61 protein-coding genes, 3 pseudogenes and 3 CRISPR repeat arrays are annotated in these 88,141 nt (G+C 48.6%); of the genes and pseudogenes, 51 read left to right on the top strand and 13 right to left on the bottom strand.

The genetic code is table 11. The features are described from left to right. Positions 1 to 34: 34 nt before the first annotated feature. Together L6H65_RS07655 and L6H65_RS07650 are read left to right on the top strand one after the other, a co-directional pair. Complete coding sequence (locus L6H65_RS07655; protein ID WP_236339902.1) at positions 35 to 13,102, top strand: non-ribosomal peptide synthetase; 13,068 nt, start codon at positions 35 to 37, stop codon at positions 13,100 to 13,102. Positions 13,103 to 13,170: 68 nt separating this feature from the next. Further along, entirely contained in the window at positions 13,171 to 17,493 is a 4,323-nt protein-coding gene (locus tag L6H65_RS07650) for a non-ribosomal peptide synthetase (RefSeq protein WP_236339901.1), read from the top strand. Between the two features lie 414 nt (positions 17,494 to 17,907). On the opposite strand, the gene L6H65_RS07645 is transcribed toward L6H65_RS07650, so the two are convergent. Further along, a complete protein-coding gene (locus L6H65_RS07645) occupies positions 17,908 to 18,315 on the bottom strand; it encodes a helix-turn-helix domain-containing protein (RefSeq protein WP_236339900.1) in 408 nt (135 codons plus the stop codon). Positions 18,316 to 18,569: 254 nt separating this feature from the next. On the opposite strand from L6H65_RS07645, the gene L6H65_RS07640 reads away from it, so the two are divergent. Next, the gene (locus tag L6H65_RS07640; RefSeq protein ID WP_236339899.1) at positions 18,570 to 19,799 is read left to right on the top strand and encodes an ArnT family glycosyltransferase; all 1,230 of its coding nucleotides are present in this window, start codon (positions 18,570 to 18,572) and stop codon (positions 19,797 to 19,799) included. Further along, positions 19,796 to 20,266 (top strand): hypothetical protein, encoded by a 471-nt coding sequence (locus tag L6H65_RS07635; RefSeq protein ID WP_236339898.1) that lies wholly within the window; start codon positions 19,796 to 19,798, stop codon positions 20,264 to 20,266. The genes L6H65_RS07640 and L6H65_RS07635 overlap by 4 nt, the downstream gene beginning before the upstream one ends. Before the next feature lie 102 nt (positions 20,267 to 20,368). On the opposite strand, the pseudogene L6H65_RS07630 reads toward L6H65_RS07635, so the two are convergent. Beyond that, positions 20,369 to 20,941: pseudogene (locus L6H65_RS07630) on the bottom strand (Rpn family recombination-promoting nuclease/putative transposase). 231 nt (positions 20,942 to 21,172) lie between these two features. Between L6H65_RS07630 and L6H65_RS07625 the strand changes: the two are divergent. From L6H65_RS07625 to L6H65_RS07590, 8 genes are all read left to right on the top strand, one after another. Then, a complete protein-coding gene (locus L6H65_RS07625; RefSeq protein ID WP_236339897.1) occupies positions 21,173 to 22,960 on the top strand; it encodes a sensor histidine kinase in 1,788 nt (595 codons plus the stop codon). 29 nt (positions 22,961 to 22,989) lie between these two features. Next, positions 22,990 to 23,733: a response regulator gene (locus L6H65_RS07620; RefSeq protein WP_236339896.1), complete on the top strand. Its 744-nt coding sequence runs from the start codon at positions 22,990 to 22,992 to the stop codon at positions 23,731 to 23,733. Between the two features lie 152 nt (positions 23,734 to 23,885). After that, positions 23,886 to 25,223 (top strand): ABC transporter substrate-binding protein, encoded by a 1,338-nt coding sequence (locus L6H65_RS07615; protein ID WP_236339895.1) that lies wholly within the window; start codon positions 23,886 to 23,888, stop codon positions 25,221 to 25,223. An 87-nt stretch (positions 25,224 to 25,310) separates the two neighbouring features. Continuing rightward, the gene (locus L6H65_RS07610) at positions 25,311 to 26,345 is read left to right on the top strand and encodes a GDSL-type esterase/lipase family protein (protein WP_236339894.1); all 1,035 of its coding nucleotides are present in this window, start codon (positions 25,311 to 25,313) and stop codon (positions 26,343 to 26,345) included. 150 nt (positions 26,346 to 26,495) lie between these two features. Beyond that, a complete protein-coding gene (locus L6H65_RS07605) occupies positions 26,496 to 27,377 on the top strand; it encodes a carbohydrate ABC transporter permease (RefSeq protein WP_236339893.1) in 882 nt (293 codons plus the stop codon). 84 nt (positions 27,378 to 27,461) lie between these two features. Further along, entirely contained in the window at positions 27,462 to 28,247 is a 786-nt protein-coding gene (locus L6H65_RS07600) for a carbohydrate ABC transporter permease (protein ID WP_371877675.1), read from the top strand. Positions 28,248 to 28,252: 5 nt separating this feature from the next. Then, on the top strand, positions 28,253 to 30,505 hold the full coding sequence (locus L6H65_RS07595) for an FAD-dependent oxidoreductase (RefSeq protein WP_236339891.1): 2,253 nt from the start codon (positions 28,253 to 28,255) through the stop codon (positions 30,503 to 30,505). A 175-nt stretch (positions 30,506 to 30,680) separates the two neighbouring features. Next, entirely contained in the window at positions 30,681 to 35,504 is a 4,824-nt protein-coding gene (locus L6H65_RS07590; RefSeq protein ID WP_236339890.1) for a polysaccharide lyase family 8 super-sandwich domain-containing protein, read from the top strand. Between the two features lie 227 nt (positions 35,505 to 35,731). Here the strand turns inward: L6H65_RS07590 and L6H65_RS07585 are convergent, their stop codons facing one another. Further along, positions 35,732 to 36,163 (bottom strand): SRPBCC family protein, encoded by a 432-nt coding sequence (locus L6H65_RS07585; protein WP_236339889.1) that lies wholly within the window; start codon positions 36,161 to 36,163, stop codon positions 35,732 to 35,734. Positions 36,164 to 36,483: 320 nt separating this feature from the next. Between L6H65_RS07585 and L6H65_RS07580 the strand changes: the two genes are divergently transcribed. After that, positions 36,484 to 36,852 (top strand): hypothetical protein, encoded by a 369-nt coding sequence (locus L6H65_RS07580; RefSeq protein WP_236339888.1) that lies wholly within the window; start codon positions 36,484 to 36,486, stop codon positions 36,850 to 36,852. Positions 36,853 to 36,991: 139 nt separating this feature from the next. After that, a complete protein-coding gene (locus L6H65_RS07575; protein ID WP_236339887.1) occupies positions 36,992 to 39,064 on the top strand; it encodes a LuxR C-terminal-related transcriptional regulator in 2,073 nt (690 codons plus the stop codon). Positions 39,065 to 39,195: 131 nt separating this feature from the next. On the opposite strand, the gene L6H65_RS07570 is transcribed toward L6H65_RS07575, so the two are convergent. After that, the gene (locus L6H65_RS07570) at positions 39,196 to 39,741 is read right to left on the bottom strand and encodes a hypothetical protein (RefSeq protein WP_236339886.1); all 546 of its coding nucleotides are present in this window, start codon (positions 39,739 to 39,741) and stop codon (positions 39,196 to 39,198) included. Between the two features lie 311 nt (positions 39,742 to 40,052). On the opposite strand from L6H65_RS07570, the gene L6H65_RS07565 reads away from it, so the two are divergent. The 17 genes from L6H65_RS07565 to L6H65_RS07485 all read left to right on the top strand — a co-directional run bounded on the left by L6H65_RS07565 (position 40,053) and on the right by L6H65_RS07485 (position 60,761). Further along, on the top strand, positions 40,053 to 40,634 hold the full coding sequence (locus L6H65_RS07565; protein WP_236339885.1) for a TetR/AcrR family transcriptional regulator: 582 nt from the start codon (positions 40,053 to 40,055) through the stop codon (positions 40,632 to 40,634). Positions 40,635 to 40,699: 65 nt separating this feature from the next. Continuing rightward, the gene (locus L6H65_RS07560; protein WP_236339884.1) at positions 40,700 to 41,410 is read left to right on the top strand and encodes an SDR family oxidoreductase; all 711 of its coding nucleotides are present in this window, start codon (positions 40,700 to 40,702) and stop codon (positions 41,408 to 41,410) included. 138 nt (positions 41,411 to 41,548) lie between these two features. After that, positions 41,549 to 42,163 carry an SRPBCC family protein gene (locus L6H65_RS07555; protein ID WP_236339883.1) on the top strand — a complete coding sequence of 205 codons (615 nt, stop codon included), beginning with the start codon at positions 41,549 to 41,551 and terminating at the stop codon, positions 42,161 to 42,163. Between the two features lie 138 nt (positions 42,164 to 42,301). After that, positions 42,302 to 43,324 (top strand): ATP-binding cassette domain-containing protein, encoded by a 1,023-nt coding sequence (locus tag L6H65_RS07550; protein ID WP_236339882.1) that lies wholly within the window; start codon positions 42,302 to 42,304, stop codon positions 43,322 to 43,324. A 2-nt stretch (positions 43,325 to 43,326) separates the two neighbouring features. Next, positions 43,327 to 44,142, top strand: a complete 816-nt coding sequence (locus tag L6H65_RS07545; RefSeq protein WP_236339881.1) for an ABC transporter permease — start codon at positions 43,327 to 43,329, stop codon at positions 44,140 to 44,142. A gap of 128 nt (positions 44,143 to 44,270) precedes the next feature. Then, complete coding sequence (locus L6H65_RS07540; protein WP_236339880.1) at positions 44,271 to 44,945, top strand: response regulator transcription factor; 675 nt, start codon at positions 44,271 to 44,273, stop codon at positions 44,943 to 44,945. Continuing rightward, positions 44,942 to 46,036: a sensor histidine kinase gene (locus tag L6H65_RS07535; protein WP_236339879.1), complete on the top strand. Its 1,095-nt coding sequence runs from the start codon at positions 44,942 to 44,944 to the stop codon at positions 46,034 to 46,036. Before L6H65_RS07540 ends, L6H65_RS07535 begins: the two co-directional genes overlap by 4 nt. Before the next feature lie 337 nt (positions 46,037 to 46,373). Next, positions 46,374 to 47,372, top strand: a complete 999-nt coding sequence (locus tag L6H65_RS07530) for an NAD(P)-dependent alcohol dehydrogenase (RefSeq protein ID WP_236339878.1) — start codon at positions 46,374 to 46,376, stop codon at positions 47,370 to 47,372. 170 nt (positions 47,373 to 47,542) lie between these two features. After that, entirely contained in the window at positions 47,543 to 48,490 is a 948-nt protein-coding gene (locus L6H65_RS07525) for a hypothetical protein (protein ID WP_236339877.1), read from the top strand. Positions 48,491 to 48,847: 357 nt separating this feature from the next. Further along, a CRISPR array of direct repeats spans positions 48,848 to 50,074; the repeat unit is 32 nt; unit sequence GTCACTCCCTACGCGGGAGTGTGGATTGAAAT. A 385-nt stretch (positions 50,075 to 50,459) separates the two neighbouring features. Then, positions 50,460 to 51,236, top strand: a complete 777-nt coding sequence (locus L6H65_RS07520) for a CPBP family intramembrane glutamic endopeptidase (protein ID WP_236339876.1) — start codon at positions 50,460 to 50,462, stop codon at positions 51,234 to 51,236. Positions 51,237 to 51,273: 37 nt separating this feature from the next. Continuing rightward, positions 51,274 to 52,440, top strand: a complete 1,167-nt coding sequence (locus tag L6H65_RS07515) for a sensor histidine kinase (protein ID WP_236339875.1) — start codon at positions 51,274 to 51,276, stop codon at positions 52,438 to 52,440. Next, positions 52,433 to 53,092, top strand: a complete 660-nt coding sequence (locus tag L6H65_RS07510) for a response regulator transcription factor (protein WP_236339874.1) — start codon at positions 52,433 to 52,435, stop codon at positions 53,090 to 53,092. The genes L6H65_RS07515 and L6H65_RS07510 overlap by 8 nt, the downstream gene beginning before the upstream one ends. A gap of 169 nt (positions 53,093 to 53,261) precedes the next feature. Beyond that, positions 53,262 to 54,377 carry an NADH:flavin oxidoreductase gene (locus L6H65_RS07505; protein WP_236339873.1) on the top strand — a complete coding sequence of 372 codons (1,116 nt, stop codon included), beginning with the start codon at positions 53,262 to 53,264 and terminating at the stop codon, positions 54,375 to 54,377. Between the two features lie 607 nt (positions 54,378 to 54,984). Continuing rightward, positions 54,985 to 55,476: a CRISPR direct-repeat array (repeat unit 32 nt; unit sequence GTCGCTCCCCACGCGGGAGCGTGGATTGAAAT). Between the two features lie 633 nt (positions 55,477 to 56,109). Further along, entirely contained in the window at positions 56,110 to 57,045 is a 936-nt protein-coding gene (locus tag L6H65_RS07500; RefSeq protein WP_236339872.1) for an AraC family transcriptional regulator, read from the top strand. A 26-nt stretch (positions 57,046 to 57,071) separates the two neighbouring features. Next, complete coding sequence (locus L6H65_RS07495; protein ID WP_236339871.1) at positions 57,072 to 59,483, top strand: excinuclease ABC subunit UvrA; 2,412 nt, start codon at positions 57,072 to 57,074, stop codon at positions 59,481 to 59,483. After that, the gene (locus L6H65_RS07490) at positions 59,483 to 60,520 is read left to right on the top strand and encodes a serine hydrolase domain-containing protein (RefSeq protein WP_236339913.1); all 1,038 of its coding nucleotides are present in this window, start codon (positions 59,483 to 59,485) and stop codon (positions 60,518 to 60,520) included. Before L6H65_RS07495 ends, L6H65_RS07490 begins: the two co-directional genes overlap by 1 nt. Positions 60,521 to 60,584: 64 nt before the next feature. Next, complete coding sequence (locus L6H65_RS07485) at positions 60,585 to 60,761, top strand: hypothetical protein (protein ID WP_236339870.1); 177 nt, start codon at positions 60,585 to 60,587, stop codon at positions 60,759 to 60,761. 295 nt (positions 60,762 to 61,056) lie between these two features. On the opposite strand, the pseudogene L6H65_RS07480 reads toward L6H65_RS07485, so the two are convergent. Beyond that, positions 61,057 to 61,560: pseudogene (locus tag L6H65_RS07480) on the bottom strand (Rpn family recombination-promoting nuclease/putative transposase); the annotation flags it as partial. 500 nt (positions 61,561 to 62,060) lie between these two features. Here L6H65_RS07480 and L6H65_RS07475 point away from each other — a divergent pair. From L6H65_RS07475 to L6H65_RS26895, 12 genes are all read left to right on the top strand, one after another. Continuing rightward, positions 62,061 to 62,357: a hypothetical protein gene (locus tag L6H65_RS07475; protein WP_236339869.1), complete on the top strand. Its 297-nt coding sequence runs from the start codon at positions 62,061 to 62,063 to the stop codon at positions 62,355 to 62,357. Between the two features lies 1 nt (position 62,358). Then, positions 62,359 to 62,580, top strand: coding sequence for a helix-turn-helix transcriptional regulator (locus L6H65_RS07470; RefSeq protein ID WP_236339868.1), 222 nt, complete (start codon positions 62,359 to 62,361; stop codon positions 62,578 to 62,580). A 58-nt stretch (positions 62,581 to 62,638) separates the two neighbouring features. Then, on the top strand, positions 62,639 to 63,292 hold the full coding sequence (locus tag L6H65_RS07465; RefSeq protein WP_236339867.1) for a DUF4386 family protein: 654 nt from the start codon (positions 62,639 to 62,641) through the stop codon (positions 63,290 to 63,292). A gap of 18 nt (positions 63,293 to 63,310) precedes the next feature. Next, on the top strand, positions 63,311 to 64,324 hold the full coding sequence (locus tag L6H65_RS07460) for an NAD(P)-dependent alcohol dehydrogenase (protein WP_236339866.1): 1,014 nt from the start codon (positions 63,311 to 63,313) through the stop codon (positions 64,322 to 64,324). Between the two features lie 865 nt (positions 64,325 to 65,189). Further along, the gene (locus L6H65_RS07455) at positions 65,190 to 67,682 is read left to right on the top strand and encodes a winged helix-turn-helix domain-containing protein (RefSeq protein WP_307728312.1); all 2,493 of its coding nucleotides are present in this window, start codon (positions 65,190 to 65,192) and stop codon (positions 67,680 to 67,682) included. A gap of 710 nt (positions 67,683 to 68,392) precedes the next feature. After that, on the top strand, positions 68,393 to 68,920 hold the full coding sequence (locus L6H65_RS07450) for a hypothetical protein (protein ID WP_236339864.1): 528 nt from the start codon (positions 68,393 to 68,395) through the stop codon (positions 68,918 to 68,920). Between the two features lie 51 nt (positions 68,921 to 68,971). Then, positions 68,972 to 69,613, top strand: coding sequence for an HAD family hydrolase (locus L6H65_RS07445; protein ID WP_236339863.1), 642 nt, complete (start codon positions 68,972 to 68,974; stop codon positions 69,611 to 69,613). Between the two features lie 687 nt (positions 69,614 to 70,300). Next, on the top strand, positions 70,301 to 70,960 hold the full coding sequence (locus L6H65_RS07440; protein WP_236339862.1) for a TetR/AcrR family transcriptional regulator: 660 nt from the start codon (positions 70,301 to 70,303) through the stop codon (positions 70,958 to 70,960). A 91-nt stretch (positions 70,961 to 71,051) separates the two neighbouring features. Next, entirely contained in the window at positions 71,052 to 71,795 is a 744-nt protein-coding gene (locus tag L6H65_RS07435) for an SDR family NAD(P)-dependent oxidoreductase (RefSeq protein ID WP_236339861.1), read from the top strand. 151 nt (positions 71,796 to 71,946) lie between these two features. Beyond that, positions 71,947 to 72,354 carry a hypothetical protein gene (locus L6H65_RS07430; RefSeq protein ID WP_236339860.1) on the top strand — a complete coding sequence of 136 codons (408 nt, stop codon included), beginning with the start codon at positions 71,947 to 71,949 and terminating at the stop codon, positions 72,352 to 72,354. Positions 72,355 to 72,626: 272 nt separating this feature from the next. After that, positions 72,627 to 72,857 carry a tubby C-terminal domain-like protein gene (locus tag L6H65_RS07425; protein ID WP_236339859.1) on the top strand — a complete coding sequence of 77 codons (231 nt, stop codon included), beginning with the start codon at positions 72,627 to 72,629 and terminating at the stop codon, positions 72,855 to 72,857. Then, entirely contained in the window at positions 72,793 to 72,978 is a 186-nt protein-coding gene (locus tag L6H65_RS26895) for a tubby C-terminal domain-like protein (RefSeq protein ID WP_443093982.1), read from the top strand. The genes L6H65_RS07425 and L6H65_RS26895 overlap by 65 nt, the downstream gene beginning before the upstream one ends. A gap of 46 nt (positions 72,979 to 73,024) precedes the next feature. On the opposite strand, the pseudogene L6H65_RS07420 reads toward L6H65_RS26895, so the two are convergent. Next, a pseudogene (locus L6H65_RS07420) lies at positions 73,025 to 73,198 on the bottom strand (PD-(D/E)XK nuclease family transposase); the annotation flags it as partial. A gap of 176 nt (positions 73,199 to 73,374) precedes the next feature. Here L6H65_RS07420 and L6H65_RS07415 point away from each other — a divergent pair. From L6H65_RS07415 to L6H65_RS07405, 3 genes are read left to right on the top strand one after another with little or no spacing between them, the layout of a single operon-like run. Next, a complete protein-coding gene (locus L6H65_RS07415; RefSeq protein ID WP_236339858.1) occupies positions 73,375 to 74,328 on the top strand; it encodes a helix-turn-helix transcriptional regulator in 954 nt (317 codons plus the stop codon). A gap of 59 nt (positions 74,329 to 74,387) precedes the next feature. After that, positions 74,388 to 74,894, top strand: coding sequence for a GyrI-like domain-containing protein (locus tag L6H65_RS07410; protein WP_236339857.1), 507 nt, complete (start codon positions 74,388 to 74,390; stop codon positions 74,892 to 74,894). 43 nt (positions 74,895 to 74,937) lie between these two features. Then, positions 74,938 to 75,357: a DUF1801 domain-containing protein gene (locus tag L6H65_RS07405; RefSeq protein WP_236339856.1), complete on the top strand. Its 420-nt coding sequence runs from the start codon at positions 74,938 to 74,940 to the stop codon at positions 75,355 to 75,357. Positions 75,358 to 75,684: 327 nt separating this feature from the next. On the opposite strand, the gene L6H65_RS07400 is transcribed toward L6H65_RS07405, so the two are convergent. Next, positions 75,685 to 76,242 carry a hypothetical protein gene (locus L6H65_RS07400; RefSeq protein WP_236339855.1) on the bottom strand — a complete coding sequence of 186 codons (558 nt, stop codon included), beginning with the start codon at positions 76,240 to 76,242 and terminating at the stop codon, positions 75,685 to 75,687. A 507-nt stretch (positions 76,243 to 76,749) separates the two neighbouring features. On the opposite strand from L6H65_RS07400, the gene L6H65_RS07395 reads away from it, so the two are divergent. From L6H65_RS07395 to L6H65_RS07385, 3 genes are all read left to right on the top strand, one after another. Then, complete coding sequence (locus L6H65_RS07395) at positions 76,750 to 76,932, top strand: YvrJ family protein (RefSeq protein WP_236339854.1); 183 nt, start codon at positions 76,750 to 76,752, stop codon at positions 76,930 to 76,932. A gap of 432 nt (positions 76,933 to 77,364) precedes the next feature. Beyond that, complete coding sequence (locus tag L6H65_RS07390; protein ID WP_236339853.1) at positions 77,365 to 78,225, top strand: HNH endonuclease signature motif containing protein; 861 nt, start codon at positions 77,365 to 77,367, stop codon at positions 78,223 to 78,225. 10 nt (positions 78,226 to 78,235) lie between these two features. Beyond that, a complete protein-coding gene (locus L6H65_RS07385; protein WP_236339852.1) occupies positions 78,236 to 78,745 on the top strand; it encodes an SMI1/KNR4 family protein in 510 nt (169 codons plus the stop codon). A gap of 277 nt (positions 78,746 to 79,022) precedes the next feature. Here the strand turns inward: L6H65_RS07385 and L6H65_RS07380 are convergent, their stop codons facing one another. The 4 genes from L6H65_RS07380 to L6H65_RS07365 are packed head-to-tail and all read right to left on the bottom strand — an operon-like array spanning position 79,023 to position 80,436. Further along, positions 79,023 to 79,397: a hypothetical protein gene (locus L6H65_RS07380; RefSeq protein WP_236339851.1), complete on the bottom strand. Its 375-nt coding sequence runs from the start codon at positions 79,395 to 79,397 to the stop codon at positions 79,023 to 79,025. Positions 79,398 to 79,406: 9 nt separating this feature from the next. Beyond that, positions 79,407 to 79,535 (bottom strand): cyclic lactone autoinducer peptide, encoded by a 129-nt coding sequence (locus L6H65_RS07375; RefSeq protein ID WP_236339850.1) that lies wholly within the window; start codon positions 79,533 to 79,535, stop codon positions 79,407 to 79,409. Between the two features lie 8 nt (positions 79,536 to 79,543). Continuing rightward, positions 79,544 to 80,068 carry an accessory gene regulator B family protein gene (locus tag L6H65_RS07370; RefSeq protein ID WP_236339849.1) on the bottom strand — a complete coding sequence of 175 codons (525 nt, stop codon included), beginning with the start codon at positions 80,066 to 80,068 and terminating at the stop codon, positions 79,544 to 79,546. Next, on the bottom strand, positions 80,068 to 80,436 hold the full coding sequence (locus L6H65_RS07365) for a hypothetical protein (protein ID WP_236339848.1): 369 nt from the start codon (positions 80,434 to 80,436) through the stop codon (positions 80,068 to 80,070). Before L6H65_RS07365 ends, L6H65_RS07370 begins: the two co-directional genes overlap by 1 nt. Positions 80,437 to 81,452: 1,016 nt before the next feature. On the opposite strand from L6H65_RS07365, the gene L6H65_RS07360 reads away from it, so the two are divergent. Beyond that, a complete protein-coding gene (locus L6H65_RS07360) occupies positions 81,453 to 81,974 on the top strand; it encodes an ankyrin repeat domain-containing protein (protein ID WP_236339847.1) in 522 nt (173 codons plus the stop codon). A gap of 48 nt (positions 81,975 to 82,022) precedes the next feature. Continuing rightward, a complete protein-coding gene (locus L6H65_RS07355) occupies positions 82,023 to 85,163 on the top strand; it encodes a hybrid sensor histidine kinase/response regulator (protein WP_236339846.1) in 3,141 nt (1,046 codons plus the stop codon). Between the two features lie 102 nt (positions 85,164 to 85,265). Here L6H65_RS07355 and L6H65_RS07350 read toward each other — a convergent pair whose 3' ends face one another. Together L6H65_RS07350 and L6H65_RS07345 are read right to left on the bottom strand one after the other, a co-directional pair. Next, complete coding sequence (locus L6H65_RS07350) at positions 85,266 to 86,222, bottom strand: ABC transporter permease (RefSeq protein WP_236339845.1); 957 nt, start codon at positions 86,220 to 86,222, stop codon at positions 85,266 to 85,268. Next, on the bottom strand, positions 86,215 to 87,138 hold the full coding sequence (locus L6H65_RS07345; RefSeq protein ID WP_236339844.1) for an ABC transporter ATP-binding protein: 924 nt from the start codon (positions 87,136 to 87,138) through the stop codon (positions 86,215 to 86,217). The genes L6H65_RS07350 and L6H65_RS07345 overlap by 8 nt, the downstream gene beginning before the upstream one ends. 363 nt (positions 87,139 to 87,501) lie before the next feature. Continuing rightward, positions 87,502 to 88,126: a CRISPR direct-repeat array (repeat unit 32 nt; unit sequence GTCGCTCCCCGTGCGGGAGCGTGGATTGAAAT). Between the last annotated feature and the right edge of the window lie 15 nt (positions 88,127 to 88,141).

Genomic DNA, 88,141 nt, shown 5'->3' with positions numbered 1-88,141 from the left:
GTTCGCACACCAGGATTATCCGTTTGAGGAGCTGGTGGAGAAGCTGGATGTGGCGCGGGATATGAGCCGAAACCCGCTGTTCGATACGATGTTTGTGCTGCAAAATCTGGAGCGCCGAGAGTCGGAGCTGGAAGGCTTGCGGCTGAGTCCGTACGCTGCGGGGAACGGGGTTGCGAAATTCGACCTTACGCTGACGGCGGCAGAGGGAACGGCAGGACTGTCTTTCACGTTGGAATACAGCACAGCGCTGTATGAGCAGGAGACGATGGAGCGGCTGGCGGGTCATTTCAGCCGTCTGTTGGAGCAATTGGCGACGAACCCGGACATGAAGCTGGCGGACATTGAACTGCTGGATGAAGCGGAGAAAACCCAGCTGCTGGAGCGCTTCAACGATACGGGAGCGTCATATCCGTCGGATCGAACGATCCACAGCCTGTTCGAGGAGCAGGTGCGGAGGACGCCGGACCATGTCGCCGTGGTGCATGAAGAGGATCGCCTGACATATGCGGAGCTGAATGCGCGGGCGAACCGATTGGCGCATACGCTTCGGGAGCAAGGCGTGGGACCGGATGAGATCGTTGGCCTGATGATGGAGCGATCAGTGGATATGATCGTGGGCATCCTGGGAATCTTGAAAGCTGGGGGAGCCTACCTGCCGATTGATCCGGACTATCCGGCGGAGCGTATTTCATTCATGCTCGAAAACAGCGGGACGAAGTGGTTGGTCCTACACCCCGCGATTTCGGAACAACCGGTGTTTTGGGGCACCTACATCCGGCTGGATGAGGTGGAACTGGCAGGACGAGACGGCTCAAATTCGGAGCTGCCAGGCTCGAATCCGGAGTTGGCAGGACGAGATTATTTGAATCCAGAGTGGGTAAACGGTCCAAGTGATCTGGCGTATGTGATTTATACATCGGGAACGACGGGGACGCCGAAGGGAACGCTGATCGAGCATCGGAACGTGGTGAGACTGCTGTTGAATGATCGGCAACCGTTTGCGTTTGGCGAAGGGGATGTGTGGACGCTGTTCCATTCCTACTGCTTCGATTTCTCGGTATGGGAAATGTATGGCGCTTTGTTACACGGAGGCCGGCTCATCGTGGTGCCGAAGGAAACGGTGCGGGACCCAGCGGCCTTCGCGAAGCTGCTGGTGGAGACGGGAACGACGGTGCTGAACCAAACGCCGGCGGCGTTCTATGCGCTGGCAGAGAGAGAAGCGGAGAATGGAAAGGAACTGGCGCTGAGGTACGTCATCTTTGGCGGTGAAGCGCTGAAGCCGGTGATGCTGAAGGGTTTCCATGAAAGGTATCCAGAGACGAAGCTGGTGAATATGTACGGCATTACGGAAACGACGGTGCATGTGACGTACAAGGAAATCACGGAGGTCGAAATCGAAAGAAACGCCAGCAGCATCGGCAAACCGATCCCGACCCTCACGGCCTATATTCTGGATAGTCAGCGGAGACTGGTGCCAGTAGGGGTAACCGGAGAGCTGTATGTGGGAGGGGAAGGGGTATGCCGAGGCTACCTGAACCGACCGGAATTAACAGCGGAGCGTTTCATGGAGAACCCGTATGTACCAGGAGAGCGGCTGTACAAAACCGGGGATTGGGCTAGATGGCTGCCAAACGGTGAAATGGAGTACTACGGACGAATCGACGAGCAGGTGAAGATTCGGGGGTACCGGATCGAGCTTGGAGAGATCGAAGCGGCGATCCTGCAGGAGCCTTCCGTCCGCGAAGCAGCGGTGATGGCGAAAGAGGATCGGGATGGCAGCCTGTACCTGTGCGCGTACATCGTGGCGGCAACAGACAAGGAAGGAGAAGTGGCGGCAGCGGGCAAGGAAGCCGAAGCGACCGCCGAGGTGAAGGCGTCGCTGCAGCGGAAGCTGCCAGCGTATATGGTGCCGTCCTCCTTCGTCGTGCTGGAGAAACTGCCCCTAACGCCAAACGGCAAGCTCGACCGCAAGGCGTTGCCGGAGCCGGTGCAAGGATCCACAGGTTTGCCTTACGAGGCGCCGATCACGGCGATGGAAGCCCAATTAGCCCAGCTATGGGAAGACATCCTTGGCGTGGAACGGATAGGCGCGGCGGACAATTTCTTCGAGCGCGGCGGCCATTCGCTGCGCGCGATGACGTTGCTCTCGCGGATGCACAAGGAATGGAACGTGCAGGTGCCGCTGAAGACGATCTTCGAATCGCCGACGGTGCGCGGGTTGGCGCAGGCGATCCAGGCGATCGAAGGGCTAGCGGCAAATCCGTACGCGGCCATCGAACCGGTGGAGGGCCGGTCGTCGTATTATCCGGTCTCGCCGGCTCAAAGGCGAATGTTGATTTTGCAGCAGCTGGAAGGCGCAGAGGTAAGCTACAACATGCCGGGCGTGCTGATGATGGAAGGTCCATTGGATCGTTCCTGTTTGGAGACGGCGTTTGCCCGTCTGGTGGCGCGTCATGAATCGTTGCGGACATCGTTTGAATGGGTGGACGGCGAGCCGGTGCAGCGCGTGCATGAAGCAGTGCCGTTCACGATTTTCTGGGAGAGCTGCAGCGAGGGAGAGGTAGCATCTCGGGTAGAGGCTTTCATCCGTCCGTTCGACCTGGAGACTGCGCCGCTGCTGCGGGTTGGTCTGCTGCATCTGTCGGAGAATCGCCATGTGCTGCTGTACGACATGCATCATATCATCTCTGATGGTGTATCCATGGGTGTGCTGGAGCAGGAGTTTGCTGCGCTGTATCGGGGAGATGAGCTGCGTCCGCTGCGGATTCAGTACAAGGATTACGCGGTGTGGCAAGCTGAGCGGTTAGGTGCAGAAGAGCTGGCGAAACAGGAAGGTTACTGGCAGGATGTCTTCTCGGGTGAGCTTCCGGTGCTCGCAATGCCAACGGATCATGCGCGGCCTGCGGTGCGCAGCTTCGAGGGAGATCACATCGGGTTCACGGTGGAAGCGGAACTGGTGGAGCGACTGCGCCAAGTGGGTACAGATCAGGGAGCGACGCTGTACATGGTGCTATTGTCCGCGTATACGGCGCTGCTGTCCAAATATACCGGTCAAGAGGATATCGTTGTGGGTACGCCTGTTGCAGGAAGACTGCATGCGGATCTGGAGCAAATGATCGGGATGTTCGTGGGTACGCTGGCTTTGCGGAACCACCCGTCAGGAGAGAAACGGTTCGCAGCGTTCGTGGAGGAAGTGAAGCAGCGAGTGCTGCAGGCGTTCGCACACCAGGATTATCCGTTTGAGGAGCTGGTGGAGAAGCTGGATGTGGCGCGGGATATGAGCCGAAACCCGCTGTTCGATACGATGTTTGTGCTGCAAAATCTGGAGCGCCGAGAGGCGGAGCTGGAAGGCTTGCGGCTGAGTCCGTACGCTACGGGGAACGGGGTTGCGAAATTCGACCTTACGCTGACGGCGGAAGAGGGAGAAGCAGGGCTGTACTTCACGTTGGGCTACAGCACAGCACTGTATGAGCCTCAGACGATGGAGCGGCTGGCGGGCCATTTCATCCGGTTGTTGGAGCAGTTGGCAGCGAACCCGGACATGAAGCTGGCGGACATTGAACTGCTGGATGAAGCGGAGAAAACCCAGCTGCTGGAGCGCTTCAACGATACGAGAGCGTCGTATCCGTCGGATCGAACGATCCACAGCCTGTTCGAGGAACAGGTGCGGAAGACGCCGGACCATGTCGCTGTGGTACATGAAGAGGATCGCCTGACATATGCGGAGCTGAATGCGCGAGCGAATCGGTTGGCGCATACGCTTCGAGAGCAAGGCGTGGGACCGGATGAGATCGTTGGCGTGATGATGGAGCGTTCGGTGGATATGATCGTGGGCATCCTGGGGATCTTGAAAGCGGGAGGAGCCTACCTGCCGATTGACCCGGATTATCCGGCGGAGCGCATTCAATATATGTTTGAGGATAGTGGGATACGTGTGCTGCTGGTAGAGGAAGGGACCTCGAAGTTAGCGGCTGGATTCGAAGGAACGGTCCTTCTATTGGATGTTATGCACCTGGAGGGCTACCCGGACACGAATCCAGAAATCCGCAGTGATGCGGATGCGGAGCAACTGGCGTATGTGATTTATACCTCGGGTTCAACGGGGCAGCCCAAAGGGGTAATGGTAGAGCATCGTGGTGTAGCCAATGCGCTGCAGTGGAGAAGCGAAGCGTACAAGCTAGGCGAAGACGATTGTATTTTGCAGTTGTTCTCGTTCGCCTTTGACGGTTTTGTAACGAGCTTCTTTTCGGGAATTGTAAGCGGAGCTAGCGTGGTGTTGCTAGGGGCCAATGAAGCGAAGCATCCTATGGCGATTAAACAGGCGATTGCCAAAAACGGGGTTACGCACTTCATATGCGTTCCATCCCTATACGGCGCGATTTTGGATGAATTGACGGCGGAGGAAGCGCGAACGCTGCGGGTAGTGACCCTGGCGGGAGAGCGTGTGCCTTCGAACATTGTGGAGAAAAGTCTGGCAGTAAGCGGTGCCCTTGAACTGGTGAATGAATACGGCCCAACGGAGAACAGTGTCGTGACGACCTTCTATCGCCATATGGAACGTGCGGAGCGACCGTTGATCGGAAAGCCTGTGGCAAACCAACACGTGTATATCGTAGATCGCGTTGGAAAGCTGCAACCGCTCGGAGTACCGGGGGAGCTGTGTATCGGAGGCGTTGGTTTAGCACGTGGCTACTTGAACCAGCCGGAGTTAACGACGGAGCGATTCGTAGCGAATCCGTTCGCGCCGGGAGAGCGGCTGTATAAAACGGGAGATTGGGCAAGATGGTTGCCGGACGGCAATATCGAGTATTTGGGACGAATCGACGAGCAGGTGAAGATTCGAGGGTATCGGATCGAGCTTGGGGAGATCGAAGCAGCGATCCTGCAGGAGCCTTCCGTCCGTGAAGCAGCGGTGATAGCTAAAGAGGATCGGGATAGCATCCTGTACCTGTGCGCATACATCGTGGCCGCTGCGGAAGCAACTGCCGAGGTGAAGGCGTCGCTGCAGCGGAAGCTGCCGGCGTACATGGTGCCGTCCGCCTTCGTCGCGCTGGAGAAACTGCCGCTCTCGGCCAATGGCAAGCTCGACCGTAAAGTGTTGCCCGAGCCGGAACAAGGGGCCGCGGGCGTGCCATACGAGGTGCCGATCACGGCGATGGAAGCTGGGCTGGCCAAGCTGTGGGAGGACATCCTTGGCGTGGAACGGATTGGCGCGGCGGATAACTTCTTCGACCGTGGAGGCCATTCGCTGCGGGCGATGACGCTGCTCTCGCGGATGCACAAGGAATGGAACGTGCAGATGCCGCTGAAGACGATCTTCGAATCGCCGACTTTGCGCGAGTTGGCGCAGGCGATTGAAGGGCTGGCGGAAAATCCGTACGCAGCTATCGAACCAGTAGAGGACCGGGCGTATTATCCGGTCTCCCCAGCCCAAAGGCGGATGTTGATTTTGCAGCAGCTGGAAGGAGCAGAGGTAAGCTACAACATGCCGGGCGTGCTGACGATGGAAGGTACATTGGACCGCTCTCGGTTGGAGACAGCATTTGCCCACCTGGTGGAGCGTCATGAATCGTTGCGTACATCGTTTGAATGGGTGGATGGAGAGCCGGTGCAGCGCGTGCATGGAGAGGTGCCGTTCACCATTTCATGGGAGAGCTGCAGCGAGGGAGAGGTAGCATCTCGGGTAGAGGCTTTCATCCGTCCGTTCGACCTGGAGTCTGCGCCGCTGCTGCGGGTCGGTCTGCTGCATCTGTCAGAGGAGCGTCATGTGCTGCTGTACGATATGCATCATATTATCTCTGATGGAGTATCGATGGGTGTGCTGGAGCAGGAGTTTGCCGCGCTGTATCGGGGAGATGACCTGCATCCGCTGCGGATTCAGTACAAGGATTATGCGGTGTGGCAGAACGAGCGATTAGGTGCAGAAGAACTGGCGAAGCAGGAGGACTACTGGAAGGATGTCTTCTCTGGGGAGCTTCCAGTACTCGCAATGCCTGCGGATCATCCGCGGCCTGCGATACGCCGCTTCGAGGGAGATCACATCGGATTCACGGTGGAAGCGGAGCTGGTGGAGCGACTGCGCCAAGTGGGTGCAGATCAGGGAGCGACGCTGTACATGGTGCTGCTGGCGGCGTATACGGCGCTGCTGTCCAAATATACGGGTCAAGCGGATATCGTTGTGGGTACGCCAGTGGCGGGAAGACCGCATGCGGATCTGGAGCAGATGATCGGGATGTTCGTAGGTACGCTGGCTTTGCGGAACTACCCGTCAGGAGAGAAACGGTTCGCAGTGTTCGTGGAGGAAGTGAAGCAGCGAGTGCTGCAGGCGTTCGCACATCAGGATTATCCGTTTGAGGAGCTGGTGGAGAAGCTGGATGTGGCGCGGGATATGAGTCGAAACCCGCTGTTCGATACGATGTTCGTGCTGCAAAATCTGGAGCGCCGAGAGGCGGAGCTGGAAGGCTTGCGGCTGAGCCCGTACGCTGCGGGGAACAGGGTTGCGAAATTCGACCTTACGCTGACGGCGGCAGAGGGAACGGCAGGACTGTCTTTTACGCTGGAATACAGCACAGCGCTGTATGAGCAGGAGACGATGGAGCGGCTGGCGGGTCATTTCAGCCGTCTGTTGGAGCAATTGGCGGCGAACCCGGACATGAAGCTGGCGGACATTGAACTGCTGGATGAACCGGAGAAAACCCAGCTGCTGGAGCGCTTCAACGATACGAGAGCGTCGTATCCGTCGGATCGAACGATCCACAGCCTGTTCGAGGAACAGGTGCGGAAGACGCCGGACCATGTCGCTGTGGTACATGAAGAGGATCGCCTGACCTATGCGGAGCTGAATGCGCGGGCGAACCGATTGGCGCATACGCTGCGAGAGCAAGGAGTGGGGCCGGATGAGATCGTTGGCCTGATGATGGAGCGTTCGGTGGAGATGATCGTGGGTATCCTGGGGATCTTGAAAGCGGGGGGAGCCTACCTGCCGATTGATCCGGACTATCCGGCGGAGCGTATTTCATTCATGCTCGAAAACAGCGGGACGAAGTGGTTGGTCCTACACCCCGCGATTTCGGAACAACCGGTGTTTGGGGGCACCCTCATCCGGCTGGATGAGGCGGAGCTGGCAGGACGAGACTCTTCGAATCCGGAGTTGGTTAACGGTGCGCGTGATCTGGCGTACATGATCTACACGTCGGGAACGACGGGGACGCCGAAAGGAACGTTGATTGAGCACCGCAACGTGGTGAGGCTGCTGGTGAATGATCGGCAACCGTTTGCGTTTGACGAAGGGGATGTGTGGACGCTGTTCCATTCCTACTGCTTCGATTTCTCGGTATGGGAAATGTACGGCGCTTTGTTACACGGAGGCCGACTCATCGTGGTGCCGAAGGAAACGGTACGGGACCCAGCGGCCTTCGCGAAGCTGCTGGTGGAGACGGGAACGACGGTGCTGAACCAAACGCCAGCGGCGTTTTATGCGCTGGCAGAGCGAGAAGCGGAGTATGGAAAGGAACTGGCGCTGAGGTACGTCATCTTCGGCGGTGAAGCGCTGAAGCCGGTGATGCTGAAGGATTTCCATGAAAGGTATCCAGAGACGAAGCTGGTGAATATGTACGGCATTACGGAAACGACGGTGCATGTGACGTACAAGGAAATCACGGCGGACGAAATCGAAAGGAACGCCAGCAGCATCGGCAAGCCGATCCCGACCCTCACGGCCTATATTCTGGATAGTCAGCGGAGACTAGTGCCAGTAGGGGTAACCGGAGAGCTTTATGTAGGAGGCGAAGGGGTATGCCGAGGCTACTTGAACCGACCGGAATTAACGGCGGAGCGATTCGTGGAGAACCCGTATGTACCGGGAGAGCGGCTGTACAAAACCGGGGATTGGGCAAGATGGCTGCCGGACGGTGAAATGGAGTACTACGGACGAATCGACGAGCAGGTGAAGATTCGAGGGTATCGGATCGAGATTGGAGAGATCGAAGCAGCGATCCTGCAGGAGCCTTCCATCCGCGAAGCAGCGGTGATGGCGAAAGAGGATCGGGATGGCATCCTGTACCTGTGCGCGTACATCGTGGCGGCAACAGGCAAGGAAGGAGAAGTCGCAGCAAGGGGCAAGGAAGCCGAAGCGACCGCCGAGGTGAAGGCATCGCTGCAGCGGAAGCTGCCAGCGTATATGGTGCCATCCTTCTTCGTCGCGCTGGAGGAACTGCCGCTGACGACCAATGGCAAGCTCGACCGCAAAGCGTTGCCGGAGCCGGAGCAAGGGTCCGCAGTGCCTTTCGAAGAGCCAGCCACGGCGATGGAAGCCGAGCTGGCCAAGCTGTGGGAGGACATCCTCGGCGTGGAACGGATTGGCGCGGCGGATAACTTCTTCGAGCGTGGAGGCCATTCGCTGCGGGCGATGACGCTGCTCTCGCGGATGCACAAGGAATGGAACGTGCAGATGCCACTGAAGACGATCTTCGAATCGCCAACGGTGCGCGGTTTGGCGCAGGTGATCGAAGGGCTGGCGGAGAATCCATATGCGGCCATCGAACCGGTAGAGGGCCGGGCGTATTATCCGGTCTCGTCGGCCCAGAGGCGGATGTTGATTTTGCAGCAGCTGGAAGGCGCCGAGGTGAGCTACAACATACCGGGCGTGCTGACGATGGAAGGTCCATTGGATCGCTCTCGGTTGGAGACAGCGTTTGCCCGTCTGGTGGAGCGTCATGAATCATTGCGAACATCGTTTGAATGGGTGGATGGCGAGCCGGTGCAGCGGATACATGAAGCAGTGCCGTTCACCATTTCTCTGGAGAGCTGCAGCGAGGAGGAGGTGGCGTCCCAGGTGGAGGCCTTCATCCGTCCGTTCGATCTGGATCGCGCACCATTGCTGCGGGTCGGTCTGCTGCGTCTGTCGGAGGAGCGTCATGTACTGCTGTACGACATGCATCATATTATCTCTGACGGGGTATCGATGGGTGTGCTGGAGCAGGAGTTTGCTGCGCTGTATCGGGGAGATGAGCTGCGTTCGCTGCGGATTCAATACAAGGATTACGCGGTGTGGCAGAACGAGCGTCTAGGTGCAGAAGAGCTGGCGAAGCAGGAAGAGTACTGGCAGGATGTCTTCTCAGGTGAGCTTCCAGTGCTCGCGATGCCAACGGATCATCCACGGCCTGCGGTGCGCAGCTTCGAGGGAGGCCACATCGGATTCACGGTGGAAGCGGAGCTGGTGGAACGGCTGCGTCAGGTGGGTGCAGATCAGGGAGCGACGCTGTACATGGTGCTATTGTCCGCGTATACGGCGCTGCTGTCCAAATATACCGGTCAAGCGGATATCGTTGTGGGTACGCCAGTGGCGGGAAGACCGCATGCGGATCTGGAGCAGATGATCGGGATGTTCGTAGGTACGCTGGCTTTGCGGAATTACCCGTCAGGAGAGAAGCGGTTCGCGGCGTTCGTGGAGGAAGTGAAGCAGCGGGTGCTGCAGGCGTTCGCCCACCAGGATTATCCGTTTGAGGAGCTGGTGGAGAAGCTGGATCTGGCGCGCGATAGGAGCCGAAACCCGCTGTTCGATACGATGTTTGTGCTGCAAAACCTGGAGCGCCGGGAGGCGGAGCTGGAAGGATTGCTGCTGAGCCCGTATGCTGCGGGGAATGGGGTCGCGAAATTCGACCTTACGCTGACGGCGGCAGAGGGAGCGGCAGGGCTGTACTTCACGCTGGACTACAGCACAGCGCTGTATGAGCAGGAGACGATGGAGCGGCTGGCGGGTCATTTCAGCCGTCTGTTGGAGCAATTGGCTGCGAACCCGAACATGAAGCTGGCGGACATCGAGCTGCTGGATGAAGCGGAGAAAGCCCAGCTGCTGGAGCGCTTCAACGATACGGGAGCGTCATATCCGTCGGATCGAACGATCCATAGCCTGTTCGAGGAGCAGGTGTGGAAGACGCCGGACCATGTGGCTGTGGTGCATGAAGAGGATCGCCTGACATATGCGGAGCTGAATGCGCGGGCGAACCGATTGGCGCATACGCTGCGAGAGCAAGGAGTGGGGCCGAATGAGATCGTTGGCCTGATGATGGAGCGTTCGGTGGAGATGATCGTGGGTATCCTGGGGATCTTGAAAGCCGGGGGAGCCTACCTGCCGATTGATCCGGATTATCCGGCGGAACGCATCTCATTCATGCTTGAGAACAGCGGGACGAAGTGGTTGGTCATAGACCGGGCGATTTCGGAACAACCGGTGTTTGCGGGAACCCTCATCCGGCTGGATGAGGCGGAGCTGGCAGGGCGAGACGGCTCGAATTCGGAGCTGCCAGGCTCGAATCCGGAGTTGGCAGGACGAGATTCTTTGAATCCAGAGTGGGTAAACGGTCCAAGTGATCTGGCGTATGTGATTTATACATCGGGAACGACGGGTACGCCGAAAGGAACGTTGATTGAGCACCGCAACGTGGTGAGACTGCTGTTGAATGATCGGCAACCGTTTGCGTTTGGCGAAGGGGATGTGTGGACGCTGTTCCATTCCTATTGCTTCGATTTCTCGGTATGGGAAATGTACGGAGCCTTGTTACACGGAGGCCGACTCATCGTGGTGCCGAAGGAAACGGTACGAGATCCAGCAGCCTTCGCGAAGCTGCTGGTGGAGACGGGGACGACGGTGCTGAACCAAACGCCAGCGGCGTTCTATGCGCTGGCAGAGCGAGAAGCGGAGAATGGAAAGGAACTGGCGCTGAGGTACGTCATCTTCGGCGGTGAAGCGCTGAAGCCGGTGATGCTGAAAGGCTTCCATGAAAGGTATCCGGAGACGAAGCTGGTGAATATGTACGGCATTACGGAAACGACGGTGCATGTGACGTACAAGGAAATCACGGCGGACGAAATCGAAAGGAACGCCAGCAGCATCGGCAAGCCAATCCCGACCCTCACGGCCTATATTCTGGATGGAGAGCGGAGACTGGTGCCAATCGGGGTAACCGGAGAGCTGTATGTAGGAGGCGAAGGGGTATGCCGAGGCTACTTGAACCGACCGGAATTAACGGCGGAGCGATTCGTGGAGAACCCATATGTACCGGGAGAGCGGCTGTACAAAACGGGAGATTGGGCAAGATGGCTGCAAAACGGTGAAATGGAATACTACGGGCGAATGGACGAGCAGGTAAAGATTCGGGGGTACCGGATCGAGCTTGGGGAGATCGAAGCGGCGATCCTGCAGGAGCCTTCCGTTCGTGAAGCAGCGGTGATGGCGAAAGAGGATCGGGATGGCAGCCTGTACCTGTGCGCGTACATCGTGGCGGCAACAGACAAGGAAGGAGAAGCGGCGGCAGCGGGCAAGGAAGCCGAAGCGACCGCCGAGGTGAAGGCGTCGCTGCAGCAGAAGCTGCCGGCGTATATGGTGCCGTCCTACTTCGTCTCGTTGGAGAAACTGCCGCTCACGGTCAATGGCAAGCTCGACCGCAAGGCGTTGCCGGAGCCGGTGCAAGGATCCACAGGTGTGCCATACGAGGCGCCGAGCACGGCGATGGAAGCCGAGCTGGCCAAGCTGTGGGAGGACATCCTGGGCGTAGAACGGATTGGCGCGGCGGACAACTTCTTCGACCGTGGCGGCCACTCACTAAAAGCAATGAAGCTTATTTCACGAATCCAGAAGGAACTGTTCGTGCAATTGCCTATAAAAACGATCTTCAAGTTCCCAACACTGATCGAATTGTCGAGGGAAATAGAGGAAATGGAGAAACAGGAGTATCGCTCGATTATTCCCGCTGAAGATCGAGAATATTACCCCGTTACTCCCGCGCAGAAACGTCTTTATATTCTGCATCAGTTTAATCCTATGGATGTAAGTTATAATATGCCTGCAGCTGTGGAAATTAATGGGAAGTTGGACGGAAATCGATTTGCAGCGTGCATTGAGCAATTGTCCAGGCGGCATGAAGTGTTGCGAACTTCTTTCGATTGGGTTCATGGAGAGCCGGTACAACGAATCCACGAGCACGTTCCCTTAGAAATAGACATCATTGATATGGAGGAAGCAGAGGCTAAGGAGGCCGTGAAAAATTTCTCTCGTCCATTCGATTTAGAAAAAGCACCGTTGATTCGGGCCAGTTTGTTTAGAATTGCGAATGATAAACATTACTTTGTATATGATATGCATCATATTATTTCTGATGGTGTTTCAATGGAACTTCTTATAAAAGAGTTTTCCGATTTATATAACGGGAAAGATCTTCATCCATTGTCCATCCAGTATAAGGATTATACGGTATGGCTAGGTGAGCAGTATGCGATGGGGATGTCCGACAAACAGGAAGCCTATTGGCTGGATGAATTTTCTGGAGAACTCCCTAAACTGGATATTGCTGCAGATTTCCCTAGACCTGCTATAAGAAGCAGTGAAGGAGATGGACTTTCTTTTGTCATCGATGAGTCGATTGTCTCCGAGCTGCGCCGTTTGACTCAAGAGACAGAGACAACGATGTTTATGATTTTGCTGGCCGCATACAACGTTCTTCTGTCCAAATATTCTCATCAAGAAGATATCGTCATCGGTACACCCGTTTCAGGAAGAAATCATGCGGATTTGGATCATGTGATCGGAATGTTCGTCAATACATTGCCGATTCGCAATTACCCTGCAGCTGGTAAAAGATTTATCGACTTTTTGGAAGAGGTAAAGGGGAGTGCGCTTGGGGCATATGAGCATCACCAGTATCCTTTAGAATCATTGGTTGAGAAGCTGCAGCTCCCTATGGACCAGAGCCGTAATCCATTGTTTGATGCTATGTTCGTCTTGCACAACCATATCGATTCCAATGACAATGAGGAGTACCCGGAACATGAGTTGCAATTTAAACCTATTGAACCGGACAGCAGTACAGCCAAATTCGATTTGAATCTACAGGCGCTTGAATACGAATCTCAAATTGCAGGTCGATTGGAGTATAGTACAAGTTTATTTAACAAAGCGTCAGCGGAGAGAATGGCAGATGATTATATCCGAATTCTCCAACTAATAGCAGGAGATATCCATATCGAATTATCGAAGATACAACTTGCTGCGAGTAAAAGAGAATTGGAGACAGTCAGTTTCACTGATGTAGAATTTAATTTTTAATGACGTAGCGGCGTCAAAGTGCAACATCTTTGGCGCCCATTCATTCTAACGAAATGGAGCTGACACAGATGAACATGAAAGCCGAATCGATGATGAAGCATCATGAAAAGGAGAAGGAAAAACAATATTGGCTCCACAAATTCCAAAATTTTGATACGCCATCTGAAATCCCCAAAGACTATCCACTTGGGAAATTTGCGCAACGTTCTATGGATCAATCTAGCTTGGAGCTTTCAGAAGAGGTTTCGTCCTCTATTATAAAAATCAGCGGTGGTTCCGAATATGCATTGTTTATGATCGCTTCAACAGGTGTGAAATATATTCTCCACAGGTATTCGGGAAATCAATCCGTTACTATTGGAATGCCAGTATTTAAACAAAATACAGATAAAGACTTGCTCATAAACCATATGCTCCCTCTAAAAACGGAGGTGGAGAATAGTGACACTTTTGTGGATTGGATTCAACGAGTCAAGAAAGAGCTGGAGGGCGCAGTAGAGCATCAAAATTATCCGATTCATCATTTCGTTCAATCTTTGGGACTAGAACATGATCCTTACGAATTCCCCTTGTTTAAGGTAGCTGTCATGTTGAAAGGACTGCATGACGAGACCTATATCGAGGAGGAGCCTTTACCTATCATCGTTGTGTTTGAACAAGCTGGGAATACGATTCGAATAAGTGTGAAGTTTAACGAGCATGTTTATGAAGCGAACACGATACAAAGATTTTTAACGCATCTGGAAAACTATTTTACTGAGATTGCAAGAAATCGAAACGTACTTTTATCCGAAATAGACATTCTGAGTGATGATGAGAGGAACGCCGTTATTTATCAATTTAATGATACGGGAAAACCGTATTTCAAGGAGCAGACCCTGCACGGACTGTTTGAACAGCAAGCTGCTGCTAGACCTAACAACATTGCACTCATTGAAGGGGATCGATCGATAACCTATCAGGAATTAAATGAACGGTCCAATCAGGCTGCGCGAATGCTTAGAGATCACGGTGTACGACGGGGTGTTCATGTAGCGTTGCTTATGGACCGCTCTATTGAAATGATCATTGGCCTATTCGGCATATTAAAAGCTGGGGCGGCTTATGTTCCGATAGAACCTGATTTGCCCAATACACGCATCCAACAAATATTCAATCAAATTCAAGTCGAGCATGTAGTTACGAACGTTCATCATTATACGGTAGTTAAGCGGTGGAAGGCTGCTATCCCCTCCCTTCAGCATTTTTTTTGCATGGATGGGGCCGACTACTCTGAGAATGGGCTTGATCATAAGGATGATTTTGTATGGACGCAAAAAGATAGGGATCGTTATTCGAAAGAAACGTTATTGGACATGCATCATTCCAGTGATACGGCATATGTAATCTTTACATCCGGATCAACAGGCATCCCGAAAGGAGTAACAGTTTCTCATCAATCCGTTGTCAACTTGATTCAGTGGGTAAATGAAACGTATGAAATATCAGAATCTGATCGGATATTGTTTATAGCTTCTATCAGCTTTGATCTTTCTGTATATGATATCTTCGGGATTTTAGGTGCTGGTGGTTCTGTAAGAATTGCCAGGTTAGAAGAATTGCTTAATCCCGAATCTATTTTGCATATTTTAAGAACAGAATCGATCACATTCTGGGATTCTGCACCGGCAGCAATGCAGCAGTTAGTTCCACTTATGAATCTGCTCGGGGAAGAGTGTTCCGATAGCAAATTGAGACTCGTTTTTTTTAGTGGAGATTGGATTCCTCTGACACTGCCGGATAACATTAGACGCCTGTTTCCGAACGCTCGGATCATTGGGTTAGGGGGAGCGACAGAAGCGAGTATATGGTCTAATTACTTTGAAATCGAACAGATTGATGCGAATTGGATAAGCATACCCTATGGGAAACCGATTCAGAATGCAATGTACTATGTGTTGGATCAGAGGCTTCGTCCTTGCCCGATTGGCGTGCCAGGAGAGCTTTATATTGCCGGAGATTGCGTTTCAAAAGGATATTTCGGGGATGTGAAGCTTACAGAAAGCAAATTTTTGCATAATCCATTCATGACGCAAGCTAATAACCTAATGTACCGTACAGGCGACCTTGCACGTTGGAAAGCAGATGGCATGATGGAGTTTATGGGGCGTCTGGATCATCAAGTGAAAATTAGGGGATACCGAATAGAGTTAGGAGAGATTCAAGCGCAATTATTATTGCACGAAGAAATAAACGAAGTGTTAGTGACAGATGGAGAGGATGCACAAGGGGATAAGTATCTATGTGCGTATGTAGTATCTAATCAACAACTAGATTTAAAGGAGGTTGGTTCTTTTTTATCAGATAGACTGCCACCGTATATGATTCCAAGCTATTTCATGCAATTGGATCATCTCCCATTAACAATGAACGGAAAAGTAGATCGCAAAAATCTGCCGGACCCTTTGAAAGAGCAACAAAGTAACAAAGACACAAGTGAGTATGTAGAACCGAGAGATAGCTTGGAGCTTGAAATGGTAAGTATATGGAAAAGAGTACTCGAAATGGATACGGTAGGTGTTTATGATAACTTCTTCGAATCTGGCGGGAATTCATTAAAGGCTGTTAGTTTAATCGCTGAATTCAAGGCGTCACAAATCCCTGGTAAAATATCGGAGCTTATGCAATATCCAACGATTAGTGAGTTTGCTGAGTATATAAGCAAGGAGTATGGATTCGAAAGAACTCCACTTATTAAACCATCTGAGTCTAGTAAATCCGTTGTCCTTGGTAATCTAAAGGTATTAAGTGAAGTTAGAGAGAATAAAAATGATCCCTATACATGGGATCAATTGGACTGTTTTTATCGTCCTGTAGCGATTATAGCGGATTCTTTTTACAGGGGCGGTTTCGATTCGATCCTCTTCCAACTGTCGCTTTATACTTCCTTTAACCCGGGGAAATGGCGTAAAGATATTTTCGTATTGGAAGCGACCCCAAGAGCTGATTTCTTTGAGTTATATGACAATCATTTGAAAGATCACTATAACATGGGGATCCATACAATTACTTATACAGATGAGTCGGATATGCATCAAAAAATTATGGAGGAAATCAAGAAAGGAAGACCTGTATTAATACCAGGAAACCATTATGGATGTTACTACAACGAAGGGTATCGAAAAACGCATCAACCTCATTTTTGGATTATTAAAGGTTATGATACGGAAAGGGATCTTTATTTTATTCTGGATAATGTTCATATTGATCTGGCTTCCAGTACGATTTATAAAGATTACTTTGCAAAGTCCTCGGATATATTTGAAATGTGCGAGTTGTTCTATGATTATCTTCAGCCCAATTCCACTAGCAGGCATTTCTGGTCTTTCGAGAAATCCAAACGTCCAATCGTACTAACACCAGATAAAGCATTAATCAATTTATATGATATTTTCCGCCAAGTTGATGCAGGAGAAGTAGGGTTGGAATATCTGGAATATGAGGTTATCAAAGAGATTTTGGAATATGGCGATCCTTCCAGATGTGAGGAGATCGTTCCCAAAATAAACTTTAGGGAAGTCTTCTATGATTTGCTTTTCAAATTTTTAGACGCTGTAGATATTGAACATGAAAGTGTTGCACGACTTAGAAAACAATGGGAACGAGCCAATGTGCTGTGGAGTGAAATTCGGATGAGGATTTACGATCATATTGGCGAGGAAAACTACAATTTTGAAGCTGTCATGCCACTGGTACATGAAAATCTGAATAATGAACGGATTTGTAGAGAAGCATTCGTAGAATTGATGGGAACATTCATAGAAAACATGGAACAATCGGAAGAAACTGATTTGCAAGGCGGGCATAGTTACATTGAGGAGAACCCGAATGATGCCGTCATAAGCGTAAAAGACAATGAAATTGAATTCGTACTTTCATCCGATCGAAAGTATGATACATGGATTGCTACAGATAATTGCCCTAAATTGCTAATTTATCCTGAAGAGGGTACCGATTTTGTTGTAGAAACGACAGTTAATATAGGGAAAAAGCTTAGTGGAGAGTTCCAAAGCGGAATCATTGTAAAGTTGGCAAACGGCCATAAGTTATTGTTCGGAATGATGCCACGTGCTATTGCTTTGTTCAGTCCAGAACTTGCGGATGGGGCTCGAATTCATAGTGAATATTACACAGAAGGTATGGTCTCCCTTCAAGTTAAGCAACAAGATGGTTTGATTTATTTTGCAATGAAACATCCAGAAGAGGAGAAATGGGCAGAGCTAGTTGGACTAGAGATGACGGAAGTTGTTTCTTGCTTCGGAATTTTTGCTAGAACATACAAACATGAAGAACTTAGGGTTCTTTTTACAGATACTCATTATTCTTTGGATGAAAATGAAAGATCGCTCTGATCATAGTAAAACAAAATGGTGACAATTAGATTGTTAATTAACGGTTGTTAATTTACATTCCAATTAGAACATTTAAATGGTATAATAAATCATAATATGAGATAAAATGGATTCCTCCTAAAACTTCACATATCGATTGTCAGAACCTCAGAGAGGTATCCGACATGGTTCTGTGAATCTTTGGGGGGATTCTTTCAATCTAATCTAATACATAGAGGAGGCACTTCATGCGAGCGGTGTATGAATCCGAAACAGATATTAAACCGAAGATTGACTTGCGAGTGCTCATACATAAGTTATCGGAGGAACAATATCTTCATTGCTCTAGTCAAGCTATATACCAATTACTTCACAGCCTTGTGGAAGGTGAACAGAGGGATGAATCTAAGAGTTAATGCATATTTTTGAAACAAACTAGCTGCCTTTTTTTGTTATTCGATTCAACATTTCAAGAGTAATGTTTCGTTCTTCTTTATCCATGCTTGCAATACTAAGCAGGATTTGAATAATTTTATTTTTCTCCTCTTCAGTGTACGTATATTGATAATCGTAATGTATGGTAGATGATTTAATGAGTGCAACAATTTGATCTTCAAAGTTTACTGAATCTGTTTCGCTATCTTTATGACCAAGAAGGTAATCGATGGATACTCCGAAAAAATTCGATATTTTTTTCAATCTAGGTTCTCTTGGAAGAGATCTGGATCCTGATTCATAGCCAGCAATAGTAGCGCGGGGTATGGATAATTTAATGGATAGTTCTTCTTGGGACATCTTTTTTCTTGTTCTTAATTCTTTTAAGCGCCTTGAGAACATCTGCATTAAAAAGTCGACACCTTTCTAGGCTATTAATATTAATGTATGGATGTATCAACACATTATAAAATGAATTTAATCGAGATACAATGGTCAAAAATCCACTGTGGAAATAAGGAATCAACCTTGAAATTAATGCATGATGATTAATATATATGCTATACCGATTGCATTCCGGAAGAGTATCGCATTGATATCGGGTTACTCGTCTTGTTGAATAGTTCTTTTCTAACGAATGGGCTTACAGCTATAATAATCTTATGAACGAACAAATAACAAAACAAGAGCATGATAAGTATGCCGTATTTTCGATAAAATGGATTTATATCGTGCTGGCTGTAGCGCTGGGATTACGTGTCTACTATATTGTCACCACTGCATTTCCGCCGCTGGAAGGAGATGCTTTTGGCTATGACAAGATGGCCAGGCAGTTTCTGGAGACCGGTGTGCTCGGATATTTGAAGACGACGCCGAATGCTTTTGTCATGCCGGGTTTTCCATTGCTGTTATCCTTGGTGTACTTTGTATTCGGAACGAACCTGATCTGGTTTCAACTCTTGCAGGTCGTATTTAGTGTCGTCACGATATTAGTTGTATATAAAATTTCTCAAAAATTTATGAAGGAAAGCTATTGTTTATTGTGTGCGGCAATTATGGCGATTTATCCAAGCTTCATCTATGCCAATGGACTTCTACTAACTGAGGTCAGCTTTACGCTTCTGACAGCCTTGTTTTTCTGGACATTATTACTGGGTATTGAGAGCGGCCGCAGGTTTCATTTTGTATTAAGCGGTGTTTGTTTAGGATTGAGTGTCATGTTCAGGCCAACACTGGCAACGCTTATCATTCCGATCATCGTGTATTTTATGATGCAAATTCCATCCAGGAAGCGAATATATCAAGCGATTCTCTATGTGGGTTTGAGTTCATTCGTTATTGTATTGCCATGGTGGATCAGAAATTTTTTATTGTATGGCGAATTTGTTCTATTTACGACATCTGGGGGCAATCCGCTTCTTTATGGCGTACATCCCTATCTTATCGGTGTACGGGATACATTTGATGCGGTCTATAAGTTGAACGCGGACGAGCTTACGCGCAATCAGCTCTGGTCGGACAAGGCGAAGGAGATGTTTGCCGCGCAAATAGACAACGTGCTATTTATCAAATGGATCGTTTTTGGCAAGATGAATGTATTCTGGAAGCTGCCTTGGGTTGAGAATGGCGAGATTGCCCATTTATTGGAGAAGCTCAGGAATCCGTTGCATCTCGTTCTCGTTATCGGCGGCTGGATTGGCATTTGGCTTAGCGTCATTCGCAGGAGCCCCTTGCAATGGATCGCGGTTATGGTCATTTCCTATACGATTCTGCATCAGGTTATGCTGTCCATTCCCAGATATGCATTTCCGGTCATGCCTTTTGTCATTGTTATGTTTGTTTATATGGTATCCTCTATTGATGATCTGCTCAGGAAGAGGTTCGCTCGATGATGCGTAAGATTGGTTTGGTCCTTGCAACGATAAGTCTGTTGATGGTAATGGGAGGTCTTCTGTTAAACCGGGACAAGGAGGAGCTGCGCTGGAGGCAGAGCGGGGTTGCAGAGCTGACACATGTCGTGTACACCGATATGAATGAGTGGGAGGCATCCGGCATTGAGAAGGATGGCGAATGGAAATCAACAAGCAATGATCCGATTCTGCTTAGTCCCCTCCTTGCGGTAGCCGATGCGAAGCAAACCTACCTTCATATTGAGATGGTTACCGGCAGCGACCGGGTTCAAGTGTTCTGGAGAGGGCAGAATGAGGGTTTTGCAGAAGAACGAAGTAAAGTATTTAACAGCCACTCTGCACTGGAAATAATGATTGATGGTGATGTTGAACAAATTCGTATCGATCCGGCTGAACAGCCAGGCGTTATCTTGACCGTTCATCAAGTCGATGTGAAGAAATACAAGTAGGAAGCATAGCTGTCATTTTGAGCCGCCAAACACAATGGCTTTGATTGTTTGGCGGCTTTTTCTTATGACTGAAAGATGCTGTTGTTAAGGCGCGGCTGAAAGTTATTGGAATGTCTTGAGTGACACAACTTCGGATTCGGATAGTCCACTTGCTTTGGCGATAACAGAAACTTCAATTCCCATCGAGAGCATGTTTTTGGCGATTGCAATTGCTTTTGCATGTTCTCCTTCTGCTCGACCTTCAGCCCGACCTTTCTTCAGCCCTTTTTCCGTAGCCCATTCAATCATAGAAGCTTCGTCATGCAAATACTTTTGCCGTTCCTCGTATAAGCGACGGGCTTCTCGATCCTGGCTGAGAAACTCCAATGTATCCATCGCCTTCTTCAAAGTCGGTTCATTCATCTTCAGCACCTCCCAATTCGATTTGTCAGCACCCTTCAGGAACAGCAGCCAATTGATCAAACCACCTTCTAACGGAACAGACTGATCATCCAGCTTGGAGAGTTCGATAAAATGAATCGATATCGTATTTGTTGAAAAGCTGCATCTCGATATTGATCAATTTGCCCTCGGATGTCTTCGCCCAAATGTCGAAGATGGATTGTTTATCGAGAGGGGGCTGCCAAAGATTCGTTTGAATACGAAATCATTCCGAGGGTCGAGCAATTCCGGCATCTGACAATCAACTCCATTTCTTCTTATTATACCATGCATGAGGTGCTTTGTTGTAGGTCAGCACCCTTAGCCGAGAAGCATAGTCCTATATGGTTTCCCTTAAGCGCCAATAGAACATTTTGATGCGCCGCTTCCGCATAACCTCACAAAATGATGCATTTTGCTCCCGATTCCGTTCCCCGTTTGAAATGATGATATAATGAGAACACCATAAGCAAGGGGGGAATACTGATGCGGGGCTGGCCAGGTTTCTTCGTCCCCCATAAACTCAAATACCGGCTGTTTGCTGTGTTTGTCCTCGTCATTTTGCTGCCTTTCAGCATATTGAACATTTACAACTATCAGAGGATCGAGACGCTTGTGCAAAATAAAATTAGCGAGCAAAGCCATGAGCAGCTCGACAATTTGCATCGGACGCTGGAGGACCAGCTTAGCATCGCGTTTAAAACACTTATTTTTCTGGAGCAGGACGCTGACGTGCGCGATATTCTCCGAAATCCGGACAAGCGATCCGTGCTGGACAACAAGGAAGCGATGGAAAACAAGTTCAAAGGGCTGAACAACAGCTTCTTCCTATATAACCCATCAGTATATTTTACGCTGCTCGACGATCAAGGGCATGTCTATACCTCTTATCAACCCAAGTACACACTCGATTATGATCAAATATCATCTACTCCGTCGTTTGCCGAGATGAGAGAAAGCGGAGCTTCTTATTTCTGGGTGACCGATGATGAAAACTATGTGTCGAGCGATATTTCCAAAAGTCCAACGCTGCTGTCCCTCTATTCGGCGCTCAAAGATAACCGGGCTCGGACCTATGGCAGGGCGAGAATCAGCATCGACTTTTCTTTCTGGTTCCAATCCGTCCTGCAAAAGCCAGCCAGCGACCAGACCTATTTTATTCTGTCGAGAAAAGGAGAGGTCATTGCCAAATCCGCTCTGGAAGCGAATTTGTCGCAGGAGGTCATCGGGCAGGTGAAGGCTTCTCCTGCTAACGGCTACTGGACCGATACCGGCAATAACACGCTGGTCAACTACAGCTATTTGCCGTCATTGGACTGGTACATCGTGAATCAAATTCCGCTGGATGTTCTGTTTAAGGAAATCGAAAGCTTGAAGCAGCAATATTTTGTAACGTTTTACGGCATTACGGCGGCCTTTATTGCTGTTGCTTTTATGATCGCATATACGTTCACCAGACCGCTCTCCCATATGCAGGCCAAGATGAAGGAGGCGGTACGCAAGGATCTCAGAATCCGTCTGCCGGAGAAAAATTACAAGGGAGAAGTTCTGGAGCTGACGAGAACCTTTAACGCGATGATGGTTGATATGAACGGACTCGTTCACCGGCTCAAAGCCGAAGAAAGACAGCGGGACGCGGTTCATTTCCAGATGCTGCTCGCCCAGGTCAACCCGCATTTTCTGCTGAACACGCTGAACACGATGAAGTGGATTGGATTGCGCAGCAAAAACGAGGATATTGTGGAAATATGTCTATCGCTCGGCAAGCTGCTGGAGACAAGCCTCAATTCCGACGTCGATCTCATTCATCTGAAGGATGAAATCGAGCTGACCAAAGCGTTTATTTATATCCAGCAGGTCAGATACAGCAACAGCTTCGAGGTGGAGTTCAGCTACGAGGAAGACATTCAGTACGCGCTCGTGCCGAAGCTGAGCCTGCAGCCGCTTGTGGACAACGCTATCCGCCACGGCATCTCGCATCTGGACAGCGGGGGGCGGATCTATATCCGAATGGGGCTTGCCGACAACAACCCCTCGCAGCTTGTGCTGGAGGTTGAAGATAACGGCATCGGCCTGGAGCAGTCAAGGCTGCATCAGGAGGCGGGCCGCAAGCGTCCGGGCATCGGGCTTGCCAATGTGCGCGAAAGGCTTCACCTGTTGTTTAAGGATAACGCAGCTCTGGAAACGATACCGCTTGAGCAGGGCACGCTGTGCCGCATGATTTTGCCATTTCTGTTGTCCGAGCCGTACGCCAACGCCAATATCGACCGATAACATCCGGTTACGGAAGAGGGGGACATTTCATGTGGAAGGTCATGCTTGTCGAAGATGAAACTTTTGTCCGCGAATCGGTGAAGGAAATTATTCAATGGGAGGATATGGGCTTCACGCTGACCGGCGAAGCGAGCAACGGGGAAGAGGCGCTGGAGATGATCCGCAATCAGCCGCCTGATCTCGTCTTATGCGATATCGTCATGCCGAAGATGGACGGGCTTGAGCTTCTGAAGGAAACGAGGCGGGCGGGGATCGCCTCCAAGTTTGTTATGCTGACCTGCATGGGCGACTTCGAATCGATGAGGCAGGCGATGGAGTTTGGCGCATCCAACTATATTCTGAAGCTGTCGATGAGCGTCAAGGACCTGCGGGAGACACTGGCCAAGATTAGCGCGGAGCTGTCCGCCTCCAAGCCTGCCGCCATGTCAGCGGGCGGAGAGACCGCGGAGCGAATCACGCATCCTGAGGTGAAGAAGATCATCCAATATATCGATGAGCATTACGATGAGGAAATTACGCTTGCATCTCTATCGCGGCATGTCATGATGGGTGAAAATTACGTCAGCGCTTTGTTCAAGAAGAAAACCGGAGAGACGCTGATCCATTATTTGCACCGCATTCGCATCGAAAAGGCAATTGCACTGTTGCTGACGACCGATTTGCCCGTCAATCAGGTCGGACAGAACGTCGGGTTTATGAACGACAACTATTTTATTAAAATATTCAAGCGGATAACAGGAACGACGCCAAGCCAATACCGCAACGCCAAATAGAACGATTTGGTCGGCGTCAAACGAGAAAACGCTTGCAAATTGCATATTTATGTTCCATGCGAAACGTGATTTTGTTACTTCTAACGCCCGCCGCTGTCTTGTTATCCTTGAGGAGCAGCACGAATTCAAGACATTCAAGGAGGTCGTCGATTGTGAGAAGAAAAAGATTATTCACCAGCATGGTATCGCTTGTTCTTATTATGGGATTATTGGCAGGGTGTTCGGGCAACGGAAATAATGGCAGCAGCGGCAATGCGCCGAAGCCGGGAGAGCCGTCTCCGTCTACTAGCACAGGGGAACCGGTCAAGCTGAAAATGTGGGGAGGCGTGCCGCCTGAATCGGGGCCGCAGGAAGTGATTAATGCCTGGAACAAGGAGCATCCCGACATTCAAGTGGAATATGTGCGTTTCGTCAATGACGATGAAGGCAACCTGAAGCTGGATACGGCAATGATGACGGGACAGAATGTCGACCTCTTCATCAACTATACGATTTCACAAGCGGGGAAGCGGATGGAATCCGGTCTCGCGGCAGATTTGAGCCAATTCACCGACTACAACATCGATGAGAAAATGGGCCAAGACGCCAAGAGCTGGCAGATTGACGGCAAATATTACGGGATTCCAACGACCAAAAGCCCGTTTTTCGTAGCGCTTAACAAGGATGCGCTTGACGCAGCAGGGTTGAAGGTGCCGAAGGACTGGACCTGGGACGAGCTGCGCGAATATGCGAAAAAGCTGAAATCCGGCGATGGCTACAGCTTCATCCAGCATACCGAGCCGTTTGTTGATCCGATTGATTCGATATTGTCGCAGGAAGGCTATACAAAGCCGGACGGCAGCTCTAACCTGGATCATTCGCAAGTGAAGAACTGGCTGGAAATGTTGAACGTTATGATGAAGGAAGACCAGACGACGCCTCCGCTCGGCGAGCAGCTGACGTCGAAAATGCCGGTCGAGCAAGAGTTTTTGAGCGGGAAAGTACCGATGCTTAATATTGGCGCATGGCTGCTTCGCAGCTCGAATAATTTTACAGACTTCCCGCGCGATTTCAAAATTGCATTTGCGCCGGTGCCAAGACTGACGGGCAGTGCTGACGAGTATGTGACGCGCGGCGGTCTCGGCGACTATATCTCGATTAACGCCAAGTCCAAAAATCAGGCGGCGGCATGGGAGTTTCTGAAATGGTACGCAGATGGTGGCATGGCCCCGATGGCTGCAGGAGGAAGGCTCCCAGCTTCCAAGGACGCCGATCAGGATGCGGCGCTGAAAAGCTTGCTTGGCGATAAGAGCAGCACGTACGATCTCGATTCTTTAATGTACGTCATGTTTGACAGCAAGACGCCGACCTACGTCAGAAGCTTGGCGCAGGAGGTAATGGACATCCGCGCTCAGGAATATGAGAAATATTTCCTCGGCACATCATCTGTAGATGATACGATTGCCGCCATGGTGACGAGACATAACGAGTATTTGAAGCAGAACAAATAGCAGAACAAATAGGGCGATGGCCCGCAAAGGAGGGGATTGCCGTCAACAGCGGCGGTTCCCTTTTTTTATGAACAGGAGGAATGCTGCATGATATACGGTCAAGCGGAGCTGCATAATGTCGAGGAATTGGTGGAGGTGGAGGGGCGGCCAGGCAAGCTGATGCAGCGTGTGCCCGAATCAGTCCGCTCGGGTCTGCTTAAGCTCGGGAGCGAGCAAATTCGCAGGGCGGCCTCTATCGAGATTCGGTTCGCGGCGGAATCGGGGGATGCAGCTGTCACGATCGCCAGTTATGGCGGGAGCAGCAAGGTGCAGCTGTATTACGGTGATTATTGGATAGAGGACAGCGAGGTGGGAGCGGAGCCGAAGACGATTGCGATTAAACAGCCGGCGCCGGGCTTTCAGTTCGACCCGCCGTTGCAGGGGCAAGTTCCGAGGCCGTCGTTCGGCCCGATCTGGCGGCTTGTCGTGCACGGCTTCGAGGTCCATCTGCTGGATATTGCAGGCTCCGGCATGCGGCCTCCTGAAGTGCATGAGAAGCCTGCACTCACATATTTGGCTTATGGCACGTCGATTACCTTCGGCATCTCGGCTGCAACGCCAGATCTGTCCTATGTCGGGCAAGCAGCCTGGAGGCTGGGGCTCGATACAGTCAATCTCGGGATGCCGGGCTCCGCTTATTGCGAGCCGGCAATAACAGCGCATATTGCGGGCAGGAACGATTGGGATATCGCGTCCCTGTGCGTGTCTGTCAATATGCTGAATGGAGGCGTAAGCGTGGAGGAGTTCGCGGAGAAGGCGGGAACGATGGTTCGCCGGATCGCCTCCGCCCATCCGGCGAAGCCGCTTGTATGCATCGGCTTGCTCCCAAGCTTTGCGGACTTCGGGTGGACGTGGCCGGGGCGCAATGTCCAGGCTTCAAGCTCGGAGTACAGGGATGCACTGAAGGAAATAGCGGAGGGAGTCGGTCTTGGTAATGTCAGCTATGTGGACGGACGGGAGCTGCTGGACGATTGGCGCGGGTTGTCCCATGATTTGCTGCATCCCGGCAACAGCGGCATGATCCGCATCGGGGAGCGGCTTGCCGAGCGGCTGCGCCCTCTGCTGCCAGACGCGCGGGGATAGAACGATTTTATGCGAGTGTTGTAGGAAACCGCCCAATCGGGCGGTTTTTTGCGTGAAATCGTGAGATGAATCCGGTAGATTTGTTCATTACCGATCGCGGGGACGGTTGATAAACTGGATGTATTCCATGATGAAACGAGGATCAGACGCATGAACAACAACTGGATGAGAAGACAACAGCTGCTCGGCTATATTTTTATCGGACCCAGCATGCTTGGCGTACTGCTATTTTTCCTGATTCCGGCCGCGTATTCGTTCGGATTGATGTTCACGAATTACAAGTTCATGAATCCGAAAGTCGAATTTGTCGGTCTGGACAACATCGTCCGGCTGCTGCAAGACCCGATGTTCTACCTCTCGCTGAAAAACACGCTCCTTTTTCTGCTTGCGGTTCCCGTTTCAATCGGACTCGGTTTTGTAGTCGCGGTCGTGCTGAACCAGAAGATTTACTTGAAGAAGCTGCTTCGCGGGCTATATTTTATGCCTTATATTACGAGCGGCGTTGCCGTGGCGTTCGTCTGGATGCTGCTGTTCCATCCGAAGCAGGGGCCGATCAACGGCCTGCTCCGCAGCATCGGATTCGATAATCCGCCCGGCTGGCTTTCGACCACCACATCCTCCATGTTTGCCATCGATATCATCTGGATCTGGTTTCTGCTTGGCTACAACATGATCATCTATATGGCTGCGCTGCAGGAAGTATCGCCCGAGCTGCTGGAAGCGGCCAAGATGGACGGGGCGAAGCGGGGGCAGATCCTGCGGAGGATCATTTGGCCGCTCGTCAGCCCGACGACCTTCCTGCTGCTCATTACCGGTCTGATCATGACGATCAAAACGTTCGGCATCATTCAGGCCATTACGCAAGGCGGACCGGGCAACAGCACGACGATTCTGTCGCTTTTCGTCTATCAGAACGCCTTCCGTTATTATGACATGGGCTATGCATCGACGATTTCCTGGGCGCTGTTTATCGTCATATTGCTCATCACTTTGGTGCAATGGATCGGTCAAAAACGATGGGTTCACTACTAGGACGAAGAGAGGATGATATAAACGATGGATACGAAACGAACCCGATCGGCTGACGTGCTGAAGAAGCTGGTCATTACAGTCGTCATGCTGGTGCTTGCGATCGTGATGGTTATCCCCTTTCTGTGGATGATAAGCACGTCTCTGAAAACGCCGTCGCAAGTGTTCGAATACCCGATACGCTGGATTCCGGCGAATGCGACCTGGGAGCATCATTTGAAAATATGGACAGGCCCGAATAACTTCGGCACCTATTATTGGAACTCGTTAAAAATTTCGATCATCGGGATGGTGGGAGCAACGTTCCTGTCGGCCTTTGCCGCTTATGGCTTTGCTCGCATCGAGTTTAAGGGCCGGAACGCTTTGTTTATGCTTTACCTGTCAATGATGATGGTTCCGCCACAGGTGCTGTTTGTTCCCAAGTTTCTGATGTTCGATTGGGCCGGCATTTACAACACGCATTGGGCGCTTATACTGCCGGGACTGTTTACGATATTCGGGGTGTTTATGCTCCGCCAGTTTTTCCTGTCCATTCCGAAGGACATTACCGAATCGGCGTTTATCGACGGTGCGGGGCATTTCCGGATTTTCTTCCAGCTGATCCTGCCGCTTGCCAAGCCCGCTCTTGCTACGCTTGCCATTATCGACTTTTCCTGGCAGTGGAATGATTACGAGAACGCGCTGGTGTTTCTGATCGACGAGCATTTGTACACCGTTCCGCTTGGGCTGCAAAATTTTATTCTCGAAAACACGGTTGACTATAACGGAATGATGGCGGCAGCGTCCGCCGGGATCTTGCCGATGATTGCCGTCTTTGCGGTCGGTCAGCGCTACATTATTCAAGGCTTAACCAATTCTGCGGTCAAAGGGTGATAACTATGCGTAAAGAAACGATTCAGTCGGACGTCACAATTGTCGGGGGAGGGTTGGCTGGCGTTTGCGCCGCAGTAGCGGCTGCGAGGCTGGGGAGAACGGTCTCACTTGTCCATAATCGGCCTGTACTTGGGGGAAACTCCAGCAGCGAGGTGAGAGTGTGGGTATGCGGGGCGACCGCTCACGGGACGAACCGATATGCCCGGGAGACGGGCATTATGGGCGAGCTGTTTGTGGAAAATCAATTCCGCAATCCGGAGGGTAATCCGTACCTGTGGGATTTGGTTATTCTGGAGACGGTGCGGGCGGAGCCGAATATTCGGCTGTTCCTGAATACTGATGTGCACGAGGTCGAAGCCGATGGGGATGAGGAACAACGGACGATTCGCTCGGTTACAGGCTGGATGATGGGCTCGGAGCGGCAAATTCGCTATGAAAGCCTGTATTTCCTCGATTGCACGGGCGACGGATTGATCGGCTTCCTCGCGGGAGCGCGGTACCGGCTTGGACGGGAAGCGAAGGATGAATACGGCGAGGCATGGGCACCTGAGACGGCTGACGATATTACACTCGGCAGCACACTACTCTTTTATACGAAGGACGCAGGCCATCCGGTCAAATTTGTGCCTCCGAGCTTTGCCAAAGATATTGCGCAAACGCCGATTCCGATGAAGCGGGTCATCCGCAGCGGTGACTCCGGCTGCCATTATTGGTGGATCGAGTGGGGAGGAGAGCTCGATACGGTGCATGACAATGAGCGCATCCGCGACGAGCTGTGGTCGGTCATCTACGGCATCTGGGATTATATTAAAAATTCCGGGCAGTTCGACGCAGCCAACATGACGCTGGAATGGGTCGGGTCCATTCCAGGCAAGCGGGAATACCGGCGCTTCGTCGGCGACTATGTGCTGAACCAGAACGACATCATCGGCCAGCGCCAGTTCGAGGACCGGATCGCCTTCGGCGGCTGGTCGATTGATCTTCATCCGCCGCAGGGAATGTACGCCGCCGAAAGCGGCTCCAAGCATATGCATGCGGACGGCATTTACTATATCCCGTACCGCTCGCTCTATTCTGCGAACGTCAGCAATATGCTGTTCGCCGGGCGCAACGTCAGCGCGTCCCATGTCGCTTTCGGGACGACGCGGGTCATGGCGACCTGCGCTGTAATGGGCGAAGCGGCAGGCACAGCGGCCGCTTTGTGCCTGGAACTGGGCGTTTCGCCGCGAGGTATGTATGAAAAGGAGCTGGAAGCGCTGCAGCAAACGATGCTGAAGCAGGACGCTTCCGTGATCGGCCTCGCGAATCGGGATGCCGCCGATCTGGCGCGCGGGGCGAAGGTCCGCGCATCGTCAGCGAGGAGCAGAATTGCTGTAGAAACGGGCGAGGGGCGTTATATGCTCCTGCATGACGCGGGCATCCTGCTCCCGGTTGAGCCGAAGCTGCACGGACTGGAGCTGCTTGCGGATGCGACTGAGGATACGACGCTGACCGTGGAGCTGTGGGACACGGGTCTTCCCGAAAACTATGTGCCGCATCGGCTTATTGCGACAGCATCGACTGCTGTCGCCAAAGGGCAGAGCCAGTGGATTCCGTTTCCTCTGGAGTGGGAGCCGGACCGCCCGCAGAACGCTTTTGTCATCATTCGAAGCAACGGAAAGATTGCTCTGCATCAATCCAACGAACCGTTCACTGGCGTGCTGGCGTTCGAGCGCGGAGCGGCTCCCCATGCGGCAGCGGAGCTGGAGGATCATGATCCGACCCAGCCGATCGTGGACTGGAGCATGAAGAAGCTGGTACGCCGTCCGTTCTGCTTCCGGGCGTTATCCGCTACGGAAGCCTACTCGCCGCAGAAGGCCGTCAACGGCTATAAGCGTCCTTACGGCGGCCCGAATGTTTGGGTTTCGGAAGAGCTTAATGCGGGGGACGAGCAATGGCTGGAGCTGAGCTGGGAGCATGCTGTTACAGCGGAAGAGATCCTCATCACCTGGAATGACGATGTCAATGAGGATTTAATCAATCTCCATCATCACCGCACAGCATTCGAGATCATTCCCGAGCTGGCGAAGCATTACCGGCTGGAAGCACGAATCAGCGGGGAGTGGGAGACGGTTTATGCGATCCGCGACAATCGGCGCCGGACGAACCGGATCAGGCTGGAGCAGCCTGTCGCAACTGACGCGCTGCGTATCACGATCGAAGATACCAACGGCTCAGCCTGCGCGGAGCTTGTGGAAGTGAGAGTTTACGGGAAGTAGTCTGTGGAAGGGATAATAGTGAACACAGGATGCGTGAAAGCTGAAGAGCCGCCTTCGTGCGGCTCTCATCTCATCTCATCCGCCGCTATGTCTGGGATGAAGATGGACAAAACTCGCCAGAATTAATTTGTAAGCGCTTTATTTGAATAAAATCAGATGGATGGAGGTTTTACAGATGAAACGATTCAAAGGGCTGCGAACCTTACTGCTTGTATTGCTGTGCGCGGCGTGCGTCATGCCGGCGCTTCCCGCAGCGCCCGTGAAAGCGGCAGACTCTGCCGATGAATACGATGCTTTAAGGCTGCGGTGGTACGAGATGCTTACTGGAGGCGATTACGATCCGGCAGATGTGGATATTGCCGGCGTCATTGGGACGATAACGGACAAAGCGCAGACCAACTGGGATTCGATGAACAAGTTGCAGACAGGACGAACGTATCTGTGGAGTGACTTGGCAAACGGCGCGACGAACCCGACGCACATCAGGCTGTCGTATGTGAAGCTGTACGAAATGGCGCTTGCATACAGGAGTGCAGGTTCGCCCTTGCATGGAAACAGCGGTCTTAAGGATAGTGTGCTTGATGGCCTTAAGTATTTGAACGACATGTATTATAACGATACTGTTACGCCGTACGGCAACTGGTGGGAGTGGCAAATCGGGGCGCCGCTTGCGCTGAATGATACAGTTGTGCTGCTGTATGACGAATTGACAGCCTCCACTGTCGCAACGTACACGGGCGCGATCGAGCATTTTGTTGCGGGACCGCGAGATACTGGGGCCAACCGGATATGGTCCTGCGCGGTTGCGTTGGGCAGAGGCATATTGACCAAAGACGGCGCAACGATCGAAAGGGCCGTCAACGGCTTAAGCCCGGTATTCGACTATGTCGCTGCAGGCGATGGATTTTATGAAGATGGGTCGTTTATCCAGCATGTCAAATTTGCTTACAACGGCTCTTACGGCTTAAGCCTGATCGAAAATCTTAGCACCGTGCTGTATTTCATAACGGGCTCCTCGTGGGATGTAACCGACCCTGATTCTGCAATCGCTTACCGTTGGGTCGACGACTCCTTCATCCCCTTTGTATACAAAGGGGCATTGATGGATATGGTGCGTGGGCGCGATATTTCCGTATTCAGCCGGGAGGATCATGATACCGGACATCAGATGGCGAAGGCTATTCTGCGGATGGCGCAATCCGCGCCTGCCGAGGATTCGGCGCGTTATAAAAGGATGATCAAGCATTGGATTCAAAGCGATGCCAGCCATAGCTTTTATGAGGGAATGCCGATTGATTTTATCCGTAATGCCAAAGCGATCGTAAACGATCCCGCGATTGCCGCGGCCTCCGAGCCAATCACCTCTAAAGTGTATCCGGCGATGGACCGCGCACTTCACTTGCGCCCGGGCTTCGGCATAGGCATCAGCATGTTCTCCAAGCGGATTGCCAATTACGAAACGACGAACGGTCAGAACTTGAAGGGCTGGTATACAGGAGCAGGCATGACTTATCTCTACACCGGGGATAGCGGGCAATATGGCGGCAATTACTGGCCGACCGTCAATTCGTATCGGCTTCCGGGAACTACGGCTGTCGCCGGGAAAGGTATGGCAGCAGAAATGCTGAATAACCAAACCTGGGTCGGCGGAACAACGCTTGGTAATGAATACGGCGTTGTCGGCATGGCTCTGGAGCATGTGGATGCGGATGTTACGTCCGATATGAATGCCAAAAAGTCCTGGTTTCTGTTCGATGACGAGGTAGTGGCGCTCGGAACCGGCATCACGTCCACCTATATGAGCAGCGATGTGGAGACAATAGTGGAGAACCGGAAGCTGAACGGAGCGGGCGACAATGCGCTTACTGTCAACGGCGCAGCGAAGCCGGCCGCAATCGGCTGGTCGGAGACGATGACAGGCGTGAGGTGGGCGCACCTGGCAGGCAGCGCTCCGGGCTCGGATATCGGTTATTATTTTCCTGGTGTCGCCACACTGGATGGCTTGCGTGAGGAGCGAAGCGGCAAGTGGTTCGACATTTCGAAGTATACGGGCGTGCTTGAGCCTGGAGATCCGACGCATACGAACCGATTTCTGAATCTGTACTTCAATCACGGCACGGCGCCGACTGATGCCTCATACGCTTACGCGCTGCTGCCGGCAAAGTCGGCTTCAGAGGTCGGCAGCTACGCCGGCAATCCGGACTTCATCGTACTGGCCAACAATTCCGGCGCGCAAGCCGTCAAGGAGAAGCGGCTGAATGTGATCGGAGCCAACTTCTGGACGAGCGCCGAGCAATCTGTCGATATAATCAAAAGCTCGGGCATGGCCTCGGTGATGGTCAAGGAAAACGAAGGCAGCGATTTGAAGCTGTCGGTGTCCGATCCGAATCGGCCGGCTACTGGTGCGGTGACCATTACGCTGGCCAAGAGCGCCAAAAGCGTTTTGTCCGCCGATACGCGCATAACGGTGAACCGTCTCAGCCCATATGTTCAAGTTACGATTGACGTTGGAGGGTCGCAAGGGCGGGCGATCGAAGCAGCCTTTGAGCTGGAGACGTCTCTGGCGACTCATGTAGAAGCGGAAAACTACAGCAGCATGAACAAGGTGACGAGAACGTTGACAACTGACACAGGCGGCGGCTATCATATTTCCGGCTCCGATGGAACCTGGATGGCCTATAGCGGGCTCGATTTCGGAACGAGGACGGACAGCATCGCAATGCGCATGGCAACAGCGAATTCGGGAGGCACGATCGAGCTGCGGCTGGACAGCGCGACGGGATCGCTGATCGGATCGCATCCGGTGACGAGCACGGGAGGCTGGTCTACCTGGGTAACGACTAACGTGCCTCTTACGGGCGCCAGCGGTGTGCATGATTTGTATATCGTGTACAAAAAATCGAATACGACTGGTGTCGCAGCCATCAACTGGTTCAGCTTCCGCAATGCGAATGATACAGCCGACAGGGAGCCTCCGATAATAATGCTGCATCCCGATACCGCCGATCCGACGGATCAGGATGTATCGGTTACGGCCGACATTCAAGACGGGAGCGGGATCAGCATAAAGAAATGGGCTTACGGCAATCAGCCGGCAGCTTATTTCGAGGCAGGGGGGATAACATTTGCCGATCGCTTTCTGGTGACGATGAACGGAACCTATACCGTATACGCACAGGATTTGGCGGGAAATAAGTCCGTTAAGACCATCGATATCTGGAATATAACGAGGGGAGAGCCGACCATTCTGCTGATTCCGAACACTGCCGTTCCAACAAACGGCAACGTAGCGATAGCTGCAGCGGTTAGCGTGACGCACGGACTTGCGCTTCTAAAGCATGACTTCGGACAATTCGAAGACAGCCATTTTGCCTCTGGCCGGGTTGTGCATGCCGATGCTTCGGAGCCGATCATAATGACGGATAACGGCTGGTTAACCGTCTATGTGAAGGATGGGGCCGGCAACGAAAGGACGAAGCAAATTCAGATTGGAAACATCGACCGCGACAAGCCGGTTGTTACATTAAATGGCGAAGCCACTATCGAGCTTCCATACAATGGCGTCTACCACGATGCTGGTGCGGCGGCGGCGGATGCGCTGGACGGCGATATAACCGAATCTATCGTGGTTTCCGGCGATAAGGTTGATACAAGCCATCCCGGATCGTATGCGGTGCATTATGATGTTACGGACAGGGCGGGCAACACGGCGGACCAGGTAAGCCGGATTGTGATCGTAGCGGAAGGCTTTGATGCTGTGCCTCCGGCATGGCCAGCGGGAAGCGGAGCGAATGTGACGAATATCGCCCCGACAAGCGTGAAGCTGAGCTGGCCGTATGCATCGGACGATGCAGGTGTGGCTGGATACCGCGTATATAACGATGGCACGGAGCTGACCTCTGTTGCCGAAGAGGTGACGGAGTACACTGCAAACGGCCTGAAGCCAAATACCAAATACATGTTCAGAATAACCGCTTTCGATAAGGAAGGAAATGAGAATGAGGGCTTGACTCTGGCAGTCTATACGCTGACAGTTTCCGGAAGTGAAGGAAGCGGCGGAGGCAGTGGAGGCGGGGCAAGCTATGTGCCGATATTGTCCAGCAATGCCGGACTGCGCCAGGTTGAACTGCGCGTTGGCGGCAAAACGATGACGTTCACGTTGATCGACCGCAATGGCAAGCAAGTGTACTGGATCGAAACGGATGCGGAATGGACGGAAATCGCGGCCAACCCAGCCGATTCCTCCGCAACGTATCGGCTTCTATCTGCTGCGATAGACGCTGTGGGACGTGTACAATTGCTCCATGGAGACAACGAGCTTATGCTGGAGGTCAAAGCCGCCGATGGAACGGTGAAGACCTATCCGATTGTCATTCATCGCACCATGCCGGCAGAGCCGGAGACGCCGGAAGGCCCAGAAGCGCCGGAGACACCGGAAGAACCTGCCGCGACATTCGTCGACGTTGCCGGTCACTGGGCAGAGCAGGCTATTCAAGAGGCGGTGTTCAAAGGTATCGCGAAAGGATATCCCGATGGTTCGTTTAAGCCTGACGCTTCGATCACGCGCGCCCAATTTGCGGTTATGCTGGTTCAGGCGCTGGCATTGGAAGACGACGGCTCGGAGCTGTCCTTTACAGATCGCGACGCCATCGGAAGCTGGGCGAGAGATGCCGTCTCGGCAGCGATGAGTGCGGGCATTGTTGCAGGGTACGCGGATGGCAGCTTCCTGCCGAACGCGCGCGTGACCCGTGCGGAAATGGCGGTTATGATCGGCAGGGCGCTTAAGCTTAGGCCTGCTGCAAGCTCTGCCGAGGCGTCTGGAACCAGCTTCGCGGATGATTTCAGTATCCCTAGCTGGGCGAAAGGCTCCGTAGCCGCCGTTCAAGGACTCGGCATCGTAAACGGCCGCTCCGGCAACATGTTTGCCCCGAACGAGACGGCAATAAGAGCGGAGGCCGTGGTGATGCTGCTGCGCATGCTGGAGCAGCCGCAACGATAGCGAACCATTTTATAGTTTTTCTCGATAAAAAATAATCGCCTTGCCCTTATTCAACAGGGCAGGGCGATTATTTTTGCTCAAATTCAACATGTACAATGAATCGTCATGCAGGTATGCTTGATCTATCCCTCAGACAAGTCGCGCTCTTTAGCTTCTGCTTCCGCCTTTGCCTTAGCTTCAATTGCTAATGCGCGTGCGTGAAATCGTTCCAGACTCGACATACGGGCTCAAAACTTGCGTTTTTGGTAGGGCAGCCCTGTTCCATCTTCACAATAGCTTTTCAGACTATAGAGAAACATGGCCCAGTTGTAATTGCAGAAGCGGTAAAATGGAGTAACGCTCTTCCAATTCATATGGCGCAGGGTGACATAGGATTTGCCTTTCTTTTCCTCTATATCGAAGGATATAGCAGTGCCGACCCATTCCGGGTCCGACTCGGTACAGCGCCATTCTACTCTTGTGTCGGGTATAAGCTCGATGACTTGCATTTTGGTTATATCGTCGGGACCGAAATGAAAATTATTCACGGCATTGACCTCATTGTCACGGACGGACAACTCGTTAGTCCATACGTTGGAAAGCCCCTTGGCGGTGGTCAGTGCTTCATATACTTCCGCTGCCGGTTTATTGATGATTTGCAGATGTTCAATATTAGCCATTCTCAACCTCTTCCTTTCGACGATTGGTGTAATGGGATGCCTTAATGATACTTTTACAATAGCACATTTTCCGGCAGAACATTTCTTATCGATTGCTGAACAATGATTAATGTAACTATTGCGGAAGCGCAGAAATCGTCATACTTGATCTAGTCTTGCGGCTTTTTTCGAAGATAGCATTAGAAAAGTTGAGCAGCTGTAAACTCTAAAAAACAGAAGATTAATGAACATGATCGCCAAAAGATTATTATGCATGCTATAATCTGAGAGGAAAAAATAGGTCTTTATATCTAAATGTTAATCAGCATGGGGGAGCATCTATGAAAATGTTAGGGTTGGCCGCAGCTATATTGACACTGTTTCTACTTGTTGGCTGTGGTGCAGACGCAGCAGACAATAGCGAGGGCGGAGCGGAGGAGAAAGTAACGCAGCTCGTTAAGGAGAGTATAGGCAATCAGTATGGACCCGAAGCAGCGGAGACGGTTAAAGTGCATTTCATTTCCGTCCAGGAAGGGGCAACAGCCGGCAGAATGTTTCTCGATGGAAATACTGATTTCACAGTGGAGGACGAGGGGATGAAGAAATCCTGGGACTACACGAAGAGCTTTCAATTTGAACTGCAGCATAACGGCACAGATTGGACGGTTCGCAACAAGATGTTCTTCGATGAAGAACGGGAAGAACGATAATAGATCACAGAGTTTTTAAGTGCAGAAGCCTGGAGTGGGGGCTTCTTCTTTTATATACGATGATTTAGACGACATCGATGAAGGATTCCATTTTATGTAGTATGATTGGGATGACAGCCAATTTCAAGGAGTTGAATTTATGAAGGAAAGCGAGAGATTGGAGCAGTTGGAGAGCCTGATGCTTGTTGGGCGGGGCCATGAGCTGCAATCCTTTGCCGCTATACTGGGTGATGAAACCTTCTCCCATAAAATCATTAATGTATACGGTACGGCCGGAATCGGCAAAAGCTTTCTGCTCGATGAGTTTGGGCGGCAGGCGCGAATGGCCGGTGCGTGCCCCATAACAATCGATTGCGAGCATTTGGTCAAAACACCCGAAGCATTTTGCCGGGCGATTCTGCAAGTGCTTGATCGTTCCGCCGCGAATGCAAGTTCCACCACTTCTGCTGATATCGCGGAGCAGTGCATTCGAACGCTCAATGGGAGTTCGCCGGGGCGCATCGTCCTTTTTATCGATGTGTATGAACAGCTGGCAGCTATGGATCACTGGCTTCGCGATTATTTTCTGAAGCAGCTCAATAGAAGCATTCTTATTGTTATCGCGGGCAGGCATACGCTGTCTGAGGCATGGTTCGTATCTCCCGTCTGGAGACAGTTTATTCATCGGATGCCTTTAACCGAGCTTGACTTTCAATCTGTGGAACGGTATGCAGGGTGCAGCTCTATTAGCGACAACGAACGGATACAGCAAATATGGCGGCACTCTAAAGGCCATCCTCTGACAATGTCGCTGGTAACCTACATTAGCCAACAGTTGGATATGAACGAAACGAATACGCCGCTTGAGGACTATGGAAGTTTACCGTACATCGTCAATCAATGGCTGCGCGAGGTTCCTGACGACAGTCAACGTACGCTGGTTGAGACGGCGGCTCTTCTCCGATTTTTTAATCAGGAAAGTCTCTCCTTCGTTATGGATCGCGATATTGCCTTGTCCGAGTTTCATCAGCTGATCCGTTGTTCATTCGTACGGAAGGTGGACAATGGGTGGACCGTTCATGCCCTGATGCGGGAGTTGATTAACCGGGAGCTAATGTCGAGATCCCCCGGTCTGTTCGAGGACAGACGAACTCGCGTGCTGTTGTACTACTATGACAAGCTTCTTCATGCTTCAAATCCGCTTGCGGTAGAACAAGAAGCGACCGAGCTGCTGTATGTTATCGGAGATGCTGCTCTTCGCGCGTTCATCCATTGGTTTGATATGTCTCCCAGCCGTTTCAATCATGTTGGAAAAGCCGATAAGGGCGAGATGGAGGCATACATGCAAAGACGGCACAGCGAGGCAAAAGATATTCGGATTGAGCTGAACGATCCGCATACGAACCGATGCTTCGACATTAGCATAACGGCGGAGGAAAGCGGCTATACGCTGCGGGATTTGAAGCTGGACGCCTTAATAGCGCTCGATTGCGATGTCTTCTGGACGATGAAGGATGCGTCAGGCGCTATGATCGGTCTGGCGGTCATTATCCCAATTAATCGGAGAACGCTGCCTTATTTGCAGCAAAGCATGCGCTCTGCGCCTTTTTTCAACAGTCTTACACCTGAACAAACGAAAGCGATGGCAGTGCCGGAGACCTCGCGTTCAGGCTGGTTTATCGAAACGATTGATACGCTCGACTTCGGAGATCCGATGCAGCAAGCGGCAACCGGCCATTTGCTATATGCCATGATGCTGACGGGCGAACTCATTGTGGAGTCGCCGGCCCCGTTCCCATATTTCATTATGGCGCATGAAAGCTTGGGCTTCGAACGGGTCCAGCACGCCACCCATGACGGCTATGACGGCGTCACTCCAACTCCGACGTTCGTTTTCAATTGGAAGGGCGAGCAATTTATTCATCATATTCATCAAATCCTTAACCAAACAGAGCTCGGACGCAAGCTTCTGTCGACTAAAGTAGCAGAGGAAGAGCCTGCCCGTCATGCTGTCTTGCCGATGGTCGATCCCATTCTTGCGCATCCCGATCTGACTCCGAGGGAGAAGGATGTGGCCAAGCTTCTGGAACAAGGGCTCACGAATGCCGAGATTGCTTCTGAATTGTACGTGAGCGAGATTACAGTGAAAAAGCATATGACCTCCATGCTGGGCAAGCTGAATGCGAGCAATCGGACTCAGCTGCTCAAGAAGCTGCTGGAGCCATCGCTATAAAGCTAAGCCTCCAAATCCACCACGTTCACAGTGGGTTTGGAGGCTTTTTGAATGCTTTCTGGGGGACTGACTTCTTCAGCATAATTACTTTGAGTCAGCATCAACAAGCGGAGAGTATCGAAACGATATGGTTAACCTGGGCAGCCGTATGGTGGTTTAGGCAAGTTTAACCGATCCAGGTTGCCGCACACCACGCCTTGCCAGTAAGCCAATTGATCGCTGAAATCTTTCGCTGCATGCTGCTGAATGATTTGCACCGATGCCGTAGCTGCTGCAATTTGCGGGTCGAAGGACCAGTTCCAGTAGTCCGTGCGGTCATAACGGCCGATCCACTTGCCGTCGACTCCGAACTTCTGCATGTTGGTTACGCCGATTACGGCGCCATCCGCATTACGCAGCAGGATGAATACACCACCTGTAAAACCCGTCATGAGTACATTGTTTTTCGTGCGGGTCATGACATCCAATTGTCCGGCAAGCGGTCCAGAGCGCTGCAGCGTAACATCTGTATACATGTTTCGTCCGCCGTCGGAGCTTTGCCACGAGGATTGTTGCGTGAGCGGTCCTGCACCTGTATATGCGTTAGTAGTAGAGACCGGGAATAAAACGAGCAGTGCCATGCAGGTTAAGGTTACCATTGCCATTAAAGACTTGAATTTTTTTGTAATCATCATCATTATCCTCCTAGATATGTTTTCTTCATTTCATTGACCTTGCAGTGTTGCAAACCAGCGCGTATCGGCATCACGACATTACGTTACTTCATGTGAAATGACCTCCTGATTTCTTAATGTTGCTGAACACATTAGTAAATATATAACAGGATACGGGGAATGAATATTATACGAAGGTATACATAAGGGATAGTATCGGGTATATGAAGCATCGTTAATAAACCGCATCCCTCCACAGAAACGACTTGACGGATTTATGAGGAGTGCTATAAAATGGTTACATACTGATTGGTACAGAAAGTGAGATCATAGCTATGGCAAGACCGCGGGAATTTGATGAACAACAGGCATTGGCTGCAGCCATGCAGGTATTCTGGGAGAAGGGGTATGAAGCCAGCTCCATTAGCGACCTCACCTCACGAATGGGCATTCAACGCCCGAGTCTATATGCGGCATTCGGAGGGAAGAAGGAGCTGTTTGAAGCAGTGCTGGGCTCTTATGCGCAGATGAGCCTTGCCTTCATTGAGAAAAGAATTCGCAGCGCGGCTTCGGTTAAGGAAGCGATGCGCGTTTATTTTCAAGGGATCATTGAAGGGGCGGGCGGGAGCAATCCTGATCTGGGCTGTTTGTGTGTGAATACGATGGTTGAACTGGCGCCTCATGATGTGATCTTTGCCCAATTCACCAGAGACTACCAGCTGAAGCTGACCGAATTGTTTCACGGGACAATTGAGGGCGGTATTCGTACAGGAGAGCTTTCAAGTACGTTGAATCCGGCAGCTGTCGCGCGTGCATTAATTATCTCAGCTATAGGACTGTCGGTAACGATGAAGACTAGACCCGAGCGTTCATTGGTTGAGAATGCGGTGGAGGAAATTCTGACTTTGCTCGAATGAGCTTTTTTTTAACCATTTTGTACTGATAGGTATGTAATAAAATAATTTGAGGGGGAATCATCGATATGGAGAAGACAATCGCATTGATCACAGGAGCAAACAAGGGAATTGGCTTGGAGATTGGACGGCAGCTGGGGCGGCAGGGGATTACCGTGCTTCTTGGAGCGCGAAGCTTGGCGAAGGCAGAGGCTGCAGCCTCCCAGCTGCAGGCAGAGCATATTCAAGCATATCCGATTGAGCTGGACGTGACCGATAGCGGGCATATCCGGTCGGCAGCAGCAAAGATCGAAGCGGACTATGGGAAGCTGGATATTCTCGTTAATAATGCGGGGACCTATCTGGACCATGAGGGAAATAACACGGATGTGATGCGGAGAACCTTTGAAGTTAATTTGTTCGGCGCGCACGCGTTAACAGCAGCAGTCCTCCATCTATTGAGCGCGAGTCCGGCAGGGCGCATTGTGAATCAATCGAGCATACTGGGCTCTGTAGCGACGATACTAGAGGATGAAATGTACGCAAGTGCTGCCGTTCCGGCATACACGGCATCGAAGGCGGCGCTTAATGCGTGGACGGCACAGCTGTCCATTCAGCTCAAGGGGACGAACGTGAAGGTGAATGCTTGCCACCCTGGCTGGGTCAAAACGGATATGGGCGGAGACAATGCCGTCATGGAAATTGATGAAGGGGCCGCGACAGCTGTTTCGTTAGCGACACTCCCTGACGATGGACCTACGGGTGGGTTTTTTCATAAATCTGCGAATCTGCCCTGGTAATCCATCATTGGAGCTGGAATTGCGGGATTGACCGCTTTCATGATATCGACGCGGAAACGTTGTTGCATAAACATTGACCTTCTTTGTCAGTGAATGTGCTATATTAGGAAACAATGAGACGCGTCAGGAGGAGAGCGAGTGGCAGGCACAATTTTTAAGCAGGCAGTGAATGAAGCGACCGGATGCGCATGGGAAGAATGGATCACGAAGCTTGGGCAGGAAGTGGATCAGCTATGGACTCATGAGCAAATCAAGCAGCATATCGGCGAGCAGCATGGAGTGTCCGAGGAGTGGAGCGAATGGATCGCTCTGATGTACGAGCAAATGATGGGCCGAGTGCCTGTTGGAACAACCAAAGATGCTGGTGTGCAGATTGGTGTCAGAAAGACAATGCCCCTGGCTAAGGAGCGTGTCTGGGATTTCCTTACTTCGGCAAAAGGGCTGCCATTATGGATCGGGGAATTGCCCTCTTTAACGTTACAGGTGGGACATGAATATGAGTCCAAGGAAGGCGTGTCCGGCAAAATTACAGTCGTCGAGCCTTACCATAAGCTGCGGATGACCTGGAAACGCCGGGAGTGGGACAACCCATCCCGGCTCCAAATTTATTTGTTGTCAACGAATACTGGAAAAACAACGATCGCGATTCATCAGGAAATGCTGGACGACGTCTATATGAGAGAAATAATGAGACGCTACTGGGAAGAGATGCTGCATACGCTCAAAAATCATGAGGAGCTGAAGGCTCCATAAAAGAAGATGCTGATCCGGGCTGCCGGGTCAGTTTTTTTTCTTTCGTTGCAGATTATTCAATCGCCGGTTCTTCCATTCATATTCAGTTCATAAACTTGCGTTATCATCCCCCTATAACAGTGATATGGAGGAATTGCGATGGATGATAAACAGAGAAGGATAGCGGGGATAGACAGCGGCGAATGGGCGGTAGAAGCGCATGGGCTCGTCAAGATGTTCGGCGGCAAGTCTGCGGTTGATGGTGTAGATATGAAGGTGCGGGCCGGCACGATCTATGGCGTGCTCGGGCCGAATGGAGCGGGCAAGACGACTACAATTCGAATGCTCGCAACGCTATTGCGGCCGGATGGAGGTTCAGCTCGCATCTTTGGGCATGATGTGGTGAAAGAGCCGCATATCGTGCGTCAATTGATCGGGGTGACTGGGCAGTATGCATCTGTTGACGAGTCACTTAGCGCTGTTGAGAATCTGGTCATCTTCTCCCGGCTGCTCGGGCTGGGACATGAAGAGTCGCGGCGCAAGGCAGCAGAGTTGCTGGAGGAATTCGGTTTGACAGAGGCCGCAAGGCGTCCGCTGAAGCAATTCTCCGGCGGTATGCGCCGCAGGCTGGATTTGGCGGCAAGCCTCATTGCACAGCCGCCGCTCATCTTCCTGGACGAACCGACTACTGGTCTGGATCCGCGCACGCGCGCCCAGATGTGGGATACGATCCGCCGGTTGGTGAAGACAGGCTCAACCGTGCTGTTAACAACACAATATCTTGATGAAGCGGATCAGCTGGCTGACCGAATCGCGGTGATCGATCATGGCCGGGTTGTAGCTGAAGGCACGGTTGATGAGCTAAAAGCATCTGTTGGCACTTCGTCGCTGCAGTTGAAGATCCAAGATCTGCAAGCTATCGAGCGCGCCCGTCAGATCGTTGAACAGGTGCTTGCGGCTCAGTCGAATATATCAGCGGAAGCCGCCAGAATTACTGCGCCGCTGGCGAATACGGACAAGGTCACTGATGTGCTTGTCGCTCTCCGTGCGGCTGGGGTTCATCTGGCCGAGATTAGTGTGCAGAAGCCGACTCTCGATGAGGTGTTTCTGGCCACAACGGGTCAAGGTGTACAGGATAATACGTCTCTCGCGTCCGCAGATTCGAATATAGGGAGGAAGTAAGTATGCAAAGTACATCCATTAAGCCGGGCGCTGACCGCCAATTGAAAAAATATACAAGCTTCGGTCAAACGGTGCGCAACTCCTTGACCATGGCCTATAGAGGTCTGCTGAAGATTAGGCGCACGCCTGAGCAATTATTCGACGTTACGCTCCAGCCCATTATCTTTACTCTTATGTTTACTTATATCTTTGGCGGGGCTATCTCAGGAGATGTAGCCAATTATTTGCCAGTTATCATTCCCGGTATTCTCGTGCAGACCGTGATCACAACCTCGATTGCCACAGGTGTCCAACTGCGTGAAGATATGGATAAGGGTGTGTTCGACCGATTCAAGTCACTGCCAATCGCGCGTATTGCACCCCTGGCAGGAGCACTGCTGGCAGATACGATCCGGTATACTATTGCGACAGTACTCACCTTCACGATGGGATATATAATGGGCTATCAACCAGATGGAGGTCTGGGCAATGTCGCCATCGCCGCGCTGCTTGTCATTGTTTGTTCCTGGGCAATCAGCTGGATCTTCGCCTTTTTCGGCGTGATAGCTCGCACGGTTTCAAGCGTTCAGGGGATCTCGATGATTGTGCTGTTTCCGCTGACCTTTCTCTCTAACGCTTTCGTTCCGGTTAATACGATGCCAGGCTGGCTCCAATGGTTCGTGAACATCAACCCGATCTCGCATCTTGTCACTGCTGTCCGGGATCTTGCCAACGCTGGAACGTTTGGCCAGGATCTTGCCGTCTCCCTCATTGGCGCCGCAGTTATTGTAGCGATCTTCGCGCCGCTCACAGTGCGTGCGTATATGCGCCGGACATAGAGGGAATGTGTCAAAGAAGAGGGAACGGATTGACATGATCCAAAGAAACCTATCGTTCCCGCGAAGAGGACGCGGTTTCTTGACAAGGGTGAGATGGTTAGGGCAAGCTTGCAAAAGAGGTGACGGTAATGACTCGGATTCTAGTTGTTGATGACGACCCGCATATTCGTGAATTGGTGGGGCATTTCATGCGTCAGGAAGGGTTGGACGTACTTGAGGCGGCGGATGGCCTGGACGCGCTGCGTGTCCTTGCCGACATGAAGGTTGATTTGGTCATCCTTGATATAATGATGCCCGGTATGGACGGGTGGGAGCTGTGCCGCGAGCTGCGCGGTCAGACTGACCTGCCCCTGCTTATGCTCACGGCCAAGGGCGAAACATCGCAGATCGTCAAAGGCTTCGCGCTTGGAACGGACGACTATCTCGTGAAGCCTTTCGACCCTATGGTGCTTGTTGCACGCGTGAAGGCTTTATTGAAGCGCTATCGAATTATGACGTCGCAATCGGTGCAGATCGGAGATGTTGCGCTGCGCCGTGATACGTTCGAGTGCCGGGCGGGCGAAGCAGAGATTACACTGCCGCTCAAGGAGTTCGAGCTGCTGTTCAAGCTCGCCAGTTATCCGGGCAAGACGTTCACGCGCGACCAGTTGATCGAGCAGATCTGGGGTTACGATTACGAGGGCGACGAAAGAACGGTCGATGTGCATATTAAGCGCCTTCGGGAACGATTCCCAGAGGAGCGCCACGCTTTCCGAATCAGCACCATACGGGGATTAGGCTACCGGCTGGAGGTGCAGCAATGAAGCGGGAACCGGGATACATCCATTTCGTTACGAGCGTGGGAATGGTATTATTGGCGCTGTTTCTCAGCTGGACAGCAGCATTCTATATAACGGGGGCCGTCTACTCGCGAATTGGATGGGAGCCCCATGGTTTGTTCGCCCTGCTCATTAACGCTACGCTCGGTTTCGTTCTCTTCGGTACAGCAATCGCGATTGTGGGGCCTTTCCTCCGGCCAAGAGAGCATCACTTTTTTACTGAGATGAATGAAGCGTTGAAGCGCATATCACGAGGCGACTTTCGCGTTAATATTGAGATGGGGATCGATCATAGAAAAGCAAGAAAGCGGCAGCAGCATCCCTATGTGCAACTGGTGAACAGCATCAACGATATGGCAGCGAATTTAAAGGCGATGGAGGAGCTGCGGCAGGAGTTCATTTCGAACGTATCGCATGAGATTGGAACACCGCTCACATCAATCAGCGGATTCGCCAAGGCGCTCAAGGATGAGAGGCTGGACCTAGAGCAGCGGCATCAGTATTTAACGATAATCGAGACGGAATGCGTTCGTTTATCCAAGCTCAGCGATAATCTAATGAAGCTGGCGGTTCTTGATTCGGCTCAGCAGACGTTCCATCCAGCACCTTATCGATTGGATAAGCAGCTGGTATCGCTGCTGCTTGCCTGCGAGCCGCAGTGGGAAGCCAAGAAGATCGACATGAGCGTGGAGGCGGAGGAGGTTGAAATCATCGTAGATGAGGATCAGATGAGCCAGGTCTGGCTCAATCTCATTCATAACGCGATTAAGTTTACACCACATGGCGGGTCAATAAGCATCTTCCTTGCACGCGATGGAGATCAGGCGGCTGTCCGTATAGCCGACACAGGACAGGGGATCGCTGAGCAGGATCAGCCGCGCATCTTCGAACGATTCTATAAAGCAGACAAATCACGCACCCGTACCGCAGGAGGCAGTGGCCTCGGACTTTCCATCGCACATAAGATTACCGAGCTGCATGGCGGCTCGATCTCCGTGTGCAGCAAGCCGGGGGAAGGAACTGAATTTACGGTTCTGCTGCCATGGACACAATCAAGTTTTGCAACGAATGAGTGAATGGGAGCCTGTGCAGCCTGCCCCTTGCGCTATGATCGAGATCTATAAGTCTGCATACTGCAATCTCCACTTAAACCACTCCAATCTGGTGATCTGATAGCCTCATATTAACAAACTCCTTGTGCAAGGCAATCGATTCTCAGGCTGTTATCCTCTCGGTCTGTCGATGGACTGATATCATCTTCCAAAACCGTACTTAAGTATCTATATGCCATTGACCTGTAGCAGATATACTACTTGTAAACAGGATCAAGGGCCATCTGGCACTGCTCTCGGTCATTGACATTGGACCCGGTCGTTAAATACATTCGTGCCGTACCCGAGGAAGGAGCTTCATATGAAAGCTATCATCTGTACACAATACGGATCGCCGGATGTTCTTCAGCTCAGAGAGGTAGAAAAGCCAGTTCCCAAGAACAATGAAATACTGATCCAAATCGTTGCGGCCACCGTAACTGCAGGAGATGCGAGGCTTCGGAATGGCAGCAGAAAGTCATTGCCCCTTTGGCCGTTCTCCAAATTAGCGATTGGTCTCAGAAAACCAAGAAAAGCGATACTGGGCGTGGAACTGGCTGGGGAAGTTGAAGCTGTAGGCCGGGATGTCACACGATTCAAACGGGGGGACCAAGTATTTGCGTCAAGCGGCTTTGGTTTTGGCGCTTATGCGGAGTATTTGGCAATGCCTGAGAACGGGGCAGTGGCATTGAAGCCGGTCAATATGAGCCATGAGGAGGCTGCCGCTGTTGCGGTCGGGGCAGCAACTGCGCTGTATTTTCTGAGGAAGGGAAATATTCAGAGTGGACAAAAGGTTCTAATCTATGGCGCTTCCGGAGCGGTGGGAACCTATGCGATACAGCTTGCCAAATATTTTGGGGCTGAGGTAACGGGAGTATGCAGCACCGCGAATGTGGAATGGGTGAAGTCGCTGGGCGCTGATGAGGTCATCGATTACACGAAAGAGGATTTTACGGAGAGAAATGTGGCCTACGATATTATTTTTGACACGGTGGGTAAGACATCGTTCTCACGCTGTAAAGGCTCGCTAAAGCAGAAAGGGTCCTATGTTCAGGCTGTCATGAATTATGTGCAGGTTGCCCAGCTATTATGGACTTCTGTAGTAGGAGGCAAGAAAGTCATATCTGGGGTAGCGAGCGATAAGGCGGAACATTTAAACTACCTCAAAGAGCTTGTCGAGGCGGGAAAGCTGCAGTCGGTCATCGACAGACGTTATTCGTTGGAGCAGGCTGCCGAGGCGCATGAATATGTCGATAAGGGACATAAGAAGGGGAATGTGATCCTCACGGTGTGGCGCGATTTTGATGGAGATAAATCATGAGCGCCATGATTTAGACATAGTATGGATCACCGGGAGGTGCTATTCGCTTACGGGGCAAAGCAAGCCTGTCCCAAGGATAACGAAATGCTCGGATATGGCAGGACTAAGCAACTTTTTCCTGGGGTGGACGTCTAATGGGTAAGAACACTTTGGGGTGAAGAGCTGTGTTAATGAAAGCAATGACTATATGGCGGTATGTGTTGATAATAGGCTGTGTAAGCATGGGAATGGTAATGGCTTCGTGTGGAGTTAACGATTCAGGCAAGTCTGATGTGAAGGGGACTGATGCCGCCACTGGAAACATTGATGCTGATTATTCGAATAATCCCTCTATAGCAAGTGGCGCTCCAGATGGAGCAGCCGATTCAAAGCAGGGAGATCGCCAGCAGGAGTTTAAGTTCCCGAAGTCTGTCAAACTCCAATTTCAGCGGGTAGAGCTTATCGAACTTTCTAAGGAACAGGCCGGTGGGACATGGGAGCATACCCAGACAATCTCCTTCGGTGAGATCGATGGTGAGCCCGTATTGCTGGAAGTGTACAAAACTCACGATCAAAAAGCACTTTGTGGGTTGAGCTATGAGCGAGTTGTATTGATCGAATACAAAAAAGAAAAGTATCGCTACCAGGATTGTTTTTCGGCAAGTCTTGAGGATGAGAATCCTGAACAGCATGCTGCGCTGTTCTTATTAGGCTATAAGCATGAGGAGAGTCGGGATTCGACTCTTATCGTTCATGGTGCAGCGGAACTGAGTGCCAATGGTCCGGGCAGGATGGCTTATTTTTATTTCGATGTCGCGCAAGGCCGATGGTATGGTTTTGAAGATTGGGGCTTACCCCGAGTGGTTGATCTGGATGGAGATGGTATCGCAGAACTGGTGAATCAATTCCAGGGATTACATATGCAGTGGCCTGATATTACTGTTTATCGATGGACGAATCGCATTCTGGAAAAAAGTCCTTCCCTTAAAAGCCTGATAGGACTACCAAATGAATCATATAGTGCGGCAATTTTGGATGATCAGGCTCGAATAAACGTTACTGCCGTTATGAACGTCGAAAATGAGCATAAAGTCACGGCCAGCTACAAATATACTAATGGTGAGATATATGTTGAGTGACCCAGCCTTTGTGTGAGAGTGGGACTCCGGCTGCATGAGAAAGGAATGCGCTGGATAAGTGGATGTGGAGCGTTGACAAAATAGGTGGAGAGGAATATTCTGAATGGGTAATGGGTTTACATTTATCCCCATTTCATTGGGATTGAACCTCCAGGTTTAGGATTGATCGTTTGAATGGTCCATTCTGCAGGTGCGAATGTGAAGCTCACATGAAATCCCTGGGGGATTCGCACCTCGCTGCTGGCGCGGGTTTCGGGGATTTTTCAGACATATTTTTCCATTTTTAAGAGTTCGAAAATGGGTTTCGCACTAAAGCGCTTTCAAAACCTTGCCAGACAAGGGCTCAAAACGCCCGCTGTCACTCCCTACGCGGGAGTGTGGATTGAAATATTACAACTCCCCTCTCTAATAACATATACTTGGTCACTCCCTACGCGGGAGTGTGGATTGAAATGAACGCAATCGTGCCGAGCTTCTTCGAATATTTCGCGTCACTCCCTACGCGGGAGTGTGGATTGAAATCCATGCGGGAGGTCACGCTCCTTCACCGTATTTGTCACTCCCTACGCGGGAGTGTGGATTGAAATCTCTGAAGACGAGCCACGCAGACATTAACGCGGCGTCACTCCCTACGCGGGAGTGTGGATTGAAATATAGCATGCACATCTGAACTATAGTTCATGAGAGAGGTCACTCCCTACGCGGGAGTGTGGATTGAAATACTGAAACGGACGAAGGAACCGGCATTTACGGAGTCACTCCCTACGCGGGAGTGTGGATTGAAATGGTAATCTCGAAACTGGCGAAGATGGCTTCGTAGACGTCACTCCCTACGCGGGAGTGTGGATTGAAATTTAACTAAGTGCTTTAGTATACCATGAGTTTTTCCGTCACTCCCTACGCGGGAGTGTGGATTGAAATCGGTCGCTCAATTCGTGGTCACTTTGACCAAACATGTCACTCCCTACGCGGGAGTGTGGATTGAAATTATTTGTTCTTTTGTTAATTGATTCAGTTCACTGTCACTCCCTACGCGGGAGTGTGGATTGAAATAACGGATGAGGAGATGATTTTCAATGTTTGATCAAGGTCACTCCCTACGCGGGAGTGTGGATTGAAATTTTAAATCACGATCGAGATCTCTCAATGTGTAAGGGTCACTCCCTACGCGGGAGTGTGGATTGAAATTCCAGTTCAAGAGCTTCCATGATCTTATTTAAGGTCACTCCCTACGCGGGAGTGTGGATTGAAATAACCGCAATGGTATGCTCCCTCCTTCCGCTCCTGGTCACTCCCTACGCGGGAGTGTGGATTGAAATAAACCGAAAAGAAACTAATAGGTGTAATATGCCTGTCACTCCCTACGCGGGAGTGTGGATTGAAATCATGAAAATTAAGTGTGCGGGCAACATTTTTCGTCGTCACTCCCTACGCGGGAGTGTGGATTGAAATAAAAATGGAAAAGTTACGGAATGGAGAGATTTTGTCACTCCCTACGCGGGAGTGTGGATTGAAATGACGAGGTACACCTTGCGTTTTTGGAGCCTGACAAGTCACTCCCTATGCGGGAGTGTGGATTGAAATTCTTTCTTTCTTTTCCTTCGCCCTGCGCTCGTTTATGTCACTCCCTACGCAGGAGCATGTATCGAATCCATACGCAAAAGTAGCCTTGCTTTTCAAAGAAGCAAGGCTGCTTTCGCATCCCTGTTGAATGCGTTAACCGTGAAGACATTTTGGACGGTCATTAAACCAGCGATTGACGAACCCACGAAACGGTTATTCAACAACCTCAATGCAGCCTGATAAAGGCTGCATTTTTTCGTTGACGTACTCAACCAATAGGGTCCATAAGCAGTATGTCCATACGCCTTTGCTTGTCGCTTTATGACGATCGTCACTTATCATATGATGGCGCCTTCTCATATAGTTGCCTTAGGAAATAAATTCGTCCTAAGAAGGAGTGGGAAGGATGCATGACGAAATGGAAGTAAAACAATACAGTGTTCGGAAAATATTGGGGTTATGGGCATTGGTTGCTTTGCCGATGCTCCTTATGCGATTCGGATTGATGCCTGTTCTAGTGCCAATCGTCAGTTTTCACCCGGGTATTCTCTATTGGCTGCTTATGATTGCCAGCATGATCTGGCAGTTCGTGCTGTCTGTCATCATTTTGCGGAGAGAACTGGGCCCTTTGAGCTGGGAGAAGCTGAAGCAGAGGCTTTGGTTGAATCATCCGATTCATCCGAGGACGCATCGGGTCTACAAGCTCGCCTATTCATTCACGATTCCAATCATTCTGTATGCTTTTTTCTTTGAAAGCTCCGGCTTGTTCGGGTTTATGGAAGAGGCGATCAATCGGCTTTTCCCGGCAATGGCTCCAGAGGAGTATACGTTGATTGAAAATCTGGCGACTCCCGAATTCGTCGGCGCCTGGTATCTGCTCGGTATTGCGCTTGTCAGTTGTTTGTTTAATTATTTATTGGGGGAAGAGCTGTTCTTCCGGGGCGTTCTGCTGCCTAAGATGAGGGGAGCCTTTGGCAGATGGGATTGGGCCATGAACGGCGTCCTGTTCGCTGCCTACCACCTTCATAAAATATCGGAAATCCCTCTGTTTATTATCGGATCGATTTTTTACGGCTTTTTGAATGTCAAATATCGGAGCTTCTGGCCGGCCATCATCATTCACGGAGTGGAAGCTATTCCTCTGCTGCTAGGCGTTGCTGCCGTCGTTCTGGGATTCTTATGAAACGCAAACGATCCAGTAGTAAAGGAAGTGCGGTCCTATGAATATGTCAACGGTTCAGACACTCAGCAATACGAAGGTTTCGAGAATTTTTTTCTACGGACTGGCATGCGCTTATGTGGCTCTGCTATTGCTTTACGTTGTTCTATCTCAATATAAGGGTATTATCCTGGTTGCGATTCTTATCGGGCTTTATTTCATCAGGCACTCGGAACGAGTATTGAATCATCCCAGGTATCACCCTGTTGCAGCCGTATCCCCAGTTGTCGAAATCATCCTTCTTTTTCTCTTATTCCTGCGAAGCGGCACGGAAATTGAGAGTATCGTATTCGTGCTCTTTGCTGCGGATCTTCTTCTGCACTACAAGTCGTGGTATGCTTTTCCGTTTGCCTATGGCGGGTTTCTTGCCTATATTTTTGTGTGGCCGGGAGAGGGCGAGGATGTATGGAGCAATGTGATCAATATTTTGAGCTATTCGTGTTTGGTTATTCCGATCTGGAGCACGAAGCTGCTGCTCAATCAAAGGGAGCTGAACCTTCGCTTAAACGATGCTCTGATCCAGGAATCCAGAACGAGGGAAGAGATGGCGGCATTAAAGGAGAGGACCCGGATCGCGGAGGAAGTTCATGATACGGTCGGTCACACGTTAACGACAGCGATCGTCGCCCTTGAAGGGGCGCAGCTGCTCTTCGAGAAGAGACCGGAGGAAGCTTACCGGAAGATTCTCGTTGCTCGCGAGCAGATGAAGCAAGGACTCGGCAACATCCGTCAGGTCGTCAAGACGTTGAAAGCCGCGGATGGGACAATGGGCGACCTGGGGCTGAAGGAAGGGATAAGCAAGATCATAAGCGATACGGCGGAGCAGACGGGTGTTCGGTTTATTTTTCATTATGAGGTGGCCGCCCCTCTTATCTCGCTTCAGGAGTATGTTGTGCTCAACGCGATCAAGGAATCGATTACGAATGCGCTGAAGCATGGCAAGGCAGGTGCGATTGAGATTGCAGTGCTGGAGCAGCAAGATACGATACATATTGCGGTAAAGGATGATGGAAGAGGCAGTGACTCGGTGGTATACGGCTTTGGCCTGAATACGATGGAGGAAAGAATTGTGGCTATCGGAGGTCAATTCAGTGTGGAAAGCGAGCCGATGAACGGGTTCGCACTCCATATCCGGATGCCTGTTGCGAGGGGGATGGTTCATGGATAGCGATTGCAAAATCAGTGTCATGCTTGTGGATGATCAGAAAATTATGCTGGAAGGGCTGGAAACGCTGCTTTCGATCCGAACGGATGTGGAGGTCGTCGGGACGGCTCAAACGGGAGAAGAAGCGCTTGAACGGCTACGTTCGGTTGTTCCAGATGTCATTCTGATGGATATCCGCATGCCGGGCATGGGAGGCGTAAAGGCAACCGAAGCCATTAAGGCGCTCTATCCGCAGGTGACCATTCTCATCTTAACGACTTTCGACGATGATGCGTATATTATTGAGGCTTTAAGCAACGGAGCTTCCGGTTATTTGCTCAAGGACATCGACGGAGAGAAGCTTGTACAATCTATACATGAAGCGCTATCCGGCAATTTGCTGCTGACCGGCAAAGTGGCGCATAAGCTAGCCCTTAATATCCGCAGCAAGAACAGCCGGTTCGAGCAGGCAGGCGAGGAGCTTGAGCTGACGCCAAGAGAGCTGGATCTTGCAAGACTGCTTGTAGAGGGGTACAACTCAAAGGAAATTGCCAACAAATTATTTCTGACTCAGGGAACGGTGAAGAACTATTTAAGCGGTATCTATACCAAGATCGGAACCAATGACCGGGCTAAGGCGGTTCTGTTATTAAAAAGGTATTTGTTCGATCCTTAATGAATGTTTGCGTTTGTCAGGTATCGCTCTTCATCGGAACAGACAGATGGGTAAGCACTTTTTGAGCAAAGTTCGATTAAAGAACTGGGATTACATGGATATCCGTGATAGTATGAAAGGGTACACAAGTATTAGCAGATAAACATCAAATATAGATGGAGGTAGGCAAATGTCTGATGCAAGAAACGAAAATTCGGTTGAAGCATTGTTCAAGCCTTTTACAACCGGAAAATTGCAGGTGGCCAATCGCATTGTAATGGCGCCGATGACTAGAGGGTTCTCTCCGAATGGCGTGCCAGGGGAGGATGTGGCGGCTTATTACCGCCGACGGGCGGAGAATGGAGTCGGCCTTATCGTGACTGAAGGAACGGTGATCAATCATCCGGCCGCTGCGGCAAGCCCGAATTGGCCCCATTTTCACGGGGAGGAGGCACTGGGAGGCTGGTCTAATGTAGTGAAAGAGGTCCATGAGGCAGGCGGCAAAATCATCCCGCAGCTGTGGCATGTAGGATTAACCCGCAAGCCAGGCGATCTTCCAAACCTGGAAGCATCGCCAATCGGCCCATCGGGACTGAATCTCTCAGGAGAGAAAATTACGGAGCCTCTAACGGAGAATGAGATTGGGGATGTCATCGCAGCATATGGACAGGCAGCGGCAGATGCGGCTCGAATCGGTTTTGACGGGATTGAGCTTCACGGAGCGCATGGCTATTTGATCGATCAGTTTTTCTGGGACGTAACGAATCAACGCTCGGATCGCTACGGCGGGGATCTTGCAGCCCGGACACGGTTCGCGGTTGAAGTTATACAGTCCTGCCGCCGAGCAGTCGGACCGGATTTTCCAATCGTGCTAAGGTTTTCCCAATGGAAAGCTGGCTATTATGAGGCCAAGCTGGCCGAGTCGCCTCAACAGCTTGAGCAATTCCTAACACCGCTTGCAGATGCAGGAGTGGATGTCTTCCATTGCTCGACACGCCGATATTGGGAGCCGGAGTTTCAAGATTCGGATTTGAATCTGGCAGGCTGGACGAAGAAGCTGACAGGAAAACCGACAATAACAGTAGGCTCGGTTGGCTTGGATAATGAGTTCGGAAGCAGTCGCGGGTATAATGCGCATCCGGCAGCTCTTAACAGCTTGATCGAAAGGCTGGAGAACGGGGAGTTCGATTTGGTGGCAGTAGGCCGTGCCGTACTCGCTGATCCGGCATGGACAGCGAAAATACGTGGTAAACGAACAGATGAGCTGTTGAGCTTCGAACCAAGCTCCACCCAGACATTATATTAATGAAGCTGAGTTCGTCAGCTTATATTATTCGTTAGAAGAGGAGCCTTCACACAGGGTCCTCTTCTTTCTTTTATTTGTGAACTGACCGTGGAAAATGAAAGCGTGCAATGAGTGCACCATGAATGGAGAAAAAGCGGTATGGAGAGCGTGGGTAAAATAATGTTGGAGTAATGCAATTGGAGCTCAATCGATGTATGGGAATTTGAAGCTGAAATTTCGGGTCAGAGGAGGTCATCTCCTTGCTCTCCAAAATTGTGAAATTAACCACTTTAGAGAGAAGTGGATTTTCTTTTTGGGAATGGGTTCCATACGGATGATTGACAAAATAGTCGTCGAGGACTACTCTGAATTAATAGTAGTCTTACAATTATTACTATATAACCGAGGTTGCTATATGAAAGTCGTGGAATTGATTGTTTTGGATGGTTTTTTATCTGTTGGTGCGAATGTGAAGCTCACATGAAATTCCTGGGAGATTCGCACCTCGCGATTGACGCGGGTTTCGGGGATTTTAGAAACATATTTTACCATTTTCTAATGATCAAAAATGGGTTTCGCACTAAAGCGCTTTCAAAGTCTTGCTAGATATGGGCTGAAAACGCCCGCTGTCGCTCCCCACGCGGGAGCGTGGATTGAAATGATGAAAAATATGTTAAAATAATTTCTAACAACGTCGCTCCCCACGCGGGAGCGTGGATTGAAATTCATCATGAGGTTACTATTTACGTAGTTACACAGTCGCTCCCCACGCGGGAGCGTGGATTGAAATTCGTCGGAGTAATACCGGACTTTACGTATATACGTCGCTCCCCACGCGGGAGCGTGGATTGAAATGTCTCAGGCATGTCCCAATAGTCCGCCACTCCAGTCGCTCCCCACGCGGGAGCGTGGATTGAAATAACGATGAAATGCGTTCCCGTGTGGATCGCGGATAGTCGCTCCCCACGCGGGAGCGTGGATTGAAATTTGTAGGAATCGTCATAGAAAATTTCCGGAATGTAGTCGCTCCCCGCGCGGGAGCGTGGATTGAAATTATGTTATCGTGTATATAAATATCGCAAGGCATAGTCGCTCCCCGAGCGGGAGCGTGGATTGAAATGTATCGAATATCATGATACCGTCTCTAGGTTGGGTCGCTCCCCACGCGGAATCCGTACTCAATAATATGACCTTCAAGCTAATGCCGGATGGCGCTCGGTGGTATTTACCTGTGCTTGGTCCCAAGGCAACACTGGTTATGAACATGCGAAGGCAGATTATCCTGCTTCGTCTTATGTGGAAGCCATCGAGAGCTTTACTGAGTTGAGGCCATCCAGAACATATACGATGTATTCATAAAGTATTCCGTCACTGTTTGAGTGCGGAGTGCTTTTTTTTCATGACGCTTCTGGAGAGGCAACCGGAACGGAAATTTAATCTGCATCAGCAAGAAAAGCTTCCGCGGATTCGTCAGCAAAGTCTGGAAACGATCTTTCAAACGCGGAGAAAATCCATGAATTATTTGGAGAGAGGTGCAACAATGGAGAATAAGGATAAGTTTAAAGGATGGAGAGCGAAGAGACTTGGAAAGAAGCAATGAGCAGTCAGAAAGAATTTTTGAAGCGGACGTATGAGGTAGGATGACTTTCATCTGCGGATGCTCGAAGACCAGCAGACGGGCCTGGCCTATTATCGTGCCGCTGCTGCGGATGCTATTGTAAGCCGCCCATACAACGATTGAGAGGGATCATTCATGACAAATTCCCAAAGTATGAGGGAGTATTTACGCCGCATTCATAAAGTGCAGGATTACATAGAAGCCCATGTGTGCGAATCTCTTTCACTGGATGAGCTTGCTGCCATTGCGGGTTTTTCAAAGTATCACTTTCATAGAATATTTAAGGGAATCGTCCATGAATCTTTATTGCAATATGTCAACCGTGTGAAGCTGGAGAAAGCGTTGAATTTCCTTATCCATCGACCAGATATGACGATTACCGATATTGCTTATCAATTTGGTTTCACGGACCCTGCAATTTTCTCCCGCGCTTTCAAAAATCATTATGATACAAGCCCAAACGATTATAGAAATCAATATCGCAAGAATTGCAAAGACTCGACTAAAAATTCTCCTTATCATGAAAGCATGATGAAACGTACACGAAGGGGGAACGAAAATAAAGTGCAAGGCAATGTTGCCATTGAAACGATCGATGAGATGCATGTCGCTTATGTGAGACATCTTGGCACTTATGCGGAACTGAAGATTGTTTTTGAATCTCTGATGCAAAAGCTGCTTGATGAGTTAAATCAGCGAAATCTCATAACGCCGACAAGTACTAAAGTGTTGACTATGTATCACGATCATCCTGACATTACAGAAGAACAGCATAGAAGGACCAGTCTTTGTGTCACGATCCCAAGCAGCTCTGCTGAGTCCGTAGAAAATAGCGACAGTGAGATAGGAAGGATGACAATACCTGCTGGGAGGTATGCTGTAGGCCATTTTGAAATTTTCCCGAATGAGTATAGTGCGGCCTGGGATTATTTGTGCGGGGAGTGGCTGCCCCAAAGCGGTTTCCTGCCTCGTGACACCTCTAGCTTTGAAGTATACCTTAGCAAGCCAGACCCGGATCCACTGACAAAGCAGCGGGTAGATATCTACTTGCCGATAGGACCTCTTGCATAATCGAACACAGAAGAAGGGGCGAATGAATGAACAGCATAACCATTCAAGGAGCGCGAGTGCATAACCTCAAGAACATAGACATCTCCATCCCGAAAAATAAGCTGATAGCAGCAACAGGTGTCAGCGGATCAGGCAAATCCAGCCTTATGTTCGATATCCTCTTCGAGGAAGGGCGAAAGCAATACCTGCAGTCTATAGGTATGCTTGCAGGACTGGATGAGGAAGACAAGTTCGACAGTATACAAGGGCTAAGCCCTGCCATAGCCGTGCAGCAAAATATAATTCGCCAAAGCAACGCACGTTCAACTGTGGGCTCAAGAACCAGCATTATGAACTTGCTGACTCTGCTCTATGCCGGAGAAGGCGAAGTCTGCTGCTCCTCCTGCGGAACAGCTGTGAATGACGGTCTTTCCTGCCCAACATGCGGGAATGTAGAGGAACGCCTGACGCCAAGCTATTTCTCCCACAATTCTCCGAATGGTATGTGTATCAAGTGTTCCGGGCGCGGGGCGTACTTTGAAGTGAATATAGACGTGTTCATAACAGACAGCCGCACGACCTTCGAGCAGGTTCTTGACAGAGTCGGGTTAACCCCTGGTTATATGCGGCTATTCCAAAGAAAATTCCAGCAATATTTCGCGATGCCTTTCATGCAATTACCCGAGGAAGTGAAGGAAGAGATCATCTATGGGCATTATGCACACGACAATTCTCAGAATCGCAGCGCTTGTTTATCAAGAATCCTTCATAGTCGCCACCAGAGAGGTGAAGACATGAGCGGTATGTATGCCCGTGTTCGATGTGCCGATTGTCATGGATTTCGGATTGGAGAAGAGGCGCGGGGAGTGCTGCTGAATGGCAAGCATATTGGCGAGCTCGGGTTAATGACAATCTCAGAGGTACATAAGCTCCTTGGAGATTTGCTGCTGCAGCAGCATACGCTCACGGCATTTGGCAACAACCTGCTCCAAGAAATAATGCGTAAAACGAATAATTTGCTCCGAGCACGGCTCGGCCATCTTTCCCTGTACAGAGAAATGCCGTCTTTGAGCGGCGGTGAAATACAGCGGCTGTTTCTGCATTCCCATCTGGATTCTCGAATGGATTCCCTGATCTACGTTCTCGATGAACCGACAGCAGGACTGCATGAATCGGAGAAAACAGAGCTGTTGAAATCCATTCGGGAGCTACAAGAATTGGGCAACACGGTTATCGTTGTAGAGCATGATCGCAATGCAATCACAATGGCGGAGCATATCATTGATATCGGACCCAAGGCCGGCATTGAAGGCGGACAGGTTATTTATGAGGGTGATTTGGAAGGACTGCTTCAGTGCAAAGAGTCCATAACAGGCCAGTATCTTTCTGGCACAATCGCCATACCTGCGAGAGCTCTGCATCCAAGCATAGAGTCGGCGCTTAGTCTGACCATCCGTCACGCCAATACAAACAACCTCAAGAATGTGACAGCAGCATTCCCTTTGGGAGCTATGGTCGGGATAGCAGGCATGTCGGGAAGCGGGAAAAGCTCGCTCATTTCCAATACGCTGCTCCCTCTACTGAAAAGTCATTTTCGCGGCACGTCGGCAGACACGGAAGACGACGAAATGGACAGCTTAGAAGAAGGAGCAGTGACTTCATTTGTTGCGGACAGGCTGGAGGGCATGGAGCATATAAGTGGATATGCAGAGCTGTCACAGGCTCCAATTGGCAGGAATACGAGCTCCAACCCCGCATCCTATATAGGCATTTGGGATAAAATACGGGGCTTATTCGCCAAACAGCCGGAAGCCATCCGTCAACAATTATCCGCAGGCCATTTCTCATTCCATTCAAAAGGTGCTTGCTCGGTATGCGGTGGCAGCGGGTGTGAGACCATCTGGCTGGTCGGTAATCTGAAGATTGATAAAACATGCACAGAATGTCATGGAATGAGGTTTAATGAGGAAGCTTTATCTGTCATGTACAGTGGTAAAAATATCTTTGACGTCCTGGAAATGAGTGTTTCGGAAGCAGTTGCTTTCTTTGAGGATAACAAGGGAATTGTAGGGACTTTGAAGGTGATGGAACGTATTGGCATGGGCTACATCAAGCTTGGCCAATCCACGCCAACGTTAAGCGGCGGTGAAGCGCAAAGAATCAAGCTCGCCAAAGAGCTTGGCCGAAGACGGAGGGGGTACATCCTCTATATACTTGATGAGCCTGCCACTGGACTTAGTCTATATGATACTGCGAAGCTCATTGAATTGCTGGACGAGCTAGTGGCAACGGGCAATTCTGTCATCGTCATTGAGCATAATCCCGTCGTTCTGGCTGCCTGTGACTGGATAATAGAGCTTGGGCCGGGAGGAGGCCCTGATGGGGGGCATATCATTGCAGAAGGTTCACCTGAGGTGCTGAAAGAAAATCCGAACTCTATAACCGGGAGGTATCTATGATGCAATGCGACTACTGGCCCACGACAGAGTGGCGGACGCAAGACCCGGCAGCTTTGGGAATGGACGCGGAAAAGCTGTATGAGCTTGATCCTATGATAAAGGCCCAATACAGCAATCTAAATGGTATTGTCGTTGTGCATAAAGGCTATATTGCCTTTGAACAATACTATAACTGCTGCGGCCCGAACGACACCTACCATGTAGCTTCAGTAACGAAAAGCATCACATCTGCGCTCATTGGCATTGCTATAGACAGAGGATCTATCAACAGTGTTGACGAAAAGGTGCTCGATTTCTTTCCCGAATACGTTGCCGGTGCTACCGATATGCAGAAACGGGCGGCAACTATACGGCAGCTTCTCACCATGACAGCGCCATTTCCTTTTACATGGAAACCAGGAGGAGTCGTGCAGGAACCGCTGGACAGGCTGCGGAGGCAGAAGGATTGGGTGAAATATGCGCTTGATCTGTTGGGTCAGAAAGGAAGACCTGGCGTGTTCCAGTACTGCACAGCGGGGGCGCATCTGCTTTCAGCTATTCTCACATGCGCTACAGGCAGAAGCGCTCGGGAGTATGCAAACGAGCATTTATTCGGGCCCATTGGCATGAATGTGATTCCTGATTGCAGGATGAAATCGTTTGGTCTCGAAGATGTGTTCGGGATCAATCTGAAAGGATGGATTCAAGATCCGAGCGGCAATTCAACAGGCGGATGGGGGCTTGCACTAACTCCCAGAGACATGGCGCGTTTCGGATTTCTATATTTGAATGGCGGTATGTGGGACGATAAGAGGATTGTCTCCCAAACGTGGATCGATGAGTCGATAGCGATGAACGCCAACAAATACGGTTATTTGTGGTGGCTGCATGAAGAGGACGACGTTTCTGCGCATTTGGCAATGGGTGATGGCGGCAATGCGATTTGCTGCATTCCAGCAAGGGACCTGATCGTAGCCATCACATCCACAATCGTAAGCAAGCCGCGTGACATATGGCCGCTGATTCAGAAGTGTGTGATTCCCTCTGTAAGAGGTTAAGTGCTGCAAGCGCAAATCTATTGACAGCTAATCAATTTTACATACCTGGCAGGGGATCTTTGCATTGGTTCTTCAAGAGGAAGAAGAGCGCTCCATACAAGCGGATATTGAAGCGAGTCCAGCTTTAAAACAGATGATCGAGGAAAGTCGTGAAGAGTACCAAACAGGCAAAGGAATGACGACATCGGATTTGTTCACGAAGGGAATTCCTTCTTCTATGGTCAAACACAAACATTCTTAGCTAATATATGGCGTGATGTTTTCGAGCAGGTATCAAACAACGGTTCTTCAATGGGGTTGATTGAAATGATATCGTTATTTTGATGAAATAACGATATCATTGTTGTGAGGAGGACTGACATGCCTACTATTCGACCGAGCTCAGACTTAAGAAATAGGTACAACGAAATATCCGAGTTCTGCCATAAATATGATGAGCCTGTCTATATTAAATAGAAAGGGCTAAGCAAAATGCTCAGTCCCACTCCCTTGGTTACATCTATAATTACAATCCGATGTTAATGTGTCTGTTTCAACTACTCCAAATCAACTGAGGAAATGCCCGTCAACTCTGAGATAGTTGCTATGTCCATGCCTTTACCCCGCATATTCCTTGCCACTTCAAATTTGCCTTCTTCCTTTGCTCCTTCAAGCATAGAAGCTTCATCATGTAGTGCCTTCTGTCGCATTTCATACATACGCCCCGCTTCCGCATCTTGGCTCAAGTACTCCAGTGCGGTCATAGCCTTGCTCAATGTCGGTTCGTGCATCTTCAACACCTCCCAGTGTTTTGTATCGTCACTTTTCAGAAATAGCATCAGAAATAGCAGCCAGTTTAACAAGCCGCCTTCGCTCGGAATAGGCTGTTCATTTAGCTTGGACAGTTCCATGATGTGTATCTCTATGTCGTCGTTCAGTGTAATACCGCTTGGGTCTTCTCGCAGATGGAAGACATTGTGTTAACGATCATTGGGTAAGATCGTAAAATTCAGGATATTAATCGTTACGCATTTCCTAAGTTTTTTATAAGACTGTCCTTGCTTGAATATCTTGCTTCGTCGAATAGACATCCATGGAGGCCTTAGCTCAGCGAGTTTACCGCTACACAAGGGTTTCCGAGTGTTGGCGGCTTTTTGCACATTGAAATAGCACTGACAATTGTTCGTGGTCACTCGTTGGGTCGTAAAGCAGCCATTTCTTCGATTGTGCGAAAAACCTCTCCCTTTATGGTGAGCATAAGTATCGCTGCTGCTGAATGCCTAAAGTCTGTCCGTTGTGTAAGATTAGAAATTAAAGTAATTTAAACTTGACTCAATGTAATGTATAGATTACTATTAGTCTTGTTAAGGTTACAATATGTAGAGTTAAGATGACAAATGGAGGGGTATGAATGACATACCAAGAAACAAAGAATTATGTATCCTTATTCAGTTCGATATTGATTTTTGGAGCCTACTGCTTGTATCTATTTCAGAAATACAATGAAGAGATCTTGGACTCAACAGCTACCCTCAGCTTTTGGGGGGGCAGCATCTTAATTTTGATCTTGGTATCCATTGTGGCCAATATCGTCATTACAATTGTATTCATCATCATCTATAGAATAACTACGAACGAAGAAGAACCTGCATTTGCGGATGAACTCGACAAACTAATCGAATTGAAGGCCATCAAAATTTCCCATTATGTATTTCTCCTTGGCTTTCTACTAGCCATGAGTTCATTGGCGATGGATATGCCGCTGTCTGTGACTTTCATCCTATTGATTTTCTCAGGGTTTTTGGCTCAGCTCGGTAACATTGTCACGCAGCTGTATCATTATCGGAAAGGAGTTTAAGATGGGCAAATGTATGATTACCAATAACATTCGAAGGTTAAGATTTGAACGTGATGAGATGACTCAACAACAGTTGGCAGATAAAGTAGGTGTAAGCAGGCAGGCGATTTTATCCATCGAAAAGGGAAATTATTCTCCATCTCTGGAACTGGCTTTTCGGATCGCACAAGTTTTTGGCGTCACTTTAGAAGAAGTATTTACGTATGAAGGTGAACCTGATTGATCTTCCTATATAAATGAAGCGATGTAAGATGAATTTATTGTGGAAAGGAGAGGTGAAAATGAATAATTTCAAAAAAATAGGAGGGTATGCCGCGCTCATTGAAGCCGCGACATTCATCGTAGGATTTGTTTTGATGTTCACTTTACTATTGCCCTCTGGTTACTTGGAGAATGATCCGGCCCAGTCTGTAGCATTCCTTGTGGAGAATATGACTCTTATGTATGTATGGAACCTGATTATTTATATTATTTTCGGCATCTTTTTAGTTGTACTGTCGCTAGCCCTTAACGAGCGTTTAAAGTCCGGTGCGCCTGTCTTAGCGCAGATAGCGACGGTCTTTGGGTTTATCTGGGCAGGGCTCGTTATTGCGAGTGGAATGGTTGCAAATGTCGGTTTTGGTATAGTTGTAGATCTCTATAAAAATAATCCTGCTCAAGCGGAAGCGCTCTGGCTAGCCATTCGATCTGTTGAATTCGGATTAGGGGGAGGGAATGAAATTGTAGGCGGCTTATGGGTTCTCCTAGTAAGCTCGGCAGCTTTGCGAATAAGAGAGTTTCCCCGAGTACTGAATTACTTGGGTGTAGTGAGCGGTGTAGCGGGCTTATTAACGGTTATCTCGGTTCTTAGTATGCTAGGAGCAATTTTTGGTATAGGTCTGATCGTGTGGTTGATATGGATTGGACTCTTCATGTTGCGCAATAGCAAAGCATGATCAATTGGAGGGATCTTAATGAGAGCCATGGTATACACCAATTACGGATCACCCGAAGTCTTTCAACTGAGAGAGATGGAAAAACCGAATCCTAAGGAAAAAGAAATAGTGGTAAAAATACATGCAACACAAGTAGGTTACGGTGATGTGATCGCTCGAAATTTTAAAAAAATTTCTCCTCGCCAATTCAACATGCCGTTTCTCTTTTGGATTTTTGCAAAAATTTGTTTTGGTGTTCGGAATCCAAAGATCGCAATTCTGGGAAGTCAGTTTGCCGGGGAGATTGAAGCGATAGGAAGCAAGGTACAATCATTTCGTCCAGGTGATCAGGTTTTTGGATACCTTGGTCAAAGCATGGGTGCTTATGCTGAGTATGTTTGTATGGCTGAAGACGGGATTGTGACCATCAAGCCCGCGAATATGACCTATGCGGAAGCGTCTGCCGTACCTTATGGAGCATTAGTGGCATTGAATTTGCTTAGAAAAGCAAATGTTCAGAGGGGACAAAAAGTGCTTATAAATGGTGCTTCCGGAGGGATCGGATCAGCCGCGGTACAGCTTGCCAAGTTTCATTTTGGGGCGGAAGTTACCGGAGTTTGCAGCACCTTGGGATTGCAATTGGTGAAATCTATCGGAGCTGATAAGGTCATTGATTACACGAAAGAGGATTTTACCCTAAACGGTGAAGTTTACGATCTGATTGTTGACATTTTAGGCAAGAGCACGTTTTCATATTGTAAAAACTCGCTAAAGAAAGACGGCCGTTACCTGTTAGCCAGCTTTAAGGTGAAAGAGCTTATACAAATGCTATGGACTAAAGTAGCCGGCAAAAAGAAAGTGATTTGTGCATTGGCACTCGAAAAGTCCGAAGATTTAATTTTAATCAAAGAGCTTATTGAGGCAGGGAAGATAAAATCGGTCATTGATAGAAGCTATACATTAGAACAAATGTCTGAAGCTCATACCTATGTCGAAAGCGGACATAAAAAAGGAAGTGTAGTCATTACGGTAGGAGGTAATAACAAAGCTTAAAAGGTAATTCTAATTCATGATAGGACCAAAACGGTTGTTTAGAGAAACGGAGGGTATGTAAAATAAAAAACATTTAATCGGGTTTCATACATCCCATGATGGGAAGACGAGCTTGCGCGAAGTCGGATCCCCATAGGCTCCATACGATTGAAACACCATCGCAATTCGTGATGGTGTTCAGACTGTAGATAGAGGTTTTTTTATTTGAATGGGTTGTACTGATGTAGACGAGGGAATCATTGACGATTCCTTCGTCTTTTTTATGCACTATTTATTGTTACTGACCGATGCGGTTCGGATTAATAAGACAGCCTAATACGCTTCACATCTAACGCCACCGTTCTCCACGTCTCTTCACGTAGATCAAAAACACATATCGCCAAGGGATAATGAAAGGGAAAATGACAACCATCAAACAAGAAAATGCAACCTCCCAAGTTGATTCGTCCATAACGCCAGTTGCCCATTGAGGGACCGCAACAACAATTAGCCAAAGGGATTTCCACACTAATTCCCATAGAAGGATCGGCAACATCTGCAGAGGATACCGCAATCCTAAGATGCAAAGTAACCAGTAAGCTGCCAACATGGAATTGACCGCGCTTTCCATGAGTTCCATTGGTTCTTCTCGAAAGATGACACCAGGCCACACCATGACAGCCAGACCCAAGACAACAAAAAGATACAACGCTCTCAGTATATAAAGACGAAGCAATGAAACCTGGACCATTATGAGCAACTCCTTACCATAAATGAATGTAAGTCACACGGTTGACGTATGCACACCTATTAGCCCAAATTTTAACTTGAAGGAAAAGAAGTATGTAGATACTTAAGTAGGGTTTGCTATAATGGAAGTATGAACATGGAGATAATATCCACAAAACTATATATGCCTCCCCTTCGTCCGACAATGGTGCTGCGTCCGCGTTTAACCTCTCGGATGGAAGGAGGCAGGCATCGTAAGCTGACGTTGGTATCTGCTGCTGCCGGCTTTGGGAAGACAACAGTAGTGTGCGAATGGCTGTCGGGGCTTTCAATACCGATTGCTTGGTTATCCATAGATGAGGGAGACAATGATACCTTCCAATTTATCGCGTACCTAACAGCAGCATTGAAGCAAGCCGGGGTCCCAATCGGGGAGGGCTTGTTCGGCTTGCTACGATCGTCGGAAAGGCCTTTGATGGAACCGCTCCTGACGATTCTTCTCAATGAAATCGAGATGTTCCCCGCTTCATTAATACTAGTTATCGATGATTATCACATAATTCGTGAAGAGGCGATTCATAACCATGTAGCCTTTCTGTTAGACCGAATACCCTCCCATATGCATGTCGTCCTTATCACTCGAGAAGAACCGCATCTACCTTTGTCCCAATTGAGAGTCCGAGACCAACTGAACGAAATTCGCGTTAACGACTTGCGGTTTCTATTATCCGAGGCGTCCAACTTCTTAATAGATGTAATGGGGCTGCACTTGTCGTCTGGAATGATCGAAACGCTGGAAACGCGTACCGAAGGGTGGATTGCAGGCCTCCAACTGGCGGGGATATCGATGCAAGACCATGCGGATGTCGAGGGGTTCGTCGGTTCCTTTAACGGCAGTCACCGCTACGTGTTGGATTACTTATTAGAAGAGGTTTTGCAGAAGCAGTCAGATGCCATTCAACGATTTTTGCTGCAGACCTCAATTCTTGATCGGTTTTGCGGTCCGCTTTGTGATGCGGTCACAGGTATGAACAACGGAAGTGAATTATTAGAAGTATTAGAGCGAAGCAATTTGTTTGTAATCCCGTTGGACAATGATCGGAATTGGTATCGTTATCATCATCTTTTCCGTGAGTCGCTTCGTAAGCGGCTGACGTCAAACAATTCGCCAGAGGAACTGCATCGAAGAGCCAGTATCTGGTACGAAGACAATGGACTGGAGACGGATGCGCTTCAGCATGCTTCCGCTGGAGGTGATGTCGATCGTGCTGCTAGACTCATTGAAGGCAATGGCATGCCGCTACATTTTCGCGGAGCTGCTTTTCCTGTTTGGTCCTGGTTGAAGTCTCAGCCGGCAGAATTGTTCGATAAGAGGCCTGCTCTATGGGTGATCTATGCCTCCGTGTTACTGACAGTCGGTCGATTGCCCGCCGTTGATGAGAAATTGATGGCTGCCGAAGCTGCCCTACAGCACTATGATCAACAAGAAGAGGGAATTCGAGACTTAGTCGGGCATATTGCCTCGATACGAGCTTCGCTGGCTGTAACACGTCATGATGCGGATACGATCATGATCGAATCCCGCCGCGCGCTAGATCTTCTGGATGCGCGTAATCTACCAGTAAGAACCGCTACGACATGGGCACTGGGATATGGATATGGATTAAAGAAGGATCGCATCGAAGCCGAACGGGCATATAGAGAAGCAATAGCTTCTAGCGAAGCCATTGGTCACCAGCTCATTGCCGTCCTGTCAACACTCGGACTCGGTCAGATTTATGAAGTGAACTCCCGTCTTAGCCTTGCTAGAGATACTTACAAACGGGTCATTACATTAGCAGGCAATCCGCCACTTCCAGTTGCATGCGAAGCGTATCTGGGATTAGGACGCATCTACTATGAGTGGAATGAACTTGAGATTGCGGAAGGCTATGGCCGCCATATGCTCAGATTAGCGCAACAAGTAGAGTCATCGGACAGAGTGATGGCAGGAGAGTTATTCCTTGTGCAAATACGGCTAGCACGGGGAGATAAGCATGGTGTCTCCGAAATGCTGAACAGGTTGGAGAAAGATGCTCACACACTCAGGCGCGAGAACCTGATTCCATTAATTGATGATGTGCGGATGAAGATGATGTTCATGGAAGGCAATCTGTCTGCTGGGGTGGACTTAGCGGAAGATCTTATGCCTGAGGACCGAATACGGGCGTTGCTATTACAGTCCGTCACTTCTGTAGTAATGGGTGAGGTGAGTGACGCACTCGTGCCATTCTCCGAAGCATTATCATTGGCAGCGCCTGAGCGGTATATCAGAAGCTTCTTGGATCTGGGCGAGCCCATGGCTCGTCTGTTGGATGAAGCACAGTTGTGCGGTATTATGTCGGAACACACAGCGATGTTGTTAGCTGAATATCCGACGAAGTTGCGGCGTACCAAGTCATCGCGTGTGCTCGTTGAGCCATTAAGCAAGCGCGAATTGGAAATTTTGCTGCTCATTTACCAAGGATATTCGAACGAAGAAATTGCTAAAGAGTTGTTTCTTGCACTTAGCACGGTGAAAGGTTACAACCGGAATATTTTTGACAAACTGCACGTTCGTAGGAGGACAGAAGCAGTTGCGCTCGCTCGCAATCTAGGTCTTATTAAATAGATAGGATGAGCAGCAGAGAAAGATGATGTGAAACCGGTAACGGCGGGAGAGCGCATCGCTGGCAGCGATGAGGTCAGGGGTTCGATCCCCCCAGGCTCCATAATTTAAAAAGCCTTTAAACACAAGGATTTCCGAGTGTTTAAAGGCTTTTTTCTATGCCTAGATAGTTATGAATTGAGGGTGTGGTCACACGTTTGGTCACAGTAAGGATTTTTTTGGTGATATTTCATCTTTTGCAAAGCGAGTGGATTCCGCTCAGACCATTATTTTTCTCGATCACAAATAATCGCCCTGGCTCTTTGGAGGCAGGGTGATTTACTTTTACTCCGTTCTAAATGCTCCGATGAAAGGCGGTCAGTAAGTTGAGGATGAATTATTAGAGATAAACGAGATAAGAATGCCCAAATTACATATGGCTTAGCAAAGTACGGACTTCAAGAAATCAGATTAAGAAAAAATCAATGGGGGTATCGACAACTTGAGGTGCGACTCAGACCGCAACTCCTGATCGATCCAAATGGTTACTATTCCTTGACAGCATTACATGATTTTTGTCATGTGGCCCAGCGATTTGACTTTATTATGAAGGATTTAGAGATAACTTAGTATCACAATACCTGGTATTATTCAAAAAAGGCAAAATACCTGATTATGTTTTAGCTTGCGAACAAACTGTGAAGTATTGGAACTCGACAACAAATGTATATTTGATGAGCGCTAATAAAACGATAAATTGGTACAATCGGTATGAAACCTTGCTGAGTAAGCAAGAGAAAAAGCCACGGAAGATTATGCAGGATTTCTCGTGTACAAAAGGAATTCTAAGATTTGAAACACAAGTGAGGAATGAAGAAGCCAGCGTGGCTCAAGTGCTTTCACAGAAGCGTTACGAGAAGGAAATAGAATATTTCTATAAGTTAATTGTAGGAAATGGCGATTATTACACTTTGGATACAGCGATACAGCTTATTCGTAAGAACGTCACTGATCAATCTAAGAGAATGGCTCTGGAAAGGCTCATAAAGCTGATCGACCATTCAGGAGGAGTATGGCAAGCTAAGAAAATTTACAGAGAAGGAAATGCAGACAAATTCAGCAAGCGATTAAACCAACTACGGAAGTTAAACATTAATCCTGTTGTATTACCGCCTGAATGGGGTGTTGACAGGCTAGAAAATCTCCATAGCAGGATTGTTGACTATATGAAGAAAAGAGAGGCGGAAGCGCCTCTCGAATAATAAGAGCGATGGCACGCATGGTTGCCGCAGCTGACAAAGGAGAACGAAAAAATGAAAAAGTACATACTCTTCGATCATGATGGTGTACTGGTTGATACTGAATTCTGGTATTACAAAGCGGGAGAACGCGCTCTGGCTGACATTGGATTTACATTGAATAAAGATCAATACCTCCGCGACATGACCCAGTCATTAGGCACTTGGTCCCAAGCTAGGGCGGCAGGTATTGATGAACAGACCATCAGCAAGCAGCGTGAGGTCCGCAACGTCTATTATCAGGAATATCTAAGAACAGAAGCCATAGAGATTGAAGGCGTAGTTGAAACCCTAGCCGAACTGTCCAAGTACGTCCGCATGGCCATCGTGACGACTGCAAAACGTGCGGATTTTCAACTTATTCATGAAAAGCGCCAGATTAGAAAATTCATGGAATTCGTCCTTGTTCGCGAAGACTACGAGCATACCAAGCCGCACCCGGAACCATACTTGACCGGCCTAAAGCGCTTCGGAGCTACCAAGGAAGAGACCCTGGTCGTAGAGGATTCTAACAGAGGGTTGAGCTCAGCCGTGGCGGCTGGTATCGACTGTGCTATTGTCCATAACGACTTCACAAAAACACATGACTTCTCACAGGCCAACTATCGAATCAAGACTCTGATTGAACTAAAGGACATTATCCTGAATGTAACTTGAGAAAGCATATGTAACCTGAGAAAGCATTCGCCAGCGTGTCCCGTACTCACTTTATAAGTGAAGGGCGGCGCGGACTTACGTAATGCCCGTGGAGCTTGGCTTCTGGGTACCACGGCATGGTCGGGTTTGATTAAAGTGTGACCCGTCCCGACTTCTCGCAAGGTTCGTTAGACTACTTTTCGGAATTTTGTGTATGAAATGTATTCATTAAATAGTGTCTCCATAGCATCATTTTTTTCTTCTCCGAATCTACTCTATGTTAAAATAAGTGCGTGAAATGTTCAGAATAAAGTCTTTATCAAAGATGGGTTTGGTGATAGAATTCACAAGAGTCAAGTAAAGGATCACTCCTTCGAGCGATCCTTTACAATTTTCGATATTTTTCTAAAATTGCTTTCCGAGAATACCACATATTTATCAGTACCCTCGAAATATCCTCTGAACTGAAAAAACTCCGTTTTCTCAACTCGGATAATTTTGTGAAAATCTGCGACCTGTGCGCGATCCGTCTTCTCGAAATTGTATCCCGAGTTATTGAGGTTTTCTACAAGCAGGCTTAGATTGTTGCCTATGTGACAGTAACGGTCATACTTGCTTGCATAACGCTTGGGCTTCTTGTCTTGACAAACAATCGGGCTGCCTTTAGAATCTAACTAGTTAGTTATATTTGATTGGAGCTCTGTAACGATGAAAGAAAAAAGCAAGAAAACTTACGATGCGGCTAGAACCAAGGAATTGATTCTTAACGCCGCAGAGGAATTGTTTGCCGAGCAAGGATATTCTGCAGCCCGCATCGATGCAATCGCCAATTTGGCCGGCTATAATAAAAGCTTGATTTATCAATATTTCAAAGATAAGTTAGGGCTTTACACCGAGGTCGTTAAAAGGGCCGACCAATTGGGCAATAAGATTTTTGAAGCGTTGGCTGGTGAGTTGCTATCTGATGAGGCGACTGCCAGCGATCCAGTTAAATTTCGACGGCTGCTGGAGGAAGTTATTCGGATATCGTATCAATTTTTATTGGACAATCCCCGCTATTTGAAAATCTTCTTGTGGGAATCAGCCGAGGAATGGAAGACATGGAAGCTCATCTCTTATTCACCCGATGATTATGTTCTCTTGTATGAGCTGGCGAAAGCCGCGAAGAGAAATGGAATTATTCGGAAGGATTTGGATGAGATGATGATTCCCATTCTTATGATGAACATGGTTATTCCGTTCGTGCAGTCTTACAAGCGTCTCAATGATATGCTGGATGATAAAGCAAAGTGGATGTCACAGGAACAATACAAAGATCAAATTGTAACGTTTGTTATTTGCGGAATTATGGAGCCGTCCTTGTTGTAATGCAGGATGGCCTTCCTTTTTCCTAAAATATAAATAACTAGTTAGTTTTAAATGGTGACATTCTTTATTTTCAAAAAGGAGATGGATGACAATGAGATTTCAGAACAAGGTTGCTATTGTAACTGGCGGAGCCGGCGGGATCGGGGAAACGACAGCCAGATTGTTCGCAGAGGAGGGAGCTTCAGTCGTTATTGCTGACTTGTCCGGGAAGGGGCAGGATGTGTCCGATGCGCTCAATGAAAGAGGGCTGGAGACCTGCTATATGAGAACGGATGTAACGAAAGAGGAAGAAGTGATTCGAATGGTCAAGCAGACGGTGCAAAGATACGGCAGGGTGGACAGTTTATTCGCGGGTGCGGGAATAGCCAGTGACGGACCTGCGGACCAGGTTGATTTGGACGTATGGGAGCGGACGATTGAAGTCAATCTGACAGGTGTATTTCTGTGCAATAAGCATGCTATCAAGCAAATGCTGATGCAAGGTTATGGAGGTACGATTGTAAACTGTGGATCGGTCCACAGTCATGTCGGTAAAGCGAGAGTTGCTGCTTATGCTGCATCCAAAGGCGGAGTCGAGATGCTCACGAAATCGACGGCAGTAGCTTATGCATCCAAAGGGATACGTGTCAATGCAGTATGTCCGGGATACATTCATACGAACCTTATTAGCGGGCTGGATGAGAGAATAGTGAATGTTCTCATTGGACAGCATCCCATCGGCAGGCTGGGAACAACTGAAGAAGTCGCCAAAGCCGTTCTGTTCCTGGCCAGTGACGATGCTTCTTTCATTACAGGCACAAGCCTGCTAGTCGACGGTGGTTACACGGCGGTTTGACAAGGAGGCTGCAGACGCGGCGAGGTTGGAACTCATTGGTGAGAAGCCCGACAACCCATAAAGAGTATTAGTTGACCTAGATTTTATTTATAATTATATTAGAGTTGAATATGGTAAAATATATGATTATACATATAAAAAGGGGTAAGTTATGAAGAGGTTTGATCTGAAAGCATTGTGTATTGGTTATATGGGGTTGTTTTTTTCAAGCTTCGTTCTAGTTTTATCCACATTTGTGCTATTGAAAGCTACAGGATTGGAAGAATGGCATAATGATTACGAGGATCTTATAGTGTTAGCTCTTTTTGCGTTATGCATGATCATTGGGGGTTACTACGCACAACGCCATACTAGAGAAGGTGTCATATGGAATCAAGCTTTAATATTGGGTCTAATTTTATTTACTTTGAGGTTTTCACAATCCATAATTTCGATAGGCGATCCCGAAAGCTATCCTTTTTTTGTGAGCTTTTTGATTGATCTCTGCCTCATAGCACCTCCATATATAGGAGGAAAGTTTGCTAAAATAGAGAAAAGATGGTATGGAAAGCGTGTGTAAGCTAATGTCGGCCCCCGACTGGGACTGACCCGTATCGTGAGACAAATCAAAACACCTTCAAGAGAATGCCCCGATGTCGTAAAATGTGGGGACAACTTGGAGGTGTTTTTGCGTTGAGGGTCAATTTTTCAAAGCGTCATTTATATTAGCTTATCATCCTATTAATGTAAAAAGTTGCTTTTTTTATATTGTTTATAGTACAGTCTCCGTGAGTAGTTTGTTTTGATGTTAATAGACGATGTAAGGTTATAACCTAAAAGGATGGATTCCATTTGTATACATATCGAATGTATAACCGCTATTCCACAAAAAAATCCGAGGTGCACAATGATCAGGGAGAAGTCGTTGCCTACATTGAACGAACTTATTCCAATCCCTTCATGAGATTGCTGGACATCATGACAGAAGGGTCCATGTTTGCCGATTATCGAATAACAGATGCGAATGATAAACTGGTTGTTGGACTGGGGAAAAATCATTCTGGATGGGAACACGTTGGCTGAGTGGAAAGAGACGCTGTCAATTCCGGCTAAAGCTAATTTCAAGCTGGTGGATCCTGCATTCTCTGAGCATGAACTGCTTCTACTAGGTATCTTCCATACTTATCTTCATTCTCCAAAATAAATAACGGGCTGATCAGCAGCCATATTAGCTGTCAGAGTAACGATTGAGAGTGTTTATCTCGCGGCGAATCCTTATCGTTGTAAGGGTTCATTAAAGTGATCTCAGTCAGAGGTGACTCTCCAGCCTCCATAAACGTTCGGTTGAGAAAAGCTAACAGAATATCCTTGTCCTCTTCGCTACCGAAGATGCGTTTGAAGACGAAATAAGCTTCGAAGGTAATACTTCAAGAGTAGGAGCACGGCGTCTGAATCTACCGCTAAAAGTCCTCGTTGAATAAGCTTCGTCAGCCTAGTGCTGGCCTTCCTTTTTAGCATATATGCATCAAGTTGACAAATGGACAAACCCCCTTCTAGTATAGGGGGAACATAATCTAATCTGCGGCTGAGGTGATTCGCGTTGAAATTGGAAAGGCTCCTGTCCATCATCATTCTGCTGCTGAACCGTCGAATGGTGCAGGCTAAGGAACTTGCGGAGCGGTTTGAGGTCTCCGTACGGACGATTTATCGGGACATCGAAACTATCAATGGGGCTGGCATCCCCATCGTCACCTACCAAGGAACCAATGGCGGCATTGGGCTGGCGGAAGGATACCGCTTGGACCGCAACATGCTGACGAACGACGAGCTTGCTGCCATTGTCACCGCGCTTCGAAGCATTTCCTCCTCCTACGGCAACGAGAAGCATCAGCGGCTTATGGAGAAAATTCATAGCGTTGTCCCGCCCGCAGACTCCGAAGCATTTCAGCGCAAGTTAGGTCGAGTATTGATCGACTACTCGCCTTGGGACGGCAACGAACAGCTTCGCCCCAAGCTGCAACTGTTAGAGAAAGCGGTTGATTACTGCCTCATAGCGGAATTCGTCTATTCCAATGCCGATGGTGAAATGTCACATAGGATCGTAGAGCCGCACAGGCTCATCCTGAAAGGAAAGCAATGGTATCTGCAAGCCTACTGCTTAGAGAAAGAGCAATTTCGTCTTTTCAAGCTAAAGCGAATGAAAGATTTAGAAATCGTCCCGGAGAAGACGTTTACTAGCCGAGAACTTCCGGTACAAGCGCGAACTTCAGACCCGAGCTCGTCTGAACCTTCTCGGGCGACACAAATCTCCCTGTGTTTCCAGGCTGAGGCTCGTCATTTGGCGGAGGAATGGTTTGGCATTGAGGCGCTTTGTCCAGTGGATGATGGCAGTTGGTTAGTAAAGAAGGCATATCCGGAAAATGAATGGTTGTATCGCTTTATTCTCGGCTTGGGTCACCATGTGGAGGTGCTTGAGCCTCCACATTTGCGGGAGATCATTGCTGATCGCGCTGAGCAAATTGCGAAAAAATATAGAAAAGAAAAACCAACCTGACAGATAGTTGTCAAGTTGGTTGTTTTATACTAAACTCATTCTAATCGTAGGAGTGATTCATGGTGAAACAAAAATGCAATGAGCCCAGCCGTGTCGAACAATTTCCCTCTTTCACGTTAGCCGGCATAAGCGCAGTCACAACAAATGCTGCCGAATTAAACGGCAGTGGAAAAATTGGCATGCTCTTTGAACAATTCCATTCAGACAACATTGTTGATCAATTGAGAGAATATCAACAACAACCTGGCCATTATAGCTGTTACTACAACTATGAAGAAGGCGATGCTGGACAGTATGAAATCATGGTCGGGGTGCGCGTTAAGGAAACACCGCAAGAACAATTTCCCGAATGCATAAAGACATTCATCGTTCCTGCTGCAAAATACGCGGTTTTCGTTACAGAGCGGGGACCGATTATAGAGGTGGTACAGCGAGCATGGTCCCATATTTGGGAATGGTCGCAGCAACCCGGCAATGAACGGGCGTTTTCCGGAGATTTTGAGTATTATGATCCGCATATCGACCCGAACGATGGACAAGCCGAAATTTATATTGCCTTATGCTAGCTGCCTGTATCATTGACGAAAGTTAAAGTAAGGGATGATCCGTATGGGTGAGATTGAAAATACTAAGGTAGCCGCTGTATTTGAACAATATCCGATAAATATTCAGAAGAAGCTGTTTTTTCTCCGTCAACTCATTTTGGATACGGCTTCCGAGACTGATGGGGTTGATTCCGTGGAAGAGACATTAAAATGGGGTGAGCCCAGTTATGTTACAAAAACAGGGAGCACCCTTAGAATGGGTTGGAAAAAGTCGAATCCAAGTCAGTATGCCCTGTATTTTAACTGTAACACGAAACTGGTTGAGACATTCAGGGAGTTCTACCGTGATACATTCATTTTTGAAGGAAACCGAGCGATTGTGTTCAAGGAAGACGACGACATATTCGTAGATGAATTAAAGCAATGTATTGCATCATCTCTCACTTACCATACTCGGAAGCATCTCCCTATGTTAGGTTTATGAACACATGACTAGTAGCCTCTGGGGCAGTGAAACCGACAATGGCGGCAGAGCGCATCACTGGCAGCGACGAGGTCAGGGGTTCGAGCCTCCTATTCTCCACCACTACCGCACATTACGACCTCTTCTGAGGGCTTTTATTTTGCCCAAAAAGTGCTCCTTACCCTTCCCAAGTACCCCCACTTGTCGAAGAAGCCATAACAAATGTGGCTTTAGAGTGAGAATAGATATATTTATTCCTTCTTCCCGTTCTTTCCTCTCTCACTTCTGCTCTTCGTGGACAATTCAGCTTTAAGTGGACCTAAGTAGTAACATTTTTTTATTTTATTCTTACCACCGCCACGAATCAGTTATATAAAGTAATTTCCAAACATTATCTTCAAACTGAAACACAAACAGCTGCGCATCTGTTTCAATTGCTTCGTAACCATCGATCTTCTCTGTATATTCTACCCAAACAGGTTTAGCACCATCAGGAGGTGTAAGGTCAGGTTTCACCGTGAAATCTAATTTATCGATACTTAAAAAGTGCTTTTTAAAATCAAGCTTCCCTTTAATCGGAGTCATATCTCCTGTAATGAATGAATTATGTGCATCAATGTCCTTCTCGTATAAAGCTTTCACCATGTTGTTTAATGTCTTGACGATCCCTAATTCATCGCCTTCATATTTACTTTCATCGATGTACTGAGGCGGTTGATCATTTATCGTTGCTGTAGGTATTGGACTTTCAGGCCGGCTTGAACCCTTATCAATTTGATTAATCGGTAAATCCGATTTTTCTTCACTTGTTGATTGAGTCAAATCCTCAGCTGACTTACATCCGAATAGAATCATAGAGATACAAATTAGGCATAAAAAAACAATCGCAGTTTTGGTCCTCTTCATCACATTTCCTCCGTAGGTTAGATCATTCATTAAATTATGATGTATATATCTGAACCATACTGGAATTCGAAGGGAAGATGAGGTAACCATCATAATAACTCAATGGTTTTGTCGTAGAGAGCATCCTAGAGTGTGTTAACCCCCCCTCTCTTTATAAAACGCATTCGAAGATGTTTTGTTGCAACGATACCCATTTTTTATAAATTATAGAGATGATTCAGTAACGGGAACTTACCATTTATAATAAACAAATATCGGATGAGGAAGAGGCAGAGATTGGTGAAATGCTGTCTTTTGTTTACAGTGGTGATGATTTACCGCAGGTTACCGTAGATCCTACTGTTTTTCAAGAGCAGCTAAACAATGAATGCTTGTATGAGGGCTTTTCTAACCTTACTTCCAAACAAAAAATCGTTGTTACACTCGCATACTCAGCGCTTTCAAAGGATAGCGAGATAGCTGTAATGCTTCATGCCAAGTACCTATTAGGACGAGGAGGTGAAAGACATGGATCAACCGCAATTTATTACTTTGGTTACATCATTGATTGGAAACTTCGGTTTCCCCATTGTTGTGACAGGGTATTTGTTGCTTCGCTTTGAAAAAAAGATCGACTCCCTTACAAACACGATGCAGGAGTTCAAGATTGCATTGACAGGAGAGAGTGATAAGAAAAATGACAAACGATGAGCTCCGGCTTATGCGTCATCACACATAGTATTTATAAGTAATCTACTTTTCCTCCAAATCATCCAGAAATTCTTCCCCCCAATAGCCATTTCCTTGGTCAATGTATCGAACATAATCTATTCGTATCCCCAACTATGTAACACCCCACCTACTCGATTTCTAATTACTCTGTTCTCTAGTCTAACAAAATTCTCTCAAAGTTTAGCAGTTGATTCTATACACCGTCTTATTTGAAGCTTACGATCACAATGGCTCTTCAACCAAATAAGGGAGTGTGCGTGAATTGTTTAATAGGTTTGATACTTGACATAAAATGGGTGGGTTAATATAATGAATGCGTATTCCCTTAAATTGCTAAAAAGGAGGATGGTTCTATGGTTGTGATTTAGTAATTTAACAAGGAGAGTAACAATAATGTTGGGAGGATGTTTTATGAAGCGTATACTTGTAATAATAATGACGCTTGTCCTATGCCTATCGATTTCTACTAGTAGTTTTGCATCTGAATCTGAGGTAAACACCTTTAATAACGAATCCTATCAAAGTACAAAATCACAAGTCATTCGTATATACACAAACCCTTCTTTAAAACCTCACTTAATCAAACGCGAGATTGTTGTAAATAATTCCACTTCTTCTATTGCTCCAGCAGCCGCGACAGACAGTTACGTAGACGTAATGAATTATTTGGATTTTAAACAAGGTCAATCATCCATTACTATGTCATATAAAATTGTAGCGGTTTCTGGTGTTGCACCAGATACATTGACAATCGCACAGACGGCGATGTATAAAAACTCACGACTCGGCATTCCTAGTACAAAAACCACCTTGACTGCTACAATATTAAAACCTAATATTAAGGTTGGGAAAACGGGATTAAAATCTTTTTCGGTCAGTAGCAGTAAATTTTGGTATTCGTCTATGAATGTAACTATCACTCAAGGTCGAAATGTTGGAACTTTCTATGGTCAAACAAAAACATTCTTAGCCAATAGTAAGGCGACTCTGTATCCATACTATAAGGATTCTACTTCTGGTAAAGTTATGACAGAACCTTCAACAACAACAATGTCTAAAACTACCTCAATAAAATGGGAAAAAGCTGATCGTGCAGCTTATATTAAAAAGTATAGTGAATTGTACCCGAAAAACGGGTATAAATGGGATGATTATGATATTCACCATATCAAACCGAGAGAATATGGAGGTACAAACGATTTTAATAACCTGATTCCTGTTCCCCGTAATTTTCATGTTTACACGGTAAATGATTGGTGGAGATACTATTAAGGAGCATGATATGGAGCAAAGTTTAGTTTTACAAACTTTAAATGGTTTAAAACAAAGATTGTCAGGGGAGTCAACACTGATTACACAAGACACAAATGGACATGTAAATGAGTGTCGCTTTTCATTCAATTCAGGTGTTGACGATAAGGAAATTGAAGAATTTGAGCAGTATACCAAGTGGAAACTGCCAGATGATTTGCTTGCTTTTTTGCGTCTTCACAATGGAGGGCGTTTTTTTGAAGATGAGTATGGAACATTCGTCCATTTATTAAAATTGTCTGAAATGATGCAATATCATACCGACTATATGCCTGATCACTATTATACAATCGCAATATATATGGGATGTCTCCTTATCGTAGATTCCGATGCAGTAAGGCGGGGAGACAAATATTATTTATATTGGTTTGAAGCAGGTGAGTTTTATAAATTAAATGATCGTTTCGATATCTTGTTCAACCGATGGATAGTCGCACAGGGGGAACCCTATTGGACGTGGAGTTTGTTTAAATTCGAATAGAAACTTGAAACCATCCCCAAATGCATCATCGAACATTTACCTCATAGCGATTTCTTTAAAACGAAAAAGCTTAAGAGCTATTTCTACAGCTACTTGAGCTTTTTTCTATTCTATTTGCTCTGAAACGTGAACCAGTCAGCCTTAAATAGTGTCTCCATAGCATCATTTTTTCTTCTCCGAATCTACTCTATGTTAAAATAAGTGCGTGAAATGTTCAGAATAAAGTCTTTATCAAAGATGGGTTTGGTGATAGAATTCGCAAGAGTCAAGTAAAGGATCACTCCTTCGAGCGATCCTTTACTATTTTCGATATTTTTCTAAAATTGCTTTCCGAGAATACCACATATTTATCAGTACCCTCGAAATACCCTCTGAACTGAAAAAACTCCGTTTTCTCAACTCGGATAATTTTCTGAAAATCTGCGACCTGTGCGCGATCCGTCTTCTCGAAATTGTATCCCGAGTTATTTAGGTTTTCTACAAGCAGGCTTAGATTGTTGCCTAGTGTGAAGTAATACATTTCTGTTGCTGAATGGACCTGAATACTTGCTTCATAGAGTTGGAAATACAGGATGCAGTCCAGTAGCAAAGACACTATGCCTGTTGCGCCTTTTGGATCTCGACTAACAGGGAGCTCCTTAACCCACTCCATACGCTCCTCCTACTGCAATTCTTCAGGCATTTCAGGATCGTACAGACCCCAAGAACAAGCAAAGGAAGCTTGTGCAAATGCAACCATGCCTAAAATCGAAGAAATTGCGAACAATACTATTAGCTTAAATTTTCTCATATGCGTCATCACCCCCCTTTCCTGAACTGTATGAGCGTTACGGCTTGCAGGAAAAATGCTATGGCTAGAACGGGCGACATCACAATAAAATTGACAGCTATTATCGCCCCTCCTGCTAGCTTAATAATCTGATGTTGCTTCACGATTGCTCTATTTCCTTGAGGTGCGTATATGATGCAGAGCAGGAGACTTCCTATAGTTAATATCAAGATGGCAGTTGTGGAATGTACATATTGGGCGAGTATCGGAACGACATTAAAGCCGATAACAGTTGTTGCGATACAAGCTGTTGGCGATGAGAAATGGCGACCGCCTGTAATGAAACGCAATAAGGGAAATACAATGATTATTGACAGAACCTCTAAAGCTTGTTCGAGTAAAAGACCGATTAATAATGCCACACTGGTAATGATCGTACTTACAATAATCGTCTCTATAGCGTAACTCTGAACAGGGAGACTGACAGAGTGATGAGGATTTGCCGAGTGAATTCTGACCGCCAAATTGTTTGCAAGCTTACGACTCCAATTCATTATAAGCCTTCCTCCTTCTCCATTTTATTACTTAACAGAAGAAGTGCAGTAAGGGTAACAACGGCAGCAATTATCATGGTAAGTTTGTTTACATAAATAAACTGCAGTATTAAGGCAATCAAAATAACTTCCAGCATGACTAACCAGAGATGCTTCCACCGCCACGAAGGAAAGTCAAATACGAACCCGCGACCACGATAGTAATAGAGGAATAAGAAGGTAAACATAACGATTGCCGTCATGACTTGAGCTAACACTAAGAAGAATAAATTTCCTTGGACAGCCGCCATATCGACTCCAAGAGTATCAAAGAGCAGCAATAAGGACATTTGAACAGTACCGAGGAGTGCGTAACCCGTTGACATCATAATGGATGCCCAGACAACCCGAATCTTACTGACGAAGGTAATAAATAAGGTGTAAGCTAGGAGGTAGGTACTAGGGACGAGAATAGTGTAAATGTTAACGATAGTTATATCTCTCATCGAGTAGGAGAACACAGCTAATAATAGACTGAGCATTAACTTCTTCCAGATAAATTCTTTGAAGTGGAATCGAAACAGCATGTAGCTAGCCGTTATCGTACAAAATGCTTCCAGAGTATACACTGTTATGTATATGAGAGAATTCAACCGTCTACACTCCTTTTAAGCAGATAATGACTTAATTATACACAATTTCCTTGTTGCTTACGAGAGAAAATTGAGAGAAAGTGGGTTTATTCAAAGAATAAATGTTTATATCCCCACTAGTACCTTGACTACATCAATTTTATGGTTTAAGTAAACAAGCGAGACGTACAGAGTTAGACCTTCAATCATGAGCGACCATGAACAAGCTCGTCCGTGTTCATTCTATGTGATTTTTCGAACAGAACGGGTTCCACGTTTGCTATATTGCGAATTGTATGTGATTTATCGTATACAATTGCGAATTTAGCTTCTTGAAGGCCAAATGTATGTGATTATTCATATACAATGGGTCACGCGGGCCTGCTTGTCGGTGCACCGCGCGCAGCTCCCAGCGCGCGGTGGGACGGTACGGGTGTCACCACACAGATGTGGTCAAGGTATTAGGAATGAGACTGGTGAACAAATAATGCGCCGAAACTTCCACATTAATACTTGTATGCAGTTGGTGGAGATATTATTAAGAGGAGAGAGACTAGAATGGAAAATAGCTCAATTGAGAAAACCTTGACTGGACTAAAACAGCGCTTATCCGAGAACGCAACACTTACTATACAAGGTCCACAAGGGTATGTAACGGAGTGCTGTCACCGCCATGCATTGGAAAGCTAGATCCACTGAATATAGGTTGATGAGGTCCATTAAAGTTTGGTAAAATTATGTAATTAAATCGATGGAGCTGGAGGAGATAAAGAATGGGTTTCACTCAAGTGATTGTTGAAGTATTTGAGGCCATACAAGAAGGTGATGCTTCGCGATTGAACAACCTTTTGGAGTCTGATTCGAACCTTGCAAATACGGAAAATAGCGATGGCCTCACACCCTTGGGATTCGCAGCGCATTTTGGGAAGAAAGAAGTGGTACAGGTATTGTTAGATCATGGCGCCCGCATTGATGCAGTATCTCATTCCACAATCTCTTACATCCCTTCTAATACACCGTTGCATGCTGCGATTGCAGGGGAAAGAAGCATGGATGTCATCAAATTGCTATTGTCTCAAAAAGCGCAAACAAATATATTGGATAGTAACGGTCATACTTGCTTGCATACTGCTGCCTTTCATGATGATAATATAGCAATTATTCGTTTATTAATCGAACATGGCGCCGATGCAAATGCGATTTCTGAAGAAGGGGATACTGCATTAGCTCTTGCAGTCAAGCAAGGCAACCATAATGTGGCTGAATTTCTTCGCGAGCATCAATTAGGAAAATAAGGCTTCTCCTCTTTGTCGCACATAATATGCAGGAATGGTTGGGTTATCGTGTTGAAAAGGAACAGCGGCTATAAAGGGATAGCGATATTTCTGGCATTTCTGCTCATTTTGTTCATTCCTCTAGCATTCTTTATTTTTGAAGATTCCAATGCGGAGGCGCCGTTGTCTCAGGACGGCTTTATCGATTTGTCCCAGTGGGATTTTGAGCACGATGGTATTGCCGCCTTGAATGGAGAGTGGGATTTTTATTCGGATGTCCTTTTATCGCCTGCAGATTTCGATACGAAGACGCTGCCGCAGAGATGGCCTGTCCAAGTGCCAAGCCGCTGGGTGAGCATCGGGGACGGCGGGATCATGGCTGATCAGGGAATCGGTACATACCGGCTAAAGGTTAAAGTAAATGAGGGCATTCCTCTATACGGGCTAAAGACAAAAAATATTAGATCGGCAGCCAAACTGTTCGTTAATGGAATAGAAGCCGGCAACAGCGGCAATCCTGCTGCAAGCAAGGATGCAGGCTACGAAACGAACGTTGTTCCTATTGTCACTTTTTTTCCCGCAGGCGGGGACGGTACGCTGGACATTGTGCTGCAAGTGGCCAATCTGGATTATTATAATGGCGGCATTATCCAACCCGTTTATTTGGGAAGCAAAGATAGCATCTTGAACCATACGCTCAAGGTCAATATATATGAAATAGTGGGCATCATGACCTTCCTCTTGTCCGGAATCTATTATCTCGGTATTTTTCTGAACCGGAGGCAGGATCGGCATTTCCTCTATTCAAGCCTGTTTTGCTTGACTCATGCTTACATTACGGCTACGGATAATGAAAAAATATTCAACAAGCTGTTTGATACGCTTCCTTTTATGTGGATATTAAAACTCAAGATCGCCGCGATTTGCCTGAGCATCCTTGTTGCGGCTTTGCTTATACAGGAAATGGGCAAGGCCTTTATTCCTGCGCCTGCAGTAAAGACGATTGCCGTGGTCATGTCAGTTAATGCGGGATTAATTATAGCTGCTCCAGTCGCGTCTATCGCGATGCTGGAGCAATTGATGGGACCTCTCTATCTGATCGCCTATGCAACAATAGCCGTTTTCGTCTTCCTGGCGATCCGGAAGAAACAATACGGCCGATTGGGCAAGTGGATGTCTATTTTGCTGCTTGGCGGCATTCTGCTCCTTATTTTATCCTATGCCAGCGCGTTTCTTTATTTCTTCTCCGTCATCCAAACGTATATCCCCTTGTGGTTCCTGGTGTTTCTGCTGCTTGGCATGGGCGCTATGTTTGTCAAAGAGTACTCCAAAGCCTATGATGACCTCGAAGCGATCAGCCATGAGCTAATCGAAGCGGACAGGTTGAAGGATGAGTTTCTCATTCATACCTCCCATGAGTTCAAGACGCCTCTACACGGGATTATGAATATGGCGCAAGCCGTGCTGGACAAAGGGACTGGCGATTCTGCGGGAAAGCAGGAGGAAACGCTGATCTATATTATCGCGATTGCGGCGAGACTTTCCAGTCTGGTTAACGATATTATTGATGTTCAAAGCCTGAAAAATAATAAACTGCGGTTAAATCCAAGAAGCTTCGACATCAACGGTACGGTGGTAGCTGTCCTTCAGATGCTGAAGGACATGAGAAAGGGCGATGACATTAAGCTGATTAACCGTATTCCTGTCGGGGAATGGCATGTTTATGCGGATGAAAACAGATTTAAACAGATCGTTGTGAATCTGATAAACAATGCTTTGAAGTATACGGAGAAAGGCTATGTGGAAATCAATGCGGAAGCCACAGATGGCAACATCTGCATACGCGTCGTGGACACGGGGATCGGGATGGACGCTGCGGAGCAGGAGGAGCTTTTTAAAGGCGGCATGCATACCGGAGCAGTCAATTTCTCGAACGCACACTCATCGGGGCTGGGGCTTTCCATATCACGTATGCTGGCGGCGAGAATGGATGGAGAGCTGTATCTGGAATATTCGGAGCCGCATAAAGGCTCAAGCTTTGTCCTCAAGCTTCCCCAAGCGATGGATCATGCCCATGATGCGGACTTGAAGGAGCAGTTGGAAGCTCAAGAGAAAGCTAGCGAGCATCATGCCAATGAAATCGCCGGCGCTCTAGGAGAGAACTGCGACAAGGATAAGCGGAGGATTCTCATTGTGGATGACGAGCCTTCCAATATCAAGGTTCTGAAGGAGATATTCCATGCGGATGAGTACGAAATACTGGTTGCCTATAATGGTTACAGAGCGTTGGAGTTGATTAAGGGCTGCAGAGATTTGTCTATCGTTCTGCTGGATGTTATGATGCCCGGATTATCCGGTTATGAGGTGTGTACAAGAATACGTGAAGAATACGAGCTGTTCGAGCTTCCGATTCTGCTGATGACGGTCAGAAACACGCCGCAGGATGTTGCTATAGGGCTGGAAGCCGGAGCCAATGATTTTGTGGTTAAGCCGTTTGATGCCAAGGAGCTGAAGGCAAGGGTGCAAACCCTCCAGAAGATGAAAGAAGCGGTCGGAAATGCGATAAAAATGGAAAGCGTGTTTTTACAGTCGCAAATCCAGCCTCATTTTCTATACAATGCGTTGAACATTATTATATCCCTGTGCCATAGCGATGGCCCAAGGGCAGGACACCTTCTGGAGGAGTTAAGCAACTATTTGCGCTGCAGCTTTGACATTGATCCCCACCATTCCATTGTCAGCTTGAAGACGGAACTATCATTGGTTAATTCCTATGTGGAGCTGGAGAAGGCGCGTTTCGAGGAACGATTGTCGGTCGAGTTCGATATTGAGGAGCGCGCGCTTGGTTGCAGAATCCCGGCCTTAACTTTACAGCCCTTGGTTGAAAATGCGGTGCGCCATGGACTGATGAAGCGGATTTCAGGCGGCACGGTTCGGATATCCGCAGTGCTTGATAACAGCGGGTTAATGCTGACCGTAGCGGACGATGGATTGGGAATCGATGCCAAGAAGCTTGAAACGCTGCTGGACCACCGCCTGTCGACAGGCAGCATCGGCTTGAAAAACGTTCATAAAAGATTGTGCAATCAATATGGGCAAGGTCTGCAAATTGAAAGCATAGCAGGCAAGGGGACTACTGTCGCCATCCATATCCCGGTTAAGTATATTCGCAGTGATTATTCATTCAGTCAGGGCAGCAGCTTCAACTGATGAGCGAGCCGCAAAATTTTTGTTATTATTAAATACGCCTATGGACATACCGATAGGGCATGTTCATAGGCGTATTCTGCATATCTCCCGACCACTTTATCGTTAAGCGGCAACGTCGCGCTTGGTGAATAGAAGCCAGGCGACTAATTGGAATACCAGATAATAAGCAACGAGCATCATAATGGAGAATGAGAGCGTCATGTCCGGTCGAAGCGGAGAGGCGCCTTCGAGATATTGAGTCAGATCGATGTTGGCGAAGAGCAGGTACTTCACCCAACCGTAGCCGCTCAATATTGCCGTTAGTGTAGTGCCGATGAGCATGAACAGGAGCGAGAAGGCGATGGCCATCGAAGAGCTGCGAAATGCGGCCGAGATCATAAAGGCCATCGTTACGTACATGATCAGCGATACGACTGCGAAGCCATATTTTTGCAAAGCATGCACGATCATGGAACTCTCCTGGACGACATTATCCGCGTTAATCGACAGATGGGGTTGGTTTACACCGCTGAAGCCCTCCAGTATTCCTCCAGCGGCAAAGGCGGACGCAAAGCATAATAGAAGCAGCAGCAGCGCGAATCCCATTGTAGCTATATATTTGCTGGCCAAGATTTTGGTTCGCGAAGCGGGTCCGACAAGGAGCAGCTTAATCGTGCCCCAAGAGAATTCTGCAGCGATCATGTCTGCGGCAATAATGACCGTCAATAGTGTGACGAGTATGGTCAAGGAGGCCGAGGTGTTCACATAGTCCCACAGCTGAAGCTCGTTCGGATTGATGTCGTGGTCCAAATAATAGTCATTGAGTTTGATTCGTTCATTTAAGTATGCTTTGTGATCAGGATTGAGATCCCTATTGTCCGCCAGCTGTTTTTGTATGCCGGCATTTTCCTGTGATATGATCTGCTTCCAGTTGGCGTGATTATCCTCACGTTCGTCCCATTTCATAATTCCGCTAAGCAGCGCGACAGTGAGGATGAGGAATGCAATCATGACCCAAGTCCGGGGGCGGCGATATATTTTCATATTTTCATTACGAATAAGCTTCGATAAACTAGACAACCATCTCACCTCCGGTAATTTCGAGGAATTGCTCTTCCAACGATTTCTGCACAGCATGAATGCCGTAAATTTCGATTTCGGCGGTTACGAGAAGCTTGGCGATGCTCGGTATGGCTGTTTTATCCGCTATAAGCTCTAGCTGGTTGCCGGATACGGATACCTTTGATGCATCGAACATGGAGACGAGCAGAGTCTGGGCGGCGGGAATATCATGGGCTTCGATGATGATTTTCGTCTGCGCGGTATCCCGGGTTTCCTGCAAGGAACGGATATCGACAAGCTTGCCCGCCTGGATGATGGCGACACGGTCGCACATGAGCTCCATCTCGGACAACAGATGGGAGGAGACGATGACCGAAATGCCTTCTTCGCGGGTCAGCCTGCGCAAATAATCACGCAGCTCGCGAATGCCCGCAGGATCAAGGCCGTTGGTCGGCTCGTCAAGAATGAGCAGAGAAGGGCGATGCAGAATCGCTTGCGCGACGCCAAGGCGCTGCCTCATGCCAAGGGAATAACGCTTGACCTTCTCGTGGATGCGGTTTTGCAGTCCAAGCATATGGATGACCTCGTTGATCCGTTCTTTTGTAATGCCGCTGTGCCGGCGTGCGAAGTGGGTCAAGTTCTGGTAGCCGGTCAGAAATTTATACATTTCCGGATTCTCGACTATGGCCCCGACGTGGGTCATGGCGAGCTCAAACTGATTGCGGACCGAAACGCCCTTAATGATCGCTTCGCCCTTCGTCATCGAGATCAAACCGACGATCATGCGAATCGTCGTTGTTTTGCCTGCACCGTTCGGCCCTAGAAATCCGAATACTTCGCCTGCGGGTATATCGAAGGTAAGATTATCGACGATCGTGCGGCTGCCTATTTTTTTGGTCAGGTTGCGAAGCTGCAACACGGCTTCAGTTGTCATGCCATTAAACCTCCTGGAATTTGTTCTACAACAGAACTATACCGAAAGTACTCATCGTGCAAAATAGACCTTCGATCAGGATTTTCCCCCTGCTTAGGTCGAGGATGGTATGATAATTATTAGTTTGGAATTGTTTTCTCCGGTTTTCCAAAATCATGATATAATGGGCCCATTCGAATACCCACTCATTCTATAGGTGCGAATGTGAAGCTCACATGAAATCCCTGGGAGATTCGCACCTCGCTTATGGCGCGGGTTTCAGGGATTTTGCATACATAAATTCCCATTTACGACCCTCGAAAAATGAGGTTCGCACTAAAGCGCTTCCAAAGCCTTGCCAGACATGGGCTCAAAACGCCCGCTGTCGCTCCCCGTACGGGAGCGTGGATTGAAATAGATGTTAAACAAGTCTTAGCATTTATGGAAAAGTCGCTCCCCGTGCGGGAGCGTGGATTGAAATTTACTGCAAAAATATATGGCGAACGACACTCAGAAGTCGCTCCCCGTGCGGGAGCGTGGATTGAAATCTCCTAGTGGGCGGCGAAACTCCACCATCAACGCGTCGCTCCCCGTGCGGGAGCGTGGATTGAAATATATATCGAAGAGGGATTCGGTGTTAATATCGTGTCGCTCCCCGTGCGGGAGCGTGGATTGAAATCTTCCCCACGTGTTAAAAAGATTCAGATATTATCCGTCGCTCCCCGTGCGGGAGCGTGGATTGAAATCCTCCTATCTCTTATTGGATTTAAACAGTCGTTGTCGCTCCCCGTGCGGGAGCGTGGATTGAAATTGTCGTTTCAAGGTATCCAAAGTAAACACCTTCGTCGCTCCCCGTGCGGGAGCGTGGATTGAAATGTAACCGATGTCTTCAAGGTCTTGACAGATACGTGTCGCTCCCCTTGCGGGAGCGTGGATTGAATTAGCATAGCCACAAAATAGAATTTATTATTATCCTTGTCGCTCCCCCTGCGAGAGCGTGGACTGAATTTGCCAGATAATCTTT

Origin of the sequence: Paenibacillus plantiphilus (assembly GCF_927798095.1) — a bacterium.
GTDB lineage: Bacteria > Bacillota > Bacilli > Paenibacillales > Paenibacillaceae > Paenibacillus_Z > Paenibacillus_Z plantiphilus.
The sequence above is the reverse complement of the archived record's forward strand: the minus strand, read 5'-3'. Positions and strand labels throughout refer to the sequence as shown.

What these genes read in the sequence shown, in the direction of transcription:
- L6H65_RS07650 (WP_236339901.1), top strand. Translation starts at nt 13,171, where the DNA reads ATGAACATGAAAGCCGAATCGATGATGAAGCATCATGAAAAGGAGAAG.
- L6H65_RS07645 (WP_236339900.1), bottom strand. Translation starts at nt 18,315, where the DNA reads ATGCAGATGTTCTCAAGGCGCTTAAAAGAATTAAGAACAAGAAAAAAG.
- L6H65_RS07640 (WP_236339899.1), top strand. Translation starts at nt 18,570, where the DNA reads ATGAACGAACAAATAACAAAACAAGAGCATGATAAGTATGCCGTATTT.
- L6H65_RS07635 (WP_236339898.1), top strand. Translation starts at nt 19,796, where the DNA reads ATGATGCGTAAGATTGGTTTGGTCCTTGCAACGATAAGTCTGTTGATG.
- L6H65_RS07625 (WP_236339897.1), top strand. Translation starts at nt 21,173, where the DNA reads ATGCGGGGCTGGCCAGGTTTCTTCGTCCCCCATAAACTCAAATACCGG.
- L6H65_RS07620 (WP_236339896.1), top strand. Translation starts at nt 22,990, where the DNA reads ATGTGGAAGGTCATGCTTGTCGAAGATGAAACTTTTGTCCGCGAATCG.
- L6H65_RS07610 (WP_236339894.1), top strand. Translation starts at nt 25,311, where the DNA reads ATGATATACGGTCAAGCGGAGCTGCATAATGTCGAGGAATTGGTGGAG.
- L6H65_RS07605 (WP_236339893.1), top strand. Translation starts at nt 26,496, where the DNA reads ATGAACAACAACTGGATGAGAAGACAACAGCTGCTCGGCTATATTTTT.
- L6H65_RS07600 (WP_371877675.1), top strand. Translation starts at nt 27,462, where the DNA reads ATGCTGGTGCTTGCGATCGTGATGGTTATCCCCTTTCTGTGGATGATA.
- L6H65_RS07595 (WP_236339891.1), top strand. Translation starts at nt 28,253, where the DNA reads ATGCGTAAAGAAACGATTCAGTCGGACGTCACAATTGTCGGGGGAGGG.
- L6H65_RS07590 (WP_236339890.1), top strand. Translation starts at nt 30,681, where the DNA reads ATGAAACGATTCAAAGGGCTGCGAACCTTACTGCTTGTATTGCTGTGC.
- L6H65_RS07585 (WP_236339889.1), bottom strand. Translation starts at nt 36,163, where the DNA reads ATGGCTAATATTGAACATCTGCAAATCATCAATAAACCGGCAGCGGAA.
- L6H65_RS07580 (WP_236339888.1), top strand. Translation starts at nt 36,484, where the DNA reads ATGAAAATGTTAGGGTTGGCCGCAGCTATATTGACACTGTTTCTACTT.
- L6H65_RS07575 (WP_236339887.1), top strand. Translation starts at nt 36,992, where the DNA reads ATGAAGGAAAGCGAGAGATTGGAGCAGTTGGAGAGCCTGATGCTTGTT.
- L6H65_RS07570 (WP_236339886.1), bottom strand. Translation starts at nt 39,741, where the DNA reads ATGATGATGATTACAAAAAAATTCAAGTCTTTAATGGCAATGGTAACC.
- L6H65_RS07565 (WP_236339885.1), top strand. Translation starts at nt 40,053, where the DNA reads ATGGCAAGACCGCGGGAATTTGATGAACAACAGGCATTGGCTGCAGCC.
- L6H65_RS07560 (WP_236339884.1), top strand. Translation starts at nt 40,700, where the DNA reads ATGGAGAAGACAATCGCATTGATCACAGGAGCAAACAAGGGAATTGGC.
- L6H65_RS07550 (WP_236339882.1), top strand. Translation starts at nt 42,302, where the DNA reads ATGGATGATAAACAGAGAAGGATAGCGGGGATAGACAGCGGCGAATGG.
- L6H65_RS07545 (WP_236339881.1), top strand. Translation starts at nt 43,327, where the DNA reads ATGCAAAGTACATCCATTAAGCCGGGCGCTGACCGCCAATTGAAAAAA.
- L6H65_RS07540 (WP_236339880.1), top strand. Translation starts at nt 44,271, where the DNA reads ATGACTCGGATTCTAGTTGTTGATGACGACCCGCATATTCGTGAATTG.
- L6H65_RS07535 (WP_236339879.1), top strand. Translation starts at nt 44,942, where the DNA reads ATGAAGCGGGAACCGGGATACATCCATTTCGTTACGAGCGTGGGAATG.
- L6H65_RS07530 (WP_236339878.1), top strand. Translation starts at nt 46,374, where the DNA reads ATGAAAGCTATCATCTGTACACAATACGGATCGCCGGATGTTCTTCAG.
- L6H65_RS07525 (WP_236339877.1), top strand. Translation starts at nt 47,543, where the DNA reads ATGAAAGCAATGACTATATGGCGGTATGTGTTGATAATAGGCTGTGTA.
- L6H65_RS07520 (WP_236339876.1), top strand. Translation starts at nt 50,460, where the DNA reads ATGCATGACGAAATGGAAGTAAAACAATACAGTGTTCGGAAAATATTG.
- L6H65_RS07515 (WP_236339875.1), top strand. Translation starts at nt 51,274, where the DNA reads ATGAATATGTCAACGGTTCAGACACTCAGCAATACGAAGGTTTCGAGA.
- L6H65_RS07510 (WP_236339874.1), top strand. Translation starts at nt 52,433, where the DNA reads ATGGATAGCGATTGCAAAATCAGTGTCATGCTTGTGGATGATCAGAAA.
- L6H65_RS07505 (WP_236339873.1), top strand. Translation starts at nt 53,262, where the DNA reads ATGTCTGATGCAAGAAACGAAAATTCGGTTGAAGCATTGTTCAAGCCT.
- L6H65_RS07500 (WP_236339872.1), top strand. Translation starts at nt 56,110, where the DNA reads ATGACAAATTCCCAAAGTATGAGGGAGTATTTACGCCGCATTCATAAA.
- L6H65_RS07495 (WP_236339871.1), top strand. Translation starts at nt 57,072, where the DNA reads ATGAACAGCATAACCATTCAAGGAGCGCGAGTGCATAACCTCAAGAAC.
- L6H65_RS07490 (WP_236339913.1), top strand. Translation starts at nt 59,483, where the DNA reads ATGCAATGCGACTACTGGCCCACGACAGAGTGGCGGACGCAAGACCCG.
- L6H65_RS07470 (WP_236339868.1), top strand. Translation starts at nt 62,359, where the DNA reads ATGGGCAAATGTATGATTACCAATAACATTCGAAGGTTAAGATTTGAA.
- L6H65_RS07465 (WP_236339867.1), top strand. Translation starts at nt 62,639, where the DNA reads ATGAATAATTTCAAAAAAATAGGAGGGTATGCCGCGCTCATTGAAGCC.
- L6H65_RS07460 (WP_236339866.1), top strand. Translation starts at nt 63,311, where the DNA reads ATGAGAGCCATGGTATACACCAATTACGGATCACCCGAAGTCTTTCAA.
- L6H65_RS07455 (WP_307728312.1), top strand. Translation starts at nt 65,190, where the DNA reads ATGGAGATAATATCCACAAAACTATATATGCCTCCCCTTCGTCCGACA.
- L6H65_RS07450 (WP_236339864.1), top strand. Translation starts at nt 68,393, where the DNA reads ATGAGCGCTAATAAAACGATAAATTGGTACAATCGGTATGAAACCTTG.
- L6H65_RS07445 (WP_236339863.1), top strand. Translation starts at nt 68,972, where the DNA reads ATGAAAAAGTACATACTCTTCGATCATGATGGTGTACTGGTTGATACT.
- L6H65_RS07440 (WP_236339862.1), top strand. Translation starts at nt 70,301, where the DNA reads ATGAAAGAAAAAAGCAAGAAAACTTACGATGCGGCTAGAACCAAGGAA.
- L6H65_RS07435 (WP_236339861.1), top strand. Translation starts at nt 71,052, where the DNA reads ATGAGATTTCAGAACAAGGTTGCTATTGTAACTGGCGGAGCCGGCGGG.
- L6H65_RS07430 (WP_236339860.1), top strand. Translation starts at nt 71,947, where the DNA reads ATGAAGAGGTTTGATCTGAAAGCATTGTGTATTGGTTATATGGGGTTG.
- L6H65_RS26895 (WP_443093982.1), top strand. Translation starts at nt 72,793, where the DNA reads ATGCGAATGATAAACTGGTTGTTGGACTGGGGAAAAATCATTCTGGAT.
- L6H65_RS07410 (WP_236339857.1), top strand. Translation starts at nt 74,388, where the DNA reads ATGGTGAAACAAAAATGCAATGAGCCCAGCCGTGTCGAACAATTTCCC.
- L6H65_RS07405 (WP_236339856.1), top strand. Translation starts at nt 74,938, where the DNA reads ATGGGTGAGATTGAAAATACTAAGGTAGCCGCTGTATTTGAACAATAT.
- L6H65_RS07400 (WP_236339855.1), bottom strand. Translation starts at nt 76,242, where the DNA reads ATGAAGAGGACCAAAACTGCGATTGTTTTTTTATGCCTAATTTGTATC.
- L6H65_RS07395 (WP_236339854.1), top strand. Translation starts at nt 76,750, where the DNA reads ATGGATCAACCGCAATTTATTACTTTGGTTACATCATTGATTGGAAAC.
- L6H65_RS07390 (WP_236339853.1), top strand. Translation starts at nt 77,365, where the DNA reads ATGAAGCGTATACTTGTAATAATAATGACGCTTGTCCTATGCCTATCG.
- L6H65_RS07385 (WP_236339852.1), top strand. Translation starts at nt 78,236, where the DNA reads ATGGAGCAAAGTTTAGTTTTACAAACTTTAAATGGTTTAAAACAAAGA.
- L6H65_RS07380 (WP_236339851.1), bottom strand. Translation starts at nt 79,397, where the DNA reads ATGGAGTGGGTTAAGGAGCTCCCTGTTAGTCGAGATCCAAAAGGCGCA.
- L6H65_RS07375 (WP_236339850.1), bottom strand. Translation starts at nt 79,535, where the DNA reads ATGAGAAAATTTAAGCTAATAGTATTGTTCGCAATTTCTTCGATTTTA.
- L6H65_RS07370 (WP_236339849.1), bottom strand. Translation starts at nt 80,068, where the DNA reads ATGAATTGGAGTCGTAAGCTTGCAAACAATTTGGCGGTCAGAATTCAC.
- L6H65_RS07365 (WP_236339848.1), bottom strand. Translation starts at nt 80,436, where the DNA reads ATGATGTCAACGGGTTACGCACTCCTCGGTACTGTTCAAATGTCCTTA.
- L6H65_RS07360 (WP_236339847.1), top strand. Translation starts at nt 81,453, where the DNA reads ATGGGTTTCACTCAAGTGATTGTTGAAGTATTTGAGGCCATACAAGAA.
- L6H65_RS07345 (WP_236339844.1), bottom strand. Translation starts at nt 87,138, where the DNA reads ATGACAACTGAAGCCGTGTTGCAGCTTCGCAACCTGACCAAAAAAATA.